Below are 110430 nucleotides of genomic sequence, written 5' to 3' on the forward strand. Positions count from 1 at the left end.
GGCAGTCACGTCCCGCTGCGCAGGCGGCGTCCTCGCCATCCTCGAGACGAGGACGACGGCGAGGCTCACGCAGAGAATCTGCACGGTGAACGGCCAGAACGAGCCGACAGCGAAGAGGAAAGCGCCCAGCGGCGGCCCGACGAGTTGGTTGGCCACGAGGTATCCGGCCTGCATGCGGGCGTTGCCGACGCCGAGATCGGCCGATGGCACCGTCATGGGAAGCAGCGTGCTGCCGGCCGTGTCCGCGAAGACTTCGGCCGTTCCGTAGAGGAAAGCCGAGACGAGCACCACCCAGATGCTCACTTGACCGGTCACGAGAACGGTCACGAGGCCGAGGACGATCATGGCCCGGACCCCGTTCGCCAGCATCACGAGGCGGCGCCGGTCATGATGGTCGGCGATCGAACCCGCCAGGAGTCCGAACAGGAGCCACGGCAGGATCTGCATCATGGCCCCGGACGCGACGAGGAGCGGCGACGACGTCACCGACGCGATCAGCAGGGGAGCGGCCGAGAGGGCGATCCCGTCACCGATGTTGCTCGTCCAGGTGGACGCCAGCAACCATCTGAAGCTGATGCCCAACCGGCGCGGAGCGAGCACCTCACCGAACGAGGACATGGCGTTCTCCTGACAAGGGGACGGCGGCGCGGGCGAAGGTTGGTTGTGCCGCTTGTCTTCGGATCGTATCGGATAGGGCGAAGTCACCTGTCCGTAAGCCGGTGGATCATCGAACGTCTGCGCTCAGATGCTGAGGTCCTCCCAAACGAAGGTCGTCGTCTGCCCTGTTTCCCAATCACGGCGAAGGATGGAGTAGGCGACCGAAGCGACCGGCTTGCTACCCTCGACTGGCCACCCTTCGCGGTAATGGGCTTCCTTCACCCAGCCACAGCGCAAAAAGGTCTTGCGCATCGCGATGTTGTCCTCCCTGGTCTGGCCTTCGAATCGATTGACGTCCAGCAGTGTTGTGAAGACGTGCTGCGTCGCCGCCTGCACGGCTTCGACTCCCAAACCTCGGCCCCGGAACCCTTCATCGAGGCGCAGGTCGAACATCGGAGTGGGATCACCGAGATCCTCGAGGCGGAGAAAACCGATGCGGCCGCGCTCGGCGTAGTCGATCCAAAACGAGTCGTTATCCTCGCTCCAGTACGCGCCATTGGCAATTGCGGCTTTGACGGCCTCACCTGTGAGGCGCGGATTGCTGTGAAAAGGGAACTCGTTGCGCGTCATGAAGTCCACCAGCGCCTCGTGATCATCACCAACGGGATCGAGGCGTACAAGGTTGATCGACATAGTGATTTACCCTACTGGCGCAATGAGAGGTTCAATCTCTGCCGCCAGCTCTGAAACCGGTCGGCGACCATCGAGTTCGAGGGTCGCGCTCCTGCGCAGCAGCGGTTCGACAGCGAGAACTTGTCGGCGGATCAGGGATTGATCTGCCGTCGAGTTGCCGTACGGATTGTTCATACGAGTTGAGACGCGCTCGATCAGGACTTCTACCGGTGCGTTGAGGAGTACGACGGCTGCGAAACGGTGGTAGAAGCATCCCTGATTCTCAACAGTCCCCGAGACGACGAGGGTCTGGTCAGAGGCGAGCAGGGCCGACATGCGCGTTTCATCCCACGTGCCGTCAGGAAGTACCCAGCCGTCATAGTCGGTGTCGATCGTCCGGTGGCCCCGCCGGGCTAGCTCGTGCAGGAGGGTCGTCTTTCCTGACCCTGACATGCCGGTGATCAGCACGTGAGACATGCAAGCCAGCGTAGCGGCCTATTGATCCTGGCAGAGAACGCGGCAGTACCCAGCGGTCCGATACCTTCTGCAAGGGCCGTGGTTGGATGGATTATGGGGAACACAGGCAAGCGCTCATACGCACGAGCGTCATCGCGGCCGCACTCCTGTCGCAGGCAGCCTGCACCGATGACACTGGTGACACTGGGGAATCGGAACGCGAGGAGCTGCCGGCTGTCGTCGGCGAATCCGGAAGCCCAGACGCGCAGCCACTTGGAGGCGCTGACGAAGCCGCCACTCTTCGAGCGGGTGTACACACCCGCAGACTGCGCACCGGACACGGCTTTCACCCCACCACCGGCAGAGCTTGAGGGGGTGCTCGGGCGCAGCAACCTCAACGACGACCGGTCCACGTTGCGGGTGGAGATCTACACCGCGCCGGACGAGGGAGAACTGGGCGACTACTTCGTCGGCGCGCACCCGGACCCGTCGGCACGGTGCACGGACTTCAGCGTGATAGTCAACGACATCAAGCAAGACTTCTCCTATACCCGCGCTGATGTACAGCCCATCACCCCGCGTTCCACCTGGGCCAGTACAGGGTCACGCAGGACGGCTCCATCACCCACCACCTGAGAATCGCAGCGACCAACGGCCATCTTGCGGCGTCGCTGATCCTCTCCACCGCCGAACCCGCGGATCAAGCCATGACCGACGCGGTGCTGCGCCGCACTCACCAAGCCATCAGCTGACGCCGACTGAGCGCCCGTTGATGACCGATGCTCACCCGCCAGTGAACGATCCTTCACGGAACAAGTGACGTTGGACGCTGTTTCTGTCGGGTTTTCAAGGAGGCAAGAAACCAGTGCAATTCCTCGACCAAACGCACCCATGAGCACCACACCCAGCAGGCCCACAAGACCGAGCGACACTGCAGCGACCCGGGCCGCCGTTGGATAATCACTTCCTCGACTCCACGCCCGACCGAGGACAACGAGGGCCCCTGCGGAGGCGATGAACCCAAGGAGCAGGAGAGTCGACACAATCAGTTGGGGAGCCATGAAGATGCTCGCGCCAACCGCTGCTGCAAGAAAACCGATTGAGAGGCCAGCGATCATCCATGCGCGAGAGAAGCTGGGATGCGTGGTTCTCAGCGATACCGCCAGAACCAAGGAAACAGCGATCACCGCAGGTAGGACCAAGAAAGGAATTACCGCGACGGCGAGCAGTCCCACTCCGACAAACACGACGGCCATCGTTCGGTTTCCGACACTTGTCATTGCAATCCCCAACCTCAACGTCCGAACGACTGTACTCGCGGCATATTCACCCGGTAATAGGTCGCGCGGACAGCCCACATCGGGAGGCCGCAGCGTGCCGCAGAGCCCTTCCTCCCGCGGAATCCGTCGGAAGTCGAGGCACCAGGGCTCGTGGCGAGGCTTTAGCCCCAGTAGCCGATGGGGTTCTCGCGTGCTTTGGTGTCGTGGGGGTTGGTGGGACGGTCCTCGGCTGTAAGGGCGTGATCTTCGTGCTGGTCTGCGTAGGTCCGAGGCCGGTTCATGTCCGCGGCATGGCGACGGCGGCCGGCAGCAAGGAGGGCGCCACCAGCGAGGAAGGCCACAGCGCCGAAGCCGATCAGCAGGTACGCGCCGACGACAGAATCACCGGATTCCCTGTAGGTGACGGCGTTGAGCGCGTCGATGCCCATGACGAGAAGAACGGCAGAGGCGACGAGAACGATTCCTCCGACCACGCTGAGCACCGGTCCTGGCCGAGCTGTCTTCTTGCTGGTCATGAATACCCCTGTGTGATGTTGCGGCTGACCGGATCGCTTAGGTCGAACCTACGCGCAGCATCCGCATGCTGAACAGAGTCAGGGCCGCGGCGGAACGTTGCTGCGGCCGATTCGTGATGCCCATGCTCGAACCGTTCGAGTGAGTGCATCCAAGCTGACGGTCTCCCAGCGGAAACGATCGGCTAGCGTGCAGCTTTCATTCTTGGTCCTGATGAGGACGAGTCAATCAGGGACGCAGAGGTCCCTGTAAAAGCTGCCCATCATAGGAGCATGATCAGAATTCCTCCTATGTCACCGGCAGCTCCGTCTGCTGACTTGTAGGAGAGGTACAGATTATTGGCGACGAGCATGGGTACCGCTGCGATCAAGAGCAATATCGTGCCGCGTTGAAGGTGCTGGACTGCATGGCCCCGTCGCTTACCTACGAAGAAGTAGGCGATTGGCACGCTGATCGCCAGGGCGATGGAGACGATGTGCGAGGGAATGAACAGTGCGTCCTGACCGAAGTTCTGCCACACAACACCACTGAGGACGGCCGATAACAAAGGAGTCAGGGCTGGTTTCATCCGTGGACCTTGCGGCGGGAGCGGCATGGCTCACAGTGGCACACGGAGTAGGGATTTTCCTTGACGGGGCGCGCCCGCAAGCCGGTCGGTGCCCGTCCCGCTGAAGGTTCCTCCACCGGCACCCTTCCCGAGGAGACCTCGACCAACACCGCCGAGGCAGCACATGGAGAGAAGCTTCGTGTCCTGCACGCCCGGCACCAGCTGGGCGTCTGGGACCCTCTCGCTCCTGTGCCGGCGTGCATCGTGGTGGCAAGTGCAAAGCGATCGCACCGGGTACTAGACCGCTGGAACGCGATGGGCGAGCAGCTTGGATACCGTTCCGGATACATTGCTTCGAGCTACTCGCCAGATCGACCATCGTGCTATATCTTCAGCGCTAGAACGTGTGACTGAGTCGGTCCCACGAGGATCAGGGGAATCACACGTGAACACATCTTCAAGCCTGCCCGGCCACGCCCAGCGAACCCTTGCTGGGGTGTGCGCCGCACTGGCATTGGTCGCGTTCGTATCCCCTGTGTCTCCGGCAACGGCTATGACGACTGACTCTCCCGCCGCCAGTGATCCTGCATCTGCGTCGACCCCGACCTTGCTGAATGACCCTGTGGTTGGCGAGTACATCCGCTTCGACCCCGACATCGACTGGACCCGCTTCTGGGAGAAGATCTCCTACGAGTGGCTGCTCGACGGGCAACCAAACCCCGAAATGTCCGGAAATCCCTGGTATCGGGTGCGCGCCGAGGACTCCGGACACCGCCTCTCGGCCCGCGTGACCCTCAAGGAGTACGGCGCGGACCCCGTCACCTACACAACGGCCGAGTCTGAACCGGTGCTGGGATCAATCAGCGGCTCCGTGCAGCACCCGACCGAGCCCATTTTGGGGAAGGTCCTGTCCGCTGTCGCTTCGGTCACCAGCGCGCCTGCCTTCTCCTCTGGATCGGAGCGAACCTTCATCTGGTCCCGCAACGGGACGCCGATCCCAGGCGCTGAGGCGGAGTCCTACACCGTCGCCGAAGCTGACCTGGGCGCCGAGCTCACCAGCACGGTGGTCGTGTCGGCCCCTGGGTACCGGAGCTGGAGCGAGACAACGACCTACGGCGTTGGATTTCGGGGTTACCTGTCCCTGGCGGCTTCGCCCACTGTCACTTGGTCCGGCAACTCGACCTCGACGGTGCCGACCGGAACCGTCCTCAGAGCCTCGATGCCACCTGTTACCGGTACCGCGCCGGCCGGCCTCAGCTACACCTTCCAGTGGTTCGAGCGGACCTACGGTGAGCAGCTCATCCCCGGAGCCACCGGAGCGACGTACGTCCCCACCGCCGAGACCGTCGGCAATCGCATCGGGGTGCGGGTGACGCCGACAGCTCCCAGCTACAAGGGCACAACGGGGACCACCGGCTTCTATGAGGGTCCCTACGTCCAGGGCTCCTTCACCGGCCTCACCGCACCGACCATCAAGGGCACAGCCGCGGCGGGGCAGGTTCTCACCGCTGTGGCCGGCAGCGCTCCGACGCCCGCAGCCGAGACGGTGCAATACGAGTGGTATCGCGGGTCCACCAGGCTCACCTCGTGGGACACGAGTCCGACCTACCGTCTCACTGCTGCTGATGGCGGCTTCAAGATCACCGTCCGCGCCCGGTATCTGCGAACCGACTACGATGCTGCGACCACCGCACTCTCAGCTCCTGTCACGCCACCGGGATACTTCAGCATCCCCCAGGGCCCGAAGATCCGGGGAACAGCCGCTGTCGGCTACACACTGACGGCCGAGACGTGGACCGACCTGATCTCGCCCAAACCCTCGCAATCCACGTACCAGTGGCTGCGCGACGGCAAGCCGATCACCGGAGCCGCCGGGCTAACATACCGCCTCACCGCGGCCGATCAGTGGCGCCAGATCACCTTCCGGCAAACTCACACCAGGGCGAACTATGTCCCAGGTGTCTGGACCTCCGCCGCGGTCAAGCCTGTCGCCCTGTTCACCCGGCTGGTCAACCCTGTCGTGACTGGAAAGTATGCGGTGGGCTCCACCCTGAAGGCCACAGTCGCCACCCCGTCCCCTACCCCGACCAGCACGAGCTGGCAGTGGCTGCGCAACGGCAAGCCGATCGCGCGTGCCACCGGCGCGACCTACAGGCTGACGACGTCGGACCGACGGGCGATGATCAGCGTGAAGGTCACCCTCCGGAAGTCTGCGTACCTCGACACAGCCCGGCACTCAGCAAGTCGCTGGCTGCCGTAATCACGACGGTCACCACCGTGCCCGGGTAGCTCGAGGGGCACATCCGCACCACACCAACAACCGCGCGATTCACCTCAACGACGAACGGTTGAGCATCTTCCCGCGGACGATGAGTGAGTTCCTACCGATGCTCGGTGGAAGTGCGGGCAAGGAACTGTCCCATTCGGCGGAAGTTGATCACCTGCCAGACAATTAAGCCGAGGACCACTGCGCAGTCTCCGCGGCTCAGCCGACGGTGTAGTCCTTGCAGAAGTCCTTGAAGTCCTCGATGACGGCAGTGTCCTCACCGTTGGAGAACTCCTCACCGTCGATCTGGGCCAGGATGTGCTCAACAGTGGGCTTCACAGCGCCAACGCCGTCATTTGCCAGACTCTGGAGCGTGTCCATGACCTCTTCGTAGTTCTCCGCGTCGATCGGCATGTCGCCGTTTAGGGGAATGCGGTGAGTGTGTCGCGGTGTCGTGCGTATGCGGTTTGGCCGGTGGGGGTGATGGAGTATGTTGTGGTGCTGCCGCGGCCGCCTTCGCCGGTTCTGCGGATGGTGATGTAGCCGGCGTGGTTGAGTGCGCTCATGTGCCTGGACAGGTCGGAGTCGTTGAGTTGGAGTTGGTCGCGGAGGAACGCGAAGTCGCAGGAGGTACTCGCGGCGATCATGGCGATCGCAGCCAGGTGTTTGGGCTGATTCAGTGTCGGGTCGAGCCCGTTCAGGGGGATGTCATGCCAGGCGCTGCCGGACCTGTTGGGCCGCGGCGTGGTACGCCAGGACAAGTCACCTCACGCCGTTACCGGCGTGGGCCGGTAGCGCAGGGCTACTGCCCCCGACCGGAACTCATGGCGATGCACGAGCTCGAGCTGGACGCGCTCGCGCAGACCGGCGAGCAACGTCGGCCCGTGTCCGGCAAGGACGGGATGCACCAGGAACTCGTACTCGTCGATCAGTCCCAGATCTGCCAACGCGAGGGGGAGCGTCACGCCCCCCACCCACAGGCTCTCGCCCGACTCCTGCTTGAGCCGCTGAACCGCTGGCCCCAGGTCGCCCTGCACCAGCTCGGCATTCCAATCGACCCCGCTCAGTGTGCTCGACACGACGTGCTTCTTCGCCCCATGGATGGCCTCGGCGAACGGGACCTGCCACTCACCCATCCACTCAGGCCAGATGCCCGCGGCCGGCTGCCGCCACGCAGACTCCATCATCTCGTAGGTCACCCGGCCGAAGAGCAGAGCGTCGGCTCGCTCCATCTCAGCGGTCCAGTAACCCATCGACTCCTCGTCGGGAGGGAGCCCCGCCTCGTGATGACAGCAGCCGTCGAGCGTGACGTTGATTGAGTATCGAAGGTGTCTCATCCCGTTACCCCCCTGATACGCGCAGCGCGTTTCCACGGGACAGTACTCAAACTACATTCGGCGAGCAACTGTCGCCCTGAGGATCCCGTACCGGAATGGGCGGTGGTGACCGACTGCTGACGATGAGCAGTCCTTCCGCGCCCGGTACCTCGAGCTGCGGGCGGCCCTCTTCGGGCACTGACGGAATCGGCTGACGGCCTGGAACCTGACCGCTATCCGATCCGCGTTCTGCAGCGGCTTAGGTACCATCTGACGAGCGGAAGTCGTTCAGTGCCGACATCGACGAGGACGTTGATGGGCGAAGTCGCTTGGGGTTTCACTTGTTCACTCGACGGCTTCATTGCGGGCCCTGAGCATGACGTGAGCTGGTTGGCTGCTGCGGAGCCATTGGCCGAGGGTGTCACCGAGCGCCTGGCCGGGGCAGTCGCCGTCGGCATCGCCGGCAGGAACGGCTACGACGCCGCGCAAGCCCAACGCGACGAGCGGGACGAGATGACCTTCGAGGCGTAGGGTGGCGCATGGTCGGGAACCGAGATCATCCTTACTCACCGACCTCACGAGATAGCCGACGATCCTTCGATCGTCGCGATGAACTGTGACATGGGTGAGGCGATAGAGCGCGCTCAGCAGATCGCCGGTGACCGGGACATACAGATCATCAGCGCGGACATCGCCCGCCAGGCCGTGGAGCACACCCTCATCGATGAGCTGCAGGTCTTCGTCGCCCCGGTGTTCCTCGGTGATGGCACCCGTATCTTCGATGTACCTGGCGGACACCGGTATGACTGGGAACTCGCGGGAATGTACGAGGGCGCCGAACGCAGCTTCGGCCGGACATATCGCCCACGAGGTCACCGCACGAGCTAGCGACCACCCAGTACATCTCGTCAACCTTGAGCAACCGAGTTCCAACGAGGCGCCCGGTCGCAGTGCGACCGGCCACAAGCGGATGCACGCGCGGAGTCTGCGGCACGGACACGGTGGTGACGCGCGCAGTGGACCTGCGGCGCCACGTCAGTATCAAGAGTCTGGTTCCGGGAGGGCTTTGGCCTACGAGATGGGCGGGTTAATCGCCGGTGGGACCATCAGTGGCCAGCAGTTCGAGGGCGCGAATTGTCTGTTGGAGGCCGAAGGCGTACGCATGGTGCGGATCGTGCGCGCTGCCGTGGGCAGCGCCGGCCGCGCTCCCCACGCGCGAGGCGAGGGGGTAAGACTTGTCGTTGACGTTATGTGCCAGGAGAGGCCCGGCTTCATCCCACCATTCCTGGTCGGTGCCGCCCGCTCGCGATGTGTCACGCGCGCTGTGGATGTCGCGAGCAGCGTTGCGCACGAAACTCAACAGGAACGTAAGAGCATCGTCCGTCGCAAGGTCACCTAGGCCTGAGCCGTCAAAGGCGGAAAGTTCGTACTCGTACTTGGCCATTTGGCCCGGCCCCAGTGGAGGGCGCAGCGTGGATAAGTGAGCTGCCCAGGAGTGCCGCTTGTACAGGTCAAAGTTGCTCGCGGCCACGGCGCGCACCCTGACCTGCCATGGCGCCGTCTCGAATGGCGGGCGGGGCATTTTCAGATAGGCGTCGTCGAGGATCATATCCAGCAGCTCGGCGCGACCGGGGATGTAGGTGTAGAGGCTCATCGGCCGAATGTTCAGCCGCTCGGCGAGGCGGCGCATCGTCAATGCGGTGAGGCCGTGTTCGTCGGCGAGGGACGTCGCAGCTTCCACGATTGTGTTGAACTCGAGTCCCCGTCGGGGACCGCGGCGGGGACTCGAGTCTGGAGGAAGATGCTCGCGCCAAAGGAGTTGCAACGTCGCCGCCGGGTTGCCGGAGCTGGTGACGTCGTTCATGTAGTCATCCTCCTGTTTCCCGCGGCCCCGTGTCACATCTGGTCGTGCCAACCTCCGGCTACCATCGTCTGGAACTTCCATCCATCGGGTGTTCGAACGAGCAGGTCGCCATATCGCATCTGCGTCTCAACGCCTCCGACGACGAACGATGCATCCGTGACGACGAAGCACAGCGCGGGCGAGATGAAGGTGGGATGCCGATTCGACTTCATCTCCGCCCCTTCAGAGCCTTCCAGCACCTGCCGCATCTGCTCGATGTACGTCATGCGATCGCAAGAACGGGTCACAGCACGACCCGTCGCATCGTCAGACACCTCGTTCAGCGGGAACGAAGCCAGGTCAGCCATGCCTTCCACATCGCCAACCTGAACAAGCGCGTCGTACTGTGCGAACCAATCCAGAATCTCCTGGGTGGCGGCGGGGGACGCCGAAGCGCCGGCTGCGGCTGATGTCGTGTCATTCATTCGAGTCTCCGATCTCGTATCCTTAATACCGTACGGCGTACTGAGATTAATCTTTTTTGCGAATGCGCGCGCTAGATGTTGCGGGTCAGGAGGTTATTGACACGTGGGCGGGCCACTTCTATCTGTGTGCCTGCCTATCGATGATGTCGGCCAGGATGGCTCCGGAGCGGAGCAGAGCGAGTGCGCGTTGGGCGATGGCCTGGAGCCGGGCGTCCAGAGCGGCGAGTGAACTGGCAACATCGGCGAGTTCGCGAACTGCGGTGATCGCCGTCTGGACATCGAGGATTCGGTAACCACCAGCACGGAGGGCGGCGGTGATACGCGCTTCCCGGATCGCGCGGACTGGGTACCGCCGTGCGGTTCCAGCCGCAGTAGTAACTCGCTCCGGCTCGACCAGGCCAACGCTCTCCCAGAAGCGGAGCGTCGATGCCCTGACGCCGAGAGCTCGCGTCAGTTCGGTGATGGTCATGGAGTCGCCCTCCACGGGAGCGTCGTCGGTGGTCGCCTCGGCGCTAATGGACTCCAGTGCGGATCTTGCTGCAAGTGTCTTCTCACGCTCCTGGTTGAGCCGGGCGTGGAATTCGCTCACCAGCGCTACAGCTTGGTCAAGTGGGTCGATGCGGATCTGCCTCATGGCGCGTCGCGCCTCAACAGGTCCAACTGCGTGGGCGAGGTCGCGGTAGGCGCGCAGACCCTGCAGATGATCCGGAGAAAATTGTCGATACCCACTGCGATCCCTAACCGCCGGTGGGATCACACCAAGTGCTTCCAGATCGCGCACTTGCTGGACGGAGTACCCCGCTGCTGCTGCGATGGCGGCTGTGTTCATCAATGGCGATGCTTCGCTTGTTCGCATACAACCCTCCATAAGCACTTCAAGCACATGCTTGAACTATGACTATGGACCAACTGTTAAAGAGAATCCGATCATTCGACGGGGTGCTCGAACTTGCCCCCAGCGAGGGCAGTGAATTTCCGGAGATCGCCTGGGGGGACTACTTCTTCTACTACGCACCCGACGGCCAAGTACTGGCACGTCAGCAGCCCTACGCCACGATCCTGACGAAGAACTACCCCGACGAGGCGATGTCCAACCTTGACGAGCCGGAGCGCTGGCGACTAAATATTCACGTCGGTGCCACCATGTTCGTCGAACTGACCGGGGAGACCCCCCGGTCCCCAGCACGATCGTGGGACTATGCGGCAACCGACGTGATCGTTCCGCACCCTGTGTACCGCCAGCAGGGCTGGGTGTCGATCATCAACCCCAGCGTGAACACCAGCACGGTGTCTATTCGTCTTTTGCGTCAGGCGCACGAGGCCGCCCATCACCGAGCTGAGCACCGACGCCCCCACGAGCGGGCCGGAGGCGAGCCTGGGGCAGGTGATAGTCGATGACTCACCGGAACGCGCCGCTCTCCGTTGAAGGGAGGCGGCGGCTTGCCGAGCGATGTCAGACACGTCCCATCGCGCACGTCGCCCAGGAAATGGGCATTTCGCGGGCGTGCGCATCGAAGTGGGTGAACCGGTGGCGCAAATTCGGGGAGGTTGGGTTAGAGGACCGATCCTCAACGCCGCGTTATCAGTCGACCGCGACGCAGCAGGACATCGTCCGACAAATCGAGAAGATGCGGCGCGAGTACAAGTGGTCAGCATCCCGGATCACGTTCGAGCTCAACGGCACTGGGATCACGAGCAGCCGCCGCACCGCGAGTCGACTCCTGGCCCAGCTCGGGCTGAACGGCCGCCGATTCATTGATCCCAACGGCGACTCCAATCGCACACCCCAAGTGATCCTCGCGAAACGACCCGGCCACATGATGCACGTCGATGTGAAGAACGTTGGTCGCATCCCCGACGGCGGCGGGTGGCGCGCCCACGGCCGCGACTCCGACCAAGCCCGCACCGCAGCACGAACCAAGATCAACAGAGGAAGACGCGGATACGTGTACCTGCACTCAGCAGTAGATGGCTACACCCGTATGGCTTACACGGAGCCACTGCCGGACGAAAAAGCCGCGACAGCGATCGCGTTCGTCCATCGGGCACGGGTCTGGTTCGCCGTACACGGCATCACCCACATCGAGAGGATCGTCACCGACAACGGTGCGTGCTACCGGGCCGATGCGTTCACAAAATCCCTGCTCGGGTCGCTGCACAAGCGCACAAGCGCACCAAGCCCTACACTCCCAAGCACAACGGCAAGGTCGAACGGTACAACCGGATCATCGCCGAGGAGTTCCTCTACTCGCGCACTTGGATTAGCGAAGCCGAACGCTCAGCAGCCATCGCCGTGTGGAACGTGCACTACAACAACTACCATCGACCCCACAGCGCTGCCAAAGGCAAGCCTCCTGCTTCACGCGCTCCGGAACACGTAACCAACGTCATGGCCTCATACAGCTAGAGGCAGCTTCGTCGGAACTTCGAAGACCCAGCCACGAGGACTCCACCCTGCCCCTCCGGACATGGAATCGGCGCAACCAGCGGATACCTCGACGTGCTGATGGGGTCCGGGTAACAGGCCGCCCGGCCTGCCTCGGTAGGCTTGACGGCGATGAGCAGAACCACCGGCCCCGCACACATGACGAGCAAGACGACCTCCCGATCCTCCCGCCTGACCCTCGCCGCTGCCGGCGCCCTCCTCGCGCTCGGGCTCTCCGGCTGCGACGCCAGGGCCGCGCTGGACGGTCCCACCGGCCCGAACTCGGCCGCGAGCCAATCTCCGGCATCCGCCGGCACTGCGCTGGCCGCCCTCGAGCAGATCCCCCTCAAAGGCCGCGCCCCGAAGACCGGCTACAGCCGCGAGGAGTTCGGGTCCGCGTGGGCTGATGTCGACCGCGATGGCTGCGACACCCGTAATCAGGTCCTCAACCGGGACCTTTCCGACGTCCTGCACGCCACCAGCGTGCCCTGCAAGGTGGAGTTTGGGGTCCTCGACGACCCGTACACGGGCGCCCGCATCGAGTTCCAGCGCGGCCAGGACACCAGCTCCGACGTCCAGATCGACCACATCATCGCCCTCTCGAACGCCTGGCAGACCGGCGCCCAGCAGCTCACCGCCGAGGAGCGCCTCCAGCTGGCCAACGACCCGCTGAACCTCCGGTCTGCCGACGGCCCCACGAACGGCGCCAAGGGCGACGGGGACGCCGCCACCTGGCTGCCGCCGAACAAGGCGTTCCGCTGCGAGTACGTCGCCACCCAGACCGCCGTGAAGGCCAAGTACGAGCTCTGGATGACCGCCGCCGAACACGACGCCATCGTGCGCGTCCTCGACACCTGCCCCGACCAGCCACTGCCGACCCGAGGCGGCGCCAAGGGACAGCCGGTGGCCGTCGACGAAACGCCCGCACCTGCGGCGACTGAGGAGCCCGGCACAGAGGCTTCTGCAGCTCCGGCCGGCGAAATCGCCTACGCCGACTGCGCCGAGGTGAAGGCCACCGGCACCGTACCGATCATGGCCGGCGATCCCGGGTTCAGCCCCGCCTTCGACGGCAACGGTAACGGTGACGGCATAGGGTGCGAATCATGACGGTGGGGGCGGACGGTGGCATCGTGTGTCAGCTCACCTCGCCCTTCACAGGCGGAGGAGCGCCCATGCCCAGGGGAGGGGTCGGGCCGAAGCGCTCGATCGATTGCGGCATGGATTCGAAGTCCATCTGGAGAGCGTCCGCTCCTGCCCATCACCGGCGTTCCGGAACGTGTGCCACTGGTCCCGAGGTTTCACCACGAGCTCTCCCGGTCCGGCGTAGTACACCTCGTCGTCGAGCAGGAAACCGACACGACCGTCGGTGACGATGGTGCATTCATCCGCGCGGTTGCGCATATGCAGCGGTACTCCGAGTTCGCGGCCCGTCGGGTTGAAGCTCCCATCGTCAACTACCGGAACAGACTGATTGAGCAGGTGTTGAGGAGATCAGCGACGGCCGGTTCGGCCTGCTGCAGGACCACCTGTTCAAGAGCCCGAGCACCGCAGACGCCGTCGTCGCAGGCCTCAACCCCGCGCGGTGCGCCGGGCGGTGTACCGATACATCCTCACGGCCATGAACACGCGGTTCGACCTCGCCGTCCAGCACCTACTACCCGGCACCCGCCGACACCAAGCCCGGGAACGCTTTCGTCGAGTCCCGCCAGGCCGTCAGCGGCGGGTGTGCGGCCGCGCGTAGCGGCGCATCAGATCGGTCAAGGCCAGGATTGTGATGATGATGGACACGGCGACGGCGGCGAGGCCCACGTAGAGCCCCGTCAGCATCGCCATGGGCGAGCTCGCGCCGGCCAGGTAGCCGATGCCACCGATGGCTCCGACAAACCAGAACACGGCCACCGCGAGCAGCGCCAGCAACGACGGCAGAGCCGCCCGATTGTCCCTCAACCACTGCGTCGGACGTACCTTTTCGATCCCCATGAGCGCCATGATCCAAGCATGAGTCCGGGACACGGCACCGCCGCCGTCGACACGTACCGGTTCGGTCACGATGTGATCCGATGAATGGCCTGGGCGCCGTGGATCACGGTGCACCCAGCCCCTTGACGCTATATCCAAGAGATTCATTCGGAGGTAATATCCGCCTCGGGGGATGAAGCAGGGCAGGGTTCTTGCCGGGCGGCCCCTCGCTGTCCACAAAACTTCGTTCTCAGGATGATCTCCGTGCCCAAACTGCCGTCCCTCCTCGCCCTCGCCGCGACCACCGCCCTCCTCGCAGGCTGCGCCAGCGCCCCTGATGACGAGCGGGCCGCGGCTCCTACGGCTGCCGCAGAGACTGCTTCGGCATCTCCCAGCGCTCCGAAGCCGTCCGCCACCCCCGTAGCGACCCCCTCTGCTACCCCGCCAGCCGCCCCTGCAGCGGAGTCGGTCGCACCGGAGGCTCCCGCGACGGTGCCCGCCCCCGCGATCACCCCGCCTGTTGCCCCTCCAATTGAAGCTCCCGCGGCCCCTGCAGTGACCGAGGCGCCGGCGGCGGCTCCCACCATCACGGCCGATCCGGAAGCCGTGGTACCCGCAGGCGTCGTCGTCACGCCGCACCCCGAGTGGGGCGTGGTGAGCACCACCGTCACCCAGGGGTCCTCGTTCACGATCAACGGCAGCGGATACCAGCCCGGGCAGCAGATCATCATCAACATGGGCATCGCCCAGTCCGACGGCATGGTGATGGACGAGCAGTCAGCGATCACCGACGCCGGAGGGGCCTACAGCTTCACGATCACGATCGGGCGGGATCTCGTGCCGCGGACCTATGGCGTCCTGACCTATCCCGCGGATGCTCTGGGGAACGGCCCGGCCCTCGAAGCCTCGAAGCGCTTCGCCGCCATCGAGGTCGTCGCACCGTAGCCGAAGGGTCGCACCCGGCCTCGTCGGCAGCCCGGCGCCGGCTCCGGTCGCGCGAGCCGGATGCGGAACGGAGACACCGGGCGTGCCTAGGGGCGGCGGTACCGGCTGATCATGGGACAGTCGAAAGGGTCCCGGGCAGACAGGCCAACGTGGTTGAGGTGGGTGATCACTGCCCTGTAGGACGCCAGCACGCAGACTTGTGTGTAGGGAATGCCCATTCTCTTGCAGTGTTTCCTGACGATGAGGCTTGCTCGGCGCAGGTTCGGCCGGGGCATGTTCGGGAACAGATGGTGTTCGATCTGGAAGTTCAGGCCACCGAACACGGAATCAGTGAACGTGCCGCCTGTGACGTTGCGCGACGTGCGCACCTGACGTTCGAGAAAATCCGCGGTGGTGTCGTGGGCCAGAATCGGCATTCCTTTGTGGTTCGGGGCGAAGGCGGCGCCCATGTAGACACCGAAAACCGCCAGCTGCACGCCGAGGAACGCGCACGCCATCCCTGCTGGCAGGAACCAGAACAGGACGCCGAGGTAGCCGCCGAAGCGCACGCCGATCAGGGCCAGTTCCACCCAGCGGCCAGACACCGGTTTCCGCTCGACCAAGGTCCTGAAGGACTGAACATGCAGGTTGAGGCCTTCAAGAGTCAGCAGTGGGAAGAACAGATAACCCTGCCGTCGCGTGAACCACGCGCTCAAGCCCGTCTTCGCGGCAGCGTCATCGGCCCGGAAGGAAAGGGTGCCCATGGCGATGTCGGGGTCTTTCCCGACGGTGTTCGGAGTGTTGTGGTGTCGTGTGTGTTTGGTGATCCACCAGGCATAGCTGATCCCCACGAAACCCGCGGCGAGTATCCTGCCTGCCCATTCATTGGCCGTACGGGAGGCGAAGATCTGGTGGTGGGAAGCTTCGTGGCCGAGGAACGCGAGCTGTGTGAGGATGACTGCCAGGGTTGCGGCGATGAGCAGTTGAGCCCAGTGGACACCGACCAGCACGAACCCGATGCCCGTCGCGGTCAGGGCGAGCATGAGCAGGAGAAAGACGCTGATGTAGAACGGTCGGCGCCTCTCGAGCAGCCCATCGGCCCGGATCTGCTTCAGGAGCGTGGCATATGAAGCAACGGCGTCATTCGGTGTGGCGATCCGCACCTTGCGCGTCACCGACGGAGCGCGTCCGGTGCCTCGCGGTCCCTGATTCGGAGAAGCCCATAGGCCAGGGTCGGCGACACCGGATGTTGCATCGTCCACAGGGTTCATCTGCCAGCCCCTCTTGTCTCAGCCTCGTGGCGCCGATGGAACGGCGGATGGCCCGCTGGCAGGGTCCGGGACAGCACCATCAGGATACGTCTGCCCAGAACCACCGGTACGATCCAGAACAACGTGATGCTCGGCGTGCGAATGCGGGTTGCCTGATCTACCATCCGGCGCACGACCCATGGACGTCTGCGTCAAGGCCACCCGGCCCGCCCGTCCAATACTGGTTCCGAGGGCTATCAACCTGTCCCCACGATGCCGCAGAAATCGACGTCCGCGGTAATTTCTACGCGCGCCCGTGCCTCACCAATGTGTCTCACGTCGACTGCCCTCGACCTCTTGACACCACTCGTCCTTTCCCTTCCACTGGTGTCGGTCTCCGTGATGGTCCGTGGTCATAGGAGGGCTTCGAATGGATGGGGAGCCGGGGCAAGTTGCGGCGTTCGATCGGGCGATTCTGGGGTTGGCGGATGTCAGCGACGACGCTCTCACGTCGATCATCGAGGACGATCTCGGCGTCCGTGGCGTCGAGATGGCGAGTTGCCACGCAGAGGTGGCCGAGTACGACCTCGACGCGCTCACCACGGCAGGGCGCTACAGGGTTCATGGCACTGCCAGACACGCGGGCGGTGTGTCTCCGTACTCCTTCTTCGTCAAAGTGGTGCAGTCCTGGACCCGCTCGCCCCAGTTCGAGCAGGTTCCCGAGGCGTTCCGTGACATAGCGGCGGCGAGCCTTCCGTGGCGCAACGAGCCTGCTGTCTACAGGTCCGATCTCCGGGATCGTCTCCCCGACGGTTTCTCGATGCCCCGTGCGTACTCCGTTGTCGACATCGACGAGCTCTCGGCCGGTCTGTGGCTCCAGTTCATCGACCACGACTCGAGTCGATGGGGAATCGATACCTTCGCGCGCGCCGCCTACCTGCTCGGCAGATTGGCCGCGAGCCCGACCGTTCGACCGCTCCGCACTCTCGGTAGCACCGACGTGGTCCGTGGCTACGATCGTGGTCGGCTCGAACATCAGGTGCTGCCGGTGCTCCGCAGCGAGGAACTCTGGGTTCATCCGCTGGTGGCGGGGGCGTTCGATCCTGACCTGAGGCATCGCATACTGGATGCAGCTGAAGCGCTGCCGCGCTTTCTGGAGGAGCTCGACGGAGCTCCGCTGGGCAGCGCGCATGGCGACGCCTGTCCCCGCAATCTGCTCGCGACGAGCGGGAACCAGGAGACGCTGGTCCTGATCGACTTCGGATTCTGGTGCGAGGCGCCGCTGTCCTTCGACCTCACCCAACTCATGGTCGGGGAGATTCAGACCGGGGAGCGTCCTGCGTCCGAGCTCCCCGACCTCGAAGGCGTGTGCCTGCCGGCCTACCATCGGGGGCTGATCGACGAAGGATGCACCGTCTCCCTCGACGCCCTCAGACGCACCCACGCGCTCCTGATGGTGCTGTTCTACGGCTTGTCCGCGGTGCCGCTCGAGGTACTCTTCGGCTTGCCCGCACCAGGGTCGGCAGACGTCGTGCGGGAGCGTGCGCGAGCGGCCTCCTTCGTCCTCGATCTACTCGACTCCACCCGCGGCCCGTGAGTCGGCGACGTCGGAGCGGATCATGTGAACCACTGGTAGGTCGTCTTCAATCTTCTCGATCCCGTCCGGCCGAAATCCGTGTTTGCGGTAGAACGCCTGTGCTCGAGGATTCGGACGGGCTACCCATAAGGTCGCTGCTTCCCATGGGGCGAGCACCGCTTCGAGCAGGTTCGTCCCGGCCCCGGACCCATGCCACTGCTTCAACACGTAGAGGACGTAGAGGTGAAGTGGATCGGACGCCTGAGCACCCGGCCCTGACATGGCGATCCCGACGATGATTCCGTTGTCCTCCGCGACAGCTACTCGGTGAGTGATGAATCGTGGATCCGTCAGCACCGTGTTCCATTGCCGCTCCCGTGCGGAGGTGAAGCCCGGATCGTCGAGGATGTGATCAGAGATCAGGCCGCGATAGGTCTCGTTCCACGCCTGCACGTTGACGTGCGCCATTGCAGGGACATCGGTCAGCTGCGCAGGGCGAACCCTGATGGTCTGAGACATTTCGTGAGTATAGGGGCCGTTCCCTCCGCTGCCCGGCCCGCCGCGGGCCAGACGTGCGTCCTCGCTACAGTGCCGCGGCAATCAGGGTGATCAGCGGAGGTACACCCTGACCGAGCGCACCGCCGATCCCCTTCCCCTTCGGTCTGCCCATCGCCATCCGGTCGGCAATGAACAGCACAATGCCGGAGAGCATCATGAACCAGCAGATATAGATCACCAGGGCGCGGCCGACGGCTTCATCGCCCATGGCCCACAGGGCGACACCCACGATGATGCCGGCGGCGAGGAACAGGTTATAGAAGCCGACACCGAAGGCCCACAATCGGACGGCCGGAACATCGGCGGTGTCCGTGAGGAAGACCCGATAGTGCACCCCTTCCCGCTCGAACAACAAGGCCTCGCAGACGAACACGGCGACGTGGATCAGCGCCGCGATCAGGGCGAAAGTCCAGACAACGGTCGTCATGGCACGCCCTCCAGTGTCACCGGATGCCGGGCCAGGACTGCCTGAAGCTCAGTGGCGGCGTCCTGGATGGATCGGCCACGGGGGACGGCGGCATCGAGGTCGGCATGGAACCGGCCCATCGCTCCTGTCAGGCTCATGACGAGGAATGTGGTGGACGGGGTGAGCACAGTGAAGGTGTGGAGGGCGTTGGCAGGGATGGCAAGGGAACATCCTGGACCCAGGTCGTAGCCCTCGTCCCCCACCTGGACGATCATCCTGCCGTGCAGCACATAGTAGGTCTTGTCCCAGCCGGTGCGGTGCAGCGGAGTCGCGGGACCGCGGGGCGCCATCACCTCGAACAGCTCGTACTGATCGGCCGTGCTCTCGGCGCCGACCTTGACCGTGAGCACCGCGTCCGGGGAAGCGAGTTCCACGCCGTCGCCGGCTGGCGTGTATTGGACCGTGGTTTCCATGCGGCCCACGGTAGGCGCGGCGTCGTGCAGCGGTCGATCCCAGAATTGTGGGGATGTGAGGAGGGTGCTGCGGTGCCATACTTCTGGTGTGTGGGACGAACGCGCTTCCCGCCTCCGCCGGGAAATCACCCAACTCGCTGCCGCCGGACTCAGTGTCAGCGAACTCCACGCCGCGGCGATCGAGTTGGTGGGCCGGACCGTCAGCACCGATCTGACCTGCTGGGCCAGCATCGACCCGGAGACCCAGGTCATCAGCTCTATGGTCAGCGGTCAGAACCGGATACCGACCGAATATGAGTCTCGACTGGCCGAAGCCGAGTACTCATTGGATGAACCGTATACCTTCGCCGCCCTCGCACGTCAGGGCGCCACCCTCGCCAGACTTTCTGACCTGTCCGCCGACGATCGGAGGCGCAGCACCAGGCTCCACAGCATTTGGCGGCCACTCGGGATGGACGAGGAGCTCCGAGTCATGTTCAGAGCCGACGGCGTATGTTGGGGTGCGGCGGGCCTGGTCCGGTCAGGAGTGGAGTTCACGGCGCGGGAAGTGGAGTTCCTGGCGGCAATTGCGCCGGCCATCGGATCGGCCACCCGACTCGCAGTGCGGTCGGAGGCGCAGGGCGGTACGGGGCCGGGTCGGCCGGCCCTGGTGATCATCGCCGCGGATGGTCAGCTCGTAGGGGTGACGCCTGACGCCCGGGAGTGGCAGGAGCGGCTCGACGCAATTGCTCCCGGGCGATTCCGGGTGATGATGCAGGTCATGGCGTCAGGCTCGCATGCAGCGGCGGCGGGATACTTCAAGGCACGGCTGCGCGACGCCGATGGGCGGTGGGCGGTCCTCCAGGCCAGCACCCTGATCGGCGGGGAGGAGGATCAGGTGGCGGTGGCCATCGAGCCGGTCACAGGCGACCAACTGGTCGGGCTGCTGCTGCTGGCCTACGACCTGAGCGCCCGGGAACGGGAGATCTGCCGTGAGGTGATCGGTGGACACTCCACAGCTGAGATCGCCGGTCACCTGTTCATATCAGTCCACACGGTGCAGGATCATCTCAAGTCGGTCTTCGCGAAGGTCGGCGTCCGTAGCCGTGGCGAGCTTGTCGCCCGCTTGCGCCCCGACAATGCGGACGGATACGCCACCACCGGCCCGCAGTTCGCTCGGCTCTGACTGTTGCTCCGCACTCGTTCGCGGGTCGTTGAACAACCGGGCGCCGGTCGGATGGGCCTACTGCGCGTCGCGGGATATTTCCTTGAAGTAGCGGGCAACAGGCCACCGCTCGAATCCGGATGCCTCGTAGAGCCGACGGGCCGGCGCGTGTCCCGGATCATCGCCGGTCTCCACCATCACCATGCGCATTCCCCTTGATCGCACGCGTTCGATCGAATGCTGGATGAGCGCGCGACCAAGTCCTTTCCCCTGGTGCGGTGGGTCGACAGTGAGGACGTAGATCTCACCCATGCTGTCCTCCGGGTGGAGTCGTGTGCAGACCCACCCGACGGGTGAGTCGTTGATCAGCGCGACATCTATGTTCTCCGGTTCACCGTCGAGGGTGGCAGCCAAATCGTCGTACTGGCGCCTGCGCCAACCCTCGGGATAGAACGACTCGTAGACGAATGCGGAGACGGCCGACTCCAGTCGAGAAAAGACGGGTTCCCACGCGCGGACCGACAGTGCCAGGAGCGGTTCGCGGTGTTCGGCAGCAAACGGGACGATTCGCATGGATCAACATTAGCCAGAGGAGCTCACCCCGGTGTCGGCATTGCCCGTAAGCATCTGTCTCACACCGGGACGTTCGGCAACGTCCGCGAGCGGATGGCTTCGCTCTATCGGTGCTTGGCCGACCCCTTCCCGCACGCCTCGCTTGCGGACATCCCCGGGTCCGACAATGGCATCGGTGGCGGCCATAATGATGGCTCGAGGTCGCACGGGGAAGGAACACTGATGGCTATGCCGACGCACGACTGGCAGCTCACCACCGCTGAGACGGTTGCCCGGGCACTCGCCGTTCTCACCGAACACCGGTTGGGTCTGAACGGCGGAGGCGTGCCCGGACAGCTGAGCCTTACCGGCGGGAGCAGCCTCGAGGGTCTGCTCACCAAAGGGGACATCGACTTGCACCTGCGGGTGATGCCCGGTGAGTTCGCGATTGCAACGTCCAGGCTGACGCTCATCTTCGATCGGGCGCGACAAGAGATCTGGACACCATCGTTCGCCGTGTTCGAACGAGATTCCACGCCACCGGTCGGGATCGCCGTGACGGTCGTCGATTCGGAACACGATCGGCGGTTCGTTCGGTCCTGGGAACGAATGCGCACCGATGAAACAGCACGACGCTACTACAACCTGCTCAAACGACGGGGTGGCGACGTTGAAGCCGCCAAAGCGCAGTTCTTCACCGATCTGGTCGCATGATCGTGCCGACGATCGGCAGGTGTATTTCCTTACTGTCCGCCCGGAGCAGGGGTTGCTGGGCACCGCTTCAATCTTGACGGCGACCACAGCCGGCGGGAAACTGATTGCCTCATCGCGAGCCTCGTCGAGGCCAGTCGCCCCGCCGCCATGGCGGCCGGACACCATGACAGTCACCCGTGCGTGACAAGGGAATCAGAGCTCGAGTCAGGAGATCCTGATGAACACCGCACTTCGCGGCACCACTCCGACCACTGCGTCGATCGCCGCAACGGAGGGACCATGATGTGGACCACGGACCAAGTCATCCAGATGCGCGCGGACCGACCGGTTTACCGCGACACCGTGCAGGACAATGAGATCGCCTGGATCCGCACCGGTGAGGAGACCGGCGGGGAGTACAGCCTGCTCTACAGCGATTCCTCCGCTGGCGCCGGCGTGTTCCCGCACTTCCACACGCGCTATGAAGAGACCTTCTACGTGCTGGAGGGATCCCTCGACATCGAGATCAGCGGTGCAGACCGCCAACTGCAGCCGGGGGAGAACGCCACTGTGCCGTTGAGGGCGGTCCACCAGTGGCAGAACACCAGCGATCGCCGGGTGCAGTTCGTCGTCGAGGTCCGGCCCGCCTACCCGTCGTTCGAGAAATGGCTCGCGGTGCTGCAGAACATGTCCTCCGACGGAATGACCCACGCCGATGGGCGCCCGAAGAATATCTCGCACGGGGCGCTGATCATCGTGGACTCCGACATCCACCTCGTGGGCCGCGACCGGGCGATGATGCCGGTGTTCCACCTGCTGGCGCGCCGGGCCCGACGCAAGGGCATCGACCGCCAGCTCGAAGAGCGCTACTGGCACCAGCACTGACGGAACAGGCCCCGGTCGGAGCGCACCCCGGGCGGGGCCTTGACGTGCAAGGTAGTCCGAGCTCAGGAACAGCGGCCCTTACCCGGGGGCTCTGGCCGTGGATATGATCGTGCGCTCGACAGCCGCTAATTCCGCTGCCCATCACGCAATTTCATGCTCCGGGATCTCGGTGGAGGCAATACGATGCCAAGCCAACGCACCGTCCTCGTTACGGGCGCCGCACGAGGGATCGGTCGAGCCATCGCCGAGTACCTCGCGGAGCAGGACTGGAGGGTGGTTGCGACCTACAATACGAGCCTTGAGGAAGCGAATGTTCTGCGGCGCACGCATGAGGTAGAGATACGCCGCCTCGACCTCCTGAACCGCGCCGCAGTACAGGATTTCGCTCGTCGGATCGGTGACGAATTCTACTTCGATGCCCTCGTCAACAATGCCGGGGTCCTGGAGAAGGAACCGTTCGAGGCGCTGAGTCTTGACGTCTGGGACAGATCGTTCGAGGTCAATGTCACGGCCCCTCTCATCCTTGCCCGGGAGATCGGCCTCCGCATGTCATCAGGTGGGAGCATCGTCAACATCGCCAGCACGGACGCCGCCGTCGGATCGTTCCGCGGCATCGCGTACTCAGCCAGCAAGGCAGCCCTACTTTCAGTCACCCGAAGTCTGGCCAACGTGCTCGGCCCCCGCGGCGTTCGCGTCAATGCTGTGAGTCCCGGCTGGGTCGACTCCGGCATCTTGAACGAACCTTATGAAGCAGCCGGCCTCACACCTCTAGGACGAAACGGACGACCTGACGACATAGCCGGCATCGTTGCCTTCCTCCTCAGCGCCTCCGCTTCCTTCATCACGGGAGCAACAATTGTCGCTGACGGAGGCTACACCGGGGTGGACTACTTCATGAAGAAGGAAAATGACTCCCTCGGGTAGGCACCCTCACGTTCCGGCTCGAAGTATTGGACTCGACCAGCCCTCTGGTCGAAATCCACGTCGAGGCGTTCGGGAAGAGGGCCTGCCCGGCACCTCGGTCCGGCTGATCAGCCGCGGACAGCTGCCAGGGCGTCCCGCACCGCGGCGACGGCGACGGCCGTGTCGGCGTCGTCCGTGCTCCAGTTGCTCACCGAGATCCGCAGGATGTCCCGGTCCTGCCAACGCGAACCGGACATCCACACCCGGCCGTCGGCGATGATCCGGGCAGTCACCGCGCGCGTCGTGGCGTCGTCGCCGAAGGCCAGGCAGACCTGGGTGTAGGAGACGTCGTTGAGCACCTCGACCCCGTCCAGTAGGGCCAGCCGGTCCGCTAGCTGTTGCGCGTGTAGCACCAGTCCCCGGACCTGACGCGCAACGCCGTCCCGGCCCAGCGACTTGAGGGCCGCCCACACCGGAACGCCCCTGGCCCGCCGGGACAGTTCGGGAACCGTTTCGAGGGGGTCTGCCGGACCGTCCCCGTCCCGGATGAGGTAACTGGTATGCACGCCCATCGCGGCACGCAGCGCTGTGGCGTCCCGGACCACCACGACGCCGCAGTCGTAGGGAACGTTCAGCGTCTTGTGCGCATCGGTACCCCACGAGTCCGCTTCCTCCATCCCAGCGGTCAGAGCGGCGAGCTCCGGCACGGCGGCCGCCCACAGCCCGAAGGCGCCGTCCACATGGACCCAGGCACCATGAGCCTTGGCCACGGTGATCGCTTCCCTGAAAGGATCAAAAGCACCGGAGTGCAGGTTCCCGGCCTGCAGGCACACCAGCAGCGGGGGGCGTCCCGATCCGCCGGCTTCTTCGCGCCCGGCGTCGGTCAGGGCGCGATCCAGAGCGCAGTCCAGTTCTGCAGGATTCATGCGGCCCTGCCCGTCGACAGGTACCACCGTGGGCCGGCCGAGCCCCAGGTAGCGGAGGTCCAGATCGATGGTGTCGTGCCGCTCCTCGCCCACGAAACAGTGGATCCGCGGTCCGCCGGCCAGCCCGTACGTGTCCAGGTCCCATCCGGCGTCGGTCATCAACCGCCACCGAGCAGCGGCCAGTCCGGTGAAGTTGGCCATCGTGGCACCCGTCGTGAAGCCCACATCTGCGTCCCGCGGGAGGTTCAGCAGATCGAGCAGCCATCTACCGGCGGCCTCCTCGATGGCCGCCGTAGCCGGGGTCGCGAACCGGAGCCCGGTGTTCTGGTCCCAGGCGCTGACGAGCCAGTCCGCAGCCAGCGCAGCGGGCACCGTGCCCCCGATGACCCAGCCGAAGAACCGTCCGGAGGGCATGGCCATCAGTCCGGGTTCAGCCTTGGCCGCCAGATCGTCCACCACGTCGGCCGCCGGGGTTCCGGCCTGGGGGAGGGGACCGCCGAAGTCCGCCGCGAGATCGGCCGCGGTCCTGCTCGGGCCGACGCGCCGCCGATCCTGGCTTTCCAGCCACTGGCGCGTATGCCCGAAGGCAGCAGCCAGGGCGTCTTCGTAGTGTTTCTCAGGTGCTGACATGGCCGCATGCTACCCCCGTGACTTCGGGACGGGCAGTGCCTTCGGACTGTCATCCAGCGGGGGCCGCGTTGTGGCGGAATCTTCCGCTACTCGGCGGAAGGGAACCGCCCGGGAGTCGGTGTAGTACGACCGCAGTCCATGCTTCATGCCGGGTGGGCGCTGGGCGACTGATCTTCCGCGGCGAGTAGATGACGGATAGGCGCGGCACCCCATCGAGCCGTTCCACAGGGACGGGCCCTCCGGCCGGCACCGACCCTGTGCGTCAGCCCGCCGCGGCATACGCCTAGCTGAACCTGAGATCGAGCGCCTCGTCACCCGAGGTCCCGGTAAGCCCGGGATCCGGGCCCCTGTGGTGGAAGAACCTCAGCAGTGCTGCCTCCGCGGCTCTCAGGTCGACGACGACGCCGGGCCCGGGAACCGGGCCACAAGCGCCCGGTGGTGACTCAACCGATGCCTGCTGGCGCCTAAATCCGGCGCTTGTAGTGGTCGTGGGTCAGCTTCAGCTGCTCTGCCCAGAACGCGTACTTCCGCTCATCGGATGCGCCCGGCTCCAGATGGCCGAGGTTCTCCGCAAGGGTGTAGAACTCGCTTCCGGGCTCCCGTTCCACCTCCGAGAGCGTCGCGACCGACGAGAGCATGAACCGACTGTGCAGGAGGTCCTCCCTCACGACGTCGGCGAGGAGCGCGCCGAGCGCATCGCGGTCAGCAGCCTGGGAGAAATCGAACGGTTCCGTATCGGTGTCCTCACTGATCTGTCGATTGAGGTCCTCATAGGTGATCAACTCCTGCCGGCGGGCAGTGTGGACCATGATGCTGCGGGCAGCCTCCATGACTATGGCCCGGTCCTCGTCAGTGCGTGCGTGCGGCATGCTGCCCCTTCCGTCGGCTTCCGAAAGCCTATCCGTCCCAGCTCCGACGATCTCCCGATGCCCAGGCAGTTCGAGCCTGCCCGGGAACCACACGGCGACCGGTGGTTTCTGCTCCGCCACGATATTTACACGATGCCGAGGCGCGGTGTATGGCTTGACCCATGAGGAGTCATCACGTGAGCCGGATCATCACGGCATCTCCGGAGGCTGTCTACGACGTCGCGTCGGACATCGGCAACCTGCCGAAGTGGGCCGCCGGCTTCGCGCAGTCGGAGGTGGTGCAGGACGGGCGGGATCTGTTCGTCGAGTCCCCGATGGGGGGGGTCCGTATCCAGTTCGTGGAACGGAACCGGTTCGGGGTGCTTGATCACGACGTCGTTCTGCCGTCCGGGACTGTCGTCACGAATCCGATGCGGGTGGTCTCCCACCCGGACGGTGCCGAAGTGATCTTCACCGTTCGCCAGATCGAACTCAGCGATACGGAGTTCGCGCGGGACGTCCGGATGGTCGAGGCCGATCTCGATCGTCTCGCAGCGCTGGTGAGCAACGGGGCACCCGCAGTTCCGGGCGGCAAGGGGGAGTAACCTACGTGCGGCCAGGGCGCCGGGCATCCAGCGTCTGGCCCGGTTGCCCGGGTGCGGAAAAGGATCGGCCTCCGGGCCGTAGCCGAACGGTAGGGTGACGCTGACAGAAGGGCTGCAATGTGTTCTCTTCACCATGAGGTGGATCGTCGGGTCGCCGAGCCGCTGGCCGCTTCGCTCGACCGCATCGGACATCTGGTCACCTCCGTCGTCCCGCCAGGCTATGAGCGCTACGTGCGCGTCCTCAACCCTGTCGCCATCGATGACGGTTCGGTCATCAGGTGGTCGGACATCATGGAACGCAACGGCCTCGAACCGAGCCCCTGGATGCAGTGGGACGAGCTGAAGGCCCACCCTGACGCCGTTCTTCCCGCCGGCAACGCAGAACCTGCGATGGGTGATCCTCATCCAAGCCTCGCAGGAGCCCTGATCCGCGAGCTCCACGTGGACGAGGGCCGACACTACTTCGCGAGCTGGACCGGCTACGCCGAAGGAAGCGCTCCGCCGATCATCGAGTTCTCACCATCCCGACGGGAGATGGCGCTGTACTCGGGCGTCCTCATCGATGCCGAGGGCTCTGTGGTTGTACCGACTACGGACACGGGCCGCGTTCCCACGTACTGGTGGCCAGGAGATCTGCAGTGGTGCGTCGGCCAGGACCTGTACGCACGAAGCCTCATCGTCGGCTGCGACCTACCCACCGCCGGCAGAATCCTTGCAGCCGAAGACCTGGACTCCCACCTGATCCGCGAATCGGACATGGTTCCCTCCGAGGACTTCTGAACCTAATATGCCCCGGTTCGGGACGGGGGTCCTTCGCTGGGACAGAATCGCATCGTCGACTAGAGGGCGGGCAGTGTCACAACCGCCTCACCGTACGTAAGAGTGACGTCCTGAGTCCTGTCGATCTCCGTGGGGGTACTGATGACGTAGGTCCGTGGCGACATGTCGGCTGAGCACACCGTCGCCTCGTGGCGGTCGATGCCCACCTTCACGGTGTGAGGACCGACGACCTCGATCGATGAAGGGAAGGCGGGGCAACTCCCGCTGCCCACAAGGACGATCGCGAACGTGTCGCCGCCGTCGAGCCACCCAGCCCTCGGGAAGGGGTAGGCGGAGCCCGGGGAGCGGGGAGGTTGCTCTCCGATGATCGCTTCCGCGGGGAGTCCTCCCCGGATCTCGGACTCGGCGATCGACTGTTGCAGCGAGTCCGTCGCTTCGGGAGCGGGAGGTGACCCTGTGGTGCCGGGTTCTGCCGTGCATCCTCCGATCAGCAGGACGGTCGCGGCCACCACGCCCACAGCAAGTCGATTCCCCATGACACGAGACCAGGGTGCACCGGAGACATGTAGCCCAGGGCACTGGTCACGCGGTGTCCGGCGTCCACGCGCGTCGCCGGGATCCAGGTGGTCGAACCCTCGGCGGGGACAGCGACAGGAGCGCGGCGTCACGGAGCGTCCGGGCCCGACGACGCATCCAGGATGCGCGCCGCGCCCGACTCCGCGGCAAGCTGCTCGTCGGTCAGGGCCGCTCCGCGCAGGAAGCCGCTCCGGGCGAGCATCCCCCGGAGCTCACCGGCACCATAGGGGCGGGGCCATCGGCTGTGGGCAACCACATGGCAGTTGGGACACAGCGGAACGAGGTCGACGAGCGGATCGACGGCGTAGTCGGCGTCGACGTACTCCGGCGGGGTGATGTGATGCATCTGGATCAGGTCGCTGCCGTCGAGGCCGTACCTCTGTTCGAAGTCGAGGCCGCACGCATGGCAGGCGGAACCCCGGTGGGCGACGACCGTCCTCCGCACATCCGGGTCGTGCTCGAACCGGTTGACGTGCACCCGCTTGCCGGCCGCCGGCGGCAGGGAACCAGGGGCCGGATCGAGTGAGCCGGCGTCGGGGGTGAACGCCTCTCTCCAGGCCGTACGCAGCGCTGCCTCGTCCGTCCCCTCGATCACGATCGGTCTGCCGTCGGCGGCCAGGACGCCGGGTGCGAGTTCCACGAGCCGCGTCAAGGCCAGCTGATCGCCGTGGGGGAGAAGGGCGTCGAACTCGATCTGCGCTGGTGTCGTCGGCTCATCCTCCGGCTCTGATTCGCCGACGGCGGCGAGGGTGCCGTGGCCGATGAGGCCCTGCCCGGCCGGGGGACCGGTAAGGATCACCAGCCACACGTCCATGCCGCGTGAGGGGGCGGTGGGCGGTGCGGCAGCGTGCGACGAGGCGAGGAGTGCGGGGAGGGTCCAGCGCTGCCGGACCACGCCGTCCCGGCGCACGGCATCGATGTCGGCTACGTACGGCCCGTCCCATTGGGGCTCATCCGGGTTCCAGGGAATGATCACTGCCACCATGGCACGAGTGTGACAGATACCCGCCCTCGCGGTTCAGCCTCGAAGCACCCATCTCTCGGCTTCCTCCCACTCGGTGAAGAAGCGAGCATCGGTGCGGGCCTTCACCAGGAACGCGGTGAGCACGAGGTCGACGGCGTCGGTCCCGAGCACGGCGACCCGGGCGGGGAACTCGTGGGAGAGGATCGCCGTCCTCGCCTCCCACGTGATCTCCTTCAGTTTCGTCACCTCCACCAGCAGCGGCAGGGTGGGCGAGCCGGACATGGCGATGGCGGATCCGACGCCGGCGATGTCGTTCCGATCGATGGCGATGCGTGGTGTCCAGCGCAGGTGGAGCATGTGCGGGAGGACGTCGAGCGAGAATCGGCCCGTCCTGCGGTCCGCCGCCCCTCGGGAGTCACACCGCTGCATCATGTTCGTATCCATTCGGCAGACCCCCGGAACCACAGCGTCACCACGCGCGAGGTACTGCCGCCGAGTTTCGGGGTGTGGGCCACGCGGGCGGTCGGTCGCGCAGGCGCGCGGACTGGAGGATGTTCGACGCCGCCTGGGGCACGGATGGGTGAACAACCGAAGCAGGTGGCGTCGCGCCCGTCAGGGGAGCGGGGGCGTCACAGCTCCCACCGCGGCTGATCCTGCCAGAGCATCATGCCGTCGAAGCTGTTGATCACCTCGCGCACGCCCGGTGCGAGGACGGGAAGCCCGCCGTCGACGGCGATCAGCGGTCCGTACTGCCGCAACTCCGCCATCTCATTGGCGAAGTGGAGGGCGCGCGCGTGATCGGCCGTGAGGCCCACGCCGCCCGCCGCGACGGCTTCGAGAGCCGACTGGGCCCGGCCGAACAGGATGGCATGGGCGAGGTCGATCGCCGTCGTCTCGGGGTCCTGTTCCGCCTCGGTGGCCCAGCTCCGCAGCACAGGGTCTTCCTTGAAGCGCACGCTCGCCTGATCCCGTTCCACTGCCATGACGTCCCCGCTGATCGTTGGCTGTATCGAAGTCCAAGCGTCCCAGTCGCCGCCTCCACCGACAAGACCGGCCGATCCGAAATACGAAGTTGTTAGCCGCCCGTGATCTGTGCGGACTCCGCTCGTCCGTCGCGGTGGGTCGTGCCAGACTGGGACCATGCGCCCACATCCCCTGAAACCGCACGCGCGCTCCACCAGCCCGGACCGTGCCATGACCCCCGCCGGCGAGGAGCGTCATGTCGCCATGCGCCTCGACGACGCCTGGCTCCGTTTCCAGACCCGGCGGGCGATCCGCCGTGGACGAATGGAAACCGTCATCCCCTACACGGGTTACGGCTCGACGTCGTGGGTGCGCGTCCTGGCGCGCGTTGTCCTCAGCGATCCGAGGGACGCCGTCCCTGGGTCGGACGAGGGCCGCCTGAAGCCGCTGCAGGACGGCATGCGCGGCTGGCGCAACTTCACGAGCGCGCCGGTGGCGCACGCCGTCGTACACGTCACCATCGGTGACACGGTGCACGACGTCGAGGCGGACCGCGGCGGCGTGGTGGACGCGCGGATCCCGGTGAACCTCGCCGCCGGCTGGCACAACATCACCCTCCAGACGGGCGGCTCCAGGGCGGCGGAGGCCCCCGTGCGGATCGTCGAGGACGGGACGGAGTTCGGCGTCGTGTCCGACATCGACGACACCGTCATGGTGACGGCGCTGCCCCGACCGTTCCTCGCCGCGTGGAACACCTTCGTGCTGGACGAGCACGCGCGGACGCCCACCCCCGGCATGGCCGTGCTCTACGAGCGCATCGTGCGCACGGTCCCGTCGGCTCCCGTGCTGTATCTCTCCACCGGGGCCTGGAACGTTGCGCCGACGCTGTCGCGGTTCCTCTCCCGGAACCTCTACCCGGCAGGGCCGAAGCTGCTCACCGACTGGGGGCCGACGCGCGACCGCTGGTTCCGCAGCGGGCAGGAGCACAAGCGGCTCTCCCTCGAGCGGCTGGCCGAGGAATTCCCCGAGATGAAGTGGCTGCTCGTGGGCGACGACGGTCAGCACGACGAGGCGATTTACGCCGAATTCGCCCGCCGCCATCCCGAGAACGTGCGGGCCATCGCGATCCGGCAGCTCTCCGTGAGCGAGGCAGTGCTCGCAGGTGGCCGCTCGAAGACCGGCGTGCAGCCGACCCCGGGCATCCCGTGGATCTACGCCCCCGACGGCGCCGGCATGTCCGCCCGCCTCGAGGAGATGGGCATCATCGAGCACACGGTGCGTACCGCCGACGTGCCCGAGGAGGGCGACATCGCGGGGGAGTCGGACTGACCGGGCGGCGCCGCAGTTCGTCATGAAGGCCAGGAGTCTTGATGGCACCACCGCTCTGTCGTAGCGTGGGCGCCTAGCTACCGAGGGTAGCGGGTCAGCGACTTCCGCAAGGAAGTGTGGGTGCCCCCATGTGGGCCTGACATTCGTACGCAGTATCACGATGATTCGTCACCGTCATGTCCCTGCACCTTCTCCCGCCCTCCGCCGCAGCAGGCGGCGCGGTGGCACGTACGAAAAGGATCCCATGTCAGCACCCGCGTATCCGGCTCTCTCCTACGAGCTGTACCCACCGCGGAACCCCGTCGCGGAGGACTCCCTCTGGACGACCATCCGCCGCCTCGAGGACACGCAGCCCGATTTCGTCTCCGTGACGTACGGCGCAGCGGGACGCAACAGGGACGCCGCGTTCACCCTCCTGCGGCGCCTGCTCACGGAGACCACGCTGAAGCCGCTCGCCCATCTCACGTGCGTCGGGACCAGCCGTGAGGAGCTCACCGAGATCGTCGACCGGATGATCGGCGGCGGAGTGCGGGGCATCCTCGCGCTGCGCGGGGACATGCCGGATGGCTACGGACCCGACGAGGACGAGGTGGAGCACGCCGATGGGCTCGTCCGGCTCATCCGCGATGTCGAGGCCCGGCGGACCGCCCAGCTCGCGGCCGGCCGCATCTCGGTCGGCGTCGCGGCGTATGCGACACGCCACCCGGAATCGCCGAACCTGGAGCAGGACATCGAGGTACTGCTGGCGAAGGAGGCCGCCGGTGCCGACTTCGCGATCACCCAGGTGTTCTTCCAGCCCTCCGACTACTCGCGGCTCGTGACCCGTGCCCGCCGCGCCGGGGTCACGATCCCGATCATCCCCGGCGTCATGCCGCTGACGAGCACCCGCCGGCTGGAAAGGCTGAGCGGCCTTGCCGGCGTCGACGTCGATGACGCCCTGCGGTCCCGGCTGGCAGCCGCCGGCTCCGACGGCGAGCGCCGTCGGGTGGGTGTCGCGGCCACCGTCGAACTCGCCCGGGCGGCACTGGACGACGGCGCCCCCGGCCTCCACCTCTACACCTTCAACGAGCATGCCGCAGCCCTCGATGTCCTCGACGCGCTCGAGCTGGAACGACCGCCCCAGGCCGGACTGGCCGCATCCCTCTAGCGCGGCGTCCACGTACCCCGCCCCTCCGCCGCCACCAGGAGACCGACGTGCCCACACCGTTCCCGCACAGCACCATCCTCGGCTACCCGCGCATCGGACCGCGTCGCGAGCTGAAGAAGGCCCTCGACGCCTACTGGTCCGGGCAGACCGACCGGGAGTCCCTCGAGGGTGAGGCGCGGCGTATCCGCGCCTCGACCTACGCACGCCTGACGGAGCTCGGGCTCAACCCGCACGACTGCTCCATCCCGGCGTCGTTCTCGCTCTACGACCAGGTGCTGGACACCGCCGTCGTGCTCGGTGCCGTGCCGGAGCGGTTCGCGGACCTGCCGGACGACGACGGCGCCCTGGACCTCGACGCCTACTTCACCCTCGCGCGGGGCGACGCGACGCGCCCACCGCTCGAGATGACGAAATGGTTCGACACCAACTACCACTACCTCGTGCCGGAGATCGGGACGGCCACGCCCTTCACCTTGTCCCCGGGGACCGTGCTGCGCGACGTCGACGAGGCGGCCGGGGCCGGATACCGGATCCGGCCCACGCTGATCGGCCCGGTGACGTTCCTGCTGCTGAGCAAGGCGGACGACGGCGAGGACCCCGCCTTCATCCCGCTGGACCGGCTCCACGACGTGCTGCCCCTGTACCGGGAGCTCCTGCGCCGGTTGGCGGACCGGGGCGTGCGCTGGGTGCAGTTCGACGAGCCCGGCCTCGTCGCGGACACGGTGGTGCCCGAGAAGCGGATCGAGGCGGCCGTCCGGGACGCGTACGGTCACCTCACGGACGGCGCGGACCGGCCGGCGCTCTTCGTCGCCGCCCCCTACGGCTCCCTCGGGACCCGGCTCGCACCCCTCGCCGCCGCCGGGGTCGACGCCGTGCACCTCGACCTCGTCAAGGGTGCCGTCCCCCCGGCCGAGGACATCGGCCTGCTGCGTGGCAGGACGCTCGTGGCGGGCGTGGTCGACGGCCACAACGTCTGGAAGGCCGACCTCGCCGCGGCGTGCGGAGTGCTCGACGCCCTGAGGAACGACGGCGTCGCCCTGTCCGTCACGACCTCGACCTCCCTCCAGCATGTACCGCACGACGCCGGCATCGAGCAGGCGCTGGACCCGCAGCTACGCTCGTGGCTGGCCTTCGCCGACCAGAAGATCCAGGAGGTCGCCCTCCTGGCAGGGCACGTCGCACACCCGGGCAGCATCGACGGCGAGATCGCGGCCGCCGCCCGGGTCCTCGCCGGGCGGCGGACCGCGCCCGGCGTCGAGGCCCCGGCCGTCCGCGCGCGGACCGCGGCCCTCACGCCGTCGGACTTCGTCCGGGGCGACGTCGGGGAGCGGCGCACGGCGCAGCAGGCCGCGCTGGATCTGCCGGTCCTGCCGACGACGACGATCGGCTCCTTCCCACAGACCGCGGAGATCCGCTCGGCGCGGGCACAGGCCGCACGGGGGGCGTTGTCGGGGGAGCAGTACGAGGCTGCCCTGCAGGACGAGATCCGGCGCGTCGTGACCCTGCAGGAGGACCTGGGCTTCGACGTGCTGGTGCACGGGGAGGCCGAGCGCAACGACATGGTGCAGTACTTCGCCGAGCACCTGGACGGCTTCGACGTCACCCGGCACGGCTGGGTGCAGTCCTACGGCTCACGGTGCACGCGCCCGTCACTGCTCTGGGGGGACGTCAGCAGGCCCGCGCCCGTCACCGTGCCCTGGACGGCCTTCGCGCAGTCCCTCACCGACAGGCCGGTCAAGGGCATGCTGACCGGACCGGTGACCATCCTCGCGTGGTCCTTCGTCCGCAACGACCAGCCGCTCGCCGACACCGCGAACCAGGTGGCGCTCGCGCTCCGCGACGAGGTGGAGGACCTCGAGCGGGCCGGGACCCGCATCATCCAGGTCGACGAGCCGGCACTGCGCGAACTGCTCCCCCTCCGCCGGGCGGACCAGGCCGCGTACCTCGCGTGGTCGGTACGTGCCTTCACCCTGGCGACGGCCTCCGCGGCACCGGCTACGCAGATCCACACGCATCTGTGCTACTCGGAGTTCGGCAGCGTCCTGGCTGCCATCGACGGGCTGGACGCCGACGTGACCTCGCTCGAGGCCGCGCGCTCGCGGATGGAGGTGGTGCACGATCTCGAGGAGCACGGGTTCGGGCGGGGTGTGGGGCCCGGGGTCTACGACATCCACTCGCCGCGCGTGCCGTCGGTCGAGGAGATCCGGGCCCTCCTGGAGCGCGCCGTCCGGCATGTGCCGGCGGCGCAGCTGTGGGTGAACCCCGACTGCGGGCTCAAGACGCGCGGGTATCGGGAGACGGAGGAGTCACTGCGGAACCTGGTCGAGGCCGCGCGGGCTGTGCGGGCGTCCGTGGAGGCTCCGGCCGGTTAGGTGCGGTCCGACGTCGTGTGCCGGGGCGCGATGCTCTGGCTGCGGAGGATCTCGGCCAGGTGGTCCAGGAAGAGCCGCACCCGGGCGTCGTCGGCATCACCGGTGCGGAGCGCGAAGATGCTGCGGGCGAGCCTGATCTCGGGCACGTCCAGTGCCACGATTCCCTCGGGCCGGTTGACCATCGCGAGCTCCGGCACGAGGGCGGCCCCCAGGCCCGCCGCGGTGAGTTCGAGGCTGGCGTTGAAGTCGTCGCAGTACGCGCTGATGCGCGGGTGGAGGTTGCAGCTGGCGAACAGCCGTTCGATCACCGTGGCGTCCGCCGTGCCGGGGTGGTGCATGATCCACGGCATGTCGGCCAGCTGGTCGGCGCTGACCCGGGCTCCGCTACGGATGCCCCAGCTCGCGGGCAGGATGACACGGAAGTCGTCGTCGCCGATCCACTGGCGGCTGAGGGTCGACGGCCAGGCGAGCCCCGCCTGGCCCACCTGGTAGACGAGCGCGAGGTCGAGGTCCCCTCCCGTACGCAGCCCCTGGATGGCATGGGCGGGCTCCCCGACGAACAGGCGCAACGACACCCCGAGGCGCTGCCACTCGGGCATGCGGAGCAGCCTCGGCAGCGCGAACGTGGCCAGGCTGGGGAAGATGCCGAGCCGGAGCTCGTGCGCCGGTCCCGACCCGGCGCGGGCGGTCGAGGCGAGCAGCGCGTCGATGTCCGTGAGGACCTTCGCCGCGTGCCGGGACATGGCGACGGCGGCGTCGGTGGGGACGGCGCTGCGGGCCGAGCGGGTGAACAGGGCGGCACCGGTGTCGCGTTCCAGTGCGGACATCTGCTGTGACACCGCCGACGCCGTGTAGCCGAGGCTGGTGGCCGCACCGCTGAAGGATCCGTGGCGGATCACCTCGAGCAGCGTCCGCAGGTGGATCGGGTTGACCATCCAGCACTCTCCATCCCGTGGTCCGGACCGGGCCGTAGCCGGCACGGGTCCTGTCGAGCTTACCCGCGAGCCTCCGATGGGGACGGGCGCCGCGGGCCGGAGCCCCTGTGGTCCATTGCGCAGATATGGCGGGTGTCCGACGGCGGAACCCGCCACTGGTGCGCACCCACCGGGTGCTCGAGAGGGAGGGGCGCAGCGAGGACCGCGACACGCCGGGAGGAACGCGACACGAAGTTTTTCTGCCTGTGCGGAAGTCCTCCACAGAGCTGTGGACGACGCCCCCGCGAGGCCGCGGATCGGCTGATTCCCGGGGTTCCGCTGGGCGCTGATCTGTGGACATCGTGTGGACTACGACCCCTCCGAATGACATACTTGTAATACATCATCTAGGGGTTGGCACCACGGGCCTGCACTAGATGTAGTATCGAAGGACAGAAACAGCCGCTGGACGGCATGGGTTTGCCAGACGCGGGAATCCCCGGATTTCTTCCCCTTCCGGGGTCGCGCGCCGCTCATGACGCGGCAGCTGTTTCATCGATGAATCTCGTATCAGTAGTAGAGAAAAGGGGACCAGGACATGACCGTCACGGTGTACACGAAGCCGGCTTGCGTACAGTGCAACGCCACCTATCGCGCTCTGGACAAGAAGGGCATCGCCTACCAGAGCGTCGACATCTCGCAGGACCCGGCCGCCCTCGAGCGCGTGCGCTCCATGGGGTACATGCAGGCCCCCGTGGTCATCACGGACAACGACCACTGGTCCGGCTTCCGCCCCGACAAGATCAACCTGCTGGCCGACGCCGCCGTCAGCTCGGTCGCCTGACCGGTCCCTTCGGGGATCGCCGGCGAGGCATCCTGAGATGGTCACCATCGCGGACAACCGAGCCGCCCCCGCTGAACCGGCTGCTGCCGGGGACGCCGAGGGACCCCTCACCGATGCGCCGCTGATCTACTTCTCGTCCGTCTCGGACAACACCCACCGCTTCGTGAAGAAGCTGGGGGTCCGGGCCGCCCGCATGCCGCTGCTCACCAAGGAGCCCACGCTGCGGGCAGCCCGGCCGTACGTCCTGGTCCTTCCCACCTACGGCGGGACCACCGGCAATGGTGCGGTACCCCGCCAGGTCGTGAAGTTCCTGAACAACCAGCAGAACCGCAGCCTCCTGAGGGGGGTGATCGGGGCCGGTAACACCAATTTCGGTGAGACCTACTGCCTTGCCGCCGACATCGTCGCCGCCAAGTGCAACGTCCCCGTTCTCTACAGATTTGAAGTCATGGGCACGTCCGAGGACGTGGACCGGGTAACCAAAGGATTGGAAGAGTTTTGGACATGAGTGTTGCAGAGACAGAGGCGGGTGCTCCCGCAGCCGCAGTGGACCGCTTCAAGGACATGGGCTATCACGAGCTGAACGCCATGCTCAACCTGTACGGGCCGAACGGCGAGATCCAGTTCGACGCCGATCGCGAGGCTGCGCACCAGTACTTCCTGCAGCACGTGAACAACAACACGGTCTTCTTCCACGACCTCGAGGAGAAGCTCGACTACCTCGTGAAGAACGAGTACTACGAGCGCGAGACGCTCCACCAGTACACGATGAACTTCATCCGCGACCTCTTCAAGCGTGCGTACGCGAAGAAGTTCCGCTTCGAGACCTTCCTCGGCGCCTTCAAGTACTACACCTCGTACACACTGAAGACGTTCGACGGCAAGCGGTACCTCGAGCGCTACGAGGACCGCGTGTGCATGGTCGCCCTGCACCTCGCCCGCGGCAACGAGGCCCTCGCCGAGCAGATGGTCGACGAGATCATCGACGGTCGCTTCCAGCCCGCCACCCCCACGTTCCTCAACGCCGGCAAGCGCCAGCGCGGCGAGCTCGTCTCCTGCTTCCTCCTGCGCATCGAGGACAACATGGAGTCGATCGGCCGGTCCATCAACTCGGCCTTGCAGCTCTCCAAGCGCGGCGGCGGCGTCGCGTTCGCCCTCACCAACATCCGCGAGGTCGGCGCGCCGATCAAGCAGATCGAGAACCAGTCCTCCGGCGTCATCCCTGTGATGAAGCTCCTCGAGGACAGCTTCTCCTACGCCAACCAGCTCGGTGCCCGCCAGGGCGCCGGCGCGGTGTACCTGCACGCCCACCACCCGGACATCAACCGCTTCCTCGACACCAAGCGTGAGAACGCGGACGAGAAGATCCGCATCAAGACGCTGTCCCTCGGCGTCGTGGTCCCCGACATCACCTTCGAGCTCGCCAAGCGCGACGAGGACATGTACCTGTTCTCGCCGTACGACGTCGAGAAGGTCTACGGCATGCCGTTCTCCGACATCTCGGTCACCGAGAAGTACTACGAGATGGTGGACGACGCCCGGATCAAGAAGACCAAGATCAAGGCCCGTGAGTTCTTCCAGACCCTCGCGGAGATCCAGTTCGAGTCCGGCTACCCGTACATCATGTTCGAGGACACCGTGAATCGGGCCAACCCGATCGACGGCAAGATCATCATGTCCAATCTGTGCTCCGAGATCCTCCAGGTCTCCGAGCCCACCACGTACAACGAGGACCTGTCCTACGACCAGGTGGGCAAGGACATCTCCTGCAACCTGGGGTCGCTGAACATCGCGAAGACCATGGACTCGCCCGATTTCGGCCGGACCATCGAGACCGCGATCCGCACCCTCTCGGCCGTTTCGGACATGAGCCACATCGGCTCGGTGCCCTCGATCGCCAAGGGCAACGACGCCTCGCACGCCATCGGCCTCGGCCAGATGAACCTGCACGGCTACCTGGCCCGTGAGCGCGTCCACTACGGTTCGGAGGAGGGCCTGGACTTCACGAACATCTACTTCTACTCCGTGGTGTACCACTGCATCCGGGCGTCGAACCTGATGGCCATCGAGACCGGGCGTGCGTTCGCCGGCTTCGAGAAGTCCAAGTACGCCAGCGGCGAGTTCTTCGACAAGTACACCGATCAGGTGTGGGAGCCGGCGACGCCGCGCGTGCGTGAGCTGTTCGCCGACGTGCGCATCCCCACGCAGGAGGATTGGCGTGCGCTGAAGGCCTCGGTCATGGAGCACGGCATCTACAACCAGAACCTGCAGGCCGTCCCGCCGACCGGCTCGATCTCGTATATCAACAACTCGACGTCCTCCATCCACCCGGTGGCGTCGAAGATCGAGATCCGCAAGGAAGGCAAGCTGGGCCGCGTGTACTACCCGGCGCCGTACCTCACCAACGACAACCTGGAGTACTACCAGGACGCGTACGAGATCGGCTACGAGAAGATCATCGACACCTACGCCGCTGCGACGCAGCACGTGGACCAGGGCCTGTCCCTGACGCTGTTCTTCAAGGACACCGCCACCACGCGTGAGATCAACAAGTCGCAGATCTACGCCTGGCGCAAGGGCATCAAGACCGTCTACTACATCCGTCTCCGCCAGCTCGCGCTGGAAGGGACCGAGGTAGAGGGCTGCGTCTCATGCATGCTCTAGGCAACTGAATTGGCCAGGCCGGGCGGTATGCCCGGCCTGGCTTCCGGCACACCAGGCAGTACCCACGCAGACAAGGAAGACACCATGAGCGAGAAGCTGAAGCTCGTAGACCAGGTCCAGGCCATCAACTGGAACCGTATCCAGGACGACAAGGACGTGGATGTCTGGAACCGCCTGGTGAACAACTTCTGGCTGCCCGAGAAGGTGCCGCTGTCCAACGACGTGCAGTCGTGGGCCACCCTGACGCCGGAGGAGCAGCAGCTCACCATGCGCGTCTTCACCGGCCTCACCCTGCTCGACACCGTGCAGGCGACGGTCGGCGCGGTCAGCCTCATCCCGGATGCCCTGACCCCGCACGAGGAGGCCGTCCTCACGAACATCGCGTTCATGGAGTCGGTGCACGCCAAGAGCTACTCCTCGATCTTCTCCACGCTGGCCTCCACCAAGGAGATCGACGAGGCGTTCCGCTGGTCCACGGAGAACGTGAACCTGCAGCGCAAGGCGCACATCGTCACGGACTACTACCGCGGCGACGATCCCCTGAAGCGCAAGGTGGCCTCGACGCTGCTCGAGTCCTTCCTGTTCTACTCCGGCTTCTACCTGCCGATGTACTGGTCCTCGCGCGCCAAGCTCACGAACACGGCGGACCTCATCCGCCTCATCATCCGTGACGAGGCCGTGCACGGGTACTACATCGGCTACAAGTACCAGCGCGGGCTGGAGAGCGCGACGCCGGAGCGCCGCCAGGAGCTCAAGGACTACACGTTCGAGCTGCTGTTCGAGCTGTACGAGAACGAGGTCCAGTACACGCACGATCTCTACGATTCCGTCGGCCTGGCCGAGGACGTCAAGAAGTTCCTGCACTACAACGCCAATAAGGCGCTCATGAACCTGGGCTACGAGGCGATGTTCCCGTCCTCCGTGACCGACGTGAACCCGGCGATCCTCTCGGCGTTGTCCCCGAACGCCGACGAGAACCATGACTTTTTCTCGGGCTCGGGCTCCTCGTACGTGATCGGCAAGGCCGTGAACACCGAGGACGAGGACTGGGATTTCTGACCGGTTGTAGATGGACAAGCTACTTGGTCCCTTTGGACAACTCATTTGTTCGGGTTGACAAGATAGCTGGCTCATTGACAACCGAGGTGGCCAGTCAATGTAAGGTACGCACGTGGTTGGATGGAGAGCCAAGTTGGACGTATTCTGACTAGGCTTCCCGTCCACGTTCAATCCTCGCCGTGATAGTTCTTAAGCGGATGGAGTCCGACGGCCCTGTCGGCAACTTGAAGCGACGACGATTGGAAAGAAAGTCGCAGGCGAGCCTGGAGGGCCTGAGCGCAGAGGTCCTCGAGCATTTCCGGGCCCGGGCCGTCCCTGAGCCCGGCCCCGTCCTTCGTCAGCCCGTCGAGCTCACGAACGATGCCCGCCGCAAGGTCCGGACCACCCTGGTGTGCTGCTCGATCCCGAGCGCGCAGGTGCTGGAGCTGGCCCGTACAGGCCATGTCATGTTCGCCGAAGTCGCGACCATCGAGCACCTCGACGTCATCGACCTCCCGACGGGGCACTGGCCCATGTGGAGCCGTCCCCGCGAGCTCGCCGAGGCGATCCGGTCGGAGGCTTCCCGAACCGACTGAACTGCACGTACACCCTGAAAGGGCCGCATCCCACCCAGGGCGCGACTCGAGCTGCCGGACACCTGACCCCTTTCTACGCGTCAAGGGTCTCCTCATTCTTATCGTGCGAGTGTTTACCGCCGTTGATAGCGGTACTACCTTGGGAGCATCCGGTGAGCCCGATTCTTTCCGCAGCACTGCGAACGGGTCCTCCCGGTATCTGTCCGAACCGGCTACAGCGCCCACCATCCTGGTGGGTGGTGCAAGGAGAGACCTACCATGGCACAGAACCTGAATCAGCCCGTTACCGATGACAGCATCAAAGTTCGCCAGCTCAGCCATTATCAATTCAGCTGGGTAGCCGGCGACCCAGGCCAGCCCGGATCCTGGACCCTGCAACTGGTCCTCGACCAGGGAGCCTGGGAGGAAGTCCTGACCCTCGACGCCGATGACGCCGATAATCTTCAGGACCTGCTCTCGTCGGCGGAGACCGTGTACTACGACGTCCAACGCCGAACCCTGATGTTCGGGACAACGAAGACCGGCCACCACTAACCAAAGGTGCCTGCGCCAGCCCGAGAAGCGGGCGGAGGAACCACGGGGCCACAAGGGACGGAGCGGACATTGCATACGCTCCCTCCACGGTTTGTATGCATTACTGAAGTTGATTCGGTCTGGTCCTATGTATCGTGTTCGGTTGGCATATCGTCGGCCAGCGTCGACGACGTATCGGGCAGGGCCTGCGCGTTGAAGTCGATGACCTGCCAGCCGCGGTCGGGGTGTTCTTCCAGTACGGCCCAGGCGCAGTTGGCCATGCCGGCGAACATCTCGCGCATATGGGCCGGGGCGTCGAAGAAGGCCATCAACCCACTGCGCAGGGCCGCCCCGTGGCCCACCAGCACACCGGTGCCTCCGTCGCGCAGGGCCAGGGCCGCCTCCACCATCACGGTCTTCATCCGCTGGTTCACTTCCGAGGGTAGTTCGGCACCAGGTACCCGGTAGTTTTCCTCGGTGAAGAACCTTCGATGAACGTCCGGGTGCTGCTGCCGGAACTCGCTGAAGGTGGTACCTTGCCGGATGCCCACGTGGTATTCGCGCAGCCGCTCGTCGAACACAGGTTCCAGACCAGTCAGTCGGGCCAGTTCGGCGGCGGTATGCCGGGCGCGTTCCAGATCGCTGGACCAGATGAATCGGGGCTTGAAGGTAGCCAGCAGCTTTGCGGCCCGCTGTGCCTGGCGGCGCCCGGTTGCATCGAGTGGGATGTCTGCGTGGCCCTGTGCTTTTTCCAGCACGTTCCATTCAGTTTGGCCGTGCCTCCACAACACCAGGCGTGGACGTGTCCCGCCGGCCCGTATCTGGTGCATCAGTTCTCCCCCTGCCGCTGGTTTCCTAAGAGCTTTTGACCCTGGTCCGGGTCCGTGTTTTCCCTGTCGAGGAAGTCTGCGGTCCCGGACCGATACGGCTTTGATCTATTCCCAAGGACCGGGCGGAACCGTAGGCTTCGACCTGATCCTATCGATAGCTGGGCCGGCATCGACCGGCACGCTTGGCGAGAGGGAAGCCGACATGCGTGCAGAGGTTCAGGATTGGTATTCCACCCGAAGCTTCCAAGGGAGTGCGTTCGACCGGCAGGAACTAGCGGCGCGCAAGCAAGGTCAACGGGTCAGCGTGGTGCTTCCGGCGAAGAACGAGGCAGCAACAATCGGGGCGATCATCACCCCGTTGCGCACCGAATTGATGGGGGAGTTGCCGCTGCTGGATGAGATCATCGTGATCGATTCGAATTCCACGGACGATACCTCTGCGGTAGCGGCGGCCGCTGGAGCCACGGTCGCCCATCAGGACCGGATCCTGCCGGACACCGGATGCATCCCCGGCAAGGGCGAAGCGCTGTGGAAGTCCCTGGCGATCGCTTCGGGGGACATCATCGTGTTCATCGATGCAGACCTGGAGGGCTTCAACGCGCAGTTCGCGGTTGGTCTGCTCGGCCCTTTGTTGACCGATCCGCAGGTTCACTTCGTCAAGAGCTGCTACGACCGACCCCTCGATGATGGGGTCAAGGTCATGCCGGCCGGGGGTGGCCGGGTGACCGAGCTCGTGGCGCGTCCCCTGCTGAATCTGTTCTGGCCTGAGCTGGCCGGGGTCGTCCAACCGCTGGCCGGAGAGTACGCAGGCCGTCGCAGCCTGCTCGAATGCATACCCTTCGTCTCAGGTTACGGAGTCGAGATCGGCATGCTGATCGATGTGCTGGAAACGGTGGGTCTGGACGGTATGGCGCAGGTGGATCTTGGAGAACGCCGCCACCGCAACTCGACCGATGGCGAACTAGCCAAGATGGCGATGCAGATTCAGCTCACCGTGCAGTCGCGGCTGCACCGGCGAGGGCTTGCGCCGGCGGCTCCCCGGACCGCCGAGCTGACCCAGTTCCTCCGGGACGGCGACAACTACATCGGTGACACCGCCGTCGTCGGGGTGTCCGAACGACCGCCCATGCTGGACGTCGGACAGCACTGGTCCATGACCGGCGGGCGGGCTTGAGGATGCGGATTCTCGTGAACGCCGGCCCGTGGCTGCCCGTCCCACCCTCCGGCTACGGTGGCATCGAAACGGTCATCGCCACCTTGATTCCCGAACTGCGCCGGTCCGGTGTGCATGTCACCTTGGCCGCCGTCGGGACCAGCACGATCGAAGCCGACAGCTATCTGCACCCGTTGGCCGGGCCGCAGTTCGCCTCGATCGCCCGGCCCTACAACCAGGTGTCAGGTATCGCGCACGCCCAGATGCAGGGAATTGTCCAGGCCATTCACGACGGCGGCAGCTGGGATCTTGTCCATGATCACCTCGAAGTCGTGGGACCTGCGGTCTTTGCCGCCATGGGCACGGCGGCCCCCCCAGTGCTGCAGACCCTGCACTGGGACCTGGCGAAGCATGGCGCGTTCTACGAATCCTTCAACGGTCGTGGTCGTGTCCGGTTCGCCGCTGTCTCGCAGTCCCAGCTGGACCGCGCACCGGAGGCACTGCGTCGCCAGACCATCGGTGTCGTCCCGCTTGCGGCCCCACCGGCACTTGAGGTTCGGGCGGACAAAGCAGACCATGCCCTGGTGCTGGCCCGCATCACCCGGGACAAGGGGCAGGATGCAGCCGTGCGGATCTGTCGGCAGGCGGGCTTGCCGCTGGTACTCGCCGGGCCGGTTGCCGGCATTGATGATCCTGCTGAGCTGGACCGTCGTCTCGCGTCCGGCGACGCCCAGCTGACATCCCACCCCGACGTCATCTACTTCCAGGACGAGGTTCGTCCTCTGCTCGACGGACACAGGTACCGGTGGATCGGGGGTATCGGTGGTGAAGTGAAAGAACGCGTTCTGCGTTCCGCCCGGGTACTCCTGGCACCCAACCGATGGGCCGAGCCCGGGGCGACAGGGGTGGTGGAGGCCCTATCACGGGGCGTTCCCGTCGTCGGCACGCCGATGGGGGTGTTGCCCTCATTGGTGCAGCACGGCCGTACCGGGTTCCTTGCCGCCGGTGAACCGGAGCTGGCAGGGTTCCTGCAGGAACTGGACAGTATCCGCGCCGAGGACTGCATCGAGGCGGCGTCCGTCTGGACGCCGGAGGCGATGGCCGCCGGATACCTGCGTCTGTACGACACGATTCTTGAGGAGGCGTCATGACCGTAAGAGTGGCTCTCGTCGGCGCGGGGTCGGTAGGGCAGCGCCATGTCTCCAACCTGCGGCAGCTTGGCGCGCGGATCACGAGTGTCACCGATGCCCATCCGGCGACGGCCGAGAGGCTGGCCCAAGAACTGGGCGCACAGGCCTTCACGAGCCCCGATACAGCCCTGGACCTGACGGATGCGGACGCCGTCTACGTGTGCGTTCCTCCCTTCGCCCACGGTTCGGGCGAGCGTGCCGCGCTGTCCCGGAACTTGCCCCTGTTCGTGGAGAAGCCGGTCGGCCTGGGCCGGGAAACCGCGGAGGAAATCGCAGCGCTCGTGGAGGCCGCCGGTGTGGTCACCGGTACCGGTTACCACTGGCGCTGTATGGACGTCATGGAGCACGCCCGGGACCTGCTGGCGGAGGCGCCGGCCCTGCTGGCCAGCGGCTATTGGCTGGACAAGCGGCCCCCGGTCCCGTGGTGGGGCCGGTCCGACCGCTCCGGAGGCCAGGTGGTGGAACAGCTGACCCACGTTCTGGACACTGCCCGTTTCCTCCTCGGCGAAGTCGTCGAGGTCTACGCCGCCGGCATCCGGAGTGCGCCGGAAGCCGACCTGCGCGCGGTAGACGGGGCCTTCCTGGGACCGGACGACGTCGACGACGCCACGGCGGCCACGCTGCGCTTCGCCTCGGGAGCGGTGGCCACGCTGGCTGCGACATCCGTGCTGGCCGCCAAGCACCGGGCCGCTCTACATACGGTGAGCCGCGGCCTGTACCTTGAAGTGTCCGAAGCCGGCCTCAGCAGCTTCGACGGCATGTCCCGGACGGACCTGGCATGCGGGGAGGACCCCCGCGTGGCGGTGGACCGGGAATTCATCGAAGCCGTCCGTGGTGAGCGGGAGGCCACCCGTGTTCCCTACGCCGAGGCCCTGCGCACCCACCGGCTCGGCTGCGCCATCGCCGAGTCGGCCCGGACCGGCCTGCCGGTCAGGTTGTCCGGAGAGCGGTCCGCTGTTCAGGGAGCGGTGCCATGAGCGGCCGCCGCAACCTCGTCATCCCGGCAGCCGGTGCCCTGATAATCGTCGAGGAGCAGCTGCCGGAACTCCCTGAGGGTGGATTGCTGCTCGAAACCCTCGTCACCGGGCTGTCCGCGGGCACGGAACTGGCCTTTGTGAAAGGGGACCACCCGGGGCTGCGGTCACGTCTGGATTCCGAACTGGGACTGTTCCTGCCGGATTCGGCCGACACAGCATACCCGGTCCGACGGCTTGGCTACATGGAGGTCGCCCGGGTGGTGGAATCGAGGACCGACGCCTTCTCGGAAGGAGATATCGTCGCCGGCGCCTATGGGCATGCAACCGCGCATGTGTCGGATCCGCTGAACGAACATTTGGTGCCGCTGGGGGAGGACCTTGACCCGCTGCTCGGCGTCTATGCGGCCCACCTCGGCCCGATCTGTGCCAACGGTCTGCTGCACGCGGCAGCGGAGGCCACAGGTGGCCCGGTTCGCAGTCTTGCGGACGGCGTGGAGGGCCGTCAGGTGCTGGTCACCGGTGCCGGCCCCATCGGGCTTCTGACCGCCCTCTTCGCCCAGTCCCTGGGTGCACGTGAAATAGCCGTCGCGGACTCGGACCCGCGCCGCCGGCGGCTCGCGGAAGAGCTGGGCTTCGCCGCCCTTGACTTGGGGGATGATCCCGGGAGGCTGTTGAAGACACGGTGGCGCCACGGCCCGGCCGACCGGGGCGCGGACGTCGTCTTCCAATGCCGCGGACGCGCCCAAGCGCTCCATGCCGCCCTCCGGGCCACCCGCCCCCAGGGCAGCGTCATCGACCTCGCCTTCTACACCGGCGGAGCGGACGAGGTCCGCCTGGGAGAGGAGTTCCATCACAACGGGCTGACCCTGCGGTGTGCACAGATCGGTCGGGTTCCCCGTGGCTTGGCGGGGCAATGGGACCGTGCCAGGCTCTCCGCCGAAACCATCAAACTACTCCGCTCTCACGGCGACGTTATCCGCAAGCACCTGATCACCGATGTCGTACCCTACGACGACGCACCGCTGCTGATTCACGAAGTCTCCCAGCACCAGAGGCATGTTCTAACTGCCGTTTTTGCTGTAGCCCCCGCATACCTGTGAACACGAGAACGGAACCTGATCGAAATGGACGTCGTCGTGGCGAACACCGGCCGCGATGAGATCGGCGGACCTGGCGATCGGTGTCCCGGGTGCCCCTGGACACCTCGCATACTCCGATCAGATTGCCCATGCCACTCCTCCACGCGAATCACCATGCAATGAGAAGCGTCTTGCAACCGACCTCACTCTCACGAACCACCACCCTTACTTGCGAGACGGGGTAGCAGGACGTTCCACGAACAGTGATGACGGGGTATTGGTGGTGTCTCGTCCTGTGGCATGGCGTCTAGACCCTCGGCAGTGGTTACTCGCGAGTACCGGAGGAGACCTTTACCATATAGAGCGTGTGGCTGGGGTCACATTTGGGGGCTTGTCCCGTTGCCGTACCGACTGGTATGCACCGGGACACTCCGAATCAAATGACGAGCCCGAGCGGTCCTTCTGCCCGGGCGACCACAGGAGGCAGCCATGGCCGGAACGTTCGAGCTCTTTCAGGACGAAGGCACTTCCTTCGTGTTCAGGTTGAAGGCTCCCGACGGGGAAGTCGTAGCCGTATCCGCGCAGTTCTCCGACAAGGCGTCCGCCGTCGAGGGGATCCATGCCATCCGTGAGTGCGCCGGAACGGGTTTGATCACGGACCTTTGCCCATCGAATCCTCATGATGCGGTGGTGGAGAAGCCTGGCGCCGCCTGAAATCTGTCCTTCGGGGCCCATCGGCCCCCCTGTGGATGATCCGTCAACCATCGAGGCTCGGACCTTCACTGCTGCCGCCCCTGAGATTGTCGATCTGCGGCTGCGGCTGCGGCTGCGATTGTGGCAGGTGGGTTACGCCGGTCATCGCACGCACCTGAGCATCTGAAGAGTTGCGGTGATCACGAGCAGGGTCAGCAGCGGATACCGGGTCCAGGCGAACCACTGATAGCGAAAAAAGGGATCATGAAAACATCAGGACAATTCCATTTCCGTGAGGTCGAACTTTCCTCGGCCCATATCGAGGACGATGTGGGCGAGGACATTCCTGCCGACCTCCCGGCGTCCCGGCGACACGTGGTGTCATTGGAGTACGAACGGATCACGCTGGCCCAAACGGTTCAATACGCGCTCCGGAACCTTGAAACGGAGTCCTACAATCAGGACGATGCTCGACGGATGCTCTCGGCCGCCGTACTGGACCTGGACAGACTCGACCGATTACTGTCCCGGGCGCGCACCACTCGGGCAGCACTCGAAAACCCTGCGGCGCTCCAAGGGCTCGATCACTGCGAGCTCTCCAACGCCTGAGCCCCGTCGGGTTGGCGGGAGGGGCATGACGCGATGCGCCGTTCCCGGGATATTCCGGGAACGGCGTGCATCCCACCGGCCTCTTCGAGTTTCGTCTCCGTGTCCCGTGCCCGGGCGGAAGGGTTAACGCGGCCTCGGTGTTGAGCAGGACGATCACATCAGGTCCACCAGGCCCGTAGGTCTGGCGAGTTCGGCTGGGGCTCCCGCGAGTGTTATCGCTTCGGGCATCAAACGGCTACTCGCCTGGGCACCGGATTGCTACCTGCCGACCACTCGCTATCACTCCAATGCAAGCCGCGGGACCCGCAAATCGATGGTCCGGCGAAAGTCGAGTAGTGGCTTCATTGTTCGGGGCAATTAGCGGATGCCACAGTGGGCGTGGCAGCAGGGGGAGCGTCTTCGGACGGTGAATTCTCCATTCTTGAGCGTTTGCGTGCGACGCGATAGTCGATACCGGAGTATGGCATGGAAGCGACCGCTGGGGTCACACCGATCGTATCTGTTCGACTATTCGGCAATTTCGAGTTGCGGCGCGACGATATCGTCCTGACGTCGACCGATATGGGTGGGTGCAAGCCACGGCACATCCTGGAGATACTGCTGCTGAACATCGGCGTCGAGATGTCGAACGACCGGCTGATCGACTTCCTCTGGGGCGACCAGACGCCGGACGGTGCACTGCAAACGCTCGAACGCTACGTCTTTCAGCTGCGACGGCTCGTCCAGCCCGGCCGGACCACAACCGGGCCGCTGCGGACCACGAACGGCGGCTATGTCCTTGATCCTGCGCTCATCGATTCCGATCTCGACCTGTTCCACCACCTGGTCCGCGAAGCCGGTTCTGCAACCCCGGCGGTCGCCTATTCGCTCCTGCGCCGCGCACTGGACCTGTCGGCGGCACCGCTGCTCGGCGACGAGACGGTTTCGCAGTGGGCGATCGAGGCACGGCGACAGATCGCCGCGCAGCGTGGTGAGCTGCAGACCCGAGTGGCCGAAATCGCCAGTGCCCTGAATCTTCCGTCAGAGGCCATCGGGTGGGCGCAGGCAGCTCCTGGCGCGGACGAGCTGGACGGGCGGGCCTGGACAACGCTCGTCGGCGCGAACGAACGGGTCGGGCTCTGCGCCGAAGCGTTGACGGCGGACGACCGATGTCGGCGAACCTTCCACCGGGAGTCCGCCCTCAGCCTTGGTTCGGCCCCGCGGGCCCTCCATGTCCGGCTCTTCCGCCACACTGCGGCAGCAGATGGTGACCTGCCCGAGGCGTCCGAGATGCTGATCTGCAGGAGTGGCCGGCTCCGCGGAACCGTTTCTCCCGTACGGACGGCAGCCGCGGGCCTCAAGGTCGACGGCTCCCCAATGGGTCCTCGTCTCCTTCCTCCGCCGCAGCCAGCAAGCAGCCTGATAACGACTTTGAAGATCACCCAGGTCCTGATGCTCCTCGCAGCACTCGTCATCGGCGCGACAGCGCCCGTTCCTAACGGACAGACGTTGCTCTCCTTCACGATGCTCGGCTGCGTCCTCCTCATCGGCCGCTACGGCCACCTCCGCGTCGCTGCTGAGGTCGCCCTGTGACGATGCCGACCGACTATCAGGGCGCGGACAAACCCGAGCTTTGAGCTCGGCGCCCGATCAGAACCCCTGCTGGATGGCCGCCGCCACTGCCCCGACGTCGTCGTTCGCCTTGAACACCCCGTCGATGTCGTCCGCGAACCCCTGGTTCATGATGATCGTGAAGGCGACGGTCCGGCCGCTCTCGGTCTCCATCACGCCCCCGAGCGTCTTGGTACCGAGCCGGAGGCGTCCGTTGAAGGAGTCGCCACCGGCCAGGGTGCCCGTCTTGGCAAAGACCTTTCCCGCGGCGGGACTGTCGGCCTGCACGGTCGAGAGTGAGCCGTCCACGCCCAGGATCGGGAGGGTATCCCGCCAGCGCTCGGCATCCGGACGGTCCGCCATGATCGTCTGGATCTGGACGGCATTCTCGGCCGTGATGTAGTTGCCGTCGAGCCCCGAGCCGTCGATCAGGGAGGCACCGGTGATGTCGAGGCCGGCGTCCTTCCAGATCCGGCCGGCCTCGCTCATGCCGGTGCTGCAGTCGTCCTTGCCGGTCTCCACGGCCAGGAGGCAGACGAAGGTCTGGGCACCGCGGTTGTAGCTGATCTTCATGACATACGTCGCTTCCTCTGCGAGCGGCAGCGACTCGAGCTCCGCAACGGACGGAAGCGCGTCGATGTCGGCCTGCGGTGCGAGAGTCGCGGTCGAGTTCCCAGCGGTCGGGTCGCCGTCCACCGACACGCCGGCCCGCCCGAGTGCCTCGATGAACGCCGTGCGGGCGAAGGTCGCGGGGTCCTCCAGCACGAGCACCTTCAACTGTGGGTCGCTGTCGGCGGCGATCGTGCCGCTGATCACGATCTCACCGCCCCCTGCCGATTCCGGATTCGTCACCTCCGCCTGTTCGCCGGCAGCAACTGTCCGGATGTCGCTCACCACGCGCCACGGTTCGACGGCAGGAGTCAGCTCCACCGTCGCCGGTTCTCCGACCTCTCCCGGCGTGATCTGGAGATCGAGGATGTTCTGGTTGATGATGATCGGGGTGATCGGTTCTCCAGCCAGCTCACCCGCGAAGAGTCGATCGTCGACGACGACCTCCCCGCTGACCGAGTCGATTCCGGAGGCCTTGACCTGCGTAGCGAGCTCGTTCAATCCCGTCAGCGGGTCCTCCGGCGTGAGCGTGGCCCCGGGAAGCGGATTGGCATCGTTGTGATCGAGATTCGTGAAGTCGACGGTGCCGTCGGGCTTCGTCCGCCCGCCCATCGTGAGGTCTCCCTTGCCGACGAGGACGAGGTCACCCTGGAGTGCCGCGTCGACGACCTCGCCGACCCGTTTCACCGGGGTGGTGAGCGTGTGATCCGGCCCCCAGGTCAGCCATGCCGCACCCACACTGTAGGTCTTCACGAACGAGCCCGGCTCGGCCATCTTGGCCCCGTCGAGGTCGATCAGCACCTCACCCGTCTCGATGTCGGTGGCCGTGATCTGCCAGCGACCGTTCGCGTACTCCTGCTGGTTCATGACCTCCAGCGCGGCATCCGGTACCTGCGACACGGGTCTCGTGTCGCCGGCGGGGGCGGGTCCGGCGGTGCACGCCGTCGCCCCTGCAGCGACAAGCATCAGCGCAGCCGCCGCTGCTGTTGTTCTCCGAAGGCGTCGGATCATGGCGTTGCTCCACTCTCGATGACCGCCGCGAGGCGACGGAAGAGCTGGTCGGCGGGATGGGCGCCGGATTCCTCGTTGGACAGGTTCATGAAGACCACGACGGATGCGCCGGTGTCCGGCTGATGGAAGAGGGCAGCGGTGAAGCCGAAGCCCTCACCGTTGTGACCCCACCAGCCCCCGGTCTTCCCGATGCCGAGCGCATAGAGGTCGTAGGGAGGGCCGGCGTCCAGAGGCGCTCCTACGAGGCGTTCCGCCTGGGTCGATGCCTCGAGCAACGCGCCGGTCGCGAGCGTCTCCGCCCAGGCGCGTCCGTCGTCGAGGGTGGAGACCATCGATCCTGCCGGACCGAAGACGGACATGTTGGGTGCCTGCGGCTCGGGCCCGTCGGCGGTGGGCGCATAGCCCACCGGGTGGGCGGTGTCCCACGTCGATGCGTCGACGATGTACTCCGTGCCGGCCTGGTCGAGCGGCTCGAGGATGAGGTCCTTCAGCACGGCATCGAACGGCTGTCCTGTCGCCTGCTCGACGACGGCGCCCAGCAAGTTGGTGTTCGCGTTGGTGTAGACCGTCTCGGTACCGGGTGCGAACCGGGCGGGCTTGCCCAGCATGAATCCGTTGAGGTCCTCGAGGGTGAAAATCCGCTCCGGATCCTCGGAGAACGCGGCGACGAAGTCCTCGTTGGTGTAGTCGGCGTTGCCGCTGGTCATACCGGCGAGCTCGCGCAGGGTGATCCGGTCACCGTCGGTCACACCCTCGACGTACTCGTCGATCGTGTCGTCGAGCGAGATCACGCCCTCGTCGGCGAGCTGCAGGACGAGCGTCACGGTGTAGGACTTGGTGATGCTGCGCAACGGCCACTGCATCCCGGGATCGACGGCTACGCCCTTCTCGAGGTCGGCACTACCGGAGACCGAGGTCCACGTGCCCTGCCCGGGGATCCAGACGCCCACGGCAGCGCCGGGCACCCCGTACTCGACCATCGTCCGTTCGACGGTCTCCTGGAGGTCGGAGCGCAGTCCCCCCGGTAGTTCTCCTTCCGACGCGACCGGGCGTTCCGCAGCTGTGGAGGACGCTGCGGAGGACGCTGTGGAGGACGCTGCGGAGGACCCGGTGGAAGAGGACGTGGACGAAGGATCGGGCGTGGCGGCGGGCGATGCCCCGACGCATCCGGAGAGCAGGATCGCCGCGGTGAGGCTGGTGGCCACACCGGCGCCGAACGCCCGTGCGTGACGACCGGACAGTGCGATGCTTCTCGTCACGAGCAGCTCCCTACCTCGTCAGCACCGCGGAACTGTCCAGAAGCGCGAGAAGGATCGCGACACGGTGTGATCGGTTCACATGCAGTCCCCGCAACCTAGTCCTGTCCCGGCGGGGGCCACCAGTGACCTAAGTCCATGTTTTGTGGCACCTCGCTGCCGCGATCCCGCCCCTACGGCCAGGTCCGCCAGTTCCACCAGTGCGATGGTTCGGGCTCCACCTGGGGCTGCGCCTCCGGCTCGGGTTCCTCACCCAGCGCCTCCGCGGCCTCGACGAGGTCTGCGGTCGTGAGCGTCATGACGTCGTCGCGGTCGAGGGTATCGAGACTCCGGCCGGCGTCGAGCGACAGCCTCAGCGCCTGGCGATTGAGGGCCTGCTCGAACAGGGTGCGGGCGAAGCGGGCATTGCCGGAGTCCTCACCGGCGTGGATGTTGGCGAGGATGCGGCGCAGCATCTCGTCGGCCCCGGGCTCCAGGGTGTACTCGTGCTGGGTCAGCATCTGCTTGAAGATCGTCTCGAGAGCATCGACGGAGTAGTCGGGGAAGGTGATCTCCCGCGCGAACCGGGAGCGCAGGCCGGGGTTGGAGAGCAGGAACGACTCCATCAGCCGCGGGTAGCCGGCCACGATCACCACCATGCGGTGACGGTGGTCCTCCATCCGCTTGAGCAGCACCTCGATGGCCTCGGGGCCGAAGTCCATCCGGCCGTCCTCCGGGGTCAGGGCGTAGGCCTCGTCGATGAACAGGACGCCGTCCAGCGCCCGGCGGATGACCCGGTCCGTCTTCATCGCCGTCGCGCCGACGTACTGCCCCACCAGGGCCGACCGGTCGACCTCCACCAGATGGCCCTTCTGCAGCAACCCGACCGCTCGGTACATCTCGGCCAGGAGGCGCGCGACGGTCGTCTTGCCTGTGCCGGGATTCCCGAGGAACACCAGGTGCTGCGACGTGGCGACCTCCGGCAGGCCGTGCGCCTTCCGGCGGGCCTGGACCTGGAGCAGCGCGACGAGCGCCCGCACCTGTTCCTTGACGCTTTCCAGCCCGACCAGGGCGTCGAGCTCGGCCTGCACCTCGGCGAGCGGCCGGGCAGGTCCGGGCCGTGCACTGAAGAGTTCACCGGCCCGGTCATCGCCGCGCTCCGAACCCGGAAGCTTGATCTGATCGGCCAGGTTGCTGATCGTCTCGCGCAACTCGTCGAGTGGATTGCGGCTGGCTGCCATGGGTGTCTCCTGGGGCTATGTGGACTGCGGGACAGGATCCACGGGGGTCGGACCGTGAGGCTGATCGGCACGGAGTCCTGGAAGTGCCACTCAACTGTAGTCCTGCAGAAAAACCCCTGATTCGGCTGGACGACCTGCCACAGAGACCCGACCTGCGTTATACTAAGCTAGCTGATCAATTGCTTCAGTTGGTCGTGCACCGCTAGTTCGTACCTTGTCCCAACCCGAAGGAGACGCCATGAGCACGAAGGTTGAAAAGAGCATTCTCGTCAACGTCCCGGTGAGCACCGTCTACAACCAGTGGACCCAGTTCGAAGAATTCCCCCACTTCATGGGTGGCGTCAAGTCCGTCACGCAGCTCGACAACCAGCGGCTCAACTGGGTCGTCGAAATCGGTGGGATCCGTCGTCAGTGGGACGCGACCATCCTGGAGCAGGTGCCCGACAAGAAGGTGTCCTGGGCCGCGACCGAAGGTGCCACGAACGCCGGCTCGGTCTCCTTCGACGACGTCGGAGGCGGGCAGACCCAGGTCCACCTCGTCCTCGAGTACGAGGCCGAGGGCCTCGTCGAGAAGATCGGCGACAAGCTCAACGTCGTCGAGAACCAGGCCGAGGGAGACCTCAAGCGCTTCAAGGCATTCATCGAAGACGAGGGCTATGCCACCGGAGCGTGGCGTGGAACGGTCGGGACCGGCGTCCGTACCGGCGAGCCCGGCGTCGAGGATGCTGCCGAGTCCCGCGGCGACAGCGGAAAGGCAGGAGTGTCCGGCAAGGTAGCCGCCGGTATCGGCCTCGCCGCTGCCGCTGCAGCCGTCGGCGTCGCCGCCAGCAAGAAGAAGGACGACGACGACACCGTCGTCGAGGAAGACGTCACGCTCACGCCCGTGACCGACGCTGCCCCCGAGGTGTACACGACCGACGACGCCGTGCTCTCGCGCAGCACCGAGGACGTGCTCCTGCCCGTCGAGGACGTCGATCCGGCATCGAGCGGGACGCAGGCCGGTACCGCGAAGGACCCGCTGGCCGATCCGCTGCTGAACAAGGACCGCCCCACCGGTGGGGCGCTCTGATCACTGAGTGACACTCACCCTGCAGGGGGTGGGACCCAGGTCGCGGCAGCCACCCACTCCACCAGGAGTGGGTGGCTGACGGCTTTTCTGTGGTCGAATGCCAGGAGGACTTCGACCGGTACCGACTCGTCAGGATGAAGGGGAACACCGAGTGCCATTCGTATTGGTCCGTCTGATCCGGGGCCTCGGGAGTTCACGTGTGTGGGTCCTGCCGGCAAGCATCATTCTCGTGGTATTCCTCACCAGTTGGCCCCTCATGGCCTGGGCGGAGCCATCCAGCAACCCCCTCACGTCCGTGGCGAACTACTGGTGGTGGTTCCTGGTCACGGCGGCCACTGTCGGATACGGCGACTTCTTCCCGACCTCGGTCGGCGGTCGCCTCGTCGGGGCGTATGTCATCGTCGGTGGCATCGTCACCCTGACCACCCTGTTCACACGGATCGCATCGGCGATCGAGAATGCAAAGGGGCACCGCATGAAGGGCCATCTCAGCTCGGATATGTCGAATCACCTCGTGATCGTGGGCTACACGCCGGGACGCACGGAACGGCTGATCCGCGAGATCATCGCTGATGACGATCACCCGATCACCCTCTGCGCCTGGGAGGAGACACCCGAGAATCCGATGCCCGAGCAATCCCATCTCGGTTTCGTCCGCGGAGATCTCGCGGAGGAGAGTGTGCTGCGACGTGCCGGGGTGCATCAGGCCGCGCGCCTGCTCATCGACGTCCGCGACGACAACGAGGCACTCGCGGTCACCGTCGCTGTCACGCATGTGAATCCCGAGGCGCACACGGTCGTCGCGTTGCGCGATATGAGCCGGGCACACAACTTCTCCTACATCGCCGCCGACGTCCGCTGTGTCCAGTGGCACTCGCCGCGCCTCGCCATCGAAGAGCTGCAGGATCCGGGCATCGCGATCGTCTACGCCGACCTCATGAGCCACGGGGGCCGAAACACCTACAGCACACGCCTGCCCGAAGCGCTCCAACAGATGAACTTCGGACAGGTGCAGGAAGTCCTGGGACGACACTTCACCACCACCGTGCTCGCAGTCCAGCACGAAGGAGCCGTGATCAACCCCGCCTGGGACACGCGACTACCCGGAGACGCTGTCGTGTACTACGTGGGAGAGCGCAGGCTCACCTCCGAGGAGATTGTCGACGCCGTTTCACAGTCCTCCAGGCAACGCGCCACCGCCGTGGACTGAATTCTGCTGCCGCCGAGGGCAGGGGCCGCCATATACTCTGAGGATGCCGATCACACATCTCGCCCGGGGCCCCTATGTTCAACCGTCCGCCGTCGAGCGGGTCGGGGACGCTCTGTGAGCGGCGGTCTCGTAGCCCTTCTCGACGACGTCGCAGCGATCGCCCGCATCGCGGCCGCCTCCGTGGACGACGTCGCCGCCGGCGCGGCCAAGGCGGGAACGAAGGCCGCGGGCGTGGTCATCGACGACGCCGCCGTCACCCCGCAGTACGTCTCCGGGTCCGAACCGTCCCGTGAGCTGCCGATGATCAAGCGGATCTTCTGGGGCTCGCTCCGGAACAAGCTGCTCATCATCCTGCCGGCGCTGCTGCTCATCAGTACCTTCATCCCCGCGGTGATCCCGTTCATCCTCATGCTGGGCGGCACCTACCTGTGCTACGAAGGTGCCGAGAAGGTCTGGCACAAGCTCCGCGGCCATGCGGCCGAGAAGGCGCCGGCCTCCGCACGCGGGCCGGAGGCGGAGGCGAAGGTCACCAAGGGCGCCATCACCACCGACTTCATCCTGTCCTGCGAGATCATGGTCATCTCGCTGAACGAGGTGTCCAGCGAGTCCATCTGGGCGCGCGCGACGATCCTGGTCGTGGTCGCCATCGCGATCACCGTCCTCGTGTACGGCGCCGTCGCGCTCATCGTGAAGATGGACGACATCGGCCTGCATCTGACCACCAAGGATTCCCCGGGCGCCCAGCGCTTCGGCGAGATGCTCGTCAAGGGGATGCCCGCCGTCCTGGCCGGCATCACCTTCATCGGGACGATCGCCATGCTGTGGGTGGGCGGCCACATCATGCTGCAGGGAGTCTACGATCTCGGGTGGCACCTGCCCTACGACCTCGTCCATGTCCTCGAGTCCCCGTTCGTCGGCATCCCTGTTGCGGGCGGCTTCCTCGCCTGGCTCGTGAACACCCTGTGCTCGGCCATCCTCGGACTCGCGTGGGGGCTCATCGTCATGGCCGTCGTGCACCCGCTGCTCAAGGCGCTGCCGTTCGGCAAGAAGGGCGAGCACGAGGAGGGCACCATCCGCGCCGCCGTCGCCGGGTATCGCCCGGAGAAGAAGAACGCCGACCACACCTCCTAGCCCGGCAGCCTCCGGCCCTCCGAACGCGACCGCGTTCGGAGGGCCGCTGTCGTTAACCGGCTCCAGAACGTCCAAGAAGCCTGCCGTAGATCCTGCGGATCGTGCATGATGAAGCGCAGCTACAGGACGAATGACACGGCGATCCTCGGCGTCGCACCCGGCACGCTGGACGTCAGGCGCGTCCGCGAGTTCCTCCTCTCGGATGCGCCAGACGTCCTGGGGGAGCTCCTCGGCCTGCTGGACACCCTCGTGCCGCTGAACGCGGACACCAGGGAACTGGTGGCACCGCGTATGCGCATCATCAGCGAGAGCCCGCCCTGGTGCAGAAGGAGATGGGGGGCTCTCGGGCGTCCACGCGGAGGTCCTGTACCTCAGAATGCGCCGCGCCGACGGACGAGCCGGCCGAGGACACGCGCCGACAGAGCGCGCTGATCGCGCAGCTCGTGCTCGGGATCCTCAGGTACACGCTCGAGCAGGGGGTGCGAGGCCGCCCCCGGCGCCCTCGCACCAATTGGGCGGCCGCCCTCCACGGAACCTGCACAAAGCGCGTTTGTAAAGGTCGAATCGAGATTGCGGTGGGTTCTTCCGTGGGTGCGGGGGCGGGTGGAGGATGAGCCACGTGGGCGCTCCGCGCAGCAGGCTCAGGATTCGCAGACTGCGGTTATTCGACGCTACGGGGTGCTCGCAGCCAGATCGATGCGGATCCGGATCCGGGTCCGTTCCAATCGCACCGTGAAGGATACGAATCCCATGAACAAGATGCGCTTGCTTGCAGTCTCCGCCCTCGCCCTCAGCGCCGTCGCTATGGCAGGGGCACCCGCAATGGCGGCCGATGGAAGCTACTCGTCGACCCTCGGCCAGGTCAACGGCACCACCGGCACCGGCACAGTCACCCTGGACGTCGTCGGTGACCAGGCCACCATCGACCTGCAGGTGTCAGGTCTCGCCGAGACCTTCCAGGGTGCGCCCTACCCCCACGTGCAGCACATTCACGGCGGCGCCGCCGGCGTCTGCCCCACACCGGCGAACGACACCAACGGTGACGGCATCATCAGCGTCACCGAGAGCGCGCCCGGCTACGGTGGCATCCTGGCGACAGTGACGACGTCAGGGCCCACGACTCCTGCCGAAGCCCTGAACCTGCAACTTGCCGGACAGGGCGGTACCTACACCGTCCAGCGCACCTTCACGATCGACGCCGCGACCATGGCGGCACTCGAGAACGGCACGGCGGTCTTCAACGTCCACGGCCTGGACCCGGCCACGACGCCGTCGACCCCGGAGGCGTTCAGCGCTCCCAGCGATCTGGACCCGGCCCTCCCGGCCGGCGCGACCGCGCCCGCGCTGTGCGGGACACTCGTACCGGCCCAGATGGGCTCCATGCCCTCGGGCGGGGCCGACACGGGTGCCGCCGTGGAGTCCACGTCCACCTCCGCCGGGCTGATCGCCCTCGGTGGCGGCGTCCTCCTCGCCGGCGCTGTCGGCGGGACCTACGCGGTGCGCCGCAGCATGGCGAAGGCCTGATCGTCCGCGCCTGAACCGGTGACCGTCGCGGCCTCCTACGGGAGGTCGCGACGGTCACCGGACGGGGGACGCCCGCTGGAGAACCGCGGCCTTGCGCCTCCGGAGCCCTGCGTGCCTATAGTGGTGCCGTGCTCTCCTAGATCCTCGCTCCCTCCTGCGCCCGTGGCTGATGCCCGGCAGGACACCGGCCGACCCCGAGGATCTCCATGACCACTTCCTCCCCGTCTCCGCAGACGACGGCCCATCTCCGCGTGGACGGCGTCTCCAAGAGCTTCGCGGCGCGCCGCGTCCTGACCGATGTGTCCTTCACCGTCGCCGGGGGCCGCACCGGCCTCATCGGCGAGAACGGGTCCGGCAAGACGACCCTGCTGCGCATCATCGCCGGCCTCCTCTCGCCCGACGGCGGTACCGTGACCGCGGTACTCCCCGGGGAAGTGCGGCCACGCATCGGCCTGCTGCACCAGGAACCGCCGTTCCCCGCCTCCGCCACGGTCGCGGAGGCGCTCGGGTCCGCCGTCGCCCCCGTGCGCGCTGCGGCGCACGCCGTCTCGACCGCAGGCCTTGCCCTGGCCGGCGCGCCCGAGGATCGGGCGGCCGCCACCGCGTACGCAGCGGCCCTCGAGGCGGCGGAACGCGTCGGCGCGTGGGACATCGACGCGCGGATCGCCGCCGTCGTCGCCGGCCTCGGGCTGTCCGCGCTGGCGCCGCAGCGGCCGACGGGTGAGCTCTCGGGCGGGGAGCGATCCCGCCTGTCCTTGGCCTGGCTGCTCCTCAGTACGCCCGATGTGCTGCTTCTGGACGAGCCGACCAACCATCTCGACGATGACACCGCGTCCTATCTGACGACCCTCCTCGAGGACTGGCGGGGTCCGGTGCTCATCGCGAGCCACGATCGGGCGTTCCTGGACGACGTGGTGACGACCCTCATCGACCTCGACCCCGCCCCACTGCCGCAGGCGGTCGCCGGCCCCCTCGTGGCCGACGGCGACGGCACCGGTATCGGCGTCGTCCGGTTCACCGGCACCTACACCGACTACGTGCACGCCCGGCTCGACGCCCGGGAGCGGTGGGAACGTCGCTACCGGGACGAGCAGGCGGAACTGAAACGGCTCCGTGCCACCGTGTCGGACAGCCACCTGGTGGGCCATGAGGACTGGAAGCCGCGCTCCGAAGGACGCGCCAGCGTCAAGTTCTATTCCGACCGCAATGCGAAGGCGGTGTCCCGCAGGGTCGACGACGCCACGTCCCGGCTCGTGTCCCTCGAGGGTCGGCAGATTCGCAGGCCGCCCGAGGAGTTGCGGTTCCAGGGGCTCACCGCAGCCGGTGCACCCGCGACACCGGAAGGAGCGCCACCTGTCCTCACCACGACGGAGGCCGCCGTGCACGGTCGCCTCGCCGCCACGTCCCTGGTACTCGGCGCGGGGGAGAAGTGGCTCGTCACGGGACCCAACGGGTCCGGGAAGTCCACCCTCCTCCGCCTCCTGGCCCGCGACCTCCCCCCGACCTCCGGGACGGTGAGTACGGTGCCGGCGCTGCGCATCGGCCTGCTCGCCCAGGACGTCGACCTCCCCGACCCCCACGACCGCGGACCCGGGCGCACTGCGCTGCAGGCCTACGACGACGCCGTCGGACCGGTCGGCGAGCAGATCCCGCTGCGGACCTTCGGGCTCGTGCACCCGCGGGACGAGGACCGGCCTGTCGCCGTGCTGAGCGTCGGCCAGCAGCGCCGGCTGGCCCTCGCGATCCTCCTGGCCGGCCCTCCCGACGTCCTGCTCCTCGACGAGCCCACCAACCACTTCTCCCTGCTGCTGGCCACCAAGTTCGAGGCCCTGATCCCCGGCTATCCGGGCACGGTCGTCGTCGCCTCGCACGACCGGTGGCTCCGGCGCACCTGGCGGGGCAGGCGCCTTCAGCTCACCGCCCCCGAAGCAGTGCGCTGACCACGACCCCCGTCAGTGGCTCACCGGGAACGGGACGCGGTCGAGGTCCGACGCCGCGATCACCGTCGCCGTGCCGGCCGTGGCCCGCGCCTGAGCGGCCAGCAGCCCGACGTCGTCGTACCGGGAGGAGAAGTGCGTCAGCACCAGCGTGGCCGCGCCGCCGGAACCGGCGAGGGAACCCGCCTGCCCTGCGGTGAGATGCAGGTACCGCGCGGCGAGCGGGGCGTCGTCGTCGCTGAAGGTGCTCTCGGTGACCAGGAGATCGGCGCCGTCGGCGAGCGCGGACGCGCCGTCGCACAGCGCGGTGTCCATGACGAAGGCGAAGCGGCGCCCGGGCCGGTGCACGCTGACGTCGTCCAGCCTCACGGCGCCGAGGCGTCCCTCGCGCTGCAGGCGCCCGACGTCGGGCCCGGCGATGCCGGCGGCCGCGAGCCGGTCCGGCAGGAACGTCCGCCCGTCCGGCTCGGTGGCGCGGTAGCCGTACGCCTCGACGCGGTGATGCAGCGTCTCGACCGCCAGCCCGGGGGCGATCTCCCCGGCCGCACCGTGGGGGTGCAGGCGCAGGTCGATGCCCGGCGTGGCGAGGAGGACCAGGGCGCGCACCACGTCCTCACCGGACGCCGGGTAGTGGAGGTGCACCGGGTGGTCGACGCCGTCCAGCACCATGCGCGAGAGGACACCTGGCAGCCCGAAGCAGTGGTCCCCGTGGACATGGGTGATGCAGATGCGGTCGATCCTCGACGCCGCCAGGCCGGCATGGATCAGTTGCCGCTGCGTGCCCTCACCGGGATCGAAGAGGATCCCCTCCTGCTCCCACTGCAGGAAGTAGCCGTTGTGGTTGCGGGTCCGGGTGGGCGCCTGGGAGGACGTACCGAGGACGACGAGCTCTCGCATGCCCTCAGTCTCGCACCGGGACGGTGGACGGGGGCAGGAGCGTCAGAGCCGCGCGATCCCCAGGCCTGCGATGAACACCCCGGCGACCAGGAGCGTGATGCCCGTGATCGTCTGGCTGTGGTGCTGCAGCCACAGGTCCAGGCGGGTCAGTAACGCGTCCGCACGCTCGGGCCGTCGCATCCGCAGGACGATCGGGACGACGATCTCCGACTGGGCGATCAGGACGTACGCGAGGACGACCAACGTGCCGGCGAGCGGCCCGAGGCCCTGGAGGCCGATGAGTGTGCCTGCGGTCAGGGACAGGAGTATCGCCTTGGGGCGCAGATTCAGGGCCAACCCCAGGACGAGGAACTCCCAGGAACGGGCCGAACCGACCCGGGTCCGCATCCTGCCCCGGGCCGCGCTGTCGGTTCCGCGGGTGTGTGAGAGGAGATAGATGCCGTAGCCGATCAAGGCGGCCGCCACGACCAGGCCGACCAGTGCCACCTTCACATTCTGGTCAGGGCCTTCCCGGACCGGCAGGAATCGCAGGCCGACCGCAGCACCGCCTACCAGCAGGAGGGCTCCGGCGAAGCTCCCGATGAGGAAGGACCACGCACCGCGAAGGGCGTTGGACGAGAGGAGGATGATGATGGTGACACTGGCTGGCACTGTGCTCATCGTCCCCGCGAAGGCGACGGGCAGCAGGCTGATCAGGAGGCTCAGCATCCGGGGCTCACGGGGCATCCGGGCCGGAGCCGGGGGATGTCATGCCTGCTCCTCGCGTGGGGCGGAGGGCCTCGTCCTCCGCTGGGCCCGCTGGGCCCGCCGGGTGCGCGTCTCGCTGTCTTCGTTCTCGAGGATCTCCTTCAGATCGGATCTGTCTCCGGTCAGAGCCCTTCGCCATGCCATCGACGGGTCCGCGTCGATGAGGACCGCCCGGACCAGCAGGGTCAGCGGTACGGCCAGAATGGCACCCATCGGGCCCAGGATCACGGCCCAGAAGAGGACGGAGACGAAGGTCAGGGTCTCGCTGAGGGACACCACATCACCGATGTACTTGGGCTGGATGATGGACTGGATGGCCCCGTTGATGACGCCGTAGACGATGATGACGCCGATGACGGTCGGCCAGCCCCCACTGAGGAATCCGAAGAACAGTGGAGGGATGATGGCGATGAAGTAGCCGACGTTGGGGATGAAGCTGCAGATGAAGGAGAGCAGGCCCCACAGGACGGCGCCCGGGACCTGGAGGAGGACGAGCGCCAGCCAGTTGAATGCACCCTGGGCAACACCGAGCACCGTCGTCGCGACCATGTATCGGCGCGCGCCGGCCGCGAATCCCACGAGCGCGGAGACCAGCGCCGGGCGGTGGGGGGTCAGGTAGGTGAGGAGCGCCGGCACCCGGGACCCGTCGAACGCCATGAGGATCAGCAGGGTCAGGAGCACCACGAGACCGCTCACCACGCTCGTGATGCCGCCCAGCAGGCCGCTGACGAACCCGATGATGCGCTCCGGCGTGAACCCCTCCTCGCCTGCGTCCGCCTGGTCCGCACCGAATCCCGCCGACGCCAGCAGCTCGGAGACGGCGACTCCCACCTGCTCGAGTTGCGCCGCGTACCGGGGCAGGAGGGCGGAGAACTGTACGAGGGCCAGGACCAGGACCACCGCGAAGGCGAGGACGAGGGCAAGGACGGCAGCGATCGACGCGGCAGTGGCGATTCCCCGCGGGTATCCCCGCCGACGCATCCTGCTACGGAGCGGGTGGACGCACAGCGTGAGGACGAACGCCAGGAACGCCGGGACGAAGACATCCCTCATGGCGGCGATCCCGAACGCGGCCGCGGTCGCTCCACCGAGGGCGAGCAGGACGGTGGTGCTGCGCGGGAGGCCTGATCGTGGATCGGCAGCGGACGGGTCCGGCACCATGGGATCTCTTTCTCCTGAAGGGATGCGGTGGGTCTGGCCTTCATTGTGGGCGCGGGAGAAGGCGGGGGGTCTCACCTCCCATGGATGAGACAGGGAATCGGCCATTGACATGGCGCCCGGATCGGCGGGGCTGTGCCTCCGGCGGGCTCGGCTCTGGACCGACCGGCGGACCCGGGAAAGAATGGGGATCGTGTCCGCACACGCGCCGGCAGGACGTCGGCGGGCTCACCGACCGGGCACGACGTCGAAGGAGTGCCCATCGTGGAGTACACAGCAGCACCGGACGCGCCTCCGCCCGGCGCCATGCTCACGGCGACCCGCTCGTGGAAGCAGGGCTCGTGGCACACCCCGTCCCGGGCCCTGCTCCCGGCCGCCCTGGTGTCCCTCGCCGGCTTCGTCCTGCTCGTGCTCCACCAGCCACTGGCCGGGTACGGGCTGCTGGCCGCGGCGCTCGCGGTGGCCGCCGCCGTCGACCGCGCCCTGTTCCGGGACCTGGCGCTCATCGCCTTCGGTATCACCGTGATGACCTTCGTGCCCATCACCACGGACATCAGCATGGGGCACATGGCGGTCATGGGTTCGGCGATGATCCTCGCCGTCGGCGTGCCCTATACTGTCTCGCGCTTCGTGTACCGCGATCATGCGGTCACCTTCCCCCTGCGGACCGGCGAGCCCTGGACCCGCACGGAGAAGTGGTACCTGCCCGTCGTCGTCGTGATGGGCTATGCCCTGCTGCCCTTCTACATGATCAGCACCGGCGTCTACACGAACTGGCCGGCGGCGTCGGAACCGGCGGAGATCGCCCGCCTGTTCGTCGGCACCAACGGGCTCGGGATCTGGGACGAGCTGTTCTTCATCTGCACGGTCTTCGCGCTCCTGCGCCGGCACCTGCCCATGGTGCAGGCCAACGTGCTGCAGGCGGTCCTCTTCACCTCGTTCCTGTGGGAGCTGGGCTTCAGGGCGTGGGCGCCGCTGTTCATCGTCCCGTTCGCGCTCCTGCAGGCCTTCATCTTCACCCGGACGCGCTCGCTGTCCTACATCATCTGTGTGCACCTCCTGTTCGACTTCGTGCTGTTCCTCGTCCTCCTCCACGCGCACAACCGGGCGTGGTTCGACATCTTCGTCTACTGAGGGTGGGTCGCGGAGTCTCCGAGCGAACGTGCGCACCGGAAGCCGATGTGCGAGGTCGCCGTGTCCTCGGTCTGGGGGGAGCGGGCGGCCGGGCGGTAGCGCAGGCAGTATTCCGGAGCGCAGAGGTGTGAGCCTCCCTTGAGGACGCGGCGTGGGATGCCGGACCCGGGCTCCGCGCTTTCGGCGGCCCGGTCCCGGTGCGGAGTACACGCGCAGCCGCTGACCTGGTGGGTCGCTGCCGCCTCCACCGTGTCGTGGCGGGCCGAGTAGTAGGTGCCGGTCCATTCCCAGACGTTCCCGATCATGTCGAGGAGCCCGTACCCGTTCGCGGGGAACGTCCCGACGGGGGAGGTTCCCCTCCACCCGTTCGCTCCCGTCCGAAGGTACGGGAACCGTCCCTGCCACGTGTTGGCCATCAGCACACCGTCCGGCCTGACCTCGTTCCCCCACGCATAGGTGAACGCGTCGGACAGTCCGCCCCGGGCGGCGAACTCCCATTCCGCTTCCTCCGGGAGCCGTTTGCCGGCCCAGGCCGCATAGGCGCCGGCGTCGGTGAAGGACACCTGCACGACCGGGTGGTCCTCCTTGCCGTCGATGGAGGATCCGGGCCCCAGCGGCCGCTGCCAGCACGCACCCGGGACCCAGCGCCACCACTGTCTCCAGTCGCCCAGGTCCACCGGGCCGGGTGACGGGGTGAAGACCAACCCGCCCGGGGCCAGGTCACGGGGGGAGAGGCCGGGGAACTCGACCGGGTCCAGCGGCCGCTCGGCCACGGTCACGTACCCCGTTGCCGCAACGAACTCGGCGAATTCCGCGGTGGTCACGGGACGTTCATCCAGCTCGAAGGGTGGCACGCGGACCCGGTGTGCGGGGCCCTCGTCGGCGTAGAACTCCTCCGATCCCATGCGGAACTCGCCGGCCGGAATGTGCAGCATCGTCGGAGTCACAGGCATACCGGGCGTCATCCTTCCCGTTCCGCAGGGGCCGGCCGCTCCGTCAGGTGGGGACCGGATGCTCGTCACTGGCCATGGCGGGACCGATGCTACCCGCTGTCGCACCATCCCTCCAGAGGCCGTCCGACGCCCACGGTCGAGGGTTCATTCCTTTGGGGTGAGGCGGAGGCCGGCCGGTCGGGGCAGGGTGAGTGAGCGAGCCCGCAGACCACCACCCCGAGGAGTCCCATGTCCATCACGGAGTACAACCCAGGCGACCGCTTCCCGGGCGTGATCGGGCGGACCATCGAGGAGTCGAAGCAGGCCTGGCCCGCTCCTCAACGGGCTCCCGAAGGAGCGCCGAATGTGTTGCTCGTCGTCCTCGACGACGTCGGCTATGGGCAGATCTCCTGCTTCGGCGGTCTGGTGGAGACACCGAACATCGACCGCGTGGCGGCGAACGGTCTGCGGTACGCGAATATGCACACCACGGCACTGTGTTCACCGAGTCGGTCGTGCATCCTGACCGGCCGCAACCATCATTCCAATGGAGTTGCCAGCATCATGGAGCTGGCCACCGGCTTCCCCGGCTACGACGGCCGGATGCCGTTCGAGAACGGCATGCTGCCGGAGATGTTGATCGACCACGGCTACAACACGTTCTGCGTGGGAAAGTGGCATCTGTCGCCGTCGGAGGACAATTCCCCGGCCGGGCCGTTCCACCGCCGGCCTCTCGGGCGGGGATTCGAGCGCTATTACGGGTTCCTCGGCGGTGAGACCAACCAGTGGTATCCGGATCTCACGCAGGACAACGCGTCGGTCCAGCAGCCGCGGCTGCCCGAGGACGGTTACCACTTGAGCGAGGACCTGGCGGACCAGGCGATCAGGATGATCCTGGACAGCGAGGCCAACGCGCCGGACAAGCCGTTCTTCATGTATTACGCCCCCGGTGCGGGCCACGCCCCGCACCACGTGCCGAAGGACTGGGCGGACCGGTACCGCGGCCGGTTCGACGAGGGGTGGGACGCGTATCGGGAATCGGTGTTCGCCCGCCAGAAGGAGATCGGCCTGTTCCCGGCCGACGCCGAACTGTCCCCCCGTGACCCTGATGTCCCGGAGTGGAACTCGCTGAACGACGACGAGCGTCGGTTGTACGCCCGGATGATGGAGGTCTACGCCGGTTTCGTCTCGCATGCGGACCACCACTTCGGACGCGTGCTGGACACTCTCCAGCAGATCGGCGAGCTCGAGAACACGCTGGTCATGGTCATCTCGGACAATGGCGCCTCGGCCGAAGGCGGCGTGACGGGCTCCTTCAACGAGATGCTGTTCTTCAACCAGGTCCCCGAGAACTTCGAGGACAACCTTGCGATGATCGACGAACTGGGCGGCACCCGGGCCTACAACCACTATCCGTGGGGATGGACGTGGGCGGGCAACACGCCGTTCCGCCGCTGGAAGCGGGAGACGTACCGTGGTGGGGCGACCGACCCGTTCGTCGTCGCCTGGCCGGCGAGGATCGCGGCACGCGGCGAAGTCCGCAGCCAGTACGCCCACGCGATCGACCTGGTCCCCACGGTCCTCGACGCCCTGCGTTTCGAGCCGCCGGCCGCCGTGCGCGGAGTTCCCCAGGCCCCGATCGAGGGGGTCAGCTTCGCCCGTTCCTTCGACACGGCGGATGCGCCGACCGGCCACACCACGCAGTACTTCGAGATGTTCGGCCACCGGGCGATCTATCACGACGGGTGGCGGGCCGTGTGTCCCTGGCCGGGACCGAATTACACGGAGGCCGCAGCCGCGGGACGCCGGATGGGCGGGCTGATCACCCCGGAGGTCCTCGAGCAGCTCGACGCGAGCGGATGGGAGCTCTACGACATCACGGAGGATCCCACCGAGTCGTCCAACATCGCTGCCGAGCACCCGGACCGACTGCGACACCTGATTGCCCTGTGGTGGGAGGAAGCCGAGAAGTACAAGGTCCTGCCTCTGGACGGCTCGCTCCAGGAACGCCTGACGACCGAGCGTCCGCAGACATCGAGGCCCCGCAGCCGCTTCACCTATCACCCGCACACCTCGCTGGTCCCTGCTTTCGCAGCCCCGCCGGTCCTCAACCGACCCCATTCCATCGAGGCCGACGTCGACATCCCCACCGATGGCACCAGCGGCGTCCTCATCGCCCAGGGTGGGGATGCCGGTGGGTACACCTTCTTCATGGACGACGGACGCCTGCGGTACGTGTACAACTACGTCGGCCGCGAACGGTTCGAGGTGTCCTCCTCCGAGCCCCTGTCCCCGGGACGGCATGTCCTCCGCTACGAGTTCGAGCCCACGGGCCGGCCCGACTTCACGGTGGGCAAGGGAACACCCGGACGCGCCCAGCTCTACATCGACGGCACCCTGGTCGGGAACGCGGACTTCCCCTACACCACGCCGCTCCTCTTCGAACTCGAAGGCCTCAGTTGCGGGTACGACTTCGGCGCCCCGGCAGCCAAGCACTATTCGCCACCGTTCAGCTTCACGGGCGCGATCCACTCGGTCACGATCGAGGTCTCCGGCGAGCTGATCCGTGACAACGACGCCGACATAGCCCGGCTGATGGCGCAGCAATGAGACAGGAGTGCAGGCTCGCGCCCGGCGAGAGCACGTCCTGCGGACCCGGGAAGGTGCACTGAATGCCGATCTACGAGTACCGCTGCCCTCGATGTGAGGTGTACGAGGTCATCCGCGGCATGGGGGAGGCTCCTGCGGAGGATGCCTGCCCGACCTGCGGGCAGCCGGCCCGGCGGAAGATCAGTGCACCCCATGTCTCCAGAACGGGAACTCCGGCCTTCCAGCTGATCGACTCGACCATGCGCAGTGCGTCGGATCCCCGGGTGGTCTCCGGGGCGCTCCCGTCCACGGGCACGAACGCCGGCCCCCCCTACTCGTCGAATCCGCTGCACCAGAAATTGCCGCGCCCCTAGTCATGGAGCGCGGCGCGACTCATCAAAGGAGATGAAATGCCTGACGTGATATTCCCCCTCGATTCGAGCAGGAAGTTCGAGGACCAGGAGAAGATCGGACACAACCGGTGGCACCCCGAGATTCCCCCGGTGGCCACGGTGAAGCCGGGAGACTCCTTCAGGGTTCATTGCCGGGAATGGTTCGACGGCGCCATCGTCAACGACGATTCCGCCGATGACATCCTGAACGCGCCGCTGCTCACCGTCCACAAACTCAGCGGCCCCTTCGCCGTGGAAGGGGCGAAGCCCGGGGACCTCCTCGTCGTCGACATCCTGGATGTCGGGCCGATCCCGCAGGAGGATTCGGGGCCACTGGCAGGGCAGGGGTGGGGGTATACCGGCATCTTCTCGCGGAACAACGGCGGCGGGTTCCTGACCGAGCAGTTCCCGGACGCCTACAAGGCCATCTGGGACTTCAGCGGGCAGGTGGCGATCTCGCGCCATGTGCCGGAGGTGTCCTACGTCGGGCTCATCCACCCGGGCCTGATGGGAACCGCGCCCTCCGCCGAGCTGCTGGCCAAATGGAACAAGCGCGAAGGGGACCTGATCGCCACGGACCCCACTCGGGTTCCCCCGCTGGCATTGCCACCTGAGCCACGGGAGGCCCTGCTCGGGAGCCTGCCGGCGTCGGACTTCGACCGGGTCGCCGGGGAGGCGGCCCGCACGGCACCGCCCCGGGAGAACGGCGGCAACCAGGACATCAAGAACCTGTCGAAGGGCTCCCGGATCTTCTACCCCGTGTTCGTGGACGGCGCGAACCTGTCCCTGGGTGATCTCCACTTCTCGCAGGGCGATGGTGAGATCACCTTCTGCGGTGCGATCGAGATGGGCGGCTTCATCGACCTCCGGGTCGACATCATCAGGGGCGGCATGGACATCTACGGCGTGAGCGAGAACGCCATCTTCATGCCCGGCATCGTCGACCCCCGGTACAGCGAATGGATCGCCTTCTCGGGCACGTCCGTGACCCTCGACGGCAGGCAGCACTACCTCGATTCGCACCTGTCCTACCAGCGGGCCTGCCTGCACGCGATCGACTACCTGACGAAGTTCGGCTACAGCCCCGAGCAGGCCTACCTGCTGCTGGGATCGGCGCCGATCGAAGGCAGGCTCTCGGGCGTGGTCGACATTCCCAACTCCTGCTCCACCGTCTACATCCCGACGGCGATCTTCGACTTCGACGTCCGACCCTCCGCCGCCGGCCCGTACAGGATCGACGCCGGTATGGGCGCGCCGAGATCGACCAACACCTAACCCTGTCATCTCCCGCCTGCGCCGGTGGGGCCGTCCTGGTCGGCCTCACCGGTGCAGGTGCGCGCCCTCGCATCCTTCCCTGCATCGATCCGGCCTGCTGCGCAGGGATCCAGCACCATCGACCCTTGACGTCGGCCGACCGTTACGGTTAACTAGTTGAGTAACTAACCAGCTGACCCGGAGGCCGCGGTGATCGAGGAAGGCAAACCGCTGTTCGTGCAGATCGCCGAGCAGGTCGGGGATTCGATCGTGGACGGGAGCATCGCCGAGGAGGCGCAGGCTCCGTCGACGAACGAGCTCGCCGCCTTCTACCGCATCAATCCGGCGACCGCGGCGAAGGGGGTGAACATGCTAGTGGACAAGGGAGTGCTCTACAAGCGCCGGGGGATCGGCATGTTCGTCGCCGCCGGTGCCCGCGACCTGCTGCTCAGGGAGCGCCGCAACGACTTCGCCCTGCGGTACGTCCAACCCCTCCTTGCCGAGGCGCGCAGGATCGGGCTCGAACCCGACGACGTCGTGAGCCTCATCCGAGCCGGCGCAGAGCCGGCGACCCCGTAAGGGCAATCGAATCGAAGGACATCATGGACTCTGTTATCGAGGTCCGGAACCTCACGAAACGCTACAAGGACGTCCTCGCCCTCGACGACGTCGGCTTCGACATCCGGAAGGACACCATCTACGGCTTCCTGGGCCGCAACGGCGCCGGCAAGACCACCGCGATGTCGATCCTGACGGCGCAGAACCTCCCGTCGAGCGGACAGGTCCGCGTCTTCGGTGAGGATCCCTACGAGAACGCACGGGTGCTCAGCCGCATGTGCTTCGTGCGTGAGAGCCAGAAGTACCCGGACGACGCCACATCCCGGCACGCCCTCGCCTCCGCCCGCCTGTTCTTCCCGCGGTGGGACCAGGAGCTCGCCGACGACCTGGTGGAGGAGTTCCAGCTGCCGCTCAAGCGCACCATCAAGAAGCTCTCGCGCGGGCAGCTCTCGGCCGTCGGCGTCATCATCGGCCTGGCGTCCCGCGCGGAGATCACCTTCTTCGACGAGCCGTACCTCGGTCTCGACGCCGTCGCCCGCCAGATCTTCTACGACCGCCTGCTCACGGACTACGCCGAGCATCCGCGGACCGTGGTCCTGTCCAGCCACCTCATCGACGAGGTCTCGAACCTCATCGAGCGCGTGCTCGTGATCGATGGCGGGCGCATCATCATGGACGAGTCCACGGAAGATGCCCGCGCGCTGGCCACGAACGTCGTCGGCGATGCCGCGACCGTCGAGAGGGCTCTCCACGGCCGCGAGGTCATCCACCGCGAGAGCCTCGGCCGCGTGGCCTCCGTGACGTTCCTCGGACGGCTCGACGCCGCCGAGCGCGACGCGCTCGCCTCCGCGGGCATCGACCTCGCGCCGGTCTCCCTCCAGCAGCTCATCGTCCGCCTCACCCAGCAGAGAACCCCTGGCCGCGACGCGTTCGCCGCGGCTGCGCAGGAAGGAAGCCTCCGATGACCACCCTCGAGTCCGGCAGCGCGACCCGCCCTGCCGTCCTGCGCAACCGCACGCGCAACGTGGTGCGCCTGCAGTTCGTCAACACGCAGACGTTCCTCTGGGTGCCGGCCCTCGTCCTGGGCGGTGCCTGGGTCCTGACGATGCTCATCTACTGGATCCTCCAGAACGCGGGGGTCACCGGGGTCAAGACCGGCGGGGGTTCTCAGGCCCCGCTGTGGTATTTCCTCGTGGTCGGCATCCAGGCCATGACCATGACCTTCCCCTTCTCGCAGGCGATGAGCCTGACGCGCCGGGAGTTCTACGTCGGCTCCCTCGCGGCGGCTGCGGTCAGCGGACTGGGGATGTCGCTGGTGTTCGTGCTGCTCGGCCTGGTCGAACGGGCCACGGAGGGCTACGGCATGAACGGCTACTTCGCCTACCTGGACTGGCTGTGGGAGGGGGGACCGCTCGCGGCGGGCCTGACGTACTTCGTGCTGACCATGCTGTTCTTCATCGTCGGCTTCTGGTCCGCCACCATCTACAAGCGGTACGGCACAGCAGTGCTCACGACCGTCCTGATCGGTATCGGCCTCGCGCTCGTGGGTGTGGTGGCCCTCGTGACGTGGCAGCAGGCCTGGCCGGCGGTGGGGCAGTGGGTCCTCGACACCGGATCGCTCGGACTGACCCTGTGGGCTATCGCCGTGTGCGTGCTGCTCGCCGCCGGGTCCTACCTCACGCTGCGCAGGATGCCCGCCTGATGAGTACGCCCTCCGACGCCGCCGCCTTCATCGACGACGCCCTCCAGTACGAGAGTGCATGGGAGCGCGCCGAGGACTACGAGCGGCGCTTCGGGGCGGGCCTGGAGTACTACGGGGCCTCCATCGGCGCAGTCCGCGGTACCGTCCGCAGCGCGGAACGCCGGTATCCGGATCTCGGGCACGACGGCCTCACCGCCCTCGCCTCCGACCTCTGGTCCCGCCCCGTGTTCGAGCGCCGCCTGGCAGCCGTGGTCCTGCTGCAATCGGCGGTCCGGCTGCTGCGCCACTCCGACCTCACGCGGATCGAGGGCTTCCTCCGCTCGGCGTCGCTGCCCGATCTCGCGGATCCGCTCGCGGTGGACGTCGTCGGACCGATGCTCGTGCGGCTGAGCGGACCGGACGCCGTCCGGGCCGCGTCCGTCCTGGACCGGTGGGCGGCCGGGCAGGATGCCGCCCTGCGCCGGGCCGCGGTCCTCGCCCATCTGCCGGCGTTCCGGGCGGGCCAGGGCGACGACGCCTCGTTCCGCCGGACGGTCCGCCTCGTCTCCGGCGCCGGGCAGGGCCGCGTGCCCGCAGTCGAGGACGCCATCGATCTGGTGCGGGGCAGCGGCGCGGTCTGAGGGCTGCGGGCGTCAGCGGATGTCGATGGTCCGGACGATCTTGCCGCGGAGCGCCGGCAGGAGGTGATGGAGGCCCATCAGGCCGAGACCGTACCGGCGGACGCGTCGCATCGACGTCGCCACCCGCAGCCGCGGGTCGATCCGCACCGCGCCGAGGCCGAGCCGGCGCGAGATCTTGACGGAGAAGTCGATGTCCTCATCGCGTTCGTCGATGGAGGTCCGCCCGATCCCGCCGGTCGCCAGATAGGCCGAGGAACGCACCGCCATGTTGTGGCCGGCGACGAAGCGCAGGTAGGCGGGGTCCAGGTGCTGCACGGCCATCATGACCCGCAGCGTCGCCAGCGCACCCGGCATGAGGAGGTCGTCGCCCCACCGGAAGTGCCCGTCCCGCAGCGGGACGCTCGTGCCGCCGACCAGCTGCACCTCCGGGTGGTGCGCGAACAGGGCGCGGATGTGGCTCGTCCAGTCCGCCTCGGGCTCGCTGTCGCCGTCCGTGCGGGCCACGAGCGTGAATCCGTCCGCGATCGCGGCACGGAACCCGGTGTCGCACGCGGCGCCCGTGCCCTTCTGGCGCTCCACCAGGATCCGGACGTCGAGGCCGGGTTCGGCGGCCGCGAAGCGTTCGACGCGCTGCACGGTGTCGTCGGTGGAGCCGTTGTCCACGACGTAGACCCGCAGGTCCGCGGCGTCGCGCTGCGCGCGGAGGGCGTCGAGCGTGCGGGCGATGCCGGGTTCGTTGAACACGGGGACGACGACGGCGAGGCGGTCGGTCACGAATGGGTCCTTCGGGGAAGCAGGGGTGTCGAGGATGAGTCCATCGCCGCTGGCCACGGCCGCACCGCGCCCTCGTCCCCGCCGGTCGCTGACACGCGAGGGGTCGAGTCGGACGTCGTCGTTGAAGCTCATGGTCCAACCATAAGCCGACTTAGCGTTGGCCGGGTCGCGGCCCGCCGGGTCCTAGCCGGCCGGCGCGGACACCCCGGGCGGCGGCGTCCGTGCGCCGAGTACGTCCGCGGCACCCAACCGGAGGGCTCGAAGCTCATCCTCGAGGATCACCGCGGCGCGCCGATGGCCGTCAGCGGCCAGATGCACCTCGTCGGCGAGGTAGGCCTCGAGACCGTGGGTCGTCAGCCAGTCGCCCGCCGAGACGAACGGGACGCCGCGCGTCCTCGCGACGTCACCCAGAAGGGCGTCGACCTCGGTGCGCCTCCCGCCGCCGTCCTCGGCGCTGCGGCTGAGGGTGCCCACCATGACCAGCCGCGACGACGGATACGTGCGCTGGAGATCGAGGACCAGGGCGTTCGCGCTTCGGAGGATGTCGCCGTCGGACACCCCCTGCGTGGCATCGTTGCCGCCACCGCCGACGACGACGAGCGCGGGATCACCGTGCGGCAGCACCCACCGGTTGCTCGTGAGGGAGTCGTGGTAGTTGGGGACGCGGGTGTACCGGGTCGAGGCGACGAAGCCCGTGCCGTTCGCCCCGGCGAACCTCACCGAGTAGCCGAGGCTGCGCAGGGCGACCTGCGGCCAGCTCCCGCGCCCTGAGGACTGGGAATCTCCGATGAGGACGGCGGTGCGCCCGATATCCGGTACAACGATCTCGCGCCGACCGGTGAAGGGATTCTTCACGATGCTGCCGACCGCGGACGGTGTGTCGGTCGTGCTCATGACGGCCGGAGGAACCGGTCCGAGGAGGAACCCGAGTGCCACGACGAGCGACACGACGGCCGCGCGGGAAGGAAAGATGGTTCCGCCCATCGAGCCCCCCGATCCTCGTCCTCACCGCACCTGCGGCGTCCGCGGCCCCAGCCTATCGCCGGGGACCGTCGTGGTACACGGTCCCCGGCGAACCGTGGGCGATGCCGCCATCTAGTGCAGCGGAGCCGGGGCGTCGTCGGCGGTCTCGGGCTTGCGGACGAAGAACGAGGCGACGACGGCGAGCAGGAAGATGGCCGCACCGTACAGGAAGGCCGCCCGGATCCCCCCGGCGAGAGCGACGTCGGTGGCGGCACCGCTCTCCGCCAGCGACGTGCTCCGGAGCGTCATGACCGAGATGAACAGGGCGGTGCCGGCGGCACCCGCCAGTTGCTGGACCGTGCCGAAGACCGCGCTGCCGTGGGAGTAGAGCCGTGGCCGCACCGAGCCGAGGGCCGAGGTCAGGAGCGGCGTGAACATCAGCGCCAGGCCGATGCTGAGCAGGACGTGCGCGACGAGGACGAGGGGCACGGGCGTCGTCTCCGTCACCTGGGTCATGGCCCAGAAGACGGCGCTCACCAGGAACGCACCCGGGACCAGGAGGATACGGGGTCCGCGGCGGTCGTAGACGCGCCCGACGACCGGTCCGAGCAGCCCCATGGCCAGCCCGCCCGGGAGCAGGAGCAGCCCGGACTGGAAGGGGGTCAGGCCGAGGACGGACTGCGCGTAGATGGGGATCAGGATGATGGTGCCGAACAGGGCCATCATGCTGACCGCGATGGCGACGATGGAGATGGAGAAGTTCTTCGAGGTGAACACCCGCAGGTCCAGCAGGGCGGACTCACGCCGTTGCAGGACGAGCTGGCGGGTGACGAACACCGCGAGGCCGGCCAAACCGACGACGAGGGGGACCCAGGCGGGGATCGCGCTGCCCGTGGACGCCTCACCGAGCTGGCTCAGCCCGTAGATGATGCCGCCGAAGGCGACGGCGGAGAGGACGACCGAGGGGACGTCGATGGAGGACCGCCGGGGCGTGGTCACGTTCTGCATCTTGGCCGAGCCGACGGCCAGTGCCGCGAGCGAGATCGGCAGGACCAGCCAGAACAGCCAGCGCCACTCGAGCGCGCTGAGGATGGCGCCGGAGATGGTGGGGCCGAGCGCGGGCGCGACGGAGATGACGATCGAGATGTTGCCCATCACCTTGCCCCGGGAGGCCGGCGGGACGAGCGTCATGACCGTGGTCATGAGCAGCGGCATCATGATCGCGGTGCCGCTGGCCTGCACCACCCGTCCCACCACGAGGATCTCGAAGCCCGGGGCCATGGCCGCGATGAACGTGCCGAGGCTGAACAGGCTCATCGCCGCCATGAAGACGGGTCGGGTGTTGAAGCGCTGCAGGAGGAAGCCGGTGATCGGGATGACCACGGCCATGGTGAGCATGAACGCCGTGGTCAGCCACTGGCCCGCACCCACCGTGATGCCGAGGTCGGTGACGAGGCGGGGGATCGCGACGCCCATGATCGTCTCGTTGAGGATCACCACGAACGCCGAGATGAGCAGGAGCGTGATGACCAGCTTGTCGCGGGCGGGGAGGGTGCCTGCGACGACCGCCGGTCCGTCCGGTCGGGAGGTCGGACTGACGGCATCGGTGCGCGATGCGTCCTGGCCGGGATCGGCGTCGGTGACGCGGGACGGGGGGCTCTGGGGCATGGAAATCCTTGATGGTTGATCCGGTCAATCATCTGAACCACGACCGATCGGACTCTATTCCGGCGTGTGCCCGCTCGGGGGAGCGGACCCGTCGTCGCCTAGCATGGAGCGGGTGAATGCTTTCTACCGCGATCTCGGCAGCGGAAAATTCGAGTCGACCGTCCACGCCCAGGGCGCCTGGAACCCGCAGGAGCAGCACATGGCTCCGATCTCGGGCCTGCTCACGCAGTGCCTGCTCGAGTGCGAACCGCGCGAGGGGATGCAGCTCAGCCGGGTGAGCTTCGACATCCTCGGGATGATCCCGGGCGGCGAGTTCTACGTGACCACCGCCGTCGTCCGTCCCGGGCGGACCATCGAACTGGTCGAGGCCCGCATGGAGGCGGCGGGCCGGACGGCGATCGTCGCCCGGGCCTGGCGGCTCGGCACCCAGGACACGGCCGACGTCGCGGGCACGGAGGACCCCCGGATACCCGGCCCCGACGACGCCGGACCCCACGAGGGCATGACCGCGTGGCCGGGCGGCTTCATCAGGTCGCTCGAGGTCCGCGTGGTCCCCGGGCACCGGCCCGGGAGGGGACAGGTCTGGATGCGCAATCCCCACGCCATGGTGGAGGGCCGCCAGAGCTCCGACGTCGTCCGGCTCGTCGGGATGATGGACGCCGCGAACGGGATCGCCTCCCGCGTGGCGCCGGGAGGGGACAGCTGGATCTTCCCCAATGTCGATCTGCAGATCCACCTCCACCGCATGCCGCGGGGCGAGTGGCTGGGACTGGACACGCGCGTGACCTTCGGCGGGCACGGCGTGGGCCTGACCTCCAGCGTGGTGCACGACCTCGAGGGACCCTTCGGCCGCCTCGAGCAGATCCTCACGGTGCGCCGGCTCTGACGCGCCGGATCCGGCCCGCCGGGACGCCCCGGCCCGGAGCTGCGGAGACCATCCGCGAGTACCCCCCCCCGACGACGGCGCCGACCGGCGCCCTGACGAAGGAGCACCCATGCAGTATCGGACACTCGGCAACAGCGGCACCTCGGTGTCGCACCTCGCCCTCGGCACGATGACCTTCGGCGCGGAAGCGGACGAGGCGACCTCCCACGCCATCCTGTCGGACTACGCCGCCGCGGGCGGCAATCTCATCGACACCGCGGACGTCTACACCGCCGGGGTGTCGGAGGAGATCATCGGGCGGTGGCTCGCGACGAACCCCGCGGAGCGGGACCGCATGGTCCTCGCGTCCAAGGGACGGTTCCCGATGGGTGAGGACGTCAACGACCTCGGCCTGTCCCGGCGCCACCTCCGCAAGGCCCTGGACGCATCGCTGACCCGCCTCGGCGTCGACCACATCGACCTCTACCAGGTCCACTCGTGGGATCCGCTGACACCGCTCGAGGAGACCCTCGGTTTCCTCGACGAGGCCGTGGTCCAGGGCAGGATCGGCTACTACGGGTTCTCCAACTACACCGGGTGGCAGCTGACGAAGGCCGTGATGATCGCCCGGCAGCGCGGCTACTCCCTCCCCGTCACCCTGCAGCCCCAGTACTCGCTGCTCGTGCGTGAGATCGAAGCGGAGATCGTGCCGGCCGTGCTCGACGCCGGCATGGGGATGCTGCCGTGGTCACCGCTCGGCGGCGGCTGGCTGACGGGCAAGTACACGCGCGACACCGAGCCGACGGGCGCCACGCGGCTGGGCGAGAACCCGCAGCGCGGCATGGAGGCCTGGGAGCAGCGCAACGCCCAGGAGCGCACCTGGCGGATCATCGACACCGTGACCGGCATCGCCACCGAGCGCGGCGTCAACGCCTCGCACGTGGCGCTCGCCTGGGTCGCCGCGAAGCCCGCCGTGACGTCCGTGATCCTCGGCGCCCGGACACAGGAGCAGCTGGCCGACAACCTCGCCTCCGCCGACCTCGCCCTGACGGCGGAGGAACTCGGACGCCTGGACGAGGTCAGCGCACCCACCTTCTCCGACTACCCGTACGGCACACCCGGCGTCGAGCAGCGCAGCCGGGCGATCGGCGGCGGCCGCTAGACCCGGCGGGCGACGGCGCGGGTCGGGGCGCCGACTGCCTACGATGGACGGATGAGCAATCCGTGGCACGGTGCAGCCGGGCTCGCACTGGTCCTCGATCCCGTGTCCGACGACGCCGCCGCCGAACTCGACCGGGGGATCGGCCTCCTCCGCGAGGTCGCCGCCGGGGACCGGCCGCCCACCCTGCGCCTCTACCGTCCGAGCCCCACCGTCGCCTTCGGGCAGCGGGACGCCCGGCTTCCGGGGTTCGGGGAGGCCGCGACCGCCGTCGCCCGGCAGGGCTTCGCGCCGCTGGTCCGGCGTGCCGGCGGGCGCGCCGCCGCCTACCACCGGGGGTGCCTCGTGGTCGACCACCTCGAACCGGCGCCCGACGCCGTGGCCGGCACCCGGGCGCGTTTCGCCGCGTTCGGCGACTTCTTCGCGGAGGTGCTCGCCGACGTCGGGCTCGACGCGCGCGTGGGCGAGGTGCCGGGGGAGTACTGCCCGGGCGAGTTCAGCGTGCACGGACGGCGGGACGGCGTCCCGGCGATCAAGCTCGTCGGGACCGCCCAGCGGGTGGTCGCGGGAGCCTGGCTCTTCTCGTCGGTGATCGTCGTCCAGGATGCGGCACCCCTGCGGGCGGTCCTGACCGACGCCTACGCCGCCCTGGGGCTCCCGTGGCTGCCGTCCACCGCGGGCGCGGCCGAGGACCTCGCCCCAGGGGTGACCGTCGACGCCGTCGAGGGTTCGCTGCTCGCCGCGTACGCCGGCGTCGTCAGCCTCGACGCCCCCGCGCTCAATACCCCCTCCGCGTCCGGCCCGTCCTGAGGCCGGACGCGGCGGGCGTCAGGAGCCGCGCCGGATCCACTCCTCGAGGTGCGGGGCCTCGTCGCCGATCGTGGTGCTGTCGCCGTGCCCGGTCCGGGCGATGGTCTCCGGCGGCAGGGTGAGCAGCTTCGTCCGGATGGACTCGATGATCGTCGGGAAGTCGCTGTAGGAGCGGCCCGTGGCGCCGGGCCCGCCCTGGAACAGCGTGTCGCCGGTGAAGACGGTGCCCGCCTCCTCCAGGTAGTAGCACACCGAGCCCGGGGAATGGCCCGGCGTGTGCAGCGCCCTCAGGGTCACCCCGGCCACCTCGATCGTGTCGCCGTCGCCGATCGACTGGTCGGGGCTGAGCTCGGGGAACACCATGTCCCACAGCACGCGATCGCCGTCGTGCAGGTGGATCGGCGCGTGCACGGCGTCGAACAGGTCGCCGACCGCGCGGATGTGGTCGTCGTGCGCGTGGGTGAGGAGGATGGCCCGGACCGTGCGGCCGTTGATCTGCTCCACGATCGCCGAGGCGTCGTGCGGTGCGTCGATGACCACGCACTCGTCGTCGTCCCCGACGATCCAGACGTTGTTGTCGACGTCCCAGGTGCCGCCGTCGAGCGAGAAGGTGCCCGAGGTGACGAGGTGTTCGACCCGCGCGGCCATCAGAGCTCCACCACCGAGCGGAGCACGGTGCCACCGTGCATCTTGTCGAAGGCCTCTTCCACCTGGTCGAGCCGGATGCGCTCCGTGACGAAGGCGTCCAGGTCGAGGTTGCCCTGCAGGTAGTGGCTGACGAGCATGGGGAAGTCCCGGCTCGGCAGGCAGTCCCCGTACCAGGAGGACTTGAGGGCGCCGCCGCGGCCGAAGACGTCGAGGAGCGGCAGTTCGACGGTCATCTCGGGGGTGGGGACCCCGACGAGCACCACGGTCCCGGCGAGGTCGCGGGCGTAGAACGCCTGCTTGTACGTCTCGGGGCGTCCGACGGCGTCGATCACGACGTCCGCGCCGTTGCCGCCGGTCAGAGCACGGATGGCCTCCACGGGGTCCTCGTCCTTCGAGTTCAGGACGTGCGTGGCGCCGAGGCCCTTCGCGAGCTCGAGCTTCCGATCGTCGATGTCGACGGCGATGATCGTGGTGGCCCCGGCGAGCTTCGCTCCGGCGACGGCGGCGATGCCCACACCGCCGCAGCCGATGACGGCGACGGAGTCGCCGCGGGAGACGCTGCCCGTGTTGATGGCCGCACCGATCCCGGCCATGACGCCGCAGCCCAGCAGGCCCACGGCGGCGGCGTCGGCGTCCGGGTCCACCTTGGTGCACTGGCCGGCGGCGACGAGGGTCTTCTCGGCGAACGCGCCGATGCCGAGGGCCGCGGAGAGCACGGTCCCGTCCTCCAGGGTCATCTTCTGGGTCGCGTTGTGCGTGTCGAAGCAGTACTGCGGCTCACCCCGGCGGCACGCCCGGCACTCGCCGCAGACGGCACGCCAGTTCAGGATCACGCGGTCGCCCGGGGCGACGGTCGTGACGTCGTCGCCGACCGCGCTCACGACACCCGTGGCCTCGTGTCCGAGGAGGAACGGGAACTCGTCGTTGATGGCACCCTGCTTGTAGTGCAGGTCCGTGTGGCAGACGCCGCAGGTGATGATGTCGACGAGGGCCTCGCCGGGACCGGGATCGGGGACGAGGATGGTCTCGATGGTGGCGGGGGCGTCCTTCGCCCGCACCACGACCCCCTGAACTGTGTGCACCATGTGTTGCTGTCCTTCCGCTGGTGGGCGGCGGCCGGGTGACCGACCTGCCGCTCCCAGCATATGGCGGACGGCGCGGGGGCGCGGGGGCCGCAGACCTAGGCGGAGATCCTTGCCCTGACCTCGGCGACCGAGGGGTTGGTGGCGGTGCTGCCGTCGGGGAAGATCACCGTCGGTACGGTCTGGTTGCCGCCGTTCAGGGACGCCACGAGGTCGGCGGTCCCCTCGACCTCCTCGATGTTGATCTCGGTGTAGCCGATACCCTGCGCGGCGAGCTGCGACTTCAGGCGACGGCAGTACCCGCACCACGTGGTGGAGAACATGGTGATGGATCCTGCTTCGGGCGTGTAGTCCACGGTGCTCCTCGTCTGTGCGAGCGGATCTCCCGCGCGCAGGTGGTGGGTGGGTGCGGGCCCGGTTGCTCCCGCACCGTCGTCAACGCGTGATCGTGCCTGCCCATTCCTGCTGCTCGTTCCTCCCGGCAGGGCTCCCGGCCCATTGCCGCCGGAGCCCGCACGGGTAGGCTTCCGGCATGGCTGAAACAGAGGAAGAACCGAGCGTGAAACAACTGGCCGCCGTCCGCGTGGCCATCAACGAGGTGGACGAGCAGATCGTGTCCCTCATCTCCCGCCGCGAGCGGCTCGTCCGGCGGGCCGGTGCCCTCAAGCGGGACGACGCCTCCGTCCGCGCGCCGGCCCGGGTGGAACAGGTCATCACGAACGTGCGCGGCTACGCGTCGAAGCAGGGCGTCGACCCGGCGGTCGTCGAACAGACGTACCGCGCCATGATCGAGGCGTTCATCGACTACGAGCTGCGGGTGCGGCGGGAGCAGTAGCGCACGTCCGGGTGACGCTCCCGCCGTCGTCCCGCGCGGGCTGGTTGGTCGGCCCTCCGCCCACCCGATACGATCAGCACGGCGGTCCCGGGGCTCACCGGGTGCCGTCACGCCCTGTCGGGCGCCCCCGTTCCCTGCACCAAGGAGACCCTCCGTGTCAGCGCCCCAGCCCATGAAACTCGTCGTCGACGGCGAAGAGAAGCAGGCGACGACGGGCACCACCGGCACGGAGCTGTTCTCCGAGCAGCGCGACGTCGTCGTCATGCGGGTCGACGGCGCCCTGATGGACCTCGACCAGGAACTGCCCGACGGCGCCGCCGTGGAAGGCGTGACGCTCGAGGACCCCGCGGGGCTCGAGGTACTCCGCCATTCCGCCGCGCACGTCATGGCGCAGGCGGTGCAGCAGCTCCGCCCCGGGGCCACACTGGGCATCGGCCCGTACATCACGGACGGCTTCTACTTCGACTTCGACGTCGAGGAGCCGTTCACGCCCGACGAGCTCAAGCAGCTCGAGAAGATGATGCTGAAGATCGTCAACGCCAACCAGCGCTTCGTCCGGCGGGTCGTGTCCGAGGACGAGGCCCGTGAGGCGATGAAGGACGAGCCGTACAAGCTCGAGCTGATCGGCCTGAAGGGCGGCGCCACGGACGAGGACGGCGCCTCCGTGGAGGTCGGCGCCGGCGAGCTGACCGTCTACGACAACGTGGACCGGAAGTCCGGCGACGTGGTGTGGAAGGACCTGTGCCGGGGTCCGCACCTGCCCAACACGAAACTCATCTCCAACGCCTACGCCCTCACCCGGTCGGCGGCCGCCTACTGGCGCGGCAGCGAGAAGAACAAGCAGCTGCAGCGGATCTACGGCACCGCGTGGCCCACCAAGGACGCCCTCAAGGCCTACCAGGAACGGCTGGCCGAAGCCGAGCGGCGCGACCACCGGCGTCTCGGCACGGAGCTCGACCTGTTCTCCTTCCCGGACGAGCTGGGCTCCGGCCTGCCCGTGTTCCACCCCAAGGGCGGCATCATCCGCAAGGCGATGGAGGACTACTCCCGCCAGCGCCACACCGACGCCGGATACGAGTTCGTCTACACGCCCCACATCACGAAGGGCCACCTCTACGAGGTCTCCGGGCACCTCGACTGGTACCGGGACGGCATGTTCCCGGCCATGCACGTCGACGAGGAGCTGAACGAGGACGGCACGGTGCGCAAGCCCGGCCAGGACTACTACCTCAAGCCGATGAACTGCCCCATGCACAACCTGGTCTTCCGGTCCCGCGGGCGGTCCTACCGCGAACTGCCGCTGCGGCTGTTCGAATTCGGCTCGGTGTACCGCTACGAGAAGTCCGGCGTGGTGCACGGCCTGACGCGCGTGCGGGGCATGACCCAGGACGACGCGCACATCTACTGCACGCGCGAGCAGATGAAGGACGAGCTCACCGGGACGCTGAACTTCGTGCTGGGCCTGCTCAAGGACTACGGCCTGGACGACTTCTACCTGGAGCTCTCCACGCGCAACCCCGAGAAGTCGGTCGGTTCGGAGGAGATCTGGGACGAGGCCACCCGCACCCTCGCCGAGGTCGCCGAGGCATCGGGCCTGGAGCTCGTCCCCGATCCCGGGGGAGCGGCGTTCTACGGCCCGAAGATCTCTGTCCAGGCGCGCGACGCCATCGGCCGGACCTGGCAGATGTCCACCATCCAGCTGGACTTCAACCTGCCCGAGCGCTTCGAGCTCGAGTACCAGGCGGCGGACGGCTCCCGGCAGCGCCCCGTAATGATCCACCGGGCCCTGTTCGGCTCGATCGAGCGTTTCATGGGCGTGCTCACCGAGCACTACGCCGGAGCGTTCCCCGCCTGGCTGGCACCGGTGCAGGTGCTCGCCGTCCCCGTGGCGGAAGCGTTCAACGACTACCTGTTCGACGTCGTCGACAAGCTCAGGGCCGAGGGGATCCGCGCGCAGGTGGACGCCGGCTCCGACCGCTTCCCGAAGAAGATCCGGACGGCGAGCAAGGAGAAGGTGCCGTTCGTCCTCATCGCGGGAGGCGAGGACCAGGAGGCGAACGCGGTCTCCTTCCGCTTCCGCGACGGGAGCCAGGACAACCAGGTGGCGGTCGACGAGGCCGTCCGCCGGATCGTGGAGGCGGTTCGCAGCAGGGAGGCGACGGTCTGATGGCCGACGCCGACAGTCCGGACACGTCCTCCCTCGGACAGCCGGCGGCTGGCTACCCGGGTGACCGGAAGGTCACCGACGGGTTCGAACTCGCCGGCGTGCCCGACGCCTTCCAGCGGCTGTGGACCCCGCACCGCCTCGCCTACATCAAGGGCGGGCAGGAGCAGGTGACGACGGAGGAGTCGTGTCCGTTCTGCCGTGCGCCGCACCTGGGCGACGAGGAGGCCCTGATCGTCCATCGCGGCACGCACGCCTTCGTGCTGCTCAACCTCTTCCCCTACAATGCCGGGCACCTCCTGGTCTGCCCGTACCGGCACGTGCCCGACTACACGGACATCGACGACGCCGAGACCGCGGAGATCGCCGCCCTCACCCAGACGGCCATGCGCGTGCTGCGCCGGGTCTCCAACCCCTCCGGCTTCAACCTCGGCATGAACCAGGGCGTCACGGGCGGTGCCGGGATCGCCGCCCACCTGCACCAGCATGTGGTGCCGCGCTGGGGCGGGGACGGCAACTTCCTGCCGATCATCGCGCAGACCAAGGCCATCACGCAGACGCTCGGCGACGTGCGCGAGCAGGTCGCCGCGGCGTGGGCCGCAGGCGACCCCGCCGGATCGGCCTCCTGATGCTCAACAAGTACGCGCGGGGGTTCTTCACCCGGCTCTTCACGCCCCTGGCGCGGCTGCTCCTGAAGTGGGGAGTGACGCCCGACGCCGTGACCATCGCGGGGACCATCGGCGTGGCCGGCGGCGCGCTGGTGTTCTACCCGCTCGGACAGCTGTTCTGGGGCACGGTCTTCATCACGCTGTTCGTGTTCTCCGACGTGATCGACGGCATCATGGCCAGGATCAAGGGCCATGGCGGCCTCTGGGGCAACTTCCTCGACTCCACCCTCGACCGCATCGCCGACGGCGCACTCTTCGCCGGCGTCGCCATCTGGTTCTTCACCGGCGGACAGAACACGGCCATCGCGACCGCGGCCCTCGCCTGCCTCGTGCTCGGCATGATCGTCTCCTACGCGCGGGCCAAGGCGGAATCGCTCGGGTTCACCGCGAACGTCGGACTGGCCGAGCGCGCCGAGCGCCTCGTCTCCGTCCTCGTGGTCACCGGGCTCACGGGGCTCGGACTGCCCGAGGGTTTCCTGCTCGCGGTGCTCGTGATCCTCGCCGCAGCGAGCCTCGTCACGATCTACCAGCGGGTCAGCACCGTCCGGCGGCAGTCCCGCGAGGCCCGGCCGGCCTCCTGAGCGTGGTCGCTCCCCGGTGAGGCGGGTCCGGCGGCGTCCTTCGTCCACGTGCGGCGGGTCCCGGTCGCCAGGACCCACCACGCCTGCACCATCGGGCCACCCGAGCGGGCCGGGTCGGCGCCGCTCCCGCCTCAGGACGCGGAGGCGAGGGCCGGCCGCGCCCCGGTGAACGCGACCGCGTGATCGCGCAGGGGCGTCAACGCCGTGCCTAGGGCCGAGAGGTATTCGGCGCGCCGCTTCGGGGCCACCCTGGAGGTCGGGACGGGGGCCGCGCCCGGGGTGTCGGAGTAGTGCGTCGCGAGCCCGTCGTGCAGCAGCCGGAGCGCCTCGGACTTCTGCTGCGACACGGCCGAGTGCGTGGTGCCGAGTTCGGCTGCGACGTCGGTCACCGAACGGCCCTCGAAGAAGACCTGCTCGATGATGTGCCGCATGCGCACGGGAAGGTGGACCACGGCGGCACGCAGGTGGCGGATCTGCTCGTCGGCGAGGAGCGAGGCCTCGGGAAGCTGGTCGAGCGACGGGACGAGGTCGAGCACCGTCTCGTCGAGCACGTGCACGGAGCGGGCGGCGTCGTCGAGCGCCGAGAGGACCTCCTGGCGGCTGACGCCGAGCGTCATGGCGAGCTCGTCGGTCGTCGGCCTGCGCCCGAGGGAGGCCGCGAGGGCGTCCTGCGCGCCCAGGGTGTCGCTGATCCGCCGTCGGACGGACCGTGGCGCCCAGTCGTTGGACCGCATCTCGTCCGCGAAGGCGCCGGTGATGCGGCGCCGGGCGTAGGCCCCGAACGGCACGCCGAGCGTGGGATCGAAGGAGTCCGCCGAGGTGATGAGCGCGATCGCGCCGACGGACGCCAGGTCCTCCCGCGAGAGATGCGTGGCGCGGGCGCACAAGGAAGAGACGAGATACCCGACCAGAGGCAGGTTGTCGACGATGAGTTTTTCACGGTCCCGTGAATGCATGAGCAAGCTCCCCAGCTGCTTAGTCGCATTGCTGCCCGTAGCGGCAGGTGTCGTGATGAAGCTATCAGCGGCCTCCCGGGCGCATGGGGCCCTTAGGCCAATCCTGCTCAAAGGCTGAGCTTTGCCTGCTTACATCGGCAAAACTGCGGGCCGCGGTCGTGGGTCCCGGCCGCCGGCCGCGATGATTCGGCGACGTCGGACCCGTCTAAGGAGCAACCGAGAGCACCACGGCGCACCATGAGGGAAGGACACCCGATGCCGCACATCCCGGCATTCCTGCCGCCCGATCTGCACATCGTCTCGCAGGCGGAGCTGCTCCTCCTCGAGCGGGGAGCCACGGCCCGGGAAGGACGGTCGCCCGGCGGGGGCGCCGGGCCGTCCTCGCCGTGGCCGGAGGAGCCCCTCGACCGTCTGCTGGACGAACTCGAGCGTCGCGACCTGGTGGCGGGCGGCCGAGTGGCAGGTGCGGGACGCGTATCATGAAGTGTCAGCTTTTATCTACCTTTTAGGGGCAAGTTGTGTCCACCGTTGAAGGAAACTCGGCACCCGCAGCACAGACCGGTGGAAACCGGGTGAAGCGCGGCATGGCCGAAATGCTCAAGGGCGGCGTCATCATGGATGTCGTCACCGCCGAGCAGGCCCGCATCGCCGAGGATGCCGGTGCCGTCGCGGTCATGGCGCTCGAGCGGGTGCCCGCGGACATCCGCGCCCAGGGCGGCGTCTCCCGCATGAGCGACCCCGACATGATCGACAGCATCATCGCGGCCGTCTCCATCCCGGTCATGGCCAAGGCGAGGATCGGCCACTTCGTCGAGGCGCAGGTCCTGCAGTCCCTCGGCGTCGACTACATCGACGAGTCCGAAGTCCTGACGCCCGCCGACTTCACCAACCACATCGACAAGTGGAAGTTCACGATCCCCTTCGTGTGCGGTGCCACCAACCTCGGCGAGGCGCTGCGGCGCATCAACGAGGGCGCTGCCATGATCCGGTCGAAGGGCGAGGCCGGCACCGGCGACGTCTCGAACGCCACGATGCACATGCGCAAGATCCGCTCCGAGATCAACCGCCTGTCCTCGATGGCCGAGGACGAGCTGTACGTGGCCGCGAAGGAGCTGCAGGCCCCGTACGAGCTCGTGAAGGACGTCGCCGCCGCAGGCCGCCTGCCGGTCGTGCTCTTCACCGCGGGCGGCATCGCGACCCCCGCGGACGCTGCCATGATGATGCAGCTCGGCGCGGACGGCGTCTTCGTGGGCTCCGGCATCTTCAAGTCGGGCAACCCCGCCGAGCGCGCCAACGCCATCGTCCAGGCGACGACGTTCCACGACGACCCCGACATGATCGCCAAGGTCTCCCGTGGCCTCGGCGAAGCCATGGTGGGTATCAACGTCGACGAGATCCCCCAGCCGCACCGCCTGGCGGAACGCGGCTGGTAGTCCCAGCCGGGTGACAGGGAGGGTCGCAGCCACGGCTGCGGCCCTTCCGCGTTCCCGGGCGATCCGGCCGCGCCGGGTCAGAGCCCCAGGACGTAGGTCTTCCCCCGACCGAGCAGCGTGAATCCCCGCCGCGAGAAGAACCCGTAGCCCGCCGGCGTCGCGTTGACGGCGAGGTCCACCGCCCCGGCCTCGCCCGCGGCGCGGGCCACGGCGCTGAGCAACGCCGTGGCAAGCCCCCGCCGCTGGTAGGCGGGGAGGACCTCGAGCTGGTGGATGCTACCGAGACCGTTCATCCCGGCGACCCCGGCCGGGTAGAACGCGTACGCGGCCCCCGAGATGTTCCCGTGCTCACGATCGCGCGTCACGGCGTGCCAGGCCTGGCGGGGCTGGGCGCCGACCACCCGCAGTTCCTGCTGCAGCGGCCCCGAGTAGTCGGGCACCTCGGTGGTGAGGGCCGCGGCGTCGTCCCCGGGGGCGACGACGGCGGCGACGGGCGCCGTCATCCACCACGGCTGCCAGCTCGGGCTGAATCCGAGGCCGCCGAGCTCGGCGCCGTCCACCGCGCCGTTGAGCCAGACCCGCACGGAGGACGCGCCGAGCCGGGTGCCCTCGGCCAGGGCGGGCCGGACGGCGTGGGCGCGGACCGTCCCGGGGAACATCATCATGAGCTCCCGCCGCGCCGGCAGCCACACCCAGGTGGCACCGTGCGTGGAGAACGTCCTGCCGCCCGTCGCCGTCGCGAGCGCCGCGTACCAGGCGGACTGCAGCCGCTGGCACGCGGCGATGCTCACCACGCCCGACCGCCGGCGGGAGGTCGCCTCATGCGAGGCCGCGGCGGACGAGCAGGGGCTGGAGGTCCGCGTCACGCCCCCGGAACCTGCGGAACGCCTCCAGCGGGTCGATGCTGTTGCCCCGCGCGAGGAGTTCACGCCGGAAGTGGTCGCCGTTCTCCCGGGTGAGGCCGCCCGAGGACTTGAACCACTCCACGGTGTCGGCGTCGAGCATCTCGCTCCAGATGTACGCGTAGTAGGACGCCGCATACCCGCCGGCGAAGATGTGCTTGAAGTAGGAGGTGCGGTACCGGGGCGGGACCGGGGCGAAGTCGATGCCGGCGTCCGCGAGCGCCGACGCCTCGAAGGCCAGCGGATCCTCGATCACCGTGCCGGCCGGGAGGGAGTGCCACGCGAGGTCCAGCAGCGTCGCGCCGAGGTACGCGGTGGTCTCGAAGCCCTCGCCCCAGGCGCCCGCCGCGTGGATGCGGTCGATGACGTCCTGGGGAAGTGCCTCGCCCGTCTCGTGGTGACGCGCGTAGTGCGCGACGATCTCGGGCCACAGGATCCACATCTCGTTGACCTGGGACGGGTACTCGACGAAGTCGCGCGGCACGGACGTCCCGGCGAAGAGCGGGTAGGTGACGTCCGAGAACAGGCCGTGCAGGGCGTGGCCGAACTCGTGGAAGGTGGTGACCACCTGGTCGTAGGAGAGCAGCGTGGGCTCACCGGCGCCCGGCGTCGAGATGTTCAGGTTGTTGATGACCACCGCCTGCGTGCCCTCGAGCCGTGACTGGTCCACGAAGGAGTTCATCCAGGCGCCGCCGCTCTTGGTGTCGCGCGTGTAGAAGTCGCCGAGGAACAGTCCGAGCCCGGACCCGTCCTCGTTGAAGACCTCCCATACGCGCACGTCGGGGTGGTAGCCCAGGAGGTCGGGGCACTCCGTGAACGTCAGGCCGTAGAGGCGGTTCGCCGCGTAGAAGACGCCGTCGTGCAGCACGCGCTCGAGTTCGAAGTAGGGGCGCAGGGCGTCCAGGTCGACGTCGAACTTCGCCTTCCGCACCTTCGCGGCGTAGTAGGCCCAGTCCCACGGCTCGATGCCGTGGCCGGCCTCCGCCTCGAGTTCCGCGGCCTCGGCGCGGGCGTTGCGCACCGCCGGCGCCGCGAGTTCCCGCATGCGGTCGAGGATCGCCTCCAGCGACGGCGCCGTCTGGCTGTCGGTCGCCGCGGCGGCGTGCGTGTCGAAGCCGAGGAGGGCGGCGCGCTCGGCGCGGAGCGCGGCCATGCGCGTGGCGACGTTGAGGGTGTCCGCCTCGTTGCCGCGGGCTCCCCGGGTCACGGAGGCCTCGTGCAGGCGACGGCGTACCTCGCGGTTCGTGAGCTGCTCCAGCGCGGGCTGCGCGGTGGGCAGGATGAGGGTCAGGAGGTATTTCCCCTCGTGGCCGGCGTCCGCCGCCGCGGTCGCCGCAGCGGAGATCGCGTCGGGGGAGAGCCCGTCGAGTTCCTCGGCGGTATCGAGCAGCAGCGCGGAGTCGTTCGTGTCCTTGAGCAGCTTCTGCGAGAACTCGGTGCTCAGCGCCGACAGCTCCGCGTTCAGCCGGCGCAGCGTAACCTGCGCGTCGTCGTCGAGCTCCGCTCCCGCACGCACGAAACCGCGGAGGTACTCCTCCACGAGGCGCGCCGACTCGGGGTCGAGGCCGTCGACGGGCACCTGCCGGATGCGCTCGAACAGGGCGCGGTTGAGCTTGATGTTGTCCTCGTGCTCCGCGAGTCGGGGGGCGATCTGCTGCTCGAGTTCCTGGACGGCCTTGGTGGCGTGGCTGACGGAGTTGCTGAAGAAGACCCGCGAGACGCGGTCCAGGGTGCTGCCCGCGCGCTCGAGGGCGATGAGCGTGTTCTCGAAGGAGGCCGGCTCCCCGGAGCCCGTGATGCGATCGATCTCGGCGAGGTGCTCGGCGAAACCGGCTTCGAAGGCCGGCAGGTAGTGCTCGTCCCGGATGGCCGCAAACGGTGGCAGCTGGTAGTCGAGGGTGCTGGGCTCAAGGAAAGGGTTGCTCATGGGAACCAACTTTGGCACGTTGTTGCACGTGCGCGCACCACCCCCGACCCCGTGGCACGTGCCTGACCGCGATCCCGCCGGTGCGGGGCCCCTCGCCTCGATCGCCGCATCCGCGCCGGTACTGGTCCGGCGCTGCGCTCAGCCTCCGACCGGGGGAGAGTAGAGCTGGAGGTCGTTACCCTCGCTGTCCTTGAACGGCAGGATCCGCCCCCAGGGGTACTCGCTGATCTCACCCTCGATGGACGCGCCACCCTGCGACGAGATGCGCTCCAGCTCGTCCTCGATGGAGCCCTCGGGCTCGAAGCTGATGACGGCGCCGCCGCCGCGCCCGCCGTGGGTGTTCTCGCGGGCGTTGAGGCCGATCGTCAGCCCGCCGGCGTCCACCGTCGACCAGTCCGCCTGCTCCATGGTGACGCTCAGTCCCAGGGTGTCCCGGTAGAAGGCGAGGGCCCTCCCCATGTCCTCGACGGGCACCCAGACGGTTGCTACTCCCTTGGCCATGACGCTCCTTCCGCGGACCCGTGCGGGATCCGATGGGGTGGCGGGCCCCGGCCGGGACCCGTCCCTGAGAACGCTACCGGCAGGACTCCCCGGCCGGCCGGGATGCCGGCGCCTCTTGACGCACCGGCCGGTGTGCTGTCCTACCGGGGCCGGGCGCCGGCGTGCTGCCGGGCGAGGTCCGCGAGCGAGTCGTCGAGCCCGGCGTCGTCGAACGCACCGAACTTCCGCTCGGCTGCGGTCCGCAGGAGGAAGTCGGCGATCATCGGGTTCTTGGGCAGCAGTGACCCGTGCAGGTAGCTCGCGACGATGTTCCGGTAGCGGGCACCCTCGTGCTTCTCCTCGGCGTTGTTGCCGGAGCCCTTGACCACGGTCGCCAGGGGCCTCAACCCGCTGCCGAGGAACGTCTGCCCGCTGTGGTTCTCGTAGCCGTGGATCTCGCCGAACTCCTCGCTCGTGGCCACGACGTTCCCGATCAGCCGCTCGGAGCCGCCGCGGGTCTCGAGGTCGAGCACCCCGATGCCGGGGATGACGGTGCCCTCGTACGTCCGGAAGCTGTTGCCGAAGAGCTGGTAGAGCCCGCAGATGAGGAGCATCGGTGTGCCGTCCTCGGCGAGCTCCCGCAGCCGGGGAGCGATGGCCTGGAGGTCCTCCTGGATGACCACCTGGCCGCTGTCCTGGCCGCCGCCGCCGACGATGATGTCGACGTCGTCCGGGAACGGGTCACCCGCGTTGTGCTCGAGGATCTCGGCGCCGTAGCCGCGCCAGGCCAGGCGCTGCTTCAGGACGAGGACGTTGCCGTAGTCGCCGTAGATGTTCATCTCGCGGGGGTACAGCTGCAGGACGCGCAGCGATCCCTTCTGCGGATCGGTGGGCGCCCCGGTGAGGGCGGCAGCGGATGGGGCGTCACTCATCAGGAGACCACCTCGACCTTCGTGATCTTGGACAGCTCGCGGCGCACCGCGAGCATGGCGGTATAGGTGCAGAAGATGCGCTTCGGACGCCCCGCGGAGCCCCGGATGAACTGCCGGAGCGCCTCGGTGGTGTCGGGCTCGACGGCGCCGACGCGGACGTCGTCGTACTTCAGGCGCAGCGCCATGTCGTAGGCGCGGACGCCGCTGACGACGTCCACCCCGCCGAGGCCCAGCGAGTCGAAGTCGACGTCCCACAGCCAGGACATGTCGCGTCCGTCGGCGTAGTTGTCGTTGATGGCGATCATCGTCGCGCAGCCGGCGGGGTCGAAGGACTTCAGGCCCAGGCGGAACCCGCTCGGGTTCTTGACCAGCACCAGTTCGAGGGCCTGGCCGTCGACGACGAGGCTCTCGCCCCGGCCGAACGCCGGTTCGACGGCGGCGAGGGAGGAGAACAGCCGGTCGCCGTCCGCACGGCCGCCGAGGACCGCGCGGGCCGCCGCGAGGGCCGCCGCGGCGTTGAAGATGTTGTAGACGCCGCGGAGCCGCAGGTCGGTGTGCGTCGTCGTGCCCTCCACCTCGAAGCCCGCCGCGTTGCCGTCCACGGACGCGAGGACGACGTCGGCGGGCAGGGCCGCGGCCGGCGCGGTCCCGGCGGCGCCGCGCAGCTCGTCGTCGTTCGGGAAGGTGCTCCTGAGCGAGGCGTCGAGGCCGAAGTAGACGACGTCGGCCGCCGTGATCGACGACGCCAGGCCGGCGACGCGCGGATCCTCGCGGTTCAGCACGACCGTCTCCGTGGTGGCGAGTGCGATCCGCTCGAGCAGGCGCGTGGTCGCATCGATCTCCCCGAACCGGTCGAGCTGGTCGCGGAGGACGTTCAGCAGCAGGGAGTACCGGGGCGGGACGAGCTTCACGAAGTGGACGGCGTGGGCCTCGTCCAGCTCCAGGACGGCGACGTCGGCCCTGAGGCGTCCGCGCCAGTCGACCTCGCCGAGCAGGGCCGCCGCGACGCCGCGCGTGAAGTTGCTGCCCGTGCGGTTGGTGAACACCTTCAGGCCCTGGCCCTCGAGCAGTTCCACCACCATCTTGGTGGTGGTGGTCTTGCCGTTCGTGCCGCTGACGACGACGACGCCGCGGGGGAGGGTGGACAGGGCGCGGCCCATGAAGCCGGGATCGAGGCGCTCGACCACGAGGCCGGGGAAGGCGGAGCCGCCGCCGCGCAGGCGGGAGGCGAAGCGCGCAGCCTTACCCACGAGGACTGGAAGGGGATTCATGCCTCCAAATTATCGCAGGCCCGCCCGCCTTCCCGGGACGCGGCGGGGAGGCGCTCCTCACGCCCGGCGGGAGCGGGAGCCGGAGAACCTAGAATTGGGGGATGACCTCCCCGTCCCTTCCGGCTCCCATGCCCCCGTCCGGCGTCGTGGTCGGCGTCCTCGCCGTCCAGGGCGATGTCCGCGAGCACATCGCGACCATCGAGTCCCTGGGCGGGCGCGCGGTGCCCGTCCGGCGGGCCGCGGAACTGGCCGGTGTCGACGGCCTGATCATCCCCGGCGGGGAGTCGACCACGATGGACAAGCTCACGCGCACCTTCGGGCTCGCCGGACCGCTGCGCGAGAGGATCGCCGACGGGCTGCCCGTCTACGGGTCCTGCGCCGGGATGATCATGCTCTCCGACGTCCTCGCGGATCCGTCCACCGACCGCCTCGGCAACCCCCAGCTGACGCTCGGCGGCCTCGACATGGTGGTGCGGCGCAACGCGTTCGGGCGGCAGCGGGAGTCCTTCGAGACCGATCTCGCCTTCGGGGGGCTCGCCACGACCGGGAGTGCCGGCGGCACCGATCCGGTGCGTGCGGTGTTCATCCGTGCGCCGTGGGTGGAGAAGGTGGGCGAGGGCGTCGAGGTGCTGGCGCAGGTGCCCGCGTCGGAGACGCCGCAGCCCGGGCCCGCCCCGGACGGGGGCGGTGCCGGTACGGACTTGGAACCGGTCGCTAGAATTGTCGCAGTGCGTTCAGGGAACCTGCTGGCCACGAGCTTCCATCCGGAGGTCACCGGGGAGCGGCGGGTCCACGAACTGTTTATTCGGATGATCAGAGGAGAAGCGTAGGCATGTCGGGGCACTCCAAGTGGGCAACAACGAAGCACAAGAAGGCCGCGATCGACGCCAAGCGCGCGAAGTCCTTCGCCAAGCTGATCAAGAACATCGAGGTCGCGGCGCGGGCCGGCGGCGCCGACGTCGCGGGTAACCCGGGGCTCGAACTGGCCGTCTCCAAGGCCAAGAAGACCTCCGTCCCCATCGACAACATCAACCGGGCGGTCAAGCGCGGGGCAGGGCTGCTCGGCGAGGCCGTCGACTACCAGACCATCATGTACGAGGCCCGCGGACCCCAGGGCTCGGCCCTGCTGATCGAGTGCCTCACGGACAACAAGAACCGCGCGGCCTCCGAGGTACGCCTCGGCATCTCCCGCAACGGCGGCACGATCGCCGATCCGGGCTCCGTGGCCTACCTGTTCGCGCGCAAGGGCGTCGTCACCCTGCCGAAGAAGGACCTCACCGAGGACGAACTGCTCCTGTCCGTCCTCGACGCCGGCGCGGACGAGGTCAAGGAGTCCGCCGAGACGTTCGAGATCGTTTCCGAGCCCCAGGACCTCCGTGCGGTGGTCGCCGCGCTCGACGAGAGCAGCATCGAGTACGAGACCGACGACGTCGAGTTCGTCCCGTCCATGCAGGTGGACCTGGATGCCGACGGCGCCCGGAAATTCCTCAAGCTCGTGGACGCCCTGGAGGAGCTCGACGACGTCCAGAACGTCTACTCGAACGCCCACCTCCCGCACGAGGTCCTGACCGAGCTCGAGAACGACGACTGACATCGTCCCTCCCGGCCCCGGACGGCGGACAGCCCCGTGACCTTCCGCGTGATGGGCGTCGATCCCGGGCTGACCCGCTGCGGGCTCGCCGTCGTCGACATCGAACCCAACCGGCGCTCCACCCTCGTGGCCGTCGGCGTGGTCGGCACCGACGCCGGGCAGAGCCTCGACCAACGGCTCCTGGTCATCGCGGAGGCCGTCGACACCTGGCTGGACCTGCACCAGCCGCAGGCACTCGCCGTCGAGCGCGTTTTCAGCGGCACCAACATCAGCACCGTCATGGGCACCGCGCAGGCGTCCGGCGTCGTCATCGTGTCCGCGGCGCGCCGCGGCATCCCGGTGGCCCTCCACACGCCCACCGAGGTGAAGGCCGCGGTCACCGGCAACGGGCAGGCGGACAAGGTGGCCGTCACGAAGATGGTGACGAAGATCCTCCGGCTCGACACGCCGCCCCGGCCCGCGGACGCCGCCGACGCCCTGGCCCTCGCCATCACGCACGCATGGCGCAGGGGAGTGGGGACGCAGGGCGCAGCCGCCGCCGGCGGACTGGTCACGCCCGCGCAGCGCATGTGGGCCGAGGCGGAGGCCCGGGCCCGACGCCGCTGAGTGCGGCCGTGCGGTCCGACCCCGGGCCTCTGCGGCTGCCCGGCAGAGGGCTCGGCAGCTACTGATCGACGACGCCCGTGTCGTCGCCCGCTCAGCGCGAGCTGCGGACGTCCAGAACGGACCGCACCCCGGACAGTGCGTCGCCCACCCGCGCCTCCAGGCCCGGCCCCCCGTCGTCCGCGAGCCAGGCGTGCAGGCACTGCCGGAACAGCGCGAACCCGATGGCCGCCAGGATCTCGGACTGCCCGGGTGGGAACCCGCGACCGATCAGGGCCGTCGTCACGTCCTTCTGCCACCGGGCCTGCTTGGCGAGTTCCCGTCCCGACAGCGCGATGTGCGAGTCGATGACGCGCTGGCGCCGCTTCAGCAGATCACGCCGGGACTCGACCGCCGCCGCGAGCGTCCCGAGCGCCTTCCTCATCTGCACGTCGGCGCGGACGGGGCCGGTGTCCTCGGCGATGACACCGATCAGCAGCGGCAGGAGGTCGTCGTCGTCGGCGAAGAGCACTTCCTCCTTGTCGGCGAAATAGCGGAAGAACGTCCTCGGGGTGACCCCGGCCGCGAGCGCGATGTTCTCGACGGTCGACTCCGCATAGCCGCGGTCGACGAACTGGCTGATCGCCGCGTCCACGAGGCGACGGCGGGAGTCTTCGGGCCAACGGGGCATTCCCCGATCCTACCCTTGTGTCACTTTGTGACATCAACTATAGTTTTCGCCATGACACAAACTGTCGTCACGTCACCCACGATCCTGCTCACCGGCTTCACGAGCGGCATCGGCGCACGGATGCTCGAAGAGCTTCTCGGGCATCCCTCACGGCCGAGCCTCGTCCTCCTCGCCCGGGATGCTGCGGGCCTCGAGAACACGCTCGAGCGCGTGCGTGCAGCCGGGCTCGTCGCCACGGGTGCACGCGGCGATCTCGGTGACCTCGGCTCCGTTCGCGCGGCGCTCGAATAGGTCCACACGGCGCAGGGACGGGGCGCGGTGCACCCCGTCGACGTCGTGCTCCTCAACGCCGGCGCACAGTTCACGAGCAGGCGGCGTGCCGGGGCGCAGGGCCACGAGCTGACCTTCACCGTCAACGTGATCGCGCAGCACCTGCTCCTGCGAGGGCTGGAACCGCTCCTCGCCCCGCGCGCCCATGCGGTCCTCCTGGGCTCCTCCACCCATCGGGGCAAGCAGGCGAGCTTCAACCTCGTCCCGGACCCGCAGTGGCGGGATCCCGAAGACCTCGCCCGGGCGGACCCTACGGCGGACGGCCCGACGCGGTTCGCCGACGAACGCGAGCAAGGGGGCGTCGCCTACGCCTCGAGCAAGCTCGCGCTGGTGACCCTGGCCCACGAATGGGCGGAGCGCCTCGCCGCGTCCGGGCGTCGCCTGAACACGTACGACCCCGGGCTGGTCGCCGGGACGGGGCTGGGCCGGGACATGCCGGCCTCCATGTACTGGGTCTGGAAGTACCTGATGCCGGCGATGAGCGTCCTCCCGGGAGCCTCGACCCCGCGGGCCACCGCCCGTCACGCGGTCCGGCTCGCTCTCGGGGACGCGCACGGGTCGCTGAACGGCGGCTATGTGGAGATCGGTCGGGTCACCCGAGCGGAACCGGTCACGTTCGCGACGGATCGGCGTGAGCGGCTGTGGACCTGGCTCGAGGACGCGGTCGAGGAGTACCTGCCGACCTATGCCGCTGCCGGCGGGTCCCCGTGATCCTCGTCGGGCCGGGCCGAACGTGTCCGTCCTCGCCGACCCGGCACCCGCCGTCCTGCCTGCGCCCACCGTCGTGGGGATCTCGCCGGCCCTCCTGTGATCGCCGGTGCGCGGGCAGTCGCCGCCCGGATCGAGGCGTGGGGTAGGGGCAGGCCGGGGCTGGGCGGGCCCTGCCCGGCGGCGGACCCGGTGTGGCGGCTCGATCGCGGGCCGTTTCGCCGGTACCGTAGTGCATTAGAACGTATGTTCGACGTCGGGTGGACGCCCGGCGGTCCCGCCCGCAAGTGCCCCTGGAGCCCTTCATGATCAGTTCCCTGCGCGGAACAGTGACCCACGTGGGCCTGCACTCCGCCGTCCTCGACGTCAACGGCTTCGGCATGCAGGTCCAGGCGACCCCCCAGACCCTCGCCGGGCTCCGCGTGGGGGAGCAGGCAACCGTCGCCACGGCCATGATCGTCCGCGAGGACTCGATGACGCTGTTCGGCTTCGAGGACGCCGACCAGCGCGAGGTCTTCGAGACACTCCTGGCCGTCAGCGGCGTCGGGCCCCGCCTGGCACTCGCCGTCCTCGCCGTCCACACGCCCGAGGCCATCCGTATCGCCGCGGCCTCGGGCGACGACAAGGCGTTCAGCAAGGTGTCCGGGATCGGACCCAAGGGCGCCCGCCGGATCGTCCTCGAGCTGGCCGGCAAGCTGGTCCCGCTCGACACCAAGCCCGGGGTGCCCAAGCAGACCTGGCAGGGCCAGGTCCTCACCGCCATGATGGGCCTCGGCTGGTCGGAGAAGGACGCCGGCGCGGCGATCGACGCCGCCGTCGACGAGGCGCCCGAGGTCGCCGCGACCGGTGACGTGGGCCAGATCCTGAAACTCACGCTGCGTCGGCTCGGCCAGGACGGCGCCCGCAGCTCGGCACGGACGAAGGTGGGCACGTGACGGACAAGCAGCAGGAGGAGGCGCCGCTCGTCGCGCCCGCCGCCGACCCCGAGGACCGCGCCGTCGAGGCGGCACTCCGGCCGAAAAACCTCGACGACTTCGTGGGCCAGAAGCGCGTGCGCCGGCAGCTCTCGCTCGTCCTGGAGGCGTCCCGCCTGCGCGGGCGCAGCGCGGACCACGTGCTCCTCTCCGGCCCGCCCGGCCTCGGCAAGACGACGCTCGCGATGATCATCGCGGCCGAGATGAACGCGCCGTTGCGCATCACGTCCGGGCCGGCGATCCAGCATGCCGGCGACCTCGCCGCGATCCTCTCCTCCCTCACGGAGGGCGAGGTCCTCTTCCTCGACGAGATCCACCGCATGTCCCGGCCCGCCGAGGAGATGCTCTACATGGCCATGGAGGACTTCCGCGTCGACATCATCGTCGGCAAGGGACCCGGCGCCACCGCGATCCCGCTGGAGCTGCCGCCCTTCACCCTCGTCGGCGCGACGACGCGCGCGGGGCTCCTGCCCGGACCGCTCCGCGACCGCTTCGGTTTCACCGGGCACCTCGAGTTCTACTCCACCGATGAACTCGAGCTCGTACTCCGCCGCTCCGCCATGCTCATGGACATGAAGGTCAACTCGGCCGCGTTCGCGGAGATCGCCGGCCGGTCCCGTGGCACGCCGCGTATCTCCAACCGCCTCCTCCGGCGTGTCCGGGACTGGGCGCTGGTCCACGGCGTCGACCTCATCGACGCCCGGTCCGCCAGTGCGGCACTGGACATGTACGAGGTGGACGCCCGAGGACTCGACCGGCTGGACCGCTCGGTGCTCACGGCGCTCATCACCAAGTTCAACGGGGGACCCGTGGGCCTGTCGACGCTGGCGATCGCCGTGGGCGAGGAACCGGAGACGGTCGAGACCGTCGCCGAACCCTACCTGGTCCGCGAGGGCATGCTCGGGCGCACGCCGCGCGGCCGGATCGCGACGGCCGCCGCGTGGCGGCACCTGGGGATCGAGATGCCCGCGAACGTCGCGGCCGCGATGCCCGAGGACCTGTTCTCCGTCACGCCCGAGGACCTGATGGCCACGGAGGCGACCGTCGACAGCTGGGCCCAGCCGGACTCCTGACGCGGGGACGCCCAGCAAACGGCTCTACACTGGTGTCTCACGATGTGTGCCGTGGCACAGTCCTGCCACTCACACCCCAGCCCCAGGAACGGATCTCCAGTGCTTGCACATGTAGTCGCCCAACCCACGACCGGACAGACCGGCGGATTCGACATCTTCAGTCTGCTGCTCCCGCTGGCCCTGGCCTTCCTCATCTTCACCATGTTCCGCAGGCAGCGGAAGGCGCAGCAGCAGGTCAAGGACATGCGCACCCAGATGGAACCCGGCACCGAGGTCATGACCCAGTTCGGTCTCTTCGGGACCATCGCCTCGATCGACCAGGAGAACAACAAGGCCGTCCTCGAGCTGTCCCCGGGCACCTTCGCCACGGTCCACACGCAGGCGCTCTCCAAGGTGGTCCAGCAGGAACCGGCGGTCGCCGCCCAGGACGCGGACGCGACGGTCGCGGATCCGGCCGATCGCAGCGGGTACGACGCCACCGCGGTGCCCGACGACGTGTCCTCGATCGACGGCGTCGACCGCACCCCGGCCGGCGGTTCCACCGCTGCGGGGACCCCGGGGTCCACGTCCGGCGTCGAGAGCCCCGAGGAGACGCTGGAGCGCCTGAACCGGGACCCGCAGCGGGAAAACCGCGACGCGCGCGACGCCCGCGACCCCAAAGCGAATCCTGACAACTAGCATTTCGTAGGGCCCCGGTACCCGTACCGAGGCCGTCACGATCACCCGGCGCAGCCGACGCGCCACTGCATAAGGACATCCCACCATGCCTCGTACCGGTACCGGGACGGCAGCCAAGCGGACACTAGTCTGGCTGGGCGTACTGACAGCACTGCTCGCAACCCTGCTGGGAGCGGGCGCCCACTGGAGCACCGCGAGCTGGAGCCCGCGCCTGGCCCTCGACCTCGAGGGCGGAACCCAGATGATCCTGGCCCCCCGGGTCCAGGACGGCAGCGAGATCACGCCCGAACAGCTCGACCAGGCGGTGGAGATCATCCGCCAGCGCGTCGACGGGTCCGGTGTCGCGGAAGCCGAGATCAGCACGCAGTCCGGCCAGAACGTGATCGTCTCGCTGCCGGGCACCCCCGACGCACAGACACGCGACCTCATCCAGGCCTCCGCCCAGATGGAGTTCCGGCCGGTCCTCGCCGGTGGTCCCGGCCAGGCCCCGGCCGCCGAGACACCCACCCCGGAGGACCAGCTCCCGACGCCGGCCGCCGAGCCGCAGAACGCGAGCGATCCCAACTGGATCACCCCCGAGCTGTACCAGGAGTTCGAGGCCCTCAACTGCCTCGACCCGGCAGCACTGGAGCCGGCGGAAGAGCCCGCGCCCGCCGACGAGCCCATGGTGGCGTGCGAGCCCGATACCCAGGGCAAGTACATCCTCGGCCCCGTCGAAGTACCGGGAACCGACATCACGACGGCGAGCTACGGACTGGAGCGCAGCCAGGGAGGCCAGACGCTCAACAGCTGGGCCGTGAACATCGACTTCAACGACGAGGGCACCGAGACCTTCCGCGAGGTCACCGAGCGCCTCTACGCGATCGGGCAGGGCGACCCCCGCAACCAGTTCGCGATCGTCCTCGACGGCCGGATCGTGTCCGCGCCCACCACCAACGCCGTCATCCCCGACGGCAACCCCTCGATCAGCGGCAACTTCACCGAGGAATCCGCGGCGGCCCTGGCGGAGCAGCTCAAGTACGGTGCGCTGCCCATCAGCTTCGAGATCCAGAGCGAGCAGCAGATCTCGGCCACCCTGGGCGCCGACCAGCTGCGCCTCGGGCTCATCGCCGGCCTGATCGGCCTCCTGCTCGTCGCCGCCTACTCTATGTTCCAGTACCGGCTCCTCGGCCTGGTCACCATCGCCTCACTAGTCGTCGCGGGCGTCCTGACCTACCTGGCCATCTGCATCCTCGGCTGGACGGAGAACTACCGTCTCTCGCTCGCCGGCGTCGCGGGCCTCATCGTCGCCATCGGCCAGACCGCCGACTCGTTCATCGTCTACTTCGAGCGCATCCGCGACGAGCTGCGGGAGGGACGCGGACTCGTCTCCGCCGTCGAGAACGGGTGGCGGCGCGCGAAGCGCACCGTCCTCGCCTCGAAGGCGGTGAACCTGCTGGCCGCGCTCGTACTCTTCTTCGTCGCCGTCGGCAACGTCCGTGGCTTCGCGTTCACCCTCGGCCTCACCGCGATCGCCGACCTCATCGTGGTCTTCCTCTTCACCCACCCGGTCCTCCGGCTCCTCGCGAGGACGAAGTTCTTCGGCGAGGGCCACCCGTGGTCCGGCCTGGATCCGAGCCGCCTCGGAGGCATCCCCCTGTACCGCGGTGCCGGCCGCCTCCGCCAGCCGGGAGAGGGCACCGTGAAGCCGGTCGTCGTCGCCCGGACCAAGAACAAGGGCGCATCGGCCGAGGCCGAGCGGCGCCTGACGATCGCCGAGCGTCGGCGTGCGGAACAGCAGAAGGCCCTCGCGGGCCGCACCGGTTCTTCCCAGAAAGAGACCAACGAATGAGCCGCACGAACTTCGCCACCTTCGGCAACGAGCTGTACTCGGGGAAGCGCTCCTACCCCTTCGTCGCGAAGCGGAACCTCTGGTTCCTGATCGCCGGGATCGCCCTCCTGATCTCGATCATCATCCCGGTGGTCAAGGGCGGCTTCAACCTGGGCATCGACTTCCGGGGAGGCTCGGAGTTCACGGTGTCCTCCACCCAGGACACGGACCCCGCGATCGGCGAACAGGCCGTGACGGACGTCGTCCCCGAGGCCGTGCCGCGCGTCACCAACATCGCCGGCGACACCATGCGCGTCCAGACGGAGCGCCTCTCGGACGACGAGACGCTGAGCGTCCGGGGCAACCTCGCCGACGGGTACGGTGTGGGCGAGGACCAGGTCACCTCCAGCTACGTGGGGCCCACCTGGGGTGAGGACGTCAGCCGGCAGGCCCTGATCGGGTTCGGGGTGTTCGTCCTCCTGGCCGCGATCCTCATGGCGCTCTATTTCCGCACCTGGAAGATGGCACTCGCCGCGATGGCCGCCCTGGTCGTCGTCATGGTCCTCACCGCCGGGCTCTACTCGCTGAGCGACTTCGAGGTCACGCCCTCGGCGATCATCGGCTTCCTGACGATCCTGAGCTATGCCCTGTACGACACGGTGGTGGTGTTCGACAAGATCCGGGAGAACACCGCGGACATGAAGACGTCCACCGAGCGCACCTTCGCCGAACAGGTCAACCTCGCGGTGAACCAGACGCTCGTCCGGTCCATCAACACGTCCGTCGTCGCGATCCTCCCGGTCGCCTCGATCCTCTTCATCGGGGCCTTCCTGCTCGGCGCCGGTACCCTCCAGGACCTGTCGCTGGCCCTGTTCATCGGCATCATCCTCGGCACGCTCGGCACCATCTTTATCGCCGCGCCGCTCTACGCCGCGCTCCGGCTCAACGAACCGGAGCTGAAGAAGCAGGAGGAGAAGGTCCTCGCCCGGCGTTCCCTGGCGGCAGCCTCGACCTGAGCCGCCGACCGCGCCGGCACCGTCGTCGGCCGCAGGAGACCCGTCCGGGCCGCCCGCGGCCGACGACGTTCCGGGCCCGGCTAGAATTGGACCGTCGCATGACCGGTGGCATCGCGGGTCCTCCTCGGGCCCGGGATCGAGATTGAGGGATGGCACATGGCTGAAGCGGTGAACCCTACGGGAGGGTCCGACGGCGGCGCGGGCACCCCCACAGCGGGGGGACAGGGCCCGATCGCCACGGACGTCGCGCGCCCGGGAGCGCCCCGGGGCCTCGTGCAGCCCGAATCGCCGACCTCCGCGCCGTCCGCCGCGAGCGCCGACCAGGTGGCCCCCGGCAGGCGTGGACGGACCCGCGCGCGCATCGCGCGGCTCACCGGCCGCGGCTCCTCCGGCTATTCGCCCGTCCTCGAGCCGCTCCTGCGCACCGTCCGGGCCAACAATCCCAAGGAAGACCTCGACCTCATCCAGCGGGCCTACCTCGTCGCCGAGCGCAGCCATGAGGGTCAGACGCGCAAGAGCGGCGACCCGTACATCACCCACCCCGTCGCGGTCGCCACGATCCTGGCCGAGCTGGGCATGACCGGCACCACGCTGGCCGCGGCCCTGCTGCACGACACCGTCGAGGACACCTCGTACACCCTCGAGGAGCTCAAGCGCGATTTCGGGCCCGAGGTGGCCATGCTCGTGGACGGCGTGACCAAGCTCGACAAGGTGTCCTTCGGGGACGCCGCGCAGGCCGAGACGGTGCGCAAGATGGTCGTCGCCATGGCGAAGGACATCCGGGTCCTCGTCATCAAGCTGGCCGACCGGCTGCACAACGCCCGCACGTGGCGCTTCGTCTCGCCCGCCTCCTCCGCCAAGAAGGCCCGGGAAACCCTCGAGATCTTCGCGCCGCTCGCGCACCGGCTGGGCATGAACACCATCAAGTGGGAGCTCGAGGACCTCTCCTTCGCGGCCCTGCACCCGAAGGTGTACGAGGAGATCGTCCGTATGGTGGGGGACAGGACCCCCGAGCGGGAGAAGCACCTCAGCCTCGTCCGGAACCAGATCGAGGAGGACCTGCGCACCGTCAAGATCAAGGCGACGATCACGGGGCGGCCCAAGCACTACTACTCCATCTACCAGAAGATGATCGTCCGCGGTAAGGACTTCGACGACATCCACGACCTGATGGGCGTGCGCGTCCTGGTGGACAGCGTGCGCGACTGCTATGCGACCCTCGGCTCGCTGCATTCCCGCTGGAACCCGCTGCCCGGGCGGTTCAAGGACTACATCGCGATGCCGAAGTTCAACATGTACCAGTCGCTGCACACCACCGTGATCGGTCCGGGCGGCAAGCCAGTCGAGATCCAGATCCGGACCCACGACATGCACCGCCGCGCCGAGTACGGCGTCGCGGCGCACTGGAAGTACAAGAGCGGCGGCCGGCAGCTCGAGGCGCAGGACGGCGGGGACATGGGGTGGCTGCGCAGCCTCGTCGACTGGCAGCAGGAGACCTCGGACCCGAACGAGTTCCTCGATTCCCTGCGGTTCGAGATCAACGCCCGGGAGGTCTTCGTCTTCACCCCGAAGGGCGAGGTCATGGCGTTGCCGGCCGGATCGACGCCGGTGGACTTCGCCTACGCGGTGCACACCGAGGTGGGCCACCGGACCATCGGGGCGAGGGTGAACGGGAAGCTCGTCCCGCTCAACAGCGAGCTCAACCACGGCGACTCGGTGGAGATCTTCACCTCGAAGGCCGAGGGGGCGGGGCCGAGCCAGGACTGGCAGGGTTTCGTCAAGAGTCCGCGCGCCCGGAACAAGATCCGGCAGTGGTTCACCAAGGAGCGGCGCGAGGAGGCCGTGGACAAGGGCAAGGACCTGCTGACGCGCGCCATGCGCAAGCAGAACCTGCCCCTGCAGCGCATGATGACGCACACCGCCCTGATGACCGTGGCCGAGGAGCTCCACCACCAGGACATCTCGGCGCTGTACGCCGCTGTCGGCGACGGGCACACCTCCGCCCAGAACGTCATCGAGCACCTCGTGGCGCTCATGGGCGGGCACGAGGGGGCCGAGGAGACCATCGCCGAGACCGTGGTCCCGGCGCAGCCCCGCCGGCCGAAGTTCTCCGACTCGGGCGTGACCGTCCGCGGCGTCGGCGACGTCTGGGTGAAGCTCGCCCGCTGCTGCACCCCCGTCCCGCCCGACCCCATCATCGGGTTCGTCACCCGCGGCTCGGGCGTCTCGGTGCACCGGACCGATTGCCGCAACGTGCAGGAGCTGCGCGATCAACCCGACCGGATCGTGCCCGTGGACTGGGCTCCCACGCAGTCGAGCGTGTTCCTGGTCGAGATCCAGGTCGAGGCCCTCGACCGCAAGAGCCTGCTCTCCGACGTCACGAGCGTGCTCGCCGAGAACCACGTGAACATCCTCGCGGCCAACGTGAACACGTCCTCGGATCGCGTGGCGATGTCCCGCTTCGCGTTCGAGATGGGCGACCCCAAGTACCTCAACCACATCCTCAGCGCCGTCCGGCGCATCGACGGTGTGTTCGACGTCTACCGGACCACAGGCTCCCAGCGCAGGCCCTGACGGCGGCAGGACGCGCGGTCGCCGTTCGCGTCCGGTGCGGGCGAACGGCCGGGCCCGCACAGGTTCGCTCCGTGCCCGCTCATCCTGTGGCGTCCGCCGGTCGCCGGGCTGCCCGCACCCTCGACAGGGCGCGCGTCTTCCCGGGCACCCTGGAGGCGCTCAGGAGCGCGGCCTCCACGAGGCGGAGCGGGCAGTCCAGGGTCCGGTCCCGGCCGATCGCCCGCAGGATGTCCACCGCGTCGCGGTCCTCGCCGTGCACCGCGATGTCCAGGGCGGTGCGTAGCGGGGTGGTCACGGACACCCCGCCCACCGTGTTCACGTCGAACGGTCCGAGCGCCACCTGATGCATCACAGCGGAGCTGAAGGGCGGCAACGCCGTGGTGCGACGCCGGTGATCCGTCACGAGGCTGATTACGGCCGGAGGAGGGGCGCACCCGTAGATCCAGGCCGCGCAGGAGCGTCCCAGCGCCACACGGGCCCGCACCGGCCGCGGAATGCACCGCGCGGCGGCCTGCGACCTGACGGTGGGATCCTCCCGGAAGTCGCTGCGAAGGTAGGACCCGCCGATCACGGGGCGCACCAGGCCCTCCAGGCGCATGGCCTGCAACTCCGCCGCGGTGAAGATCTCTCCCGCGTGGAAGAGCGCGCCCCCCGTCGAGGTGACCGGAGGGTGCGCCGCTCCCGGGTAGCGTTCGGGAGGTACCGCGGCGGAGGGGCCGTGCAGGGGAGCCATCACCTCAGCATGGGGACTGCCCCGCCCACGCGAAAGCCCTCCCGCACCGATGTGGACAAGGGTGCGGGAGGGCCTTCGCGGGGGCACGGCTACGAGAAGTCCTGCGCCGACCTCTGCAGCATGTCGAGCCACTGCTCCCGTGCGGCCAGCGCCTCCCGGGCCGAGGCGATCTTCTTGGCATCCCCGGCGCGTTCCGCGCCGGCCAGATCGTCCTTCAGCTGGGCGATGGTCGCCTCGAGCTGGCTCAGGGCGCTGTTGGTGCGCGCCTTCGTCTCGGGGTTCGTCTTCGTCCAGTGCTCGTCGTCGGCGGCCTTGACGGCGTCCTCCACCTTGCGGAGGCCCGCGTCGATGCGCCCCATGTCGGCGCGCGGGACCTTGCCTGCCTCGTCCCATCGGTCGCGGACCGACTGCAGCGCCTTCTTTGCGGCGGCGAGGTCCCTGATCGGCAGGATCTGCTGGGCTTCCCGCAGCAGGGCCTCCTTCGCCTCGAGGTTCCCCGCGTACTCCTCGTCGACGGCTTCGTTCGCGGCCTTCCGGGCCTCGAAGAAGCGGTCCTGGGCAGCACGGAAGCGGGCCCACAGGGCGTCGTCGTCCTTGCGGCTCGCGCGCTTGGACGCCTTCCACTCGTCCATCAGATGGCGGTACTCGGCCGCGGTCTGGCCCCAGTCCGTCGACCCGGACAGCTGTTCGGCGCGCTTGATGAGCGCCTCCTTGGCCTGCTTGGCCTCGGCGTTGTCGCTGTCCAGCTGCGAGAAGTAGGCGCGACGGTGACGGTCGAAGACGGTGCGGGCGGACCGGAAGCGCTTCCACAGCGAATCCTCCGTGCCGCGTCCGAGCCTCGGCCCGTTCTTCTGGGCGGCCTTCCAGAGCTCGAACAGTTCGTTCATCCGGGTGCTGCTGGCCTTCCACTGCACGGTGGAGGGGTCGCGGCCGGCGAGGTCCTCCGCCTCCGCCACGATCGCCTCGCGAGCCGCGAGTTCCTTGGCCTTCAGCTCGTCCTGGATGGCGCGCTCGGCCTTCTCCAGACCCGCGATCGCCTCGAGCAGGGCGTCGATGCGCGCCTCGAGCGCGAGGACATCACCGACCACCTTGCGTTCGCCGACCTGCGCGCGCAGATGCTTGGCCGTCTTGGCCATGTCCGACGCCGGCGCCTTGGCCTGCACCCGCTGCTCGAGGAGCGCCACCTGGCTCACGATGTCGTCGTACTTGCGCACGAAATAGGCGAGGGCTTCCTCGCGGGTCGCATCCGGGTACTGGCCGACCGGGTACTCCTCGCCGTCGACGAGCAGGAAGACGTGGCCGTCCTCCTCGACGCGCGCGAACCTGGCGGCCTCGGCAAGCGGCGTGCTGTGGGCGACGGGCGCCGCCACCGGCGTCGCGGCCTTCTTGAGCGGCCTCGGCGCCATCTTCGTGGGAAGCGGTGGGCGGGGACCGGACGGCTGCGGTGACGGGGTGCTGAGTGGCGCTGCCTCGGCGGCGGAGGGCGCAGCGGCGGCGGGCACGTCCTCGGCGGCTGCCTCGTCCGCCGGGGTGGGTGTTTCCTCGGCGGGTGCCTCGTCCGCCACGGCCTCCGGAGCGGCGGGCTCCCCGGCGGCTGCCTCCTCGGCGGGCGCGGCTGCTTCCTGCGCGGTCGTCCCGGACACCGCGGCGTCCGAGGGGACTGCGGGTTCGGCCGGCTCCTGTGCCACCGATGCCGCTGCTGCTTCCTCTGCTGCCGCACCCGGCCCTGCCGCTACGGATGCTGCACTGGTACCGTCGCCTGCCGCAGCGTCCTGCTGCGGGTCCTGGCCGATGGTCGTGTCGTCGGATTGCTGACTGTCTGTCACCGCTAGAAGTCTTTCGCTCGTCGGATGGCCGTGAACCGCGCCAGGGCCATTGCATGCAGGGTCCAGGAGTCCGTCGGTCATGGTGGCCGGGGTCCGGCGGCAAGGGCCTTCCGGCCGACCTCGCTGCGCACCCCGCCCTGACCTGACCTCCGGGAACCTGCCCTGAGGCTACTTTACCCACTGGCCCCCATTCCGCGGCATGGCGGAAGGAGGCCGCCCCGGCTGGACGAACCGCCCCGACGCGGCCCGGGCTTTTCCCGCGGAGGGTGCCCGGCACCTAGGATTGAGGCCGCAGAACCGGATCGTCCCGTCGTCGGGCGAGGACCGGAAACCCCGTGCAGGAGGAGATCCCCCCAATGGCCCGCAAGGCATCACTGTCAGGCTTTCCCGAGTGGCTCCCCGAGGAGCGCCTGATCGAGCTCCACGTGCTGGAGGTGCTGCAGCGCACGTTCGAGCTGCACGGATTCTCCAGCATCGAGACCCGCGCCGTCGAGACCGTGGACCACCTCCTCCGCAAGGGCGAGATCGACAAGGAGGTCTACGCGGTCTCCCGCCTGCAGGCCGAGGAGGCGTCCGCCTCGGAGAGCGGACTGGCGCTCCACTACGACCTCACCGTGCCGTTCGCGCGCTACGTCGTCGAGAACGCCGGCCACCTCGCCTTCCCGTTCCGCAGGTTCCAGATCCAGAAGTGCTGGCGCGGCGAGCGGCCGCAGGAGGGCCGCGCCCGCGAGTTCACGCAGGCGGACATCGACGTCGTCGGCGACGGCGTCCTGCCGTTCCGGTACGACGTCGAGCTCGCTCTCGCCGTCGTCGAGGCGCTCGGCGCCCTCCCGATCCCCGACTTCACCCTCCGGGTCAACAACCGGAAGCTGGCCGAGGGGTTCTACCGGGCGATCGGGCTCGAGGACACGGCGGCGGTCCTGCGCAGCATCGACAAGCTCGAGAAGATCGGCCCCGACAAAGTGGGCGCGCTGCTGCGCGACGAGATCGGAGCGGACAACGAGCAGGTGCGCCTGGCGCTGGAGCTCGCGGGCATCCGCACCGCGGACACGTCCTTCGTGGCGCGCGTCCGTGAGCTCGGCGTCACGAACGAGCTCCTCGAGGAAGGACTCGAGGAGCTCCGGCAGGTCGTGGGCGAGGCGTCGCGCCGCGCGCCGGGCCGGGTGGTCGCGGACCTCAGCATCGCCCGCGGACTCGACTACTACACCGGGACCGTCTACGAGACGGTGCTCGACGGGCACGAGGGTCTCGGGTCCATCTGTTCGGGCGGCCGCTACGACGCGCTCGCCCGCAAGGGCAACCGCACCTTCCCCGGCGTCGGGCTGTCCATCGGCGTCACCCGGATCGTGTCGCGCATCCTCAGCCAGGGCTTCGCCACGGTCTCCCGGGCGGTCCCCACGGCGGTCCTGGTGACCCTCGCGGACGACGACGCCTGGTCGCAGGCCCAGGATGTCGCAACAGCGCTCCGGAGCCGCGGGATCTCCGCCGAGGTGGCCGCGACCGCCGAGAAGTTCGGGAAGCAGATCAAGTTCGCCGACCGCCGCGGCATCCCGTTCGTGTGGTTCACCTCCCCGGACGGCTCCCACGAGGTGAAGGACATCCGGTCCGGCGACCAGGTGGCGGCGGACCCGTCCTCGTGGACGCCACCTGCGGCGGACCTGCTTCCCGTCGTCGCGCGGGCCTGAGGCGCCCGGCCAGGCCGGGTGACCGCCCGGCGGGGCCGCCGCGCCGGGCGCACGGCGGCGGCGGGGGGCCCGTCGCGCCCGTCAGGGCCGGCGGCGACGCCGTGCCAGGACCGCGGCGCGCACGGCGACTCCGACGGCGAGCACCGCGAGCATGGTCAGCACCGACGTCGCCGGCAGCGTGAACGCGAGCACGAGGCAGGCCGCCGCCCCGACGACGTTGAGCCAGCGCGGGGCGTACCACTGCCGGTCGGGCAGCGTGAAGGCGGCGATGTTCGCGATCGCGTAGTACACGAGCACCCCGAAGCTGGAGAACCCGACGACGGTCAGTACGTCCGTGGCGAGCAGCAGGACCACGACGACGACGGCGGTCGCGACATCCGCCGCCCAGGGCACCGCGAAGCGCGTCGAGATGCGGGAGAGTACCGACGGCAGGTCCCCGTTGCGGGCCATGGCGAGGCTGGTGCGGCCGACGCCGGCGATCAGGGCGAGCAGCGCACCGAGGCTCGCGAGTGCTGCCGCCAGGACGACCACCGTGTCCAGCACGCCGGCAGAACCTCCGGGCGGCGACCCCGCGTCGACGACGTCGCGCAGCGGCGCCGTCGAGCCGGCGAGGGCCTCCGGGCCGAGGGCATGCAGCAGCGAGAGCGCCAGGAGCAGGTACAGCACGAGGGTGAAGCCGAGCGCGCCGAAGATCGCCCTCGGGATGTTCCGGCGCGGTTCCCGCACCTCCTCACCCATGGTCGCGATGCGCGCATAGCCTGCGAACGCGAAGAACAGCAGGGCCGCGGCCTGCAGTACGCCGCCCGCGCCGCCCGTCCCCCCGGAGCCGGCAGCGGAGCCGGCCGCAGGGGCGGTGAACGCCATGACGACGACGAAGGCCAGCACGGGCACCACGAGCGAGACGATGACGCGCGTCGCGAGGGCCGTGCGCGTGACCCCGAGGAGGTTCACCGCCGTCAGGCCGACGACGGCGGCCACAGCGGCGGCCTTCTCCGCTCCCGGCGCCGCGTACAGGCCGAAGGTGAGGGCCATGGCCGCGCAGGAGGCCAGCTTCCCGGTGACGAAGCCCCACCCGGCCAGGAACCCGGGCCAGGGCCCCAGCTGCTCCCTGCCGTACACGTAGGTCCCTCCGCTGGAGGGATAACGGACGGCGAGCGAGGCCGTCGCCGCCGCGTTGCAGTACGCGACGAAGCCGGCGATGACGACGGCGAGGGGCAGCTGCGTCCCCGCGGCGGCGCCGGCGGGGGAGAAGACGACGAACGCGCCGGCGCCGATCATCGCACCGACGCCGACCGTCGTCGCGTCGAAGCCGCCCATGGCACGGCGCAGTCCGGGTGGCTGGGTCACGGTCCTCCTCGGTGGTTGCGGAATGCAGTGGTTGCGGAGCGCGGTGGTTGCGGAAGGCGGTGGTTCCGGAACGGGCTGTCCGCCGGTCCGGACCGGACCGGTAAAGTTGGACCGGTTTGAACCAACTCTAGGCAGGCGAGGCTCGCCTGCGACTCATCGAACGTATCTGTGGGAAGGAATGCTGTGCTCCG

Annotated in this window: 113 protein-coding genes and 2 pseudogenes (2 of these 115 only partly in view); 66 read left to right on the forward strand and 49 right to left on the reverse strand. The window is 68.0% G+C overall.

Annotated features, from left to right (window positions below; genetic code table 11):
- From CXQ92_RS00750 to CXQ92_RS00760, 3 genes are all read right to left on the reverse strand, one after another.
- On the reverse strand, positions 1 to 618 hold the beginning of the coding sequence (locus tag CXQ92_RS00750; RefSeq protein WP_104164397.1) for an MFS transporter. 645 nt of this gene lie to the left of the window's left edge; only the first 618 of its 1263 coding nucleotides appear in the window; its start codon is at positions 616 to 618; its stop codon lies beyond the left edge, outside the window.
- A gap of 123 nt (positions 619 to 741) precedes the next feature.
- Positions 742 to 1290: a GNAT family N-acetyltransferase gene (locus CXQ92_RS00755; protein WP_104164399.1), complete on the reverse strand. Its 549-nt coding sequence runs from the start codon at positions 1288 to 1290 to the stop codon at positions 742 to 744.
- A gap of 6 nt (positions 1291 to 1296) precedes the next feature.
- Complete coding sequence (locus tag CXQ92_RS00760) at positions 1297 to 1746, reverse strand: AAA family ATPase (protein ID WP_104164401.1); 450 nt, start codon at positions 1744 to 1746, stop codon at positions 1297 to 1299.
- A gap of 168 nt (positions 1747 to 1914) precedes the next feature.
- Here CXQ92_RS00760 and CXQ92_RS17725 point away from each other — a divergent pair, with 168 nt between their 5' ends.
- Positions 1915 to 2361 carry a hypothetical protein gene (locus tag CXQ92_RS17725; RefSeq protein WP_146067331.1) on the forward strand — a complete coding sequence of 149 codons (447 nt, stop codon included), beginning with the start codon at positions 1915 to 1917 and terminating at the stop codon, positions 2359 to 2361.
- 805 nt (positions 2362 to 3166) lie between these two features.
- Here CXQ92_RS17725 and CXQ92_RS00770 read toward each other — a convergent pair.
- Positions 3167 to 3520: a hypothetical protein gene (locus CXQ92_RS00770; protein WP_146067332.1), complete on the reverse strand. Its 354-nt coding sequence runs from the start codon at positions 3518 to 3520 to the stop codon at positions 3167 to 3169.
- Positions 3521 to 3780: 260 nt separating this feature from the next.
- Positions 3781 to 4086 carry a hypothetical protein gene (locus tag CXQ92_RS00775; protein WP_146067333.1) on the reverse strand — a complete coding sequence of 102 codons (306 nt, stop codon included), beginning with the start codon at positions 4084 to 4086 and terminating at the stop codon, positions 3781 to 3783.
- Between the two features lie 424 nt (positions 4087 to 4510).
- Here CXQ92_RS00775 and CXQ92_RS00780 point away from each other — a divergent pair, with 424 nt between their 5' ends.
- Entirely contained in the window at positions 4511 to 6325 is a 1815-nt protein-coding gene (locus CXQ92_RS00780; protein ID WP_146067334.1) for a hypothetical protein, read from the forward strand.
- 225 nt (positions 6326 to 6550) lie between these two features.
- On the opposite strand, the gene CXQ92_RS00785 is transcribed toward CXQ92_RS00780, so the two are convergent.
- The 3 genes from CXQ92_RS00785 to CXQ92_RS00795 are packed head-to-tail and all read right to left on the reverse strand — an operon-like array spanning position 6551 to position 7668.
- On the reverse strand, positions 6551 to 6745 hold the full coding sequence (locus CXQ92_RS00785; protein WP_104164411.1) for a hypothetical protein: 195 nt from the start codon (positions 6743 to 6745) through the stop codon (positions 6551 to 6553).
- Between the two features lie 8 nt (positions 6746 to 6753).
- A complete protein-coding gene (locus CXQ92_RS00790; protein WP_219815661.1) occupies positions 6754 to 7092 on the reverse strand; it encodes a transcriptional regulator in 339 nt (112 codons plus the stop codon).
- Between the two features lie 6 nt (positions 7093 to 7098).
- Positions 7099 to 7668, reverse strand: a complete 570-nt coding sequence (locus CXQ92_RS00795) for a dihydrofolate reductase family protein (protein ID WP_104164413.1) — start codon at positions 7666 to 7668, stop codon at positions 7099 to 7101.
- A 294-nt stretch (positions 7669 to 7962) separates the two neighbouring features.
- Between CXQ92_RS00795 and CXQ92_RS18555 the strand changes: the two genes are divergently transcribed.
- A complete protein-coding gene (locus CXQ92_RS18555; RefSeq protein WP_258069625.1) occupies positions 7963 to 8178 on the forward strand; it encodes a hypothetical protein in 216 nt (71 codons plus the stop codon).
- 90 nt (positions 8179 to 8268) lie between these two features.
- Positions 8269 to 8535, forward strand: coding sequence for a dihydrofolate reductase family protein (locus tag CXQ92_RS18560; RefSeq protein ID WP_258069626.1), 267 nt, complete (start codon positions 8269 to 8271; stop codon positions 8533 to 8535).
- A gap of 199 nt (positions 8536 to 8734) precedes the next feature.
- Here CXQ92_RS18560 and CXQ92_RS00805 read toward each other — a convergent pair whose 3' ends face one another.
- The 3 genes from CXQ92_RS00805 to CXQ92_RS00815 form a co-directional block, all read right to left on the reverse strand.
- Positions 8735 to 9511, reverse strand: coding sequence for a TetR/AcrR family transcriptional regulator (locus CXQ92_RS00805; RefSeq protein ID WP_104164415.1), 777 nt, complete (start codon positions 9509 to 9511; stop codon positions 8735 to 8737).
- 32 nt (positions 9512 to 9543) lie between these two features.
- On the reverse strand, positions 9544 to 9975 hold the full coding sequence (locus CXQ92_RS00810) for a hypothetical protein (protein ID WP_104164417.1): 432 nt from the start codon (positions 9973 to 9975) through the stop codon (positions 9544 to 9546).
- A 118-nt stretch (positions 9976 to 10093) separates the two neighbouring features.
- The gene (locus CXQ92_RS00815) at positions 10094 to 10804 is read right to left on the reverse strand and encodes a MerR family transcriptional regulator (RefSeq protein ID WP_219815662.1); all 711 of its coding nucleotides are present in this window, start codon (positions 10802 to 10804) and stop codon (positions 10094 to 10096) included.
- 71 nt (positions 10805 to 10875) lie between these two features.
- Here CXQ92_RS00815 and CXQ92_RS00820 point away from each other — a divergent pair, with 71 nt between their 5' ends.
- The 3 genes and pseudogenes from CXQ92_RS00820 to CXQ92_RS00830 all read left to right on the forward strand — a co-directional run bounded on the left by CXQ92_RS00820 (position 10876) and on the right by CXQ92_RS00830 (position 13507).
- Complete coding sequence (locus tag CXQ92_RS00820; RefSeq protein WP_181033573.1) at positions 10876 to 11373, forward strand: DUF6194 family protein; 498 nt, start codon at positions 10876 to 10878, stop codon at positions 11371 to 11373.
- Positions 11370 to 12382, forward strand: a pseudogene (locus CXQ92_RS00825) (IS481 family transposase). The gene CXQ92_RS00820 and the pseudogene CXQ92_RS00825 overlap by 4 nt, the downstream one beginning before the upstream one ends.
- Before the next feature lie 150 nt (positions 12383 to 12532).
- Complete coding sequence (locus CXQ92_RS00830; protein WP_219815663.1) at positions 12533 to 13507, forward strand: HNH endonuclease family protein; 975 nt, start codon at positions 12533 to 12535, stop codon at positions 13505 to 13507.
- A 45-nt stretch (positions 13508 to 13552) separates the two neighbouring features.
- Here CXQ92_RS00830 and CXQ92_RS18840 read toward each other — a convergent pair whose 3' ends face one another.
- Positions 13553 to 13801: a cupin domain-containing protein gene (locus CXQ92_RS18840; RefSeq protein WP_104164425.1), complete on the reverse strand. Its 249-nt coding sequence runs from the start codon at positions 13799 to 13801 to the stop codon at positions 13553 to 13555.
- Between the two features lie 312 nt (positions 13802 to 14113).
- Positions 14114 to 14449: a hypothetical protein gene (locus CXQ92_RS00840; RefSeq protein WP_146067335.1), complete on the reverse strand. Its 336-nt coding sequence runs from the start codon at positions 14447 to 14449 to the stop codon at positions 14114 to 14116.
- A 174-nt stretch (positions 14450 to 14623) separates the two neighbouring features.
- Here CXQ92_RS00840 and CXQ92_RS17730 point away from each other — a divergent pair, with 174 nt between their 5' ends.
- Positions 14624 to 15304 (forward strand): hypothetical protein, encoded by a 681-nt coding sequence (locus CXQ92_RS17730; protein WP_146067336.1) that lies wholly within the window; start codon positions 14624 to 14626, stop codon positions 15302 to 15304.
- Between the two features lie 86 nt (positions 15305 to 15390).
- Here CXQ92_RS17730 and CXQ92_RS00850 read toward each other — a convergent pair whose 3' ends face one another.
- Entirely contained in the window at positions 15391 to 16458 is a 1068-nt protein-coding gene (locus CXQ92_RS00850) for an acyl-CoA desaturase (RefSeq protein ID WP_258069628.1), read from the reverse strand.
- Positions 16459 to 17014: 556 nt separating this feature from the next.
- Between CXQ92_RS00850 and CXQ92_RS00855 the strand changes: the two genes are divergently transcribed.
- A complete protein-coding gene (locus tag CXQ92_RS00855; protein ID WP_181033507.1) occupies positions 17015 to 18130 on the forward strand; it encodes a phosphotransferase in 1116 nt (371 codons plus the stop codon).
- Here the strand turns inward: CXQ92_RS00855 and CXQ92_RS00860 are convergent.
- The 3 genes from CXQ92_RS00860 to CXQ92_RS00870 all read right to left on the reverse strand — a co-directional run bounded on the left by CXQ92_RS00860 (position 18104) and on the right by CXQ92_RS00870 (position 19546).
- The gene (locus tag CXQ92_RS00860) at positions 18104 to 18628 is read right to left on the reverse strand and encodes a GNAT family N-acetyltransferase (RefSeq protein ID WP_219815664.1); all 525 of its coding nucleotides are present in this window, start codon (positions 18626 to 18628) and stop codon (positions 18104 to 18106) included. The genes CXQ92_RS00855 and CXQ92_RS00860 overlap by 27 nt on opposite strands.
- A gap of 64 nt (positions 18629 to 18692) precedes the next feature.
- Complete coding sequence (locus CXQ92_RS00865; RefSeq protein WP_104164435.1) at positions 18693 to 19094, reverse strand: DUF1304 domain-containing protein; 402 nt, start codon at positions 19092 to 19094, stop codon at positions 18693 to 18695.
- Positions 19091 to 19546 carry a cupin domain-containing protein gene (locus CXQ92_RS00870; RefSeq protein WP_104164437.1) on the reverse strand — a complete coding sequence of 152 codons (456 nt, stop codon included), beginning with the start codon at positions 19544 to 19546 and terminating at the stop codon, positions 19091 to 19093. Before CXQ92_RS00870 ends, CXQ92_RS00865 begins: the two co-directional genes overlap by 4 nt.
- Before the next feature lie 88 nt (positions 19547 to 19634).
- Between CXQ92_RS00870 and CXQ92_RS00875 the strand changes: the two genes are divergently transcribed.
- Positions 19635 to 20711 carry a response regulator transcription factor gene (locus tag CXQ92_RS00875; protein WP_104164439.1) on the forward strand — a complete coding sequence of 359 codons (1077 nt, stop codon included), beginning with the start codon at positions 19635 to 19637 and terminating at the stop codon, positions 20709 to 20711.
- A gap of 57 nt (positions 20712 to 20768) precedes the next feature.
- Here CXQ92_RS00875 and CXQ92_RS00880 read toward each other — a convergent pair whose 3' ends face one another.
- Positions 20769 to 21263: a GNAT family N-acetyltransferase gene (locus CXQ92_RS00880; protein WP_104164441.1), complete on the reverse strand. Its 495-nt coding sequence runs from the start codon at positions 21261 to 21263 to the stop codon at positions 20769 to 20771.
- 222 nt (positions 21264 to 21485) lie between these two features.
- Between CXQ92_RS00880 and CXQ92_RS00885 the strand changes: the two genes are divergently transcribed.
- The 3 genes from CXQ92_RS00885 (at position 21486) to CXQ92_RS00895 (ending at position 23744) form a co-directional block, all read left to right on the forward strand.
- Positions 21486 to 21956, forward strand: a complete 471-nt coding sequence (locus CXQ92_RS00885; protein WP_146067337.1) for a hypothetical protein — start codon at positions 21486 to 21488, stop codon at positions 21954 to 21956.
- A 279-nt stretch (positions 21957 to 22235) separates the two neighbouring features.
- Complete coding sequence (locus CXQ92_RS00890) at positions 22236 to 22820, forward strand: cupin domain-containing protein (RefSeq protein ID WP_181033508.1); 585 nt, start codon at positions 22236 to 22238, stop codon at positions 22818 to 22820.
- A 183-nt stretch (positions 22821 to 23003) separates the two neighbouring features.
- The gene (locus CXQ92_RS00895; RefSeq protein WP_181033509.1) at positions 23004 to 23744 is read left to right on the forward strand and encodes an SDR family NAD(P)-dependent oxidoreductase; all 741 of its coding nucleotides are present in this window, start codon (positions 23004 to 23006) and stop codon (positions 23742 to 23744) included.
- Positions 23745 to 23851: 107 nt separating this feature from the next.
- Here CXQ92_RS00895 and CXQ92_RS00900 read toward each other — a convergent pair whose 3' ends face one another.
- Both CXQ92_RS00900 and CXQ92_RS00905 read right to left on the reverse strand, forming a co-directional pair.
- Positions 23852 to 25279, reverse strand: a complete 1428-nt coding sequence (locus CXQ92_RS00900) for an aspartate aminotransferase family protein (RefSeq protein ID WP_104164449.1) — start codon at positions 25277 to 25279, stop codon at positions 23852 to 23854.
- Between the two features lie 464 nt (positions 25280 to 25743).
- On the reverse strand, positions 25744 to 26268 hold the full coding sequence (locus tag CXQ92_RS00905) for a hypothetical protein (RefSeq protein WP_146067338.1): 525 nt from the start codon (positions 26266 to 26268) through the stop codon (positions 25744 to 25746).
- Between the two features lie 56 nt (positions 26269 to 26324).
- On the opposite strand from CXQ92_RS00905, the gene CXQ92_RS00910 reads away from it, so the two are divergent.
- Together CXQ92_RS00910 and CXQ92_RS00915 are read left to right on the forward strand one after the other, a co-directional pair.
- On the forward strand, positions 26325 to 26732 hold the full coding sequence (locus CXQ92_RS00910; protein WP_104164454.1) for an SRPBCC family protein: 408 nt from the start codon (positions 26325 to 26327) through the stop codon (positions 26730 to 26732).
- A gap of 117 nt (positions 26733 to 26849) precedes the next feature.
- Positions 26850 to 27512 (forward strand): hypothetical protein, encoded by a 663-nt coding sequence (locus tag CXQ92_RS00915; protein ID WP_146067339.1) that lies wholly within the window; start codon positions 26850 to 26852, stop codon positions 27510 to 27512.
- Positions 27513 to 27571: 59 nt separating this feature from the next.
- Here the strand turns inward: CXQ92_RS00915 and CXQ92_RS00920 are convergent, their stop codons facing one another.
- From CXQ92_RS00920 to CXQ92_RS00935, 4 genes are all read right to left on the reverse strand, one after another.
- A complete protein-coding gene (locus CXQ92_RS00920) occupies positions 27572 to 28048 on the reverse strand; it encodes a hypothetical protein (protein ID WP_146067340.1) in 477 nt (158 codons plus the stop codon).
- A 128-nt stretch (positions 28049 to 28176) separates the two neighbouring features.
- Positions 28177 to 29073: an HNH endonuclease gene (locus CXQ92_RS00925; protein ID WP_104164460.1), complete on the reverse strand. Its 897-nt coding sequence runs from the start codon at positions 29071 to 29073 to the stop codon at positions 28177 to 28179.
- Positions 29074 to 29106: 33 nt separating this feature from the next.
- A complete protein-coding gene (locus tag CXQ92_RS00930) occupies positions 29107 to 29484 on the reverse strand; it encodes a hypothetical protein (RefSeq protein WP_104164462.1) in 378 nt (125 codons plus the stop codon).
- Between the two features lie 197 nt (positions 29485 to 29681).
- Positions 29682 to 30035, reverse strand: coding sequence for a hypothetical protein (locus CXQ92_RS00935; RefSeq protein WP_104164464.1), 354 nt, complete (start codon positions 30033 to 30035; stop codon positions 29682 to 29684).
- Positions 30036 to 30192: 157 nt separating this feature from the next.
- On the opposite strand from CXQ92_RS00935, the gene CXQ92_RS00940 reads away from it, so the two are divergent.
- The 3 genes from CXQ92_RS00940 (at position 30193) to metE (ending at position 34863) form a co-directional block, all read left to right on the forward strand.
- Positions 30193 to 31344, forward strand: coding sequence for an App1 family protein (locus CXQ92_RS00940; RefSeq protein WP_104164466.1), 1152 nt, complete (start codon positions 30193 to 30195; stop codon positions 31342 to 31344).
- Positions 31345 to 31588: 244 nt separating this feature from the next.
- On the forward strand, positions 31589 to 32491 hold the full coding sequence (locus CXQ92_RS00945; protein ID WP_104164468.1) for a methylenetetrahydrofolate reductase: 903 nt from the start codon (positions 31589 to 31591) through the stop codon (positions 32489 to 32491).
- Between the two features lie 47 nt (positions 32492 to 32538).
- Entirely contained in the window at positions 32539 to 34863 is a 2325-nt protein-coding gene (gene metE, locus CXQ92_RS00950) for a 5-methyltetrahydropteroyltriglutamate--homocysteine S-methyltransferase (RefSeq protein ID WP_104164470.1), read from the forward strand.
- Here the strand turns inward: metE and CXQ92_RS00955 are convergent.
- Positions 34860 to 35798, reverse strand: a complete 939-nt coding sequence (locus tag CXQ92_RS00955) for a LysR family transcriptional regulator (protein ID WP_104164472.1) — start codon at positions 35796 to 35798, stop codon at positions 34860 to 34862. The two genes, metE and CXQ92_RS00955, sit on opposite strands and share 4 nt — an antisense overlap.
- A 577-nt stretch (positions 35799 to 36375) precedes the next feature.
- Here CXQ92_RS00955 and nrdH point away from each other — a divergent pair.
- The 6 genes and pseudogenes from nrdH to CXQ92_RS00985 all read left to right on the forward strand — a co-directional run bounded on the left by nrdH (position 36376) and on the right by CXQ92_RS00985 (position 41453).
- Positions 36376 to 36621, forward strand: coding sequence for a glutaredoxin-like protein NrdH (gene nrdH, locus CXQ92_RS00960; RefSeq protein ID WP_104164474.1), 246 nt, complete (start codon positions 36376 to 36378; stop codon positions 36619 to 36621).
- A gap of 37 nt (positions 36622 to 36658) precedes the next feature.
- Positions 36659 to 37129, forward strand: coding sequence for a class Ib ribonucleoside-diphosphate reductase assembly flavoprotein NrdI (gene nrdI / locus CXQ92_RS00965; RefSeq protein ID WP_104164476.1), 471 nt, complete (start codon positions 36659 to 36661; stop codon positions 37127 to 37129).
- Positions 37126 to 39285: a class 1b ribonucleoside-diphosphate reductase subunit alpha gene (gene nrdE, locus CXQ92_RS00970; protein ID WP_104164478.1), complete on the forward strand. Its 2160-nt coding sequence runs from the start codon at positions 37126 to 37128 to the stop codon at positions 39283 to 39285. Before nrdI ends, nrdE begins: the two co-directional genes overlap by 4 nt.
- An 84-nt stretch (positions 39286 to 39369) precedes the next feature.
- Positions 39370 to 40344: a class 1b ribonucleoside-diphosphate reductase subunit beta gene (gene nrdF / locus CXQ92_RS00975; protein ID WP_104164480.1), complete on the forward strand. Its 975-nt coding sequence runs from the start codon at positions 39370 to 39372 to the stop codon at positions 40342 to 40344.
- A gap of 254 nt (positions 40345 to 40598) precedes the next feature.
- Positions 40599 to 40919 (forward strand): annotated as a pseudogene (locus CXQ92_RS00980) (alpha/beta hydrolase); the annotation flags it as partial.
- A gap of 258 nt (positions 40920 to 41177) precedes the next feature.
- Positions 41178 to 41453 carry a hypothetical protein gene (locus CXQ92_RS00985; protein ID WP_104164482.1) on the forward strand — a complete coding sequence of 92 codons (276 nt, stop codon included), beginning with the start codon at positions 41178 to 41180 and terminating at the stop codon, positions 41451 to 41453.
- 125 nt (positions 41454 to 41578) lie between these two features.
- Here the strand turns inward: CXQ92_RS00985 and CXQ92_RS00990 are convergent, their stop codons facing one another.
- A complete protein-coding gene (locus CXQ92_RS00990; protein ID WP_104164484.1) occupies positions 41579 to 42262 on the reverse strand; it encodes a histidine phosphatase family protein in 684 nt (227 codons plus the stop codon).
- 202 nt (positions 42263 to 42464) lie between these two features.
- Here CXQ92_RS00990 and CXQ92_RS00995 point away from each other — a divergent pair, with 202 nt between their 5' ends.
- The 7 genes from CXQ92_RS00995 to CXQ92_RS01025 all read left to right on the forward strand — a co-directional run bounded on the left by CXQ92_RS00995 (position 42465) and on the right by CXQ92_RS01025 (position 49535).
- Entirely contained in the window at positions 42465 to 43436 is a 972-nt protein-coding gene (locus tag CXQ92_RS00995) for a glucosyl-3-phosphoglycerate synthase (protein WP_104164486.1), read from the forward strand.
- A 14-nt stretch (positions 43437 to 43450) separates the two neighbouring features.
- Positions 43451 to 44566 carry a glycosyltransferase gene (locus CXQ92_RS01000; protein ID WP_258069635.1) on the forward strand — a complete coding sequence of 372 codons (1116 nt, stop codon included), beginning with the start codon at positions 43451 to 43453 and terminating at the stop codon, positions 44564 to 44566.
- A complete protein-coding gene (locus CXQ92_RS01005) occupies positions 44563 to 45582 on the forward strand; it encodes a Gfo/Idh/MocA family protein (protein WP_104164490.1) in 1020 nt (339 codons plus the stop codon). Before CXQ92_RS01000 ends, CXQ92_RS01005 begins: the two co-directional genes overlap by 4 nt.
- Positions 45579 to 46682, forward strand: a complete 1104-nt coding sequence (locus CXQ92_RS01010) for a zinc-binding dehydrogenase (RefSeq protein WP_104164492.1) — start codon at positions 45579 to 45581, stop codon at positions 46680 to 46682. The genes CXQ92_RS01005 and CXQ92_RS01010 overlap by 4 nt, the downstream gene beginning before the upstream one ends.
- Positions 46683 to 47150: 468 nt before the next feature.
- The gene (locus CXQ92_RS01015) at positions 47151 to 47375 is read left to right on the forward strand and encodes a DUF1508 domain-containing protein (RefSeq protein WP_104164494.1); all 225 of its coding nucleotides are present in this window, start codon (positions 47151 to 47153) and stop codon (positions 47373 to 47375) included.
- Positions 47376 to 47618: 243 nt separating this feature from the next.
- The gene (locus tag CXQ92_RS01020) at positions 47619 to 47963 is read left to right on the forward strand and encodes a hypothetical protein (protein ID WP_146067341.1); all 345 of its coding nucleotides are present in this window, start codon (positions 47619 to 47621) and stop codon (positions 47961 to 47963) included.
- Between the two features lie 465 nt (positions 47964 to 48428).
- Complete coding sequence (locus CXQ92_RS01025) at positions 48429 to 49535, forward strand: BTAD domain-containing putative transcriptional regulator (RefSeq protein ID WP_104164498.1); 1107 nt, start codon at positions 48429 to 48431, stop codon at positions 49533 to 49535.
- A 57-nt stretch (positions 49536 to 49592) separates the two neighbouring features.
- Here CXQ92_RS01025 and dacB read toward each other — a convergent pair whose 3' ends face one another.
- From dacB to CXQ92_RS01045, 3 genes are all read right to left on the reverse strand, one after another.
- On the reverse strand, positions 49593 to 51173 hold the full coding sequence (dacB, locus tag CXQ92_RS01030) for a D-alanyl-D-alanine carboxypeptidase/D-alanyl-D-alanine-endopeptidase (protein WP_104164500.1): 1581 nt from the start codon (positions 51171 to 51173) through the stop codon (positions 49593 to 49595).
- Complete coding sequence (locus CXQ92_RS01035; protein ID WP_146067342.1) at positions 51170 to 52432, reverse strand: serine hydrolase; 1263 nt, start codon at positions 52430 to 52432, stop codon at positions 51170 to 51172. Before CXQ92_RS01035 ends, dacB begins: the two co-directional genes overlap by 4 nt.
- 170 nt (positions 52433 to 52602) lie before the next feature.
- Positions 52603 to 53649 carry an AAA family ATPase gene (locus CXQ92_RS01045; RefSeq protein ID WP_104164504.1) on the reverse strand — a complete coding sequence of 349 codons (1047 nt, stop codon included), beginning with the start codon at positions 53647 to 53649 and terminating at the stop codon, positions 52603 to 52605.
- Positions 53650 to 53887: 238 nt separating this feature from the next.
- Between CXQ92_RS01045 and CXQ92_RS01050 the strand changes: the two genes are divergently transcribed.
- The 5 genes from CXQ92_RS01050 (at position 53888) to CXQ92_RS01070 (ending at position 60523) form a co-directional block, all read left to right on the forward strand.
- Positions 53888 to 54718 carry an SRPBCC family protein gene (locus tag CXQ92_RS01050; protein WP_104164506.1) on the forward strand — a complete coding sequence of 277 codons (831 nt, stop codon included), beginning with the start codon at positions 53888 to 53890 and terminating at the stop codon, positions 54716 to 54718.
- A gap of 97 nt (positions 54719 to 54815) precedes the next feature.
- Positions 54816 to 55928 carry an ion channel gene (locus tag CXQ92_RS01055; protein ID WP_104164508.1) on the forward strand — a complete coding sequence of 371 codons (1113 nt, stop codon included), beginning with the start codon at positions 54816 to 54818 and terminating at the stop codon, positions 55926 to 55928.
- Between the two features lie 114 nt (positions 55929 to 56042).
- On the forward strand, positions 56043 to 57059 hold the full coding sequence (locus tag CXQ92_RS01060) for a DUF808 domain-containing protein (RefSeq protein WP_104164510.1): 1017 nt from the start codon (positions 56043 to 56045) through the stop codon (positions 57057 to 57059).
- 750 nt (positions 57060 to 57809) lie between these two features.
- On the forward strand, positions 57810 to 58583 hold the full coding sequence (locus CXQ92_RS01065; RefSeq protein WP_104166586.1) for a CHRD domain-containing protein: 774 nt from the start codon (positions 57810 to 57812) through the stop codon (positions 58581 to 58583).
- 206 nt (positions 58584 to 58789) lie between these two features.
- Entirely contained in the window at positions 58790 to 60523 is a 1734-nt protein-coding gene (locus CXQ92_RS01070) for an ABC-F family ATP-binding cassette domain-containing protein (protein WP_104164512.1), read from the forward strand.
- Between the two features lie 12 nt (positions 60524 to 60535).
- Here the strand turns inward: CXQ92_RS01070 and CXQ92_RS01075 are convergent, their stop codons facing one another.
- The 3 genes from CXQ92_RS01075 to CXQ92_RS01085 are packed head-to-tail and all read right to left on the reverse strand — an operon-like array spanning position 60536 to position 63325.
- Complete coding sequence (locus tag CXQ92_RS01075) at positions 60536 to 61417, reverse strand: ribonuclease Z (protein ID WP_104164514.1); 882 nt, start codon at positions 61415 to 61417, stop codon at positions 60536 to 60538.
- A 42-nt stretch (positions 61418 to 61459) separates the two neighbouring features.
- Positions 61460 to 62125, reverse strand: a complete 666-nt coding sequence (locus CXQ92_RS01080) for a GAP family protein (RefSeq protein WP_181033513.1) — start codon at positions 62123 to 62125, stop codon at positions 61460 to 61462.
- Positions 62126 to 62164: 39 nt separating this feature from the next.
- Positions 62165 to 63325, reverse strand: a complete 1161-nt coding sequence (locus tag CXQ92_RS01085; RefSeq protein WP_104164518.1) for an AI-2E family transporter — start codon at positions 63323 to 63325, stop codon at positions 62165 to 62167.
- A 303-nt stretch (positions 63326 to 63628) separates the two neighbouring features.
- Here CXQ92_RS01085 and CXQ92_RS01090 point away from each other — a divergent pair, with 303 nt between their 5' ends.
- Entirely contained in the window at positions 63629 to 64456 is an 828-nt protein-coding gene (locus tag CXQ92_RS01090; protein WP_104166588.1) for a CPBP family intramembrane glutamic endopeptidase, read from the forward strand.
- Here CXQ92_RS01090 and CXQ92_RS01095 read toward each other — a convergent pair.
- Positions 64450 to 65409, reverse strand: coding sequence for a formylglycine-generating enzyme family protein (locus tag CXQ92_RS01095; RefSeq protein ID WP_258069637.1), 960 nt, complete (start codon positions 65407 to 65409; stop codon positions 64450 to 64452). The two genes, CXQ92_RS01090 and CXQ92_RS01095, sit on opposite strands and share 7 nt — an antisense overlap.
- A 228-nt stretch (positions 65410 to 65637) precedes the next feature.
- On the opposite strand from CXQ92_RS01095, the gene CXQ92_RS01100 reads away from it, so the two are divergent.
- The 7 genes from CXQ92_RS01100 (at position 65638) to CXQ92_RS01130 (ending at position 72503) form a co-directional block, all read left to right on the forward strand.
- The gene (locus CXQ92_RS01100; RefSeq protein ID WP_104164520.1) at positions 65638 to 67998 is read left to right on the forward strand and encodes an arylsulfatase; all 2361 of its coding nucleotides are present in this window, start codon (positions 65638 to 65640) and stop codon (positions 67996 to 67998) included.
- Between the two features lie 62 nt (positions 67999 to 68060).
- On the forward strand, positions 68061 to 68351 hold the full coding sequence (locus CXQ92_RS01105; RefSeq protein WP_104164522.1) for an FmdB family zinc ribbon protein: 291 nt from the start codon (positions 68061 to 68063) through the stop codon (positions 68349 to 68351).
- Between the two features lie 36 nt (positions 68352 to 68387).
- Positions 68388 to 69644: a formamidase gene (gene fmdA / locus CXQ92_RS01110; protein WP_104164524.1), complete on the forward strand. Its 1257-nt coding sequence runs from the start codon at positions 68388 to 68390 to the stop codon at positions 69642 to 69644.
- A 189-nt stretch (positions 69645 to 69833) separates the two neighbouring features.
- The gene (locus tag CXQ92_RS01115) at positions 69834 to 70202 is read left to right on the forward strand and encodes a GntR family transcriptional regulator (RefSeq protein WP_104164526.1); all 369 of its coding nucleotides are present in this window, start codon (positions 69834 to 69836) and stop codon (positions 70200 to 70202) included.
- A gap of 23 nt (positions 70203 to 70225) precedes the next feature.
- Positions 70226 to 71146: an ABC transporter ATP-binding protein gene (locus CXQ92_RS01120; RefSeq protein ID WP_104164528.1), complete on the forward strand. Its 921-nt coding sequence runs from the start codon at positions 70226 to 70228 to the stop codon at positions 71144 to 71146.
- Positions 71143 to 71883 (forward strand): hypothetical protein, encoded by a 741-nt coding sequence (locus CXQ92_RS01125; protein ID WP_104164530.1) that lies wholly within the window; start codon positions 71143 to 71145, stop codon positions 71881 to 71883. The genes CXQ92_RS01120 and CXQ92_RS01125 overlap by 4 nt, the downstream gene beginning before the upstream one ends.
- The gene (locus tag CXQ92_RS01130; RefSeq protein ID WP_104164532.1) at positions 71883 to 72503 is read left to right on the forward strand and encodes a DNA alkylation repair protein; all 621 of its coding nucleotides are present in this window, start codon (positions 71883 to 71885) and stop codon (positions 72501 to 72503) included. The genes CXQ92_RS01125 and CXQ92_RS01130 overlap by 1 nt, the downstream gene beginning before the upstream one ends.
- Positions 72504 to 72515: 12 nt before the next feature.
- On the opposite strand, the gene CXQ92_RS01135 is transcribed toward CXQ92_RS01130, so the two are convergent.
- The 3 genes from CXQ92_RS01135 to CXQ92_RS01145 all read right to left on the reverse strand — a co-directional run bounded on the left by CXQ92_RS01135 (position 72516) and on the right by CXQ92_RS01145 (position 75908).
- Positions 72516 to 73409 carry a glycosyltransferase family 2 protein gene (locus CXQ92_RS01135; RefSeq protein WP_104164534.1) on the reverse strand — a complete coding sequence of 298 codons (894 nt, stop codon included), beginning with the start codon at positions 73407 to 73409 and terminating at the stop codon, positions 72516 to 72518.
- 51 nt (positions 73410 to 73460) lie between these two features.
- On the reverse strand, positions 73461 to 74261 hold the full coding sequence (locus CXQ92_RS01140) for an SGNH/GDSL hydrolase family protein (protein WP_104164536.1): 801 nt from the start codon (positions 74259 to 74261) through the stop codon (positions 73461 to 73463).
- 111 nt (positions 74262 to 74372) lie between these two features.
- Positions 74373 to 75908, reverse strand: coding sequence for an MDR family MFS transporter (locus CXQ92_RS01145; protein ID WP_104164538.1), 1536 nt, complete (start codon positions 75906 to 75908; stop codon positions 74373 to 74375).
- 103 nt (positions 75909 to 76011) lie between these two features.
- Between CXQ92_RS01145 and CXQ92_RS01150 the strand changes: the two genes are divergently transcribed.
- From CXQ92_RS01150 to CXQ92_RS01160, 3 genes are all read left to right on the forward strand, one after another.
- Positions 76012 to 76794, forward strand: coding sequence for a thioesterase family protein (locus CXQ92_RS01150; protein ID WP_104164540.1), 783 nt, complete (start codon positions 76012 to 76014; stop codon positions 76792 to 76794).
- A gap of 109 nt (positions 76795 to 76903) precedes the next feature.
- Positions 76904 to 77935 carry an aldo/keto reductase gene (locus tag CXQ92_RS01155; RefSeq protein ID WP_104164542.1) on the forward strand — a complete coding sequence of 344 codons (1032 nt, stop codon included), beginning with the start codon at positions 76904 to 76906 and terminating at the stop codon, positions 77933 to 77935.
- Positions 77936 to 77986: 51 nt separating this feature from the next.
- Positions 77987 to 78742 carry a lipoate--protein ligase gene (locus CXQ92_RS01160; RefSeq protein ID WP_104164544.1) on the forward strand — a complete coding sequence of 252 codons (756 nt, stop codon included), beginning with the start codon at positions 77987 to 77989 and terminating at the stop codon, positions 78740 to 78742.
- An 18-nt stretch (positions 78743 to 78760) separates the two neighbouring features.
- Here the strand turns inward: CXQ92_RS01160 and CXQ92_RS01165 are convergent, their stop codons facing one another.
- The 3 genes from CXQ92_RS01165 to CXQ92_RS01175 all read right to left on the reverse strand — a co-directional run bounded on the left by CXQ92_RS01165 (position 78761) and on the right by CXQ92_RS01175 (position 80828).
- Positions 78761 to 79390, reverse strand: coding sequence for an MBL fold metallo-hydrolase (locus CXQ92_RS01165; protein ID WP_104164546.1), 630 nt, complete (start codon positions 79388 to 79390; stop codon positions 78761 to 78763).
- Positions 79390 to 80475 (reverse strand): S-(hydroxymethyl)mycothiol dehydrogenase, encoded by a 1086-nt coding sequence (locus CXQ92_RS01170; protein ID WP_104164548.1) that lies wholly within the window; start codon positions 80473 to 80475, stop codon positions 79390 to 79392. Before CXQ92_RS01170 ends, CXQ92_RS01165 begins: the two co-directional genes overlap by 1 nt.
- 95 nt (positions 80476 to 80570) lie before the next feature.
- A complete protein-coding gene (locus CXQ92_RS01175) occupies positions 80571 to 80828 on the reverse strand; it encodes a mycoredoxin (RefSeq protein WP_104164550.1) in 258 nt (85 codons plus the stop codon).
- A gap of 176 nt (positions 80829 to 81004) precedes the next feature.
- Here CXQ92_RS01175 and CXQ92_RS01180 point away from each other — a divergent pair, with 176 nt between their 5' ends.
- From CXQ92_RS01180 to pgsA, 4 genes are all read left to right on the forward strand, one after another.
- A complete protein-coding gene (locus CXQ92_RS01180; RefSeq protein ID WP_104164552.1) occupies positions 81005 to 81307 on the forward strand; it encodes a chorismate mutase in 303 nt (100 codons plus the stop codon).
- Between the two features lie 154 nt (positions 81308 to 81461).
- Positions 81462 to 83474 (forward strand): threonine--tRNA ligase, encoded by a 2013-nt coding sequence (gene thrS, locus CXQ92_RS01185; RefSeq protein ID WP_104164554.1) that lies wholly within the window; start codon positions 81462 to 81464, stop codon positions 83472 to 83474.
- A complete protein-coding gene (locus CXQ92_RS01190; protein WP_104164556.1) occupies positions 83474 to 84100 on the forward strand; it encodes an HIT domain-containing protein in 627 nt (208 codons plus the stop codon). The genes thrS and CXQ92_RS01190 overlap by 1 nt, the downstream gene beginning before the upstream one ends.
- Positions 84100 to 84720 (forward strand): phosphatidylinositol phosphate synthase, encoded by a 621-nt coding sequence (pgsA, locus tag CXQ92_RS01195; RefSeq protein ID WP_104166592.1) that lies wholly within the window; start codon positions 84100 to 84102, stop codon positions 84718 to 84720. The genes CXQ92_RS01190 and pgsA overlap by 1 nt, the downstream gene beginning before the upstream one ends.
- 131 nt (positions 84721 to 84851) lie before the next feature.
- Here pgsA and CXQ92_RS01200 read toward each other — a convergent pair whose 3' ends face one another.
- Positions 84852 to 85676: a sigma-70 family RNA polymerase sigma factor gene (locus tag CXQ92_RS01200; protein ID WP_104164558.1), complete on the reverse strand. Its 825-nt coding sequence runs from the start codon at positions 85674 to 85676 to the stop codon at positions 84852 to 84854.
- A gap of 255 nt (positions 85677 to 85931) precedes the next feature.
- Here CXQ92_RS01200 and CXQ92_RS01205 point away from each other — a divergent pair, with 255 nt between their 5' ends.
- Together CXQ92_RS01205 and pdxS are read left to right on the forward strand one after the other, a co-directional pair.
- A complete protein-coding gene (locus CXQ92_RS01205) occupies positions 85932 to 86159 on the forward strand; it encodes a hypothetical protein (RefSeq protein WP_104164560.1) in 228 nt (75 codons plus the stop codon).
- 35 nt (positions 86160 to 86194) lie between these two features.
- Positions 86195 to 87109: a pyridoxal 5'-phosphate synthase lyase subunit PdxS gene (gene pdxS / locus CXQ92_RS01210; protein ID WP_104164562.1), complete on the forward strand. Its 915-nt coding sequence runs from the start codon at positions 86195 to 86197 to the stop codon at positions 87107 to 87109.
- A 77-nt stretch (positions 87110 to 87186) separates the two neighbouring features.
- Here the strand turns inward: pdxS and CXQ92_RS01215 are convergent, their stop codons facing one another.
- The 5 genes from CXQ92_RS01215 to CXQ92_RS01235 form a co-directional block, all read right to left on the reverse strand.
- The gene (locus CXQ92_RS01215; protein ID WP_219815666.1) at positions 87187 to 87975 is read right to left on the reverse strand and encodes a GNAT family N-acetyltransferase; all 789 of its coding nucleotides are present in this window, start codon (positions 87973 to 87975) and stop codon (positions 87187 to 87189) included.
- Positions 87929 to 89938, reverse strand: coding sequence for a M3 family metallopeptidase (locus tag CXQ92_RS01220; protein WP_104164564.1), 2010 nt, complete (start codon positions 89936 to 89938; stop codon positions 87929 to 87931). Before CXQ92_RS01220 ends, CXQ92_RS01215 begins: the two co-directional genes overlap by 47 nt.
- Positions 89939 to 90076: 138 nt before the next feature.
- Positions 90077 to 90439 carry a VOC family protein gene (locus CXQ92_RS01225; protein ID WP_104164566.1) on the reverse strand — a complete coding sequence of 121 codons (363 nt, stop codon included), beginning with the start codon at positions 90437 to 90439 and terminating at the stop codon, positions 90077 to 90079.
- Between the two features lie 140 nt (positions 90440 to 90579).
- Entirely contained in the window at positions 90580 to 91350 is a 771-nt protein-coding gene (locus CXQ92_RS01230; protein WP_104164568.1) for a type 1 glutamine amidotransferase, read from the reverse strand.
- Positions 91350 to 92621, reverse strand: coding sequence for a Mur ligase family protein (locus CXQ92_RS01235; RefSeq protein ID WP_104164570.1), 1272 nt, complete (start codon positions 92619 to 92621; stop codon positions 91350 to 91352). The genes CXQ92_RS01230 and CXQ92_RS01235 overlap by 1 nt, the downstream gene beginning before the upstream one ends.
- A gap of 101 nt (positions 92622 to 92722) precedes the next feature.
- On the opposite strand from CXQ92_RS01235, the gene pdxT reads away from it, so the two are divergent.
- The 3 genes from pdxT to ruvC are packed head-to-tail and all read left to right on the forward strand — an operon-like array spanning position 92723 to position 94818.
- Positions 92723 to 93451 (forward strand): pyridoxal 5'-phosphate synthase glutaminase subunit PdxT, encoded by a 729-nt coding sequence (gene pdxT / locus CXQ92_RS01240; protein WP_104164572.1) that lies wholly within the window; start codon positions 92723 to 92725, stop codon positions 93449 to 93451.
- A 2-nt stretch (positions 93452 to 93453) separates the two neighbouring features.
- A complete protein-coding gene (locus CXQ92_RS01245) occupies positions 93454 to 94212 on the forward strand; it encodes a YebC/PmpR family DNA-binding transcriptional regulator (protein ID WP_104164574.1) in 759 nt (252 codons plus the stop codon).
- A gap of 36 nt (positions 94213 to 94248) precedes the next feature.
- Entirely contained in the window at positions 94249 to 94818 is a 570-nt protein-coding gene (gene ruvC, locus CXQ92_RS01250; protein WP_104164576.1) for a crossover junction endodeoxyribonuclease RuvC, read from the forward strand.
- 91 nt (positions 94819 to 94909) lie between these two features.
- Here the strand turns inward: ruvC and CXQ92_RS01255 are convergent, their stop codons facing one another.
- Positions 94910 to 95485 carry a TetR/AcrR family transcriptional regulator gene (locus tag CXQ92_RS01255; protein WP_104164578.1) on the reverse strand — a complete coding sequence of 192 codons (576 nt, stop codon included), beginning with the start codon at positions 95483 to 95485 and terminating at the stop codon, positions 94910 to 94912.
- A gap of 51 nt (positions 95486 to 95536) precedes the next feature.
- Here CXQ92_RS01255 and CXQ92_RS01260 point away from each other — a divergent pair, with 51 nt between their 5' ends.
- The 8 genes from CXQ92_RS01260 to CXQ92_RS01295 all read left to right on the forward strand — a co-directional run bounded on the left by CXQ92_RS01260 (position 95537) and on the right by CXQ92_RS01295 (position 104648).
- Positions 95537 to 95776: a hypothetical protein gene (locus CXQ92_RS01260; RefSeq protein WP_104164579.1), complete on the forward strand. Its 240-nt coding sequence runs from the start codon at positions 95537 to 95539 to the stop codon at positions 95774 to 95776.
- 27 nt (positions 95777 to 95803) lie between these two features.
- Positions 95804 to 96526: a hypothetical protein gene (locus CXQ92_RS01265; RefSeq protein ID WP_104164581.1), complete on the forward strand. Its 723-nt coding sequence runs from the start codon at positions 95804 to 95806 to the stop codon at positions 96524 to 96526.
- A 302-nt stretch (positions 96527 to 96828) separates the two neighbouring features.
- Positions 96829 to 97458, forward strand: a complete 630-nt coding sequence (ruvA, locus tag CXQ92_RS01270) for a Holliday junction branch migration protein RuvA (RefSeq protein WP_104166596.1) — start codon at positions 96829 to 96831, stop codon at positions 97456 to 97458.
- Positions 97455 to 98570 carry a Holliday junction branch migration DNA helicase RuvB gene (gene ruvB, locus CXQ92_RS01275; RefSeq protein ID WP_104164583.1) on the forward strand — a complete coding sequence of 372 codons (1116 nt, stop codon included), beginning with the start codon at positions 97455 to 97457 and terminating at the stop codon, positions 98568 to 98570. Before ruvA ends, ruvB begins: the two co-directional genes overlap by 4 nt.
- Positions 98571 to 98669: 99 nt before the next feature.
- Positions 98670 to 99248, forward strand: a complete 579-nt coding sequence (gene yajC, locus CXQ92_RS01280) for a preprotein translocase subunit YajC (RefSeq protein WP_258069645.1) — start codon at positions 98670 to 98672, stop codon at positions 99246 to 99248.
- Positions 99249 to 99333: 85 nt separating this feature from the next.
- Positions 99334 to 101079: a protein translocase subunit SecD gene (gene secD, locus CXQ92_RS01285; protein WP_104164587.1), complete on the forward strand. Its 1746-nt coding sequence runs from the start codon at positions 99334 to 99336 to the stop codon at positions 101077 to 101079.
- Complete coding sequence (gene secF / locus CXQ92_RS01290) at positions 101076 to 102074, forward strand: protein translocase subunit SecF (RefSeq protein WP_104164589.1); 999 nt, start codon at positions 101076 to 101078, stop codon at positions 102072 to 102074. The genes secD and secF overlap by 4 nt, the downstream gene beginning before the upstream one ends.
- A gap of 156 nt (positions 102075 to 102230) precedes the next feature.
- The gene (locus CXQ92_RS01295) at positions 102231 to 104648 is read left to right on the forward strand and encodes a bifunctional (p)ppGpp synthetase/guanosine-3',5'-bis(diphosphate) 3'-pyrophosphohydrolase (RefSeq protein ID WP_258069646.1); all 2418 of its coding nucleotides are present in this window, start codon (positions 102231 to 102233) and stop codon (positions 104646 to 104648) included.
- 79 nt (positions 104649 to 104727) lie between these two features.
- On the opposite strand, the gene CXQ92_RS01300 is transcribed toward CXQ92_RS01295, so the two are convergent.
- Both CXQ92_RS01300 and CXQ92_RS01305 read right to left on the reverse strand, forming a co-directional pair.
- Positions 104728 to 105381 (reverse strand): hypothetical protein, encoded by a 654-nt coding sequence (locus CXQ92_RS01300; RefSeq protein ID WP_104164591.1) that lies wholly within the window; start codon positions 105379 to 105381, stop codon positions 104728 to 104730.
- An 89-nt stretch (positions 105382 to 105470) separates the two neighbouring features.
- On the reverse strand, positions 105471 to 107207 hold the full coding sequence (locus CXQ92_RS01305) for a DUF349 domain-containing protein (RefSeq protein WP_258069647.1): 1737 nt from the start codon (positions 107205 to 107207) through the stop codon (positions 105471 to 105473).
- A gap of 356 nt (positions 107208 to 107563) precedes the next feature.
- On the opposite strand from CXQ92_RS01305, the gene hisS reads away from it, so the two are divergent.
- Positions 107564 to 108892: a histidine--tRNA ligase gene (hisS, locus tag CXQ92_RS01310; RefSeq protein WP_104164595.1), complete on the forward strand. Its 1329-nt coding sequence runs from the start codon at positions 107564 to 107566 to the stop codon at positions 108890 to 108892.
- An 81-nt stretch (positions 108893 to 108973) separates the two neighbouring features.
- Here hisS and CXQ92_RS01315 read toward each other — a convergent pair whose 3' ends face one another.
- Complete coding sequence (locus tag CXQ92_RS01315) at positions 108974 to 110239, reverse strand: APC family permease (RefSeq protein ID WP_258069648.1); 1266 nt, start codon at positions 110237 to 110239, stop codon at positions 108974 to 108976.
- A 183-nt stretch (positions 110240 to 110422) separates the two neighbouring features.
- Between CXQ92_RS01315 and aspS the strand changes: the two genes are divergently transcribed.
- Positions 110423 to 110430, forward strand: partial view of an aspartate--tRNA ligase gene (aspS, locus tag CXQ92_RS01320; RefSeq protein WP_104164599.1) — the 5' end (the start) only. It continues 1765 nt past the right edge of the window; 8 of the gene's 1773 nt are visible here — the first part of the coding sequence; the start codon lies at positions 110423 to 110425; the stop codon falls past the right edge of the window.

This window comes from Arthrobacter sp. SX1312 (assembly GCF_002929295.1).
In the GTDB taxonomy this organism is placed as follows: domain Bacteria; phylum Actinomycetota; class Actinomycetes; order Actinomycetales; family Micrococcaceae; genus Arthrobacter_D.

What these genes read in the sequence shown, in the direction of transcription:
- CXQ92_RS00755 (WP_104164399.1), bottom strand. Translation starts at nt 1,290, where the DNA reads ATGTCGATCAACCTTGTACGCCTCGATCCCGTTGGTGATGATCACGAG.
- CXQ92_RS00760 (WP_104164401.1), bottom strand. Translation starts at nt 1,746, where the DNA reads ATGTCTCACGTGCTGATCACCGGCATGTCAGGGTCAGGAAAGACGACC.
- CXQ92_RS17725 (WP_146067331.1), top strand. Translation starts at nt 1,915, where the DNA reads ATGACACTGGTGACACTGGGGAATCGGAACGCGAGGAGCTGCCGGCTG.
- CXQ92_RS00770 (WP_146067332.1), bottom strand. Translation starts at nt 3,520, where the DNA reads ATGACCAGCAAGAAGACAGCTCGGCCAGGACCGGTGCTCAGCGTGGTC.
- CXQ92_RS00775 (WP_146067333.1), bottom strand. Translation starts at nt 4,086, where the DNA reads ATGAAACCAGCCCTGACTCCTTTGTTATCGGCCGTCCTCAGTGGTGTT.
- CXQ92_RS00785 (WP_104164411.1), bottom strand. Translation starts at nt 6,745, where the DNA reads ATGCCGATCGACGCGGAGAACTACGAAGAGGTCATGGACACGCTCCAG.
- CXQ92_RS00795 (WP_104164413.1), bottom strand. Translation starts at nt 7,668, where the DNA reads ATGAGACACCTTCGATACTCAATCAACGTCACGCTCGACGGCTGCTGT.
- CXQ92_RS18555 (WP_258069625.1), top strand. Translation starts at nt 7,963, where the DNA reads ATGGGCGAAGTCGCTTGGGGTTTCACTTGTTCACTCGACGGCTTCATT.
- CXQ92_RS18560 (WP_258069626.1), top strand. Translation starts at nt 8,269, where the DNA reads ATGGGTGAGGCGATAGAGCGCGCTCAGCAGATCGCCGGTGACCGGGAC.
- CXQ92_RS00805 (WP_104164415.1), bottom strand. Translation starts at nt 9,511, where the DNA reads ATGAACGACGTCACCAGCTCCGGCAACCCGGCGGCGACGTTGCAACTC.
- CXQ92_RS00810 (WP_104164417.1), bottom strand. Translation starts at nt 9,975, where the DNA reads ATGAATGACACGACATCAGCCGCAGCCGGCGCTTCGGCGTCCCCCGCC.
- CXQ92_RS00815 (WP_219815662.1), bottom strand. Translation starts at nt 10,804, where the DNA reads ATGAACACAGCCGCCATCGCAGCAGCAGCGGGGTACTCCGTCCAGCAA.
- CXQ92_RS00820 (WP_181033573.1), top strand. Translation starts at nt 10,876, where the DNA reads ATGGACCAACTGTTAAAGAGAATCCGATCATTCGACGGGGTGCTCGAA.
- CXQ92_RS00830 (WP_219815663.1), top strand. Translation starts at nt 12,533, where the DNA reads ATGAGCAGAACCACCGGCCCCGCACACATGACGAGCAAGACGACCTCC.
- CXQ92_RS18840 (WP_104164425.1), bottom strand. Translation starts at nt 13,801, where the DNA reads ATGCGCAACCGCGCGGATGAATGCACCATCGTCACCGACGGTCGTGTC.
- CXQ92_RS00860 (WP_219815664.1), bottom strand. Translation starts at nt 18,628, where the DNA reads ATGTCTCAGACCATCAGGGTTCGCCCTGCGCAGCTGACCGATGTCCCT.
- CXQ92_RS00865 (WP_104164435.1), bottom strand. Translation starts at nt 19,094, where the DNA reads ATGACGACCGTTGTCTGGACTTTCGCCCTGATCGCGGCGCTGATCCAC.
- CXQ92_RS00870 (WP_104164437.1), bottom strand. Translation starts at nt 19,546, where the DNA reads ATGGAAACCACGGTCCAATACACGCCAGCCGGCGACGGCGTGGAACTC.
- CXQ92_RS00880 (WP_104164441.1), bottom strand. Translation starts at nt 21,263, where the DNA reads ATGCGAATCGTCCCGTTTGCTGCCGAACACCGCGAACCGCTCCTGGCA.
- CXQ92_RS00885 (WP_146067337.1), top strand. Translation starts at nt 21,486, where the DNA reads ATGGCTATGCCGACGCACGACTGGCAGCTCACCACCGCTGAGACGGTT.
- CXQ92_RS00890 (WP_181033508.1), top strand. Translation starts at nt 22,236, where the DNA reads ATGATGTGGACCACGGACCAAGTCATCCAGATGCGCGCGGACCGACCG.
- CXQ92_RS00895 (WP_181033509.1), top strand. Translation starts at nt 23,004, where the DNA reads ATGCCAAGCCAACGCACCGTCCTCGTTACGGGCGCCGCACGAGGGATC.
- CXQ92_RS00900 (WP_104164449.1), bottom strand. Translation starts at nt 25,279, where the DNA reads ATGTCAGCACCTGAGAAACACTACGAAGACGCCCTGGCTGCTGCCTTC.
- CXQ92_RS00915 (WP_146067339.1), top strand. Translation starts at nt 26,850, where the DNA reads ATGTGTTCTCTTCACCATGAGGTGGATCGTCGGGTCGCCGAGCCGCTG.
- CXQ92_RS00920 (WP_146067340.1), bottom strand. Translation starts at nt 28,048, where the DNA reads ATGGGGAATCGACTTGCTGTGGGCGTGGTGGCCGCGACCGTCCTGCTG.
- CXQ92_RS00925 (WP_104164460.1), bottom strand. Translation starts at nt 29,073, where the DNA reads ATGGTGGCAGTGATCATTCCCTGGAACCCGGATGAGCCCCAATGGGAC.
- CXQ92_RS00930 (WP_104164462.1), bottom strand. Translation starts at nt 29,484, where the DNA reads ATGATGCAGCGGTGTGACTCCCGAGGGGCGGCGGACCGCAGGACGGGC.
- CXQ92_RS00935 (WP_104164464.1), bottom strand. Translation starts at nt 30,035, where the DNA reads ATGGCAGTGGAACGGGATCAGGCGAGCGTGCGCTTCAAGGAAGACCCT.
- CXQ92_RS00940 (WP_104164466.1), top strand. Translation starts at nt 30,193, where the DNA reads ATGCGCCCACATCCCCTGAAACCGCACGCGCGCTCCACCAGCCCGGAC.
- CXQ92_RS00945 (WP_104164468.1), top strand. Translation starts at nt 31,589, where the DNA reads ATGTCAGCACCCGCGTATCCGGCTCTCTCCTACGAGCTGTACCCACCG.
- CXQ92_RS00955 (WP_104164472.1), bottom strand. Translation starts at nt 35,798, where the DNA reads ATGGTCAACCCGATCCACCTGCGGACGCTGCTCGAGGTGATCCGCCAC.
- nrdH (WP_104164474.1), top strand. Translation starts at nt 36,376, where the DNA reads ATGACCGTCACGGTGTACACGAAGCCGGCTTGCGTACAGTGCAACGCC.
- nrdI (WP_104164476.1), top strand. Translation starts at nt 36,659, where the DNA reads ATGGTCACCATCGCGGACAACCGAGCCGCCCCCGCTGAACCGGCTGCT.
- nrdE (WP_104164478.1), top strand. Translation starts at nt 37,126, where the DNA reads ATGAGTGTTGCAGAGACAGAGGCGGGTGCTCCCGCAGCCGCAGTGGAC.
- nrdF (WP_104164480.1), top strand. Translation starts at nt 39,370, where the DNA reads ATGAGCGAGAAGCTGAAGCTCGTAGACCAGGTCCAGGCCATCAACTGG.
- CXQ92_RS00985 (WP_104164482.1), top strand. Translation starts at nt 41,178, where the DNA reads ATGGCACAGAACCTGAATCAGCCCGTTACCGATGACAGCATCAAAGTT.
- CXQ92_RS00990 (WP_104164484.1), bottom strand. Translation starts at nt 42,262, where the DNA reads ATGCACCAGATACGGGCCGGCGGGACACGTCCACGCCTGGTGTTGTGG.
- CXQ92_RS00995 (WP_104164486.1), top strand. Translation starts at nt 42,465, where the DNA reads ATGCGTGCAGAGGTTCAGGATTGGTATTCCACCCGAAGCTTCCAAGGG.
- CXQ92_RS01005 (WP_104164490.1), top strand. Translation starts at nt 44,563, where the DNA reads ATGACCGTAAGAGTGGCTCTCGTCGGCGCGGGGTCGGTAGGGCAGCGC.
- CXQ92_RS01010 (WP_104164492.1), top strand. Translation starts at nt 45,579, where the DNA reads ATGAGCGGCCGCCGCAACCTCGTCATCCCGGCAGCCGGTGCCCTGATA.
- CXQ92_RS01015 (WP_104164494.1), top strand. Translation starts at nt 47,151, where the DNA reads ATGGCCGGAACGTTCGAGCTCTTTCAGGACGAAGGCACTTCCTTCGTG.
- CXQ92_RS01020 (WP_146067341.1), top strand. Translation starts at nt 47,619, where the DNA reads ATGAAAACATCAGGACAATTCCATTTCCGTGAGGTCGAACTTTCCTCG.
- CXQ92_RS01025 (WP_104164498.1), top strand. Translation starts at nt 48,429, where the DNA reads ATGGAAGCGACCGCTGGGGTCACACCGATCGTATCTGTTCGACTATTC.
- dacB (WP_104164500.1), bottom strand. Translation starts at nt 51,173, where the DNA reads ATGATCCGACGCCTTCGGAGAACAACAGCAGCGGCGGCTGCGCTGATG.
- CXQ92_RS01045 (WP_104164504.1), bottom strand. Translation starts at nt 53,649, where the DNA reads ATGGCAGCCAGCCGCAATCCACTCGACGAGTTGCGCGAGACGATCAGC.
- CXQ92_RS01050 (WP_104164506.1), top strand. Translation starts at nt 53,888, where the DNA reads ATGAGCACGAAGGTTGAAAAGAGCATTCTCGTCAACGTCCCGGTGAGC.
- CXQ92_RS01055 (WP_104164508.1), top strand. Translation starts at nt 54,816, where the DNA reads ATGCCAGGAGGACTTCGACCGGTACCGACTCGTCAGGATGAAGGGGAA.
- CXQ92_RS01065 (WP_104166586.1), top strand. Translation starts at nt 57,810, where the DNA reads ATGAACAAGATGCGCTTGCTTGCAGTCTCCGCCCTCGCCCTCAGCGCC.
- CXQ92_RS01070 (WP_104164512.1), top strand. Translation starts at nt 58,790, where the DNA reads ATGACCACTTCCTCCCCGTCTCCGCAGACGACGGCCCATCTCCGCGTG.
- CXQ92_RS01075 (WP_104164514.1), bottom strand. Translation starts at nt 61,417, where the DNA reads ATGCGAGAGCTCGTCGTCCTCGGTACGTCCTCCCAGGCGCCCACCCGG.
- CXQ92_RS01080 (WP_181033513.1), bottom strand. Translation starts at nt 62,125, where the DNA reads ATGCTGAGCCTCCTGATCAGCCTGCTGCCCGTCGCCTTCGCGGGGACG.
- CXQ92_RS01085 (WP_104164518.1), bottom strand. Translation starts at nt 63,325, where the DNA reads ATGGTGCCGGACCCGTCCGCTGCCGATCCACGATCAGGCCTCCCGCGC.
- CXQ92_RS01090 (WP_104166588.1), top strand. Translation starts at nt 63,629, where the DNA reads ATGCTCACGGCGACCCGCTCGTGGAAGCAGGGCTCGTGGCACACCCCG.
- CXQ92_RS01095 (WP_258069637.1), bottom strand. Translation starts at nt 65,409, where the DNA reads ATGCCTGTGACTCCGACGATGCTGCACATTCCGGCCGGCGAGTTCCGC.
- CXQ92_RS01100 (WP_104164520.1), top strand. Translation starts at nt 65,638, where the DNA reads ATGTCCATCACGGAGTACAACCCAGGCGACCGCTTCCCGGGCGTGATC.
- CXQ92_RS01105 (WP_104164522.1), top strand. Translation starts at nt 68,061, where the DNA reads ATGCCGATCTACGAGTACCGCTGCCCTCGATGTGAGGTGTACGAGGTC.
- fmdA (WP_104164524.1), top strand. Translation starts at nt 68,388, where the DNA reads ATGCCTGACGTGATATTCCCCCTCGATTCGAGCAGGAAGTTCGAGGAC.
- CXQ92_RS01120 (WP_104164528.1), top strand. Translation starts at nt 70,226, where the DNA reads ATGGACTCTGTTATCGAGGTCCGGAACCTCACGAAACGCTACAAGGAC.
- CXQ92_RS01125 (WP_104164530.1), top strand. Translation starts at nt 71,143, where the DNA reads ATGACCACCCTCGAGTCCGGCAGCGCGACCCGCCCTGCCGTCCTGCGC.
- CXQ92_RS01130 (WP_104164532.1), top strand. Translation starts at nt 71,883, where the DNA reads ATGAGTACGCCCTCCGACGCCGCCGCCTTCATCGACGACGCCCTCCAG.
- CXQ92_RS01135 (WP_104164534.1), bottom strand. Translation starts at nt 73,409, where the DNA reads ATGAGCTTCAACGACGACGTCCGACTCGACCCCTCGCGTGTCAGCGAC.
- CXQ92_RS01140 (WP_104164536.1), bottom strand. Translation starts at nt 74,261, where the DNA reads ATGGGCGGAACCATCTTTCCTTCCCGCGCGGCCGTCGTGTCGCTCGTC.
- CXQ92_RS01145 (WP_104164538.1), bottom strand. Translation starts at nt 75,908, where the DNA reads ATGCCCCAGAGCCCCCCGTCCCGCGTCACCGACGCCGATCCCGGCCAG.
- CXQ92_RS01150 (WP_104164540.1), top strand. Translation starts at nt 76,012, where the DNA reads ATGGAGCGGGTGAATGCTTTCTACCGCGATCTCGGCAGCGGAAAATTC.
- CXQ92_RS01155 (WP_104164542.1), top strand. Translation starts at nt 76,904, where the DNA reads ATGCAGTATCGGACACTCGGCAACAGCGGCACCTCGGTGTCGCACCTC.
- CXQ92_RS01160 (WP_104164544.1), top strand. Translation starts at nt 77,987, where the DNA reads ATGAGCAATCCGTGGCACGGTGCAGCCGGGCTCGCACTGGTCCTCGAT.
- CXQ92_RS01165 (WP_104164546.1), bottom strand. Translation starts at nt 79,390, where the DNA reads ATGGCCGCGCGGGTCGAACACCTCGTCACCTCGGGCACCTTCTCGCTC.
- CXQ92_RS01170 (WP_104164548.1), bottom strand. Translation starts at nt 80,475, where the DNA reads ATGGTGCACACAGTTCAGGGGGTCGTGGTGCGGGCGAAGGACGCCCCC.
- CXQ92_RS01180 (WP_104164552.1), top strand. Translation starts at nt 81,005, where the DNA reads ATGGCTGAAACAGAGGAAGAACCGAGCGTGAAACAACTGGCCGCCGTC.
- CXQ92_RS01190 (WP_104164556.1), top strand. Translation starts at nt 83,474, where the DNA reads ATGGCCGACGCCGACAGTCCGGACACGTCCTCCCTCGGACAGCCGGCG.
- pgsA (WP_104166592.1), top strand. Translation starts at nt 84,100, where the DNA reads ATGCTCAACAAGTACGCGCGGGGGTTCTTCACCCGGCTCTTCACGCCC.
- CXQ92_RS01200 (WP_104164558.1), bottom strand. Translation starts at nt 85,676, where the DNA reads ATGCATTCACGGGACCGTGAAAAACTCATCGTCGACAACCTGCCTCTG.
- CXQ92_RS01205 (WP_104164560.1), top strand. Translation starts at nt 85,932, where the DNA reads ATGCCGCACATCCCGGCATTCCTGCCGCCCGATCTGCACATCGTCTCG.
- CXQ92_RS01220 (WP_104164564.1), bottom strand. Translation starts at nt 89,938, where the DNA reads ATGAGCAACCCTTTCCTTGAGCCCAGCACCCTCGACTACCAGCTGCCA.
- CXQ92_RS01225 (WP_104164566.1), bottom strand. Translation starts at nt 90,439, where the DNA reads ATGGCCAAGGGAGTAGCAACCGTCTGGGTGCCCGTCGAGGACATGGGG.
- CXQ92_RS01230 (WP_104164568.1), bottom strand. Translation starts at nt 91,350, where the DNA reads ATGAGTGACGCCCCATCCGCTGCCGCCCTCACCGGGGCGCCCACCGAT.
- CXQ92_RS01235 (WP_104164570.1), bottom strand. Translation starts at nt 92,621, where the DNA reads ATGAATCCCCTTCCAGTCCTCGTGGGTAAGGCTGCGCGCTTCGCCTCC.
- pdxT (WP_104164572.1), top strand. Translation starts at nt 92,723, where the DNA reads ATGACCTCCCCGTCCCTTCCGGCTCCCATGCCCCCGTCCGGCGTCGTG.
- CXQ92_RS01245 (WP_104164574.1), top strand. Translation starts at nt 93,454, where the DNA reads ATGTCGGGGCACTCCAAGTGGGCAACAACGAAGCACAAGAAGGCCGCG.
- CXQ92_RS01255 (WP_104164578.1), bottom strand. Translation starts at nt 95,485, where the DNA reads ATGCCCCGTTGGCCCGAAGACTCCCGCCGTCGCCTCGTGGACGCGGCG.
- CXQ92_RS01260 (WP_104164579.1), top strand. Translation starts at nt 95,537, where the DNA reads ATGACACAAACTGTCGTCACGTCACCCACGATCCTGCTCACCGGCTTC.
- ruvA (WP_104166596.1), top strand. Translation starts at nt 96,829, where the DNA reads ATGATCAGTTCCCTGCGCGGAACAGTGACCCACGTGGGCCTGCACTCC.
- secD (WP_104164587.1), top strand. Translation starts at nt 99,334, where the DNA reads ATGCCTCGTACCGGTACCGGGACGGCAGCCAAGCGGACACTAGTCTGG.
- secF (WP_104164589.1), top strand. Translation starts at nt 101,076, where the DNA reads ATGAGCCGCACGAACTTCGCCACCTTCGGCAACGAGCTGTACTCGGGG.
- CXQ92_RS01295 (WP_258069646.1), top strand. Translation starts at nt 102,231, where the DNA reads ATGGCTGAAGCGGTGAACCCTACGGGAGGGTCCGACGGCGGCGCGGGC.
- CXQ92_RS01300 (WP_104164591.1), bottom strand. Translation starts at nt 105,381, where the DNA reads ATGGCTCCCCTGCACGGCCCCTCCGCCGCGGTACCTCCCGAACGCTAC.
- hisS (WP_104164595.1), top strand. Translation starts at nt 107,564, where the DNA reads ATGGCCCGCAAGGCATCACTGTCAGGCTTTCCCGAGTGGCTCCCCGAG.